The sequence below is a fragment of the Fulvivirga sp. genome (assembly GCF_040218215.1).
Classification (GTDB): Bacteria; Bacteroidota; Bacteroidia; order Cytophagales; family Cyclobacteriaceae; genus Fulvivirga.
Genome location: NZ_JAVJQL010000011.1, coordinates 115,344 through 230,686 on the forward strand (window position 1 = coordinate 115,344; position 115,343 = coordinate 230,686).

Consider the following 115,343-nt stretch of genomic DNA (forward strand, 5'->3'; position numbering starts at 1 on the left):
TCAATTAAAGCAGAGCCACCTGCAAACACCCGAACAGAACCCTCTGCAATATTAAAGCCTGGGATTATAATCTCATTAGATGAGCCAGACTGAAGAGAACCGGAAATGACATACTTGTTTTTTTGTGAAACCAATTCCGCATCATTCTTTGTCCTATTATAAAGTTCTTCGAAAACAAATTTCTCTTTTAGTGCAGATTCATTGGGTAGAAATACATCGTCTAATGCTGTGTTAAAAGGCTCTAAATATGGAAATATGATCAGCCCGTTTTCAGGTTGGATTGTGATGCCTTCTACAAAGTCAAAATTTCCGTTGGGTTGAGGGTCATTGTTTTGATTTAATCTATCAAGCCCTAATATTTCAATAAGGGGTCTTGTACTGGCTATTGATCCGGCCTGTAATTGCGGATTATCTACACCAGTTAGATCATCCCTGTAAATAATTCTAAGCTCGAACCCATCTGACTCAACATTTGTGGCATTAACGGCATAAATGTTCTTCATCATCAGTTCCCAAGTCAGTATTCTATTACCCTGGGGGTCATCAATATTGATTTTTCTTGGGCGAAGTAATTTCATAAAGATCACGTCATCTTCAGAGACTGTGTTGTAATCCTCGGAAAGCTCACCTACTTTGTAATTTTTACCTTGGTAAGTATATTCGAATGATACTGCTAGAGCCTCATCATTTTGTAGTTTTCTGAATAATGAGATATACCCCATTTTTTTATTAATGGTAAACTCATTTGGATCTAGCTTTCTAGCCGTAGTTACTTTTTCAAAATCCAACCCATTTTCCAACCCTATTCCTTCTAATGCTGCATTTATGAGATCAGCGTCTCTGGAAATGTTTCCTAAATAATCAAATAGGTTGTTCCCATTATTTTTGGCAGGATTATTAGCTGTTGGGTTAAGAGGACTTATGACATTGTCTCTATAAATATTCTTTTCAATGGATTCACCCATGTCCATGAAACCAACTACATTTCTTGTAGTTCGGGTATCATTGTTTCTGTTTACTACATACACTTCAACACGAGTAATGTTTACTCCAGAATTTATGTTTGGAATAGTTGAAAGCCATTTCTCATAATTTTCCTTAAAGAAATGGGAAAGGAAAAAGTGCCTGTTTTCATCATAGTTTGATGCTTGAAGCTCAAATTTTCGCCCTTGGGCGCCACCACCGCCATCTATGGTAAGCGTTTCAGTCTTACCACGCTGTGTTGATGCTACTGAAGTGACATACAAGTCTCCAAATTGGAGTTGAGCTTTTACCCCAAAAAGGTTCTGGGCACCAGAGATTAAACTGTTATTCAAAGGCAAGCTTACATTACCAATCTCCAGCTTTTGGAGCATGTCTTCTTCATAACCCGTATATTCAACTTTCAGGTTATTCTCAAAATCGAAGGAATTGTTATTGTCAAAGTTGGCAGTAACCTGAAGTTTTTCTCCAATCTTACCAACCACATTCATACTTATCTGCTGATCAAACTCAAACCCTCCATTTCGCTGCTGTCTAATGGGTATACTTGGGTTATTTACTCTCTGCCAGCGCCCGCCAAAGTCCAGCGTAACAAAACCCCTTGGGATAATTTCCACATAAGTACCTCCAAAAATCCGATCGAAGATGGGGCTCACATAAATAGGGGGTATAAGGTTTCTTCCACTAACAGCGCTTTCCCCATCAAGTCCTGATGACCTGTTTTTCCAATAGTCTTTAAGTTGCTGCCGTTCCTGATATTGCTTAAACTCTTCAAAGGACATTGAAGAAGTAGGGCGGTAGTTGAGGTCACCAATTTTCTCATAAATGGTGTAGTTCATCCCGGTATCAATTTCAACATCGAGTTTAAGTGAAGCGGGATCATCGAGTAATAGTGGAGATGGACTTTCCTGACTGCTAAAAGGATCACCAAACCTGTCTTTAGGTTTGAAGGTTGGCTGTCTGGATGGTTTGTAAGGCTCGTTTTTAGTACTGTCCTTTTTTACCGAGTCAGCAGCTACAGGTTTTTGTTCTTGAAAAAATGACTTCCTCTTATTTTCGGAATTAGCAGATTCAGCCATGCCGAAGCATAGACCAAATGCGCAAATTACGGCATAAAATGACTTGTCAATTTTCCAAAAAACCAAAACTTAAAAATCTCAGGCGTTTTTCAATGTGAGCTTAATTAATTCCTCCAAAGTAATCGTATTTCCCGAATTTTTAAGGATGCCATCGATACTTTTTTCGGCAGCGCTTTTGTTTATTCCAAGCGTTGTTAACGCTGATAACGCTTCGCTGCGCAATGTATTGTGTGAGCTTGAGCTAATCTTATCTGCCTCAGTATATAGTCCTTCTTTACGAATTTTGTCTTTTAACTCAAGAATAATTCTTTGGGCTGTTTTGGCACCAACTCCTTTAACTCCCTGAATGGTTTTTACATCTTCAGAAGCTATGGCCTGCTTCAACTCTTCTGCTGACAAAGAAGACTGAATCATTAAGGCAGTACTTGGCCCAACACCTGAAATTGAAAGCAGGTTTAAAAACATTTTCTTTTCAGATTCATGGCTAAAACCAAACAGTGTATGCCCATCTTCTTTGATATGGAGATAGGTGTGAATGAGTATGTTTTCCTGACTTTTTATTTCTGAGAACGTACTCAAGGATATATTTACATGATAACCTACACCATTAACATCAATAATGACATGAGTCGGTTCTTTTATTACTAATTTTCCTTTAAGGTAAGATATCATTTGTTGGCTTTTTGGTCATAGAATTGAGCATCAACAACAGTAATGGCAGCCATATTTACAATTTCCCTTACAGAACTACCTAACTGCAATACATGAACGGGCCTTTTCATTCCTAATAAAATTGGGCCTATTGTTTGTGCTCCACCTATTTCCATTAATAGTTTATAAGCAATATTTCCCGATTCCAGATTAGGGAATATTAAAGTATTGGCACCTTTTTCAGCCAGGTCACTGAATGGATAGTTCTCCTGTTGAATTTTCGTGTCTAAGGCCACATTAGCCTGAATGTCACCGTCTATATTTAACTCAGGAAATTTTGCCTTGGCTAACCTAACGGCAGCTTGAGTTTTTGTAGGAATTGCTCCTTTACTTGACCCGAAGTTTGAATAGGAGAGTACCGCTATTCGAGGTTCTACGTCAAAGAATTTTACACCACGGGCTGTCAAACCAATTATATCAACTAATTCTTCAGGCGTAGGGTCTACGTTTACTGTTGTGTCTGCAAAAAAGAAAGTCCCTTTTTTAGTAAGCATGATATACATACCCGCCACTTTCTTTACTTCAGGCTCCATTCCAATCACCTGTAAGGCCGGCAAAATTGTTTTAGGATAGTCTTTGGTCAAACCAGAAACCAATCCATCAGCTTCATCATGTTCTACAAGCATACAGCCAAACATATTACGCTCACGCATAAGTTTATTGGCGTCATAAAGTGTAACTCCTTTTCTTTTTCTCTTTTCATAATAGAAGTTGGCAAATTTTTCAACCCTTTCATCTTCTTCGTAGGTATCGAATATTTGACAATCAGCCAAATCGAGATTATTTTCTTCTATAAGCTTTTGGATTACCGATCGCTTACCCAATAAAATAGGAAATCCAATGCCCTCGTCTGCCACTATTTGTGCAGCTTTTAAAATTCGCAGGTCGTGTGCTTCTGCAAAAACGACACGCTTTGGGTTTTTCTTAGCACGGCTGATGATCCGCGAAATCAATTTTTGATCTATACCAATGCGCTTTTCTAAATCCAATTTATACTCTTCCCAATTGGTGATTTGCACTTTTGCCACTCCTGAATCCATAGCAGCTTTTGCTACAGCAGGGGAGATAGTGGTTATCAATCTTGGGTCTAATGGTTTAGGAATTAGGTATTCTGGGCCGAACTGGATTTTATTATCACCATAAGCCTTATTTACCAAATCGGGCACAGTTTCTTTTGTCAAGGCAGCCAAAGCAAGTACGGCCGCCAATTTCATTTCTTCGTTAATGGCTGTTGCCCTTACATCTAAGGCACCTCTAAATATGTATGGAAAACCAAGTACGTTGTTCACCTGATTAGGATGGTCTGAACGACCAGTTGCCAAAATAATGTCTTCTCGTACTTTTTTCGCTAAATCATAAGCTATTTCAGGATTGGGATTGGCCAAGGCAAATACAATTGGATTTTCTGCCATGGATAATATATTTTCTGGCGTTAAAATATCTGCAACCGAGAGGCCTAAGAAAAAATCTGATCCTTTTATAGCATCTTCGAGTGTGTCAATATCTTTTGATGTTATAAATTCAGCCTTTGATTCATCGATATTATCACGTTTTTTATTGATAACACCTTTACTATCGCACATGATAATATTTTCTTTTCGAGCGCCTAATGCCAGGTAAATTTTTGTGCAAGCAATAGCAGCTGCACCAGCACCATTGACGACAATTGAGATGTCTTCAATCTTTTTATTGACTAATTCAAGTGCATTGATAAGTGCGGCAGCAGAAATAATTGCAGTACCATGCTGATCGTCATGCATGATAGGAATATTCATCTGCTCTTTGAGCGTTCTTTCAATCTTGAAACTCTCAGGTGCTTTTATATCCTCTAAATTTATCCCTCCAAAGGTGGGTTCAAGCGACTTTACAATTTGAATAAATTTATCAGGGTCTTCTTCATCAATTTCGATATCGAATACATCAATACCTGCAAATTTCTTAAAAAGGACTCCTTTTCCTTCCATGACAGGTTTTGAAGCTTCGGGGCCTATATTTCCCAGACCTAAAACGGCAGTACCATTTGAAATAACACCTACGAGATTACCCTTGGCTGTGTATTTATAAACATCCTCTTTGTTCTCAGCTATTTCTTTACACGGCTCAGCTACACCGGGGGAGTAGGCTAATGCTAAATCCATTTGGGATTCCATAGGTTTGGTAGGCACAACTTCTATTTTGCCTGGCTGCCCTTGTGTGTGATAATTTAGAGCGTCTTCTTTTCTGATTTTTATGCTCATGAGGTTGTAATATCAAATTTTGACTTAATTGGTTAAGGAAGTAAAAATACGAAATAATAGAACCTATTTCGCAGTGGTGAATTCAGATGATACTTTAAATGTATTAAGTATGACTTCCAGTTCCCGCATAAACTCGCGTTGCTTTTTGCCCGGGCTGTAAATAAAGCCTTCAATATAGTACAACCTGTTTAAATCTTCATCTACAACGGTGTATCCTATAAATGGGCCTCCCATAGAAAGATTGTTCGTTTTCCAAAGACCCCTGGTCTCCACACCAAACTTATTGTTGAAGCTTACTTCTTTGCTTACTACAGGAATGTAAGGAACTGAAGTTTCGGTCTTAATATAAGAATTCTCATTGGAAGGGTCTTCAAATAACTGGTTCTGGGCAACAGAATCCCTGAATTTGATAATATTTTCTTGAGTAAAGGCAGATTCGCTAGTATAGTCCTTATAGGTTATAAATATATCTTTATCGCTTTCGTCATTTATTTGTCTAAACCAAATGAAACCCGGCTCGCTTATGACCATTTTGTAGCCAAAGGGAATTCTCATCGAGCATTGGTGTTCGTTTTTCAAAACATCTGTAAACCCCGTCATTTCATTGGCCTTATATAATCCGCTATAAAGCCGCTTGTTTTCAACCTGATTAAAATGTGCTTGCAGTTGCCCTTTTGACTTGGTGATATTATTGTAAAGCGTGGCTTCATCCTTTCCAAACAGGTACATGACACTTTGACCACGGGCAAATTCATCAGCAGCCGTATAAACAAATAAGTTGTCGTTGGATCTTATCCTGTCTATTGAGCCTTTGGTGAAGTAACTTTTTAAGGTTTTTGAGCTTGGTGTATTACTGTCCAATGTCATTACAAAAATCAAGTTGCGCACAGATTTTAGAACATCATTCATTTTGCGCGGATCAACTTGATTCAGCTTGAACATGTATTCCTGACGGGGCAATGTATTAATTTCAGCCTGAAATGCTGACCTCACCGCATCACCCAGTTGACCTTGCCATTGGGTAGAGTCCATTACAACTATCATTTCTGCAGAATTACCACTAGCCTTGGGTAGTAAGGCAGTTTCTTTTTTGCCATCACAGCCAAAAGCAAACAATAAAATTAATATCAATAGGTGCTTAAAATTCATAGATAATGCCGTTTTATGATCATAATTATTTTGATCGCCAAAGTCACAAAGAAATGAAGGTTTTTAGATAAAGACTAATAGAAAGGGAAATCTGTTAAGATCCTATAATCAGAGTCTGACCTGCTTTAATATTATTAGACTCTAGTTCGTTCAAAGACTTAAGTTTTTCTATGCTAAGCCCTTCAAATTTTCTTGAAATATCCCACAAGGTGTCACCCGGCTGAACAATGTAAGTTTTGCTTCCATCAGGTAACTGTTTAAAAACTGGCTGAATGTTTTTGGCAACCAAACCTGGTTTCTGCCAGACGGTAAGGTTTTGGCCAACCCTAATAGTAGTTCCGTAGATTTTGTTCCAGGTTTTAAGGTCGCTTACCCTTACTTGATAGCGTTCAGCAATTTTACCAAGGACATCACCACTTTTAACTTTATAAATTACCTTCTCCCGACCATAGGTGCTACCTTCCATATTTCTGGCTAAGTAATCTATTTCCCTTTTACCTACTTTACTCGCTGAATCTAAAATATTGACCCTACTTAGTGCTAATGCTTCTTTAGAGTCTAACGGCACTTTTATGGCATACCCCTTAGTGTTTTCAGGAACAACGCCTCTTTTTAATCCTGGATTAAGCTTTTTTAAATCATCCTCGCAAAGATTTAATTGTGAGGCCAGAGTCTCTAAGTGTACATAATGATCTACATATACGGTATCCAGCTCTTGCGAGTATTCTAGTTCACTTTCTATAAAATTGTGCTCATGAGCATAATTCATTGTGTAAATCATGGCAGTAAACTGGGGAAGGTATGATCTTGTTTCTCTGTATAAGTGGGGATAAATCTCCCAAAATGTCTTTTTATACCCTGATCTTCTTATTGCTTTTCTAATATTACCCGGGCCAGTGTTATAAGCGGCTATTGCCAATTCCCAATCGCCAAACATGTTATATAGTTGCTTTAGGTATCTGCACGCAGCTTCAGTAGATTTCTCAGGATCCATGCGATCATCAATATACCAGTCATTTTCCAAACCAAAATATTTGCCTGTTGCAGACATGAACTGCCATAAACCAACCGCTTTTGCACTTGAAACTGCTGCAGGGTTAAGGCCAGACTCAATTATGGATAAGTATTTTAACTCATCAGGAAGGCCATATTTAGCAAGATATTTCTCAAACAAAGGAAAATATGCATTTTTCCTTTTCAGGATCATCTTTGTGTACTCTCGGTCCTTAACCGTAAAGTAATTGACAAAGGCATGAACCCTTGTATTATAAATTAACGGAATGTCTTTTTCGAGGCAGCTCAGCCGATCTTGAATAAGATCAAAATCAGCTTCTGCGGGCACATACTCCGTATTGTTATTTACTTCAGCTAACGCATCGTCTTGAGACCATGCGTTAATCACAGGTAATGTGCCAAGCAAAAAAGTAAGCAGTATCGTGATTCTACCAACCATAAATTAGTTCAACTTCAGTAAATATTCTGAGAAAGCCAAAAGTTTCTCCTCCTCAAAGTCATCTGCAATAACCTGAATACCAATGGGTAAGTTCCCTTTTCCTTTTCCTGCGGGTATCGAAATTGCCGGTAAGCCAGAGACTGATGCCTGTACAGTGTACAAATCGGCCAGGTACATTGATAAAGGATCAGTGCTGTGTTCCCCGAATTTAAAAGCAGTTGTAGGAGTAGTTGGGGTAATTATAAAATCATATTTATTTAAAATCTCTTTACTGGCATCTCTGATCAGTCTTCTAACTTTTTGCGCTTTATTGTAGTAGGCATCGTAATAGCTTGCACTCAATACAAACGTACCAAGCATTATCCTTCTTTTCACTTCTTCTCCAAATCCTTCAGATCTGGATTTCTTATACATGCTTTCAAGTGAGTGAGCGTTTGGTGATCTGTAGCCATATTTAACGCCATCAAATCTTGACAGGTTCGAACTTGCTTCAGCTGTCGTGAGTATGTAATACGTTGGCAGAATGTAATCCAATAAAGGAAAATCTACGGCTTCAACTATATGACCATTCTCCTTAAGCTCAGCTATTTGGTGTTCGATACTATCTTTTATTTCCTGATCAAGTCCTTCAGAAGTTAAAGTCTCTTTAATATAAGCGACTTTAAATTTTTTATCGTTGAGACTTAAGTTCTTTGAGTATTCAGGTACCGGTAAATGTGAGACTGTGCTATCAAATTCATCGCCCCCAGAGATCACTTCCAGAACCAAGGCCACGTCTTCAGTCCCTTTCCCGAAAATGCCTATACAATCGAAAGAAGAGCCATAAGCAATAAGACCGTGTCTGGAAATTCGTGAATAAGTTGGTTTTAATCCAATAATGCCACAAAATGCTGCTGGCTGTCTCACTGAGCCACCTGTGTCAGAGCCTAAAGAAATGAGGCACATATCAGCCTGAACAGCAACTGCCGATCCACCAGAAGAACCGCCTGGAACACGCTCATTGTCAATGTCATTTAAAACATTGCCAAATGACGAGTTTTCATTAGAAGAGCCCATGGCAAATTCATCGCAGTTATTGCGACCAATTATAATGGCATCCTCATCGATTAATTTTTGAACTGCAGTGCCGTTGAATTGAGATTGGAAATCCTTAAGAATCTGGCTTCCCGCTTGAAGTCCGTGATCTTTATGACACAGCACATCTTTAAGGGTAATAACCATTCCGGCCAGCTTACCAGCAGTTCCGTTGGCTATTTTAGCATCTACTTCTTTGGCGGCTTGCTTTGCCTCATCTGCATATACCTCTACCAATGCATTCAGATGTTGTTTCTTCTGAATGTTAGTTAAATAATCTTCAACAAGTTGGGTGCAAGTTAAGGTGCCGTTTTTTAAACCTTGTTTGATAAGATTTAAAGAAGTGTAAGTCTTCAAAGTTTACGCTTTGTTTTCTCCTTCTATTTTGCTGGAATCCTCGATGTCTTTTTTAATCTCCTTAGTAGCATCTTTAAATTCCCTGATGCCTCTTCCCAGACCTCTGGCCAATTCAGGAATTTTTTTGGCGCCAAAAAATATTAAAACAACCAAGATGATTATGATCCATTCCCAACCCCCGGGCATGCCGATTGCAAGTATGCTTTCCATGTTATTCTTATTAAAAAATGAAATGTAAAGATAGTTATTAATTACCAACGTAAAAAAGCTGGATTTGATAAACGGAGATTAATATTTTTTTATTCAACTAGTTTTTGGCCAGCCACAACATAGGATCGAGTGCAGCGGCACTTTTATGGATTGCAAATTTCAATTCAGAAACACCATCCTTATTCGTTAGAATAGTGCCAATTTCCTGACCAATTGTTACTTGATCACCCGTTTTGATAAAAACATCGCGAAGGCCTGCATAAACTGTGAAATAATCACCATGACTAATAATCACCGTGTTGCCAACAAGATCAACAAACGCAACCTTGCTCACAATGCCGCTAAAGATTGATTTTACTTTTTCATTTTGCTTTGTTTGAATGTTTATATTCGTGTTGTTCATAACAATACCTCTTAAAACAGGATGGTTTTGCTTACCAAATTTTTGAGACACAAAGCCCTGAACGGGCCACGGTAATTTGGTTTTGTTGTCAGCGAATTCACTGGCCAATTTTGTGCTGGCTTCTATAGTAGACTTCTCAGCGATTCTTGCTTTTTCTATTTCGGCTTTGATAATGTCATTTATAAGCTTATCCAGTTTTGCCACCGCATTCTTCCGATCTTCAAGATCTCTTTTCAATTTGTTTTCCTGTTTTTGAAGATTCGTAACAAGGCTACTCTGCGATTTTTTAAGTTCCGCTAAACTTTTATTTTCCTGAACATTTTCTGCTAGCAAAATATTTTTTTCTGACACTTTACTTTGAATGACAGTGGTCTGGTCAGCCAGCACTTCTTGTACTTTAGTAATTTGTTCTGCTTGTTTTTTTCGAGCCGCACTATATTGTTCCAGGTATTTATAGCGCATCACCAGTTGATTGAAAGATTTAGCTGAAAAAAGAAAGGTTAATTTGTTTTGCCCTTTGCTTGCCTTAGATGCTGCATATATCATAGCAGCGTACTCCTTTTTTAACTGGTCAAGGTCCTTGGAAAGTGATTCGATAATAGCGTTGTTCTCGTCAATCTCATCATTCAACAAATACATTTCACCTCTAATTGAGTTGATAAGGTCTTCCTGGGTTTTTATACGTTGATTTAAAGCACTTAGCTGTCCTAATGTGTTCTGCTTCTTACCTTTGGTCTCAGAAAGAATTTTCTCTGCCTGGGCAATTTTTTCAAGGTTTTCCTGCTTCTCTTTTTGAAGCTGGGTTTTAGATTTTTGAGCAAAAGAGAGCTGACATGATAAAATCAGTATAAAGAATAAAAATCCTAGTTTCCTATTTACGCTCATATTTCTTAGGAATGCTAAAAGGGAACTTCAGCTCTTTAGTTTCTATTTCAGCCTTGTTATACTCAAACTCTATTACCGTATTGAGTGTGCCGGCATTTGCTTTGTAAAATAGTGAAATTATCGCAGAATAAGGAAATGCCTGATCTTCCACCATTTGATAGTCATAATATCTTATAACAGCAGTGTTTTTAGAATCAGGTTCCAGCATTTCCACACGCTCAATCTTCATTGTCTTAGGGCTAACGAAGTTCTGGATCAATACATTGCCTGATCTTTGTTTCAGAATAAAGAAATCGTCATTTTGCTCGACCTCATCGTTTCGATCTTTTGCCTTAATTAAGTTACCAAGGGCTACTGATTGTATTGCTTCAAAATTGATGTCGAAATTGAATCTCTTGCTCAAAGAGTCGTAGTTAAAGACATAATATTCCTTTTTTACAAGATTAATAATTGTGATGGAGTCTTTATCAATTAAACAACGGGCACCTTGTATGCCAATGGCTGAAAATGAAATCCAGATAACACTGTCCTTTCTTATTCTGATATTAGCCTTTGCTTTAATATCGTGCTCGTCATCTTTATAGTTGATTTTGGCTTTGCCAGAAAAGTACTCGAAATTAGTCTCTCGTACCTCCAACTTGTTTCTATCTAAAAAATTCCAGCTAATACCAGAAAATTTTTGACCACAAGATGATAGTATTATTAGTAAGGCTACTAGCCAAAGAGCCGTTCGGATCTTACTCATATAGTTTTCTGTCTGCTATTTTTTTGTCTATGAGCTCGGAGTTGGGATCCATCCCTTTAGCCACCTGCCATTGCTTTACAGCCTCATCGACATTGCCAAGTTTAAAAAGTATATCACCATAATGCTCATAATGAACGGCCTCTACATCACCAATGGAAATGGCTTTCTCCATCACTTTTTTGGCTTCTTTATATTTGCCTTTTGAGAATAGTACCCACGCATAGGTGTCTAAAAAGGTGACATCATTAGGGTTGTTATCAACCACTTTCTTTGACATTTTTTCTGCCTTATCAAGATTTTCTTTTCTTAATGCCAAATAGTAGCTATAGTTATTAAGAATCCCGTAATTGTTAGGGTCAAAGTCAAGTGCTGCTTCAAACGCTTCATCAGATTTTTCATACATTTCCTGGCCATTGTAGGCATCACCCAACATAGAATTAAAAGCACCTATAAGGTTAAGGTTTGCTGAAGCCAATTTTTTACCTTGTTCCAATGCATAGCTGGCTTCTTCATAGTTGTTTTCCTGAAGGTTAGCCGCTCCATTAAAGTAGTACAAAATCGCTTGGTTAGGAAACAACTCAAGTGCAATATTTGAAAAGTCAATGACACTGTCAATTTGGTTTAATTGAAAGTGTAATTGAATTATATTTTGCCACACTCCAAAATTAGAAGGGTCAATTTTAATGGCCGCCTTATAATTTTGTATTGATTGTTCGGGTTTATTGGCTTGCTGCAGTAGGTCACCATAAATGATATGAGCATCGGCTACTTCAGGATGCACATCCACTAATATTTCTGCTAAAGGTGTGGCGAACTGTAGTAATTGCTCTGCAGTTAGTTCTGATCTATACTCCGCTAGTAGCTGCACTTTGTTGTCAGGGTTATAATCAGGGTTTTTGAAAATTACTTTTAAATCTTCCAACGCTCCTGGGTAGTCATTATTTCTGCGCTTAAGCTCAGCCAATACCATTCGGGACTGATATCCTTCCGGGTTCTCGGTTAAATACTCGTTCAAATACTTTTTGGCCTCTGCATCCCTCTTATTATGAATAAGAATCTCAGCTTGCTTTAGTACAAAACTCTCTTCTCCAGGAAAAGTGGATATTAACTTGTCGCCTTCAGCAAGAGCCTTGTCGGCCTGATTTAACTGGAGATAGATCTTCTGTTTTTGAAAGGAAATTTCTTCCGAAACACCATAAGAATCTTCAATTCTGCTATAGGTGCTCAGCGCATCATCATATCGTTGTTGATAGAGATAGAGAGCAGCAAGTTCAAAAAGGTATATTTCTGTTTTCTCGATTTTACCAACAAGATCTTCATACACCTTTGCGGCTTCAGGGAAATTGCCCATTTGGGTGTAAATATCTGCTAATAGCACGTAGAAGTATTTGTTCTTTTCATCAAGATCAACGGCCTTTTTAGCGTTTGTCAATGCTTTTTCCAGCTCACTACTTTGCGAATAAATCTGACCAATCTTAAAATAAACGGTTGCGTTATCCGGGCTGATATCTAAAGATTTTTGGAATAAAACCAAGGCCTTGGCATAGTCCTCAAGGATATAATACTTTTCACCCTCAGTGAAGTAAAATTCAGCCTCCCTCAAGCTTTTATCAGAAGGCTTCTTTTTTTGTGCTAACACAAATCCATTCCCTGCCAGTAAGAGCAGAACAAATAATAGGATATGGATTTTTCTAATGACCATGCAAACAGGTTAAATTATTGAGTTGAAGTCTCCAACGCTCATGTCGTCAGAAGAGCCTTCCAAGGTAACGAAATTGCCAATCATTGAGTTTTTTAAATTGGTATTATTTAACTCACTATTGGTCTGAATGATAGAATTTTGGATAATAGAACTCTTGATTGTTGTATTGTCACCAATAGACACATGCGGCCCTATAACACAATTTTCAAGCACTACATTTTGGCCTGCGTAAACTGGAGGTATAATCACAGAGTTTTTGTTAACTACAGTTGAGTGTACCAGATTTTCACCTTTAATAAATTCAAGGTATCTCTTATTGGTATATACCGTAGCATTTTTGTTGCCACAATCAAGCCACTCGGAAACCTGTCCGGGTTCAAAATTAGTCCCTTTGTTTTTCATATTCTCAAGGGCATTGGTTAATTGATATTCACCTTTGTCCTTGATATCGTTATCTAGTAAATACTGTAATTCTGATTTAAGAAATGCTCCGTTTTTGAAATAATAGATACCAATTATGGCTAGATCGGATATAAACTCCTCAGGTTTTTCAACGAAATCGGTGATTACATTATCTTCTATTTTTATAACGCCAAACGCTGAAGGGTCATCAACTTGCTGCACCCAAATAATTCCGTCTTTAGATGCATCAAGTTTAAAGTCAGCTTTAAACAAAGTGTCAGCAAATGCTACTACAACATTACCTTCCAGCAATGACTGAGCACATAAAATGGCGTGAGCCGTTCCCAAAGCTTCATCTTGATAAAATATTCTTCCCTGTCCACCTACTTCTTCAGCGATTTTTAAAAGTGTAGCTTCTACTTCTTTACCGAAATTACGGCCTATTATAAAGCCTATTTCACCTATGGAAGAATCACACACTTTAACAATGTCTTCTACTAAACGGTGTACTATTGGTTTTCCTGCAATGGGTATGAGGGGTTTAGGAGTAGTTAATGTATGTGGGCGCATTCTTTTGCCCATGCCTGCCATAGGTATAATTATATTCATAGCTTTTATTTTAAACTCAAGCTTCAAAATTAAGAAAAATTAGAAGGTTTTGGTTGCCAAATTCTTTTTTTCAAACCAAATAAGAAAGATTAAAATGATTGCTGAAAAGGCTATTCTAATAATGGAGTCTAAAACGAAATTTGAGATGTGCCATGTAAAGAAGAAATATACTATGGTTAAAGAGATTGCTAAATAGGGGATTAGTTTCTCGAATTTATAAGGTACTGGAAAGTATTTTTGACCATAAAAGTAGCAGGCCAATGACATAATGGCGTAGCATATAACTATGCTAATAGCACAGCCTGTTAAACCAATAACAGGAATTAAAAGAACATTGGTAACAACCATTATTACTACCCCAAGAATGCTAAAATAGGTGCCAAACATGGTTTTATCTGTGAGTTTAAACCAGATGCTCAAGTTTAAATACACTCCATAAAGCAGCTTCCCAAACAACAGTAGTGGAACTAAATAAAGAGCAACACGATATTCTGGGCTTCTTAAAAAAACAAAGGCTATCAAATCTACATTGATGCTAACCAGTACAAATAACAGAAGGGCAGATATGACAAAATAGTGCATGACCTTGGCGAATAGCTCTGGAGCATTTTTATCCTCTGCTTTCGAAAAGAAAAATGGTTCACCGGCATACCTAAATGCCTGGATAGCCAGCATCATGAAGATTCCAAGCTTTAATAGTTGCCCGTATACACCCACAGCTTCGGTGCTGTTCATATCATTATAAAAGGAATCGGGAAGAAGGTATTCCAGCAAAATCTTATCTAATTGTTCGTTAAGCATACCGGCCAACCCCATTAAAAAGATTGGGAATGCATAAAAAAGTATTGGCTTAAACTCATCCCAATTAAACCTTAATCGTATCAGTTTGATTTCACTGAATAAGATTAAAATTAGTGATGCATTGGCAATGAGGTTAGAAAGAAAAATAAAACCTATGCCAATATTCCATTGCTCAATATCTGGAGCCATTGATTGTTGAATTGTTGGTAACAATAACAACAGGACAACCTGCAAGATTATATTTAACAGAATGTTAATGATCTTAGCCGTAGCAAATTTGCGGGCTTTATTCTCATGTCTCAGTTTGGCAAAAGGAATGGCAAGGAAAGAATCAATCCAAAGTATGATGGCAAGCCAGCGAATATATAAACCGGTATCAGGGTAGTTGATCAGCTGGGCTAGTGTATTGGAAAATGAAAAAATAAACACTGAAAACAAGGTGCTTATCACAATCACCGCTGAAGATGTAAGCTGAAAGGCGTTTAAGGGGTTCTTTTTAACGAATCTGAAATAGGCTGTTTCCATACCGAAAGTATAGATAATCATAAAGATAGCCGTGTATGCATAAAGGTTAGTTACAATACCTAATTCACCTCGTGCAAAAACGACCGTATGGAGAGGAACCAGTGCATAGTTGATAAGCCTGCCTAAAATACTACTAACACCATATATGGCTGTCTGGCCTGCGAGACTTTTTAGCTGACTCATTAAAATCTGATGTTATTCACCTGTAAATGAGGGCTTTCTTTTTTCTAAAAATGCGGAGGTGCCTTCTTTGAAATCTTTAGTGGTGGTGCAATGAGCAAAATCATTGGCTTCTGTCTGATACCCATCTTCATTGCTGAAATTGGCATTAATGCAGTTAACCACCATACCAATTGCCAAGGGGGCCTTTGAAGTTATTTTACCTAATATTTTCCCACATAATTCATGAAGCTCTTCCTGAGTTTGTACCACATGATTCACCAATCCTAACGATAAAGCTTCTTCAGCGGACACCATATCACCAGTCATCATTAGCTCAAAAGCCTTACCTTTACCCACTAATTGTGTTAGCCGCTGAGTGCCACCGTAGCCTGGAATAACGCCTAAGTTTACTTCAGGCTGACCAAATTTGGCATTTGATGTAGCAACTCGCATATGACAGGCCATGGCTAATTCGCAGCCGCCACCCAAAGCAAATCCATTGACTGCAGCGATAACCGGTTTCGGACAATTTTCGATTGAGCTAAATACCTCCTGACCCTTTTCAGCAAACTTGCGGGCGTTCATTTCATTAAGAGTGGCTATTTCTGTTATGTCTGCACCAGCTACAAAAGCCTTGTCTCCTTCCCCAGTTAAGATCAATGCCTTGACTTCAGGGTTATCATAGACCTGTGTCATGAGTTGCCTGATGCTTTCAATAGTTTGAATATTTAAAGCATTTAAGCTTTGCGGTCTATTTATGGTGGCTGTGAGCACACCATTGTTCAGGTTTGTTTTGATATTTTCTAGTGAAATCATGCCATAAAGATTTAAGGTTATAAAGTTAGCTTAAAGGGTTACTTTAACAAATGAGGAAGCATAAATCGAGAAACATTCCTAAATTGGGAATTGGCTTTTTAAAAAATGGGCTCAAATATGCTTGAAATGAAGCTTTCAAGTTTGGAGTGGAAATTGTTACTTTGCGGTTTGGCTCTTTTTAAAACAAAACTTGGGTCTTAAATTAGTTAGAATATAAATGAAGAACATACTTTTTAGAGTTAAAAAAAATCTCAAATCGAGCTTTATTATTTTGATTGGGTTAATTGCGACAAATGTGGTTTGTGGTCAAACTCAGTCTGGTTGTACAATTGCTTTTCCTAACAATTTCGATAATCAAGTTAATTTAAGTAGTATTTACAATTCCGGATCATGTCCTAGCGGAGATTTGATTTTGGATAATTTAAATGATAAGAATGGAAATTCTACAGTAACATTCGATACTAATATTACTCTGAACAGCTTAACCTTAAATTATAAGTCTGGTAACAATCCTCTTGAAATAATCATTCCAAATGGAGTTACTGTTACTGTTGTTGATTTTGTGGATATGAATTTGAGTTCTGTAGTACAAGACAAGTTCCTATCCGTATCCGGAGTCTTAAATGTTGGGGGAAATATAGACTTTGGAAATATAGACTTAGAAATAGATGGTAATGGGGGAACTATAAGTGCAGGTTCTATTACCGGGGCGGGTAATACATCTTGTGGAGCGGATACAGACTGCCCCACATTTGATGTGCCTGGTGGTTGTGCCCCTGCTAGCTCAGGCTTGTGTTCTGAAAGTGCCTTGCCAATAGAATTATTGTCATTTGGAGTTTATGAGTCAAATGGTATGATGTTGGTAAACTGGGCTACGGCTTCGGAAATAAACAATGACTATTTTACCATTGAAAGATCATCTGACGGACTGAATTATCAATCAATAGCAACTGTTGCTGGTGCTGGTAATAGCTCAGAAGAGTTGGAATATTCCTATGTTGATAGGAATCCATTATTTGGCAGATCATATTATCGTTTAAAACAAACAGATTTTGATGGAGCATCTGAAACTTTCGCACCTGTTGCTATGGATTTCACTTCTCTTTCCAATGGAGATATTACTTTAACCAATCCTGTTAGATCTGGAGAAGAGGTAACAGTTTATGCAAATACTGACGAGACAGAAAATCTGAAATTAACCATATTTAACATGGTTGGTGAGAAAATTATTGACCAAAACTTTTCAGGGGTTTCATATAGCTTTCAATTGGATGCTGATGTCAGGCCAGGTATTTACTTTGTCAGGATATCTTCCGTTAATTCCGAAAAAACCGGACGCCTTCTAATTCAATAATTTTAATTAAAAGCCATATCTCATTGTGTTGAAAGTATGTGATGACTTTCAGCACAAGCAATGTGGTTTAATCCAATTAAAATCTCTCAGAGGGCCTGTATTTCCCGATATGGGAATCTAAAAACGAGTCTTTCATGTTATAAAGCCGAAAAACTATGTTTAAACATCGTTTTATATTTTGGCATTCTAATGGCTCTGTGATATGCTTAATCAAATAAGCAATGAAATATTCATTTTTACTATCGTTATCATTAATCACATTAAATCTTAAAGCACAGCAGGTTTACAATTCCAGAGATAACCACACAGGAGGCTGGGATGAAAACATTTGGTCAAAAAGCCAAAGTTGGATGGCTAATATGCCAAGTCCAACTGGAGGCTCCTGGAAAGTAGTAAATCTTTATGGTTACATTACTCAAGCAGGAGACCTAACTTTAAATAATGGCTCAACCCTTAACATTTACGATACACTTCGAATTACGGGAGATTTATTTTCAAAGCAAATTATTAATATACAACCGGGGGGAATATTGATTGTGGAAGGAGACTATATTACCAATCAGGGAGGAGCGAATAATGTTGGTGGTAAAGTGGTGGTGTTAAGAAATATGACTACTTCAAATGGCGCAGACGTAGATATTAGTGGAGGGGACTTTTATATTGTAGGTAGTCTTACTACCGGAGGTTCGGGAGAGCGATTTAACGGAGATCGTAATCCTCCTTCTGGATATTTTGGTAACGAGGCTGATTTAGACAGCAATGACCCTGCCCTAAGTAACTTTGCAAAAAATGGTGCTTTGCCAATTGAACTTTTAGCTTTTAGCGCAGTTGTAAACAAAGCAAGAGTTGAATTGGAGTGGTCAACTTCCTCAGAGATAAACAATGATTTTTTCACAATTGAAAGGTCATCTGATGGATTGAGTTTTGAGTCTGTTGCAACAGTGACCGGTGCCGGAAATAGTAGCGAGACTTTGAACTATTCTTTTGTAGACAGAAGCCCTTTATTTGGTAAGTCTTACTACAGGTTAAAACAAACTGACTTTGATGGAGCTTCGGAAACTTTTGCGCCAATAGCCGTAAACTTCACATCATTGATTAGTGGTAATATAACTTTTACAAATCCTGTAAAACATGGAGGTACGGTAACCATTTATACCAATGCAGATGATAAAGAGATATTGACCGTTTCTGTTTTCAATATGACTGGTGAGCAACTTTTAAATGAAAAATTCACGGGTGTAAATTATAGCTTTGATATGAGCACAGATATCAAACCAGGGATTTACTTTGTAAAGGTTTCATCTCTAAGCTCTGAAAAAACTGGCAGACTAGTGGTTCGGTAATTATTAAAATATTTTAAAACAAAAAAAAGGGTGGATTCTGCTGAATCCACCCTTTTTTGTTGGTCTGTTTTTTTACTTACTTCTTTAATAATTCAGATAACCCTTTCAGAATATCTTCTGACATTTTCTTCAAATCAAAAGATGGTTTCCAACCCCAGTCTGACCTTGCCTGCGAATCATCAATGGAATCCGGCCATGAGTCAGCAATCTTTTGCCTGAAATCAGGATTGTAAGTTATTTCAAAGTCTGCAATTTGTGATTTAATCTGATCTGCAATTTCAGCAGGCGAAAAGCTAATGGCACTTACGTTGTAACTTGACCTTACCTTTATCTTATCACTATCTGACTCCATTAAGTCAATGGTTGCTTTTACAGCATCGTCCATGTACATCATAGGCAGGTAAGTATCTTTAGATAAGAAGCACTCATACTTTCCTTCTTCCAATGCCTTATAAAAAATATCAACAGCATAATCAGTAGTGCCCCCACCTGGCTTAGCCTTATAACCGATCAGTCCAGGGTATCTAAGGCTTCTAACATCAACACCATATTTTTGGTGGTAGTATTCGCACCATCTTTCCCCAGCTAGCTTACTGATACCATAAACTGTATTTGGATCCATTACTGTAGTTTGAGGTGTGTTTTCTCGTGGTGTTGATGGACCAAATACTGCTATTGAACTTGGCCAATACACTTTATCTAATTTCTTATCCTTGGCAAGATCCAAAACATGGATTAAACTTTCCATGTTTAGCTGCCAAGCTAATTTGGGATCGCTTTCGCCTTTAGCAGATAATATTGCAGCCAAGTGGTAGACCTGAGTTATGCCGTGCTTTTCAGCTATTTCGTAAAGCCTTCCCCTGTCCATTGCATTAAGCAACTCAAATGGCCCTTCTGCTATTTTGCCTTCAGGTTGCTTCAAATCTGAAGCAATAACATTCTCTTTGCCGTACAACTCCCTTAAGGCAAGTGTTAATTCTGAACCTAACTGACCTAACGCACCAATAACCAATACTTTGTTCATAGCTTTTTTAATAAGTGCTGCGAAATTAAGAATTTCACTCAAACGATTGAAATACAATTCGTGCTTTACTTGACCAAGTTTATATATTTGTTGCTCCAATGAGTTTCGAAGAATATCTAAAAGAAAAAAAAATAGATTCACCCTGCTTTAAGCAAGGTGACATTGAGCTGTGGAATGATTTTAAAAATCAATTTGAGCAAATGCATCCTAAGAGTTTTACGGCTCAAAAGCTCTTTCTTATCAATGATATTAGAAGAAAATATACGCTTAAAGCAGCGGAGGTAACAGCAGGCACTGAAGCTAAAAAGCCATCAAGGCCTGTTATAAAAAAAGTTGGGAAACCAGTTATCAGTAAACCTGATGATGAGAATGTCGACAAGCCAAAAAAGCCGCAGAGGCCAGTTATGAAAAGACCTAAAATGAAATGATATGTATACTTTAAAGGAAAAGTTAAATTCTGAAATAGAAGATATAAAAGCGTCAGGATTATATAAGAAGGAGAGGGTAATCACAACTCCTCAAGGTGCTGATATTAAGACTACTGAAGGAAAGGAGGTAATTAATTTTTGTGCTAACAATTATCTTGGGCTTTCATCTCACCCTCGTGTTATTGAAGCCGCAAAAGCGACCATTGATACACATGGTTTTGGAATGTCCTCAGTAAGATTTATCTGTGGTACACAGGATATTCATAAAGAATTAGAGTCTAAGATTTCAACTTTTTTGGGGACTGAAGATACTATTCTTTATGCAGCGGCTTTTGATGCCAATGGAGGCGTATTTGAACCATTACTTGGCCCTCAGGATGCTATTATTTCGGATGCTCTTAATCATGCTTCTATTATAGATGGAGTTAGGTTATGCAAGGCCATGCGCTACAGGTATGAACACAATGATATGGCAGACCTTGAATCTAAGTTGAAGGAAGCCAGAGCTGCTGGGGCTGAGCATATTATGATTGTTACCGATGGTGTATTTTCAATGGATGGAACCATAGCTCAATTAGATAAGATTTGTGATTTGGCAGATAAATATAAGGCTATGGTAATGTCTGATGAATGTCATTCAACAGGTTTTATGGGTAAGACAGGACGGGGTGTTCATGAGTACCGGGGGGTCATGGATAGAATTGATGTTATCACAGGTACTCTGGGTAAAGCACTAGGGGGTGCATCTGGCGGTTTTACTTCTGGAAAGAAGGAAATCATTGAATTGTTAAGACAAAGATCACGGCCTTATCTGTTCTCAAATACATTGGCTCCCTCTATAACAGGTGCTTCGATAGCAGTTATAGATATGTTGAGCGAAACTACTGATTTAAGGGACAAACTTGAAACCAATACAAAATACTTTAGAGAGAAGATGACTGCGGCAGGTTTTGATATTAAGCCTGGAGAACATGCTATTGTTCCTATAATGCTATATGAAGCGCCATTAGCTCAGAAATTTGCTGATGCACTGTTGCAAAAGGGCATTTATGTTATTGGATTTTTCTTCCCTGTTGTACCTAAAGGTCAGGCTAGAATTAGGGTTCAGATTTCTGCTGCTCATGAGCAAGCTCATTTAGATAAAGCAATTGATGCATTTAAAGAGGTAGGCAAGGAACTAGGCGTGATTTGATTACGCCTTGGCTTCTTGCCCAATAGGGTTGTTTGCTGTTTCCTTATCAGCAGTTTCAGCTCTGACCTCTGCTTTTTCGGGCTTAGCGGTCAGGTATTCATTGATCATTTTTCTCAACTCTTGAGGAGATAGGTTACTGAACAATTTCCCATTCTGAGTTAATGAAAGTTGTCCTGTTTCTTCTGAAACAATTAAGATAACTGTATCTGTAACTTCAGACATGCCCATGGCAGCTCTATGTCTTAAACCGAACTGGGCTGGCAGGCTATCACTTTCTGATACGGGCAAAACACATCGGGCAGCTTTTATTTTGCCTTTGTGAATAATAACAGCTCCATCATGAAGAGGGCTATATTTATTAAATATTGAGAGCAAAAGTCTTTTAGAAAGGAATGCATCGATAATATCTCCAGATTCAGCATAGAATTTAAGTTCAGAATCACGCGAAAAAACAATTAAGGCACCTGTATTTGTACCACCCAGTGACTTTGCAGCCTCTATAATAGGTGTAATATTATAACCTTCACGATACTCCTTGTTCTTCCATAAGAATATGTTTTTGATAAATCCAGTACTCTTATTGAAGTCTGTAGTTTTTCCGATTAAGAGTAAGAATTTTCGTATCTCTGGCTGGAATAAAATGATAGCTGCAAGCACACCAACACCCATAAACTGGCCTAGAATCAACCCCAGAAGCTCCATTTGTGCAGCTCTTACAATCAGATAGATAAGGTAAAGTGACAGCACACCTAAAAAGATGGTGACAGCCACGCTTCCGCGCATAAGTTTATAGACTTGATACAATAAAATACTTACAAGGAGTATATCTATAATATCAACCCAACTAACTTCTAAAAATCCTATGCTAAACAGAAAAATCAATCTAAAATTACCTTTTTAGTTTACATACGTTAAATTAAACAATTTGACCGTTTCTACGGCCTCTTTTACATCATGAACTCTCAAAATATTTGCTCCCTGCTGAAGGGCAATCATATTTAAAGCGGTAGTTCCGTTCAAAGAGTGCTCTGCATCGGTATTCAATGATCTATAGATCATTGACTTTCGCGACAGACCAATGAGCATTGGAAGTTCAAGCATTTTAAATGCATTGAGCGATTTTAAAAGCTGAAAATTTTGCTCAATAGTTTTTGCAAACCCAAAACCCGGATCAATAATAACGTCTTTAATCCCTCTTGATTGCAGATCTGAAATTTTTCCTTGAAGGTAATCCAGCATTTCTAAAAGCAGATTCTCATAATGAGCCTCTGCTTTCATGTTTTGTGGTGTTCCTTTCATGTGCATTAATATATACGGAACATTTAGCTGGGTAACCGTATCGAACATTTCCTCATCTAAATTACCACCCGAAATATCATTAATTATATCAGCTCCTGCTTTTACAGCTTCTCTGGCCACCGATGATCTGAAAGTATCAATGGAAATATAAGTATCCTGATGTGTGGACTTAATCAATTCTATTACGGGCACTACTCTGTCAATTTCTTCCTGAACTGAGATGTCTTCAGCCCCGGGTCTTGATGAGTATCCTCCAATATCTAGAATAGAGGCCCCATCATCGATCATTTTATTAGCTATGGAGATGGCATTGCCACCTTCTTTTACCCTGCTTCCACTATAGAATGAATCAGGGGTTACATTAAGAATTCCCATTACCAAAGGACTATCCAATGATATTAGATTTCCGCGAAGGTTAAGTGTCTTTTTACTCGAAAAAAATGTATCTTGCGCCACTTCTAAAGCAGTTTTTGTTATAAAAGGATTCAGCGTTGATAGACAAAACAGTAAGCGAATATACACAGGTAATAAAGGAGTGTAAAGCGCTTTTCGAAAAGAAAACCAAAGATTATGGTACTGCATGGAGAATACTAAGATTACCCTCCATAACAGATCAAATATTCATCAAAGCCCAACGAATAAGGTCAATCCAGGATAAGGGAATGCAAAAAGTTGGGGAGGACATCAACAACGAGTTTGTTGGTATAATCAACTATTGCATCATAGCTATTTTGCAGTTGAGGCTTAAAGACAATAAAGAAATGAGCCTTTCTTATGACGAGCTGGAACCACTTTATGATAAAGTTGTTGAAGATACTTTAAGCCTACTTCAGAATAAAAATCATGACTATGGAGAGGCCTGGAGAGAAATGCGTGTGAGCTCCATTACCGATATTATATTGATGAAATTATTCAGGGTTAAGCAGATAGAAGATAATGAAGGCGCTACATTGGTTTCTGAAGGTGTGGAGGCTAATTACCAAGACATGCTTAACTATTCAGTATTTGCGTTGATTAAGTCAAACTTTATTTAAGATGTTTAAGAAGATTATAGATATATTCTCAAGGGTATTTGTTGGTGGGTTGTTCATTTTCTCGGGACTGATTAAACTGAATGATCCTATTGGAACCAAAATTAAACTAGAAGAATATTTTGAAGTGTTTTCCAGCGATTTTGGCTCTTTCTTTGAATGGTTTATTCCCCTGGCACTCCCTATTGGGATGATTTTGATCGTGCTCGAGCTAGTATTGGGTGTAGCAGTACTAATCAATTATAAAATGAAATTGTCAATGACAGTGATGCTGTCGCTGATGTTGTTTTTCACCTTTCTCACCTTTTACTCAGCCTATTTCAACAAAGTCACTGATTGTGGATGTTTTGGTGATGCTATACCACTAACTCCTTGGCAGTCTTTTTATAAAGATGTTATTCTGATGGTGTTTGTAGCACATCTGTTTTGGTACCGTAACAGTTACGAACCAATGTTGAAAAACAGGTTGTCACAAATAATTATTGGAGGAACAACCATAATCAGCGTTATAGTTGGCGTTGTGGCTATTATGCATTTGCCTTATATTGATTTTAGACCATACAAAATTGGCAATAGCATACCAGAGAAAATGATACCTGAGGAAAGTCCCATTCTTCAATATACTTTTGAAAAGGATGGTGAAGAGATAGAGTCTTTGAAATTCTTAAGTGCTGATGAAGGGTATAAATATGTGAGCTCCAGGGTGCTTAACGAAAAAGCATCTACGGCTAAAATTACGGACTATCAGGTGGTGAGTGTTGAAGGTGAAGATTTTACTGAGGAGACCTTTACAGGAAATAAACTGCTTCTACTTTTCTATAACACTGAGTTTGACGATAAAGAAAAGATGGATCAAATAAATGCTTTAATAGAGGGTTTAGAAAATGCAGAGCCAATGGTGCTTACTTCCTCTGGAGAGGCTGAATTTGAAGCTTTTAGACATGAGTATCAATTGGCTGTTCCATACTATCTGACAGACGCAACTGTACTGAAGGCGATGATTAGATCAAACCCTGGGATAATGCTGGTGAGACAAGGTATTGTATTTGGTAAGTGGCATCATAATGATGTGCCAACAGCTGAAGAGATCAATGCGCTTACCAGATAAGGTTATACTAATCGGAATGCCTGGCTCAGGCAAAACCACTTTAGGAAAGCAAATAGCTGAAAGTTTATCACTTCCCTTTTTTGACCTAGATTCAATCATTGAATCAAGTGCTGGAAAATCAATCAAATCAATATTTGAAGATGAAGGGGAGGAGTATTTCCGAAAAGTTGAGTCTGAGGCTGTAAAAAAATTTCTTTCAGATCATTCTAAGTTTATCATGTCATCAGGTGGAGGAACGCCTTGTTTCTTTGATAATATGGATAGAATGGTTGAAGTTGGGACTGTAGTATTTATCGATGTGCCAGAAACTACATTAGTTGACCGGCTGCATACATCAAACATTACAGAAAGGCCCTTGTTGAGTGGTGTGGGTTTAACTGAAAAAATAAAAAACACCCTTTATAAAAGAAGGGTGTTTTATGAAAAGGCTCACTTTACTATAACTGGCACTAATATATCCTCATCAGAAGTCATGAGGCTTTTAGAAAAAGAAGCCTAAAGTAAAGGCAAATCCTGAATTGCGGTTATTAACTACTGCTTGTTGCCCAGGGTAAGGAGATACCACCGATTCTTTTCCCTGAGAGGCTAATACAGTTAAGTCAGCGAAGAAATCCTCAGTTCTTATTCCACCACCAAAGTTAAACTTAAGTTGACCCTGATCTACATTGTCATCAATAGGATCAGCAAGCATAGAAACACCACCTCTGAATCTGAATATTTCATATCTAAACTCAGCACCTAAGCGGTAATTTATGCTTGATTTATAGCCACTTATTATATTGTTCTCATTAGAGAAAGATTCTCCCGCAGATGGGTTTGATAAATTGGCTCCAGAATAATTTACTGTTTCTATATCTCCGGTAACAAAACCCAGCTTACCAAAAAAGTAAGTTGCACCCAGTCTCAGTCTTGAAGGTGTAGTTACTACATAGTCAAATGGTTCATAGTCAAATCCGTACGACTCTTGCACATTCCCAGCATAATTAGCAGTAAGGGTAATATCCCGTATTTGCTCAATTACGTAGTAAGACGGGGTAGTATAACTTAAACCAACTAATAAAGTATTAATGGGACGACCAATTAATCCAAAAGTGGCAGATATACCAGTTCCATTTTGCTCGTAATTATCTTCCAGAATGATATTGTTTAAGTCGGCATTTGTTGGCCTTTCAATATACTCCCTTTCCACCCTTTTGGTCATTGTAAGGATGCCAATGTTACCTCCGAAATACAGTCTGTCGTCATAGTTGCCTCCATAGGCTATTGAGGTTTGATAGGCTGCGCCCCGAGAATCAATTGTTTCGCTTTGGTAAACAGGAAAGTTAGGTTCGCTATAAGCTGGTACAACGTTGCCATTGTCATCTATAATTAAATCGCCATTTTGGTCAATAGCATAGAAATCCCTGTCTACAAAATAATTACCATTTCCATCTTGAAAAGGGCTAATCAAGAAAGTCTCGTAGGCCAGTTCTGCAAAGTCATTATCAAAACCGATATTGCCATTATTATCTACATAAGAACTCAAGGCTGCATACTCAACAAAATCAGCAGGTCTTTCAGGATCAAAAATTATAATTCTATCTCCAGTTTCTGAGTCTATTTCAACATCGTTAAAGCTATTACCTTCATACCTAATTTGGTTTTGAAAATCTGCCACTCGGTTTATACTTATTCCAAAGGCTCCACCTTTAAATTTCCCAGAACCATTATTATTTTTAATTACCGCACCAAGATTTGCAAAGTTGAAATTTAACCTTCCCTCAGATATTTCAGTACCTTGATATGTTGAGGATGCATTTAAATAATTAAATGATGGAGTAAATGAAAACACTGATTTATTGAAAAAACCTAGCCCCGCAGGGTTGGAGGAGGCGGCACTTATATCGCCTCCTAAAGCTGTCTGAGCTTCACCAAGGCCAAGTATTCGTGCTGTTCCTCCCGGACTAGTCTGACTCAGCTGAAGTGCGGTGCCAGCAAAGTCACTTGCATCCTGTGCATGGCCATAATTCACGCAAAGCGTTGCCATGCTTATAATAATAAGCGCTGATTTTAATTTCATGTTAATAGTGTTTAAGCTATTAATTACCTCTTCTTGATCCACCAGATGATCTGGAATTTCCTGACGATGATCTAGAACCACTGCTTCTTGAGCCAGAACTTCCTGAAGATACACCACTTCTGCTTCCTGACCCTGAGCTGCCAGAAGATACGCCACTCCTGCTACCAGAACTTCTATTGCTGCCACCGGTTGAGAAACTGCCAGATCGGCTTCTTCCTGAATTACTAGGAGTGCCCCAGTTAGACCTTGAGCCAGAGCTTCTGCTATTACCATAGCTTCTTGAGCTATTTGACCTTGTATTTCCATAAGATCTGGTGCTATTCGTAGATCTTGAGTTATCAAAACTACCGTAAGATCTTGATCTGCTCTCTGTAGAAGGTCTTGAGTATGTTCTGGTGTTTTCAGAACCAGATGTTCTACCATTATAGGTCGATCTTGAATTTGTGCCTGAAGATGAACCATCCACAGAGCTTGATCCTTGTGACCTTCTATAGTAGCTTGATCTGCTACTTACATTATCAGAGTACCTGTTTCTTACACTAGTAGAGTTACTGGCGGTTCGCCCATTAGTTCGCCCATTGTCTACAGTACTCGAATATCTTGAACGACTTGCAGATGATCTGCCATTGTAGGCAGTTCTATTTGATCTTGAAGGACCTGAGCCTCTTGTAAATGATCTGTTACCTCTGGACTCATAGTTGTTGACTATTACTACTCGGTTATAGGGTGAGTAGAAAGAATTGTAAAATCCACCATATGGGCTGCACCATGGGTCATAAAATCCACCACCCCAGCCATAGCCACCGCCCCAGCCGTATCCTATACCCCAGCTGCTTCTCCAGCCACTATATCCCCAGCCCCAGCCAGTGCCAAATCCAATAGAAACTGACCATCCAGGACGAAATGCAGGACGATAAAAGCCACCATAGTAAGGGCGGTACAAAGGATCAAAGATTGTTCCTTGATAGTAAAACGGATCACTCCAGAAAATATCAGAGTAATCATTAAAATATGAGTAATTACCACGATAGTCCCTTACAGCATAGTTGGCATTGTTTATATAAGCATCAGTAGCCGAATAGTCATCTTCTACATAATACTCATCTTCATCATAGCCATTATTTTTCTCATATTCGTCAGCCGAATAACGGGATATATATTCAGGATTGACATTTTTTTGAGAGAAGCTCTCATTTGGGTCAACATCCTTAAAATTGGTCTGAATGTTTTCGACTATTAAGTCTTCAGAATTAGTTGCCATGAGCTTTTTCTTCGCTTTACGATCTTTAGGTGTGAAATACATGTCATCGTATTCCTGTGCGACAACCTGCCCACTTATAACAAGAAAGGTGGCAATAATCAGTGTAAGAGTTCTATTAATCGTTTTCATGGCACTTTTTGTTTATGGTTACTAAACATAATTTATTAAACGAGAATTCCCAAAAGCAGGGTTATATATCATTATATTTGCTCGCAATAAATATTTATTCTAAAACAAACAAAAAACATACCAGAAATTAGTTATGGCGAAAGGATTACCAAAAAGAAGTGAAGATTATTCTCAATGGTATAATGAATTGGTGAAAAAAGCTGATTTAGCTGAGCATTCATCGGTAAGAGGTTGTATGGTAATTAAGCCTTACGGGTTTAGTATCTGGGAAAAAATGCAAGCAGCACTTGATAAAATGTTTAAAGACACAGGGCATTCAAATGCTTACTTTCCATTATTTGTGCCAAAACATCTTTTTGAAGCTGAGGAAAAGAATGCGGAGGGTTTCGCTAAAGAATGTGCAGTAGTTACTCATTACAGGCTAAAAAATGATCCGGATAATAAAGGAAAACTTATTGTTGACCCAGAAGCCAAATTGGAGGAAGAACTTGTGGTAAGACCAACCAGTGAAGCGGTTATCTGGAGTACTTATAAAAATTGGATTCAATCTTACAGGGATTTGCCATTACTTATTAACCAGTGGGCCAATGTGGTGCGTTGGGAGATGAGAACAAGACTGTTTTTAAGAACGGCAGAGTTTTTATGGCAGGAAGGGCATACTGCGCACTCAACAAAAGGTGAGGCTATTGACGAGACCAAGCAGATGCTAGAAGTATACGCAACCTTTGCCGAAGAGTTTATGGCTATGCCTGTGCTTAAAGGTGTTAAGACAGAGAGTGAAAGGTTTGCCGGAGCTGAAGATACTTATTGCATTGAAGCTTTAATGCAAGATGGAAAAGCACTGCAAGCTGGCACTTCACATTTCCTTGGACAAAACTTTGCCAAAGCATTTGATGTGAAATTTGCAGGCAAAGATGGTAAAGAAGATTATGTGTGGGGTACATCATGGGGTGTGAGTACAAGATTGATGGGTGCATTGATTATGGCTCATTCTGATGATGAAGGATTAATATTGCCTCCAAAATTGGCTCCTATACAAGTGGTTATTGTCCCAATATTTAAAGGAGAGGAGCAATTAGCTCAAGTAAGTGAAGTAGCAGAGAAATTGAAAAATGAACTTCAGGCTCTGAACATCAGTGTGAAATTTGATGACAGGGATACGAGTTCACCAGGGTGGAAATTTGCCGAATATGAGTTGAAGGGAGTTCCTGTAAGAGTGGCTATTGGGCCAAGGGATTTGGAAAATGGTACTTTAGAGATTGCTCGAAGAGATACTAAAGAAAAGCAGATATTTAAAGTAGAAGATGCTGTTGCTCATATCAATCATTTGATGACAGACATTCAGGAAAATATCTATAAAAGAGCATTTGATTTTAGAGCAGACAATACTACTGAAGTGGAAACCTATGATGAATTTAAGCAGGTTTTAGATACTAAAGGAGGTTTTGTACTTGCACATTGGGATGGCACAGCCGAAACAGAAGATAAGATCAAAGAAGAAACCAAGGCCACTATTAGATGCATTACGCTGGATTTTAAAGAAGAAGCAGGAACTTGTATCTATTCAGGAAAGCCTTCTAAAGGTAAGGTGGTTTTTGCCAGAGCTTACTAACTGAATTTAAAACAAAGCAAAAGAGGTCATTATGAGAATAATGACCTCTTTTTTTTACCATATGTCAGTTGACGGACTCAAATAAGTTAACACCTACATCTTAAGACCGTTATGTTCAAACTGATATGGGAGTAAACATAATTAAGGATATAAGAGGTAAGGACAGGCTAATGTTAGTGGTTCTGATTGGCATAGCCGTTTTACTTATTTATTTCATTGCCTCATCACATTATTTGGGTTTAAAAAAGTCAAAGGAGCATGTTTTACAGAAGCTGAGGTCAGTAGCTGTAACGGCAAGTATGATGATAGATGGAGATGATCATCAATACATTTCAAAGAATTACAAAAGGAAAAATGACCTGATTAATTCCAAAGACGATTCAATTTATTTGGAGCTTCATCAAATCCTGAAAAAGATAAAAGAGCTAAACCATTTAAGCAGTCCAATCTATACAATGGTGTACAATGGTAAGTCAGATGAATATGAGTTTATTATTACTTCCTCTGATGAGCCTTATTACCGTCATATGTTTGTCAATTATCCATCGCAACTAAGAATGAATTATGATTTTGGTGGCGTAATAGATGAATACAAGACCGAAAATGGAACATGGCTATCAGCTTTCGCTCCTATAAAAAACTCGAAAGGAGAAGTGGTAGCCAACCTTCAGGTAGACGAAAGGTTTGACGATTTTATTGCAAAAGCTAACGCAGATTTGGTAAAGAACATAGCGGTCACCTCGGTGCTGTTCGTTCCTTTTATGCTTTTCTTATATTCTTTTATGAAAAGCACGTTGGAAAAGGAAGAGTATAGCAGGCGTATGCTGGAAGAGCAAAATGAAGAAATTCAAATTCAAAATGAATTGATTAAAGAGTCGAATTTGACGCTGGAAGAGGCTAATGCCATTGTTAAGGCAAGGAATCAGAACCTTGATAAGATTGTAAAAAGGAGAACAGCGGAGTTGACTTTGGCCAATGAAGATTTGGCTACCTTTTTATATCGATCATCACATGATATCCAAGGACCAATTGCTTCTATAAAAGGGATTTACAATTTGGCAAATTACGACCTTGAACCTTCTAAGCAATACCTGGGAATGATCAATGACAGTGTAATGCAACTGGACACAAGGGTTAAAAGCATAAATGCGGTGTTTGAGGTTAAACAAAGAAAAGTGCATAAGACTTCATTGGGTTTAAAGCAGTTTATATCTAAAACACTGGAAGCACAGACTGGTCAAATTGGATGTGAAAATTATGAGCTTCTGTTGAATATTGATGATGGGCTTGCCATCGAGTCTGACCAGCTTTTGCTGGAAATTGCACTTAGCGAATTAACTAAGAACTCATTTCAATTCAAGTCAGATATTGGCCTTGTATTAAAAATTGAAGCTAAAAAATTAAGTAAGAAACTATGTAAAATTTCATTTTCAGATAATGGACAAGGGATAGCGGATGAAATAAGAGGAGAAATATTTGACATGTTTAAACGGGGTCATGAAAAATCACAAGGAGCAGGACTTGGTCTTTATGCTGTTAACTTGGCAATAAACAAGCTAAATGGTAAAATCGAAGTATTTTCAGATGGCCTAACCGGTACGACATTTGAAATAACTTTGCCTATTTACTAATTGGTAACAATTGTGACAATTTGTAAAGCAGAGATTCACTTACTTTGCAGCCATTTATGAAGTACATAGTTAATGTCATTATACCTGCCTTCAATGAAGAGAATGGAGTTGGTTCAGTAATAAAAGAAATCCCAAAGGGTTTGGTTGAAGAAGTGATAGTAGTCAACAATGCATCAACAGACCAGACAGAAAAGGAAGCGGTAAAAGCAGGGGCAACTGTACTGAAAGAAGAGGTTAAAGGGTATGGGCGTGCTTGTTTAAAAGGCATGCATTATATCTCCATGAAACAGGTAAAGCCAGATATAGTGGTTTTTATCGATGCGGATCATTCTGATTACCCTGAAGAAATACCTTACCTGTTGAAACCAATTATAGATGATGATATTGACTTTGTAATCGGTTCCAGAGCGCTGGGTAAAAAAGAAAGGGGAGCTATGACACCTCAGCAAGTATTTGGCAATTGGTTAGCAACAAGCCTAATGAGGTTGTTTTATAATGTTAGGTTTACTGATCTTGGGCCATTTAGAGCTATAAAGTACGAGAAACTGATGGCTCTGGATATGCAGGATAAAACTTATGGCTGGACGGTGGAGATGCAACTCAAGGCAGCTAAAATGAAAATGAAATGTGTGGAGGTACCTGTGAACTATCGCAAGCGAATTGGGTTTTCAAAGATATCTGGTACTGTAAAAGGTACTATCTTAGCAGGCTATAAAATCATATGGACTATACTGAAGTATTTGTAGAGTAAATGGAGTGGATTGTTATCATATTGTACTGTGTTACTTTGCTGTTCATCTTTATGTTTAGTCTTGGACAGCTACACCTTGTAGTGCATTATATAAGGGCTAAAAGAAGCCAGGTAAATACACCAACTCAATTAAAAGAGTTGCCTACAGTAACTGTGCAGCTGCCAATTTATAATGAAAAATACGTGGTTAATCGACTGATTGATGCAGTTGCTGCTTTTGATTACCCAAAGGACAAACTAGAAATTCAATTGTTGGATGACTCTACGGATGAAACGGTTGATATAATAGCACAAAAAGTTACTGAATGGAAGACCAAAGGGCTGGATATTGAACATATCCGCAGACCAGATAGAGTGGGTTTTAAGGCTGGTGCACTACAATATGGGATGGAGATTTGTAAAGGGGAATTCATAGCCATCTTTGATGCTGATTTTGTCCCTACTCCAGATTTTCTGATAAAAACTGTTAATCAATTTGAAGATAATACTGGCGTGGTGCAAACCCGCTGGGGCCACCTCAATAAAGATTATTCAATATTGACCGAACTTCAGGCGTTTGGACTTGATGCACATTTTTCAATTGAGCAGTCGGGGCGTAGTCATGCAGGTAGTTTTATCAATTTTAATGGTACTGGAGGAGTTTGGAGAAAGCAGTGTATTATAGATGCAGGTGGTTGGTCAGCTGATACATTGACAGAAGATATTGATTTGAGCTACAGGGCTCAGCTGAAAGGATGGAATTTTAAGTATTTAGAAGATTGCGTTGCTCCTGCTGAATTACCAGTGATCATGTCCGCAATAAAATCGCAACAGTATAGGTGGAACAAAGGCGCTGCAGAAACGGCCAGAAAGAACCTTTGGAAGGTGTTAAGGTCAAAAATAAAATTTAGCAGCAAAGTACATGCTGTCTTTCACCTATTTAATAGTTCAGTGTTCGTTTGTTTGCTTTTGGCTTCTATTCTAAGTATTCCAATGCTCTTTATTAAAGATGCCAATCCAAAACTAGAGTTGATATTTGATCTTGGTAGTATATTTCTTTTGGGCTTTTTCTCCATTGCTTTCTTCTATTGGGTGGCTTCAAAACAAACTAACCCGATGAATACAAAAAGACATTTCTTTAGAATATTCCCAATGTTTCTTACAGTATCAATGGGTTTGTCATTACACAATGGGCTGGCAGTTTTAGAAGGTCTTTTTGGGTTTAAAAGCGATTTTATCAGAACACCAAAATTTAATATTGTCAACAAAACAGACAGCTGGAAAAACAATATTTATGTCAAACCAAAAATCAATTTACTAATCATACTTGAAGGACTTTTGAGTTTGTATTTTGTAGGGGGTGTTGCGGCAGGAATCATGCTAAATGACTGGGGGTTGATGGTTTTTCATATCATGCTGGCCCTGGGTTTTGCTACGGTTTTTTACCAGTCTGTGAAAACGATAAGCCATGCCTGAAAAGGTGAGTTTAAATAAGCTCTGGCCTGTAGTTGCCCTTTCAGCAATTCTATATTTTTATTTTGCCTATTTTCTTGAACGCACTCAGACTTTTGATATCTCAATTGTTTATGCCGCACTATTTGGACTGTACTTGTGGACTATAAATAAGGAATGGAAGGCAAAGGATTTGCAAATTCTCATATATTCAGCCATTGCCTTTAGAGTGCTATTATTAGCTTCATTTCCAAATCTATCCGATGATATTTATCGATTTGTTTGGGATGGAAAGTTAATTGACGCAGGTGTTAATCCTTTCGCATATTTACCTTCTCATTACATAGAAAATAATGTTTCAGTTGACGGGTTAACCGTTGAATTGTATAGTAAACTCAATTCTCCAAATTACTTTACAATATACCCGCCTTTTGCTCAATTTCTATTTTGGATGGCTGCAGCTCCTACTAACTCCATATTGATTAGTGCAGGTATAATTCGCCTCTTTATTATTGCTGCTGAAGTAGGAACTATACTTATTGGAGTAAAACTTTTGAGACAATGGAAACTGCCTGAGACCAATATTTTGATCTATGCGCTAAACCCACTTATAATTTTAGAGTTGACTGGTAACCTACACTTTGAAGCATTTATGATCTTCTTTTTGGTGGCAGCTATGTACTTTTTCATGCAAATGAAAATGCTAAATACTGCTGGGTTTTTGGCGCTATCTGTTGCTGCTAAGCTGCTTCCATTGATGCTACTACCGGCTTTATTGAAAAAGATGAAAGTGAAAAAAGCTTTAATACTTTATGCTCTGACCGGACTGTTTATAATCATTTTATTTACACCATTTTTAAATAGTGAGTTCATCAAAGGAATGAGGGAGAGTGTTGGTTTGTACTTTCAAAAATTTGAATTTAATGCCAGTATATATTACCTGGTGCGTGAATATGGCTATTGGGATAGAGGTTATAACATTATTGAAACGGCAGGTAAAGACTTGGCGCTTTCTAGTCTGCTGGGAATCTTGATTATTAGTATCTTCTATCCAAGAAAACTATCTATAGCTTACCCTTGGTTACTTGTGTTGACTTTTCACTTGCTAATGTCTACCACTGTGCATCCATGGTATATTTCTTCCTTGGTTATACTCAGTATTTTTACAAAGTATCGTTATGCAGTACTGTGGTCATTTTTGATTTTCTTTACGTATGCCGGTTACACTGCTAATGGTTTTCAGGAACAATTATGGATAACTGTGGTTGAGTATGTTGCGGTAATCGGATTTATGATTTATGAAATTTTTGGTAAATACAGATGGAATTTGAATTATGAAAATGAGAATCATTAATGTAGCTTCCTGGCTGATTGTATTATTAACCAATGCGTGTATGGGACAAAAGACATTTGATGAAAAGATAACATCATTGCTAAATAATACCGTTCCCATCATAAAAGAAGAAGAGCTTTCCAAGCGCCTTCAGAGTGAGAATATTAATTTATTAGATGCACGGTCAAAAGAGGAGTTTACAGTTAGTCACATAGATGGCGCGAAATTTATCGACTATGATTCTTTTGATAAGGATATGCTTAAAGGGTTGTCAATGGACGATACAGTTGTTGTATACTGCTCGGTTGGCTATAGGAGTGAGAAAATAGGTGAAAAACTACAGAAGCTTGGCTATAAAAATGTGCTTAATCTTTATGGGGGTATATTCGAGTGGAAAAATAAGGGGCATAAAGTAGTCGATAATAAGGGCGCACACACTGACAGTGTCCACACTTATAACAAATCCTGGTCGCAATGGCTCTATAAGGGGGTTAAGGTCTATGAGTAGGCTGTTGATCATTTTTGCGAGAAATCCAGAGCTTGGTAAAACTAAAACAAGGCTCGCCCAAACCTTGGGTGATGAGGCGGCTCTGGCTATTTATTATAAATTGATCAATAAGGCCCAGGAGGTAACTGCAGATTTACCGATTGATAAGGCTGTTTATTATTCATCGTTTATTGATAGGGAAGATAGCTGGGATAATGAAAAATATCAAAAATACCTTCAAAAAGGTGACACGCTTGGAGAGAAGATGTATTATGCTATTGAAGAAGGTATCAGCAATGGGTATCAGCAAGTAGCATTAATAGGCACTGATATTTATACACTTACGGCTGATATCATTATGAGGGGTTTTGAACTGCTAAATGAGAGTGATACTGTCTTGGGGCCAGCAAAGGATGGTGGCTATTACTTAATTGGAATGAAGCGTCCTGAACCTTCAATATTTGGTCTTAAAGAATGGAGTCACTCTGAAGTTTTTTCTCAAACAGTTAAGCTTATTAAAAATCAGGGAATGTCCTACAGCACCACCCAAACACTTAATGATATTGACAAACCTGAAGATTTGAAGGGTACGGATTTGGAGGTTTTGATTTAGGAAATAGCTGTTTCTCACAAGTTTACGCACTCCCATTATTTTTTGGGATGAATTAAATACAAAATAGCACTTTGTTTACTCAAAATTTGTGATATTATGCTCAACTTAGTGCTTTTGTTTAATCCCTTATTATTTCCCTGATGAAACCATCTCTATTTAAATTAATCGGCCTTCTGGCAATACTTGTTTCTATTGCTAGTTGTGGCAAGAAAGATCAAGATTCTAAAGTTGATCCTGCCTTTGGCCAATATATTAGCAGCTTTACGTCTGGCTATATATCAAAAACAGCATTTCTTACTATTCATTTAGCTGATGCCAGCAAGCAGTTTACTGAACCTCAAGGTCAAATAGATATGAATCTTTTTGACTTCTCGCCATCAGTTGCCGGAGAAGCATTCTGGATCGATAATCAAACTATAGAATTTAGACCTAAAGAGTATCTTACTTCTGCTACTACCTATCAGATAGAGTTTGAATTGGGTAAGGTACTTGATGTAGAATCAAAATTTCAGACTTTTAACTATCAGGTTAAGACTCCTGAGCAGTCATTTGAGGTATTTGTTGAAGGAACTACAACTTATGATGACAAAAGCCTGGTATGGAGTTTTTTAAAGGGTTCTTTAAATTCTGTTGATTATTTGTCGGGTGAGGAAGTTGAGAAACTTCTGCATGCAGAACAGAATAATAAACGATTGAAGATTCGTTGGACGCATGATGCTTCTGGCAAGACCCATTATTATGCCATTGATAGTGTGGTAAGAAAAGATCAGGCAGGATATGTGCTGTTGGAATGGTCTGGAAAAGATATTGGTTTGGACATATCTGGTAACAAAAAGTATGAGATACCAGCGCTCTCAGATTTTAAAATGATGTCAGCGACTGTTGTGCAGTCACCTAGCCAGTTTATTAAGATCCAATTTTCTGACCCCGTTAAGAAAGATCAGGACCTCGAAGGCCTGATAAGAGTTGAAGGAGAATCGAACTTGAAATTTGTAATTGAAGACAGTGAAGTAAAAGTTTACCCCGATGACAGGCTTAAGGGAAATAAAATCATCTACCTGACAACCGGAATCAAAAACATTATGGGAAGCAAGTTGTCCAAGGCTGAAAAAGTTGAGGTAAACTTTGTAGAGGTAAAACCAGCGGTAAGAATATCAGGTAATGGCACAATTCTTCCCGGCACTGATGGAATGGTATTTCCGTTTGAAGCGGTAAATCTTGAAGCAGTTGATGTTAAAATTGTAAGGATTTATGAAAGTAACATTAGACAGTTTTTACAGGTAAATAATCTTAGTGGTTCCTCACAGCTTACAAGAGTAGGCAGACCTATTGTACAGAAAAAGATTAATCTGACCTCTGAAAATCAGATTGACTATGGCAATTGGAACAATTTCACACTCGACCTTTCTAAGATTATAACTCAGGAGCCAGGTGCCATTTATAGGGTTGAAATAGGTTTCAGAAGGTCATACTCCCTCTATGCATGTGAAGATGATACAGCCGATGAGGAAGAAGGAGACTTAGATGAGAATTGGGATGCCCCAGCTTCTTATGAAAACTCTGAGTGGGATTATTATGAAGACTATTATGAGGATGAATATTATTACGACTATGATTGGCAAGAACGTGATAACCCTTGTCATCCTACCTACTACAGACAAAATAGAAAAGTATCTAGAAACATTCTGGCGTCAAACATTGGTCTGATAGCTAAGGCAGGCAAAGACAAAAAAATGCTGATTGCCGCTACAGACATAAGAACTACTGCAACTCTGGCGAGCATTGACATAGAAATATTTAACTATCAAAACCAACTTATCGGCACATCAAAAACAGACCAACAAGGCATGATCACCATTGATCTCGAATCAAAACCTTATTTGTTGGTAGCCAAAAATGGAGCTGAACGCGGGTACCTTAAGCTGGATGATGGATCTTCATTGTCTTTAAGTCAGTTTGATGTTAGCGGCCAGGTGGTGCAGAATGGGCTGAAAGGTTTTATTTATGGAGAAAGAGGGGTATGGCGTCCTGGTGACACACTATTCTTGAACTTAATGCTTGAAGATAAAGCTAAGGTATTGCCTGAATCGCACCCGGTAATATTTGAGCTAACCAACCCTCTTGGTCAGATTACTCATAGAAAAATTCAAAATATTGGTCTTAATGGGTTCTACAATTTTACAGTAAGTACTGACCCGGAAGCACCTACTGGTAACTGGACAGCAAAAATGAAAGTAGGTGGGGCAACGTTTACTAAGATTATAAAAATTGAAGCAATCAAACCTAACCGTTTGAAGGTAAAGTTAGATTTTGGGGTTGACAGAATTGCGGTAAATAGGCCTGATGTTAAAGGGGATATGACTGTATCATGGCTTCATGGAGCTCCGGCAAGAAATTTAAGAGCTAAAGTAGGTGTTACACTTACTCAGGCTGCAACAAAATTTGACAAATTCCCAGACTATCATTTTACTGATCCTGCAAGAAATTTTAGTGCCGAAGAACAGGTGATTTTTGATAGTAACATTGACCAGAATGGAAATGCACAAGTAACATCCAATATTAAGGTTCATGATACCGCACCAGGTATGTTAAAGGCCAACTTTGTTACCCGCGTATTCGAAGAAAGTGGTGATTTTAGTATTGACAGATACTCTATTCCATATTCTCCATTTGAGCGATATATAGGAATAAAAACTCCTGAAGGAGATAGAAGAGGAATGCTTCTCACAGATACTCTTCATACAGTAAACCTGGTTTCAGTTGATCCTGATGGCAAGCAGGTGAGCGTTGATGACCTGGATGTGGTAGTATATAAATTGAATTGGAGATGGTGGTGGGATTCATCTGATGAGTATTTGGCCAACTATGTTGGTAGCTCATACAAAGGGTGGGTACAAAAGTTTAAAGCTAAAACAGTTAATGGGAAGGGTTCTTTTAATTTTAAAATTGAATACCCTGACTGGGGCCGTTATATGGTGCGGGTTACAGATAAGGAAAGTGGCCATAGTACAGGAAAGATTGTTTACATAGATTGGCCAGGCTGGGCTGGAAGAGGAACAAGAGAGAACCCGGGAGGTGCATCCATGCTTTCATTCTCATCCGACAAAGGTGAGTATAAAGTAGGTGAAGCCGCCAAAATTTCTATCCCTGCAAGTGATAAGGGAAGAGCATTGCTTACTGTTGAGTCGGGTTCTAAGGTATTGCAGGCCACCTGGATAGAGGTGGATGGTAAGGAAGTTAACCATAGCCTGACCATCACTCCGGACATGGCACCTAACGCATTTGTAAGTGTTACTATGCTTCAGCCGCATGTCCATGACAACAATTTGCCCATCAGGCTCTATGGTGTGATTCCTATTGCGGTTTCTGATCCACAAACACATCTGGAGCCAGTTATAGTTATGCCTGATGAGTTAGCACCTGAAACTAAAGTGGACGTTAAAATCTCAGAAAAGAATGGTAAAAAAATGACTTATACTGTGGCAGTTGTTGATGATGGTCTATTGGATCTTACCAGGTTCAGTACACCTAATCCACACCCTGTATTCTATGCTCGCGAAGCATTAGGGGTCAAAACCTGGGATCTTTATGACTATGTGCTTGGTGCTTATGGAGGAAAGTTAGAGAGATTATTAAGTGTAGGTGGTGATGAAGACCTAGGCGGGGGTGCTAAAGAAAAGGTGAACCGCTTTAAACCTATGGTTCGTTTTTATGGGCCTTATGAATTGAAAGGAGGAGGAACTAACAATCACGAGATTGATATTCCTAATTATATAGGTTCAGTGCGTACTATGGTCATTGCCGGCCAGGATGGAGCCTATGGAAATGCAGAAAAGACAACTCCAGTTAAAAAACCATTGATGGTACTGGCTACCCTTCCAAGGGTTTTAGGCCCTGATGAGGTTGTAAAACTTCCTGTCACTGTTTTTGCAATGGATACTAAAGTGAAGGATGTTACCATTAAAGTGGAGGCTAATGACAAGTTTAAAAAAGGTTTTGAAAGTATTAAGAAGATTCATTTTAACGAGGTAGGAGATCAGGTAGTAAATTTTGAATTAGAAGTTGCGCAAGCTATTGGAAAAGGAGAGCTTAATGTTACTGTTACCTCGGGAAGGGAAAAGGCTTCATATCCGATAGAGTTGGAAGTAAGAATCCCGAATACTGTATCGTCAAAGTTTGTGGAAGCAGTAATTGAAGAAGGTCAATCTGCTGATCTTAATTATGAGTTATTTGGTATTACAGGAACCAATTCAGCAAGCCTTGAACTATCGAATATCCCCCCTGTTGATTTTGAGCGCAGACTTAAGTATTTGATTGAGTACCCTCATGGCTGTATTGAGCAGACTACCTCTCAGGCTTTCCCGCAGCTTTATATTGCAGATGTAATGGAAATTGATATTAAGGTACAAGCCCGAATGTCTGACAATGTAAAATCAGCACTACGAAAACTTAATAGTTTCCAATTCAGCGATGGAGGATTTAGCTACTGGCCGAACGGAACAGCATCCAGTGACTGGGCTACGAGCTATGCCGGACACTTTATGCTAGAGGCAGAAGCTAAAGGTTTTACATTACCAATAGGGTTGAAAAACAAATGGATTCAATATCAACAACGAACGGCAAGAAATTATAGTCCTGTCACAACTACGGACTCTAGAGGTAATCATGTCAATTATCGATATGACTTCGCTCAAGCCTACAGGCTTTATACTTTGGCACTGGCGGGTAAGCCGGAAATTGGGGCAATGAATAGGCTAAAGGCAGATAACAAGATGGGACTTACTGGTATTTGGAGGCTGGCGTTGTCCTACCATCTGGCTGGCCAATCTAATATAGCCAATCAATTGATAGGTAATTTAAGCACTTATGTACCTACTAAAGGTAACGACAGCTACACCTATGGTTCAGTAGATAGAGATAATGCGATGATGCTTGAGGCTATGAGTGTAATGAATAGAAAAACAGAGGCAATATCTCTTGCGAAGCAAATATCCAGTGCATTATCTGGCAAACAATGGATGAGTACACAATCTACTGCATATTGTTTATTGGCGATGGTTAAGTATGCTGGTACTAGCGGAACTTCAAAAGAGATGAAATTTAAATATGATATCAATGGCAAAAAGGAAGATATGATTTCTAATCTGCCTTTGAAACTTGTACAAGTTGATGTCTCAAAAGGAAAATCAGGAACAGCAAAAGTAACTAACCGTGGTGAAGGGGTATTATTTGCTAGAATGGTGGTATCAGGTATTGCGCCACAGGGGGAAGAAATTTCAGAGAGTAAAAACCTTTCAATTTCAGTTAAATACCAGAATATGGATGGGGGCAACATCGATCCAACAAAGATTGAGCAGGGAACAGATTTTGCAGCCTTGGTGACCGTCAGCCACAATAATCCAAATATTTATCTTCAAGACATGGCCATAACTCAGATTTTCCCATCAGGGTGGGAAATCCTAAATACAAGAATGGATGGTAATGAAGCATTAAACAGGGTAGATGTCCCACAATATCAGGATATAAGAGATGACAGGGTGCTTACATATTTTAATTTGAGTAGATATAGTACTTATAATAGTGGCGGATTCACTAAGACGTTTAAGATCCTTCTTAATGCTGCGTACTTAGGCAAATTTTATCTGCCTGCGGTGTCAGCAGAATGCATGTATGACAATGAGATATTTGCCAGAGAAGCTGGAAAATGGGTTGAAGTAGTACGCCCAGGGGAATAAAATAATTCCTTGTAGGGATGAAGATTAAAGTGAAAAAATATATCAAATGGGCAATGGCAGGGTTAATTACCCTGCTTTTGTTTTCAAGATTTATTATACCTAATCCGGAATTTGAAAAACCTACGGCAACTGTTCTTGAGTCTACTGAAGGGGTTTTGTTGGGAGCTAGAATAGCCTCTGATGGACAATGGCGTTTTCCTTCTGCTGATTCCATTCCTCTAAAGTTCCAAAAATGCATTCTAGCCTTCGAGGATCGATATTTTTATTATCACTTTGGCATTAATCCAGCTTCTATTTTTCGTTCCATAAAAGTAAATATTGCTGAAGGCAAAATTGTTCAAGGCGGTAGCACCATCACCATGCAAGTAGCACGTTTGCTCAGGGATGGTAAGCCAAGAAATCTGTATCAAAAGATTATTGAGACATTTATTACACTGCATCTTGAAGTCAATTATTCTAAAGAAAGGATTTTAGAAATGTATGCTTCCAATGCACCTTTTGGTGGAAATGTGGTGGGCTTGGAAGCAGCTTCATGGCGATATTATGGCCGTTCTCCTTTTCGGTTGTCCTGGGCCGAATATGCAGCTCTGGCTGTACTCCCCAATGCACCAGCTTTAATTTACCCCGGTAAGAACCATGATATTCTAAAAAGAAAAAGGGATTTCCTTCTCGACAAGCTTCTGGAAATGGATGTGATTGATGAGGAAACCAATCAACTTTCTAAGTTGGAACCATTGCCAGGGGAACCCCAACAACTCCCTAATGTAGCGCAACATGCTTTGGACAGGGTTTATTCTAAAAGCCCCGGAAAGAGGGCGGCTACTACAATTAAATCTAACCTACAGCGTAATGCACAGCGCATTTTAAATAATCACGTACAGTATTTGACTAATAATGAAATATACAATGCCGCGGCAGTCCTTGTAAAAGTAGAGGATGGAAGTGTACTTGCCTATGTAGGCAATGCCAATTATACCAAAGAGCATGATAACGATGTAGATGTTGTTATTGCCAATAGAAGTACAGGCAGTATACTTAAACCTTTTCTATATGCTTCGGCACTTACCAACGGAGAATTGCTCCCAACAATGCTGGTGCCTGATGTTCCCACCTATATTTCCGGTTATGTTCCAAAAAACTATTTCCCGTCTTTTGACGGAGTCGCAAGGGCAAATGAGGCACTTTATCGCTCCCTTAATGTGCCTTTTGTTCGTTTGCTGCAGCAGTATGGAGTAGATCGGTTTTACAACGATCTCAAAAAAATGAAAATGTCATCGTTACGTTTTCCTTCCAGTCATTATGGTTTGTCATTGATACTTGGTGGTGCTGAAGCCCAACTTCTCGATTTGGCAAGCATGTACAGTGGCATGGCCAGGGTTTTAAAGCATGGTGGTGTTGCATATCCAAGTTCAGATTGGTTTAGGTCAAATATTATTGAATCAGAAAGAGAGCAATCTACAAAATCTATGAAAGTTGTTTCGGCAGCGGCCATCTATCATGCCTTTAATGCCATGAAGGAGGTCACTCGCCCGGTGAGTGAAGATGGCTGGCAGTCCTTTTCTTCCAGTAGGCACATAGCCTGGAAGACGGGTACAAGTTTTGGAAATAAGGATGCCTGGGCAGTGGGTGCTACACCGGAATACGTGGTAGCAGTGTGGGTTGGCAATGCTGATGGAGAAGGTAGGCCTGGGTTGACAGGAGTTACAGCAGCAGCGCCATTGATGTTTGAATTGTTTGATCAATTGCCAGGAACTTCATGGTTTGAATTGCCACTTGATGATGTGGTGGAGGCGGCTGTGTGCACAAAAAGTGGCTATAGAGCTTCGCAATATTGTGAAGCTGCTGATACTGTAGCACTACCCATCACTAACAAAAAGACTCCAATATGCCCATATCATAGACTAGTGCATTTAAGCAAAGATAGACTCTGGCAGGTAAACGCAGATTGCGCACTTCCTTCTGAAATTGTAAACGAGAAATGGTTTGTTTTACCTCCTATGCAAGAGTGGTACTACAAAAGAAAATCGCCTTTATATGCAACTCTACCACCGTTTAGAGAAGATTGCATGGATTTTGATTCGGACCCTTTGATGGAGTTCATATATCCTAAAAACACCAGCAAAGTCTTTATCCCTACGCAGCTGGATGGCAGCAGAGGAAGCGCAATTTTTGAAGTTGCATATCGCACAGCTGGTAAAGATTTATTTTGGCATTTAGATGGTGAATATTTGGGTAGTACGCGTGATTTTCATCAAATGGAAATTGATGGAGCTAAGGGTGAACACGTGCTTGTTGTGGTTGATGAGGAAGGAAATGAAATGGTAAAGGTATTTACTATTTTGAATGACTAACAAAAGCGGCTTACTGAAAGGTAAGCCGCTTTATCTATTTGGTTTAGGTTGAATTGTTACTTTACAAATTGTGCCTCTTCTGTGCTGCCTTTCATAGCAGTGGTTGAAGAGTTTCCTTGCTGCACGATATTCTGAATGCTATCAAAGTACTGGGTGCCTACAAAAGTCTGGTGCTTTACAGCTCTAAAACCTTCTGATTGTAGTGCAAACTCCCTTTCCTGCAGTTCGCTATAGCCGGCCATTCCTCTTAATTTATACGCTTTTGAAAGCTCAAACATTGAGGTATTCAAAGCATGGAAACCAGCAAGTGTTATGAACTGAAATTTATAACCCATGTCAGCGATATTTTCCCTGAACGTTTCCATTTCTTTAACCGACAGCTTAGCAGCCCAGTTGAAAGAAGGAGAACAGTTATAGGCAAGCATTTGTTCTGGATATTTTTCTCTGATTGCCTGCGCAAACTCTCGTGCTAATCCAAGATCTGGATTTGATGTTTCCATCCAGATTAGATCTGCATAGGGTGCATAGCTCAATCCACGATCTATACCCTGAGCTAGTCCATTTTTTACAACATAGAAACCTTCAGCAGTGCGTTCACCAGTTAAGAACTTATGATCCCTTGGGTCAATATCAGAAGTAATTAGATTAGCTGCTTCAGCATCTGTGCGTGCTACCAATAGGGTGGGTGTATCCATCACATCAGCTGCCAGTCTCGCAGCTACTAACTTGTTAATGGCCTCTTGTGTTGGTACTAACACTTTGCCTCCCAGATGTCCACATTTCTTAGCTGATGAGAGCTGATCTTCAAAATGAACACCAGAAGCACCAGCTTCGATCATGGCTTTCATCAGTTCAAAAGCATTCAGATTACCACCAAAACCTGCTTCAGCATCTGCAACTATCGGCACCATCCAGTCTATGTCCGATTCGCCAGTTACACTTTGAATCTGATCTCTGCGCATCAGTGCGTTATTAATTCTCTTTACCACCTTAGGTACGGAATCAGCAGGGTAAAGTGACTGGTCAGGATACATCTCGCCTGCCAGGTTTGCATCAGCTGCCACCTGCCATCCGCTTAAGTAAATAGCTTCTAAGCCTGCTGTTACTTCCTGAATGGCCTGGTTCCCGGTAAGGGCGCCAAGTCCAGCTACAAATGGTTGATTATTTAGCTTTTTCCATAACTTCTCTGCTCCAAGCTTAGCCAATGTATGCTCAACAACCACTGAACCTCTCAATTTCGCCACATCTTCCGCGATGTACGGTCTTTTTACATTTTTCCAACGTGGATTCGTCATCCAGTCGTTATATAGTTTTTCTATTTGATCTTCCTTGGTCATGGTTTCAGTCGATTAGTAGGTAAGCATTTAAGGTTAAAAATTCTTCAAATTCATTAGTCAGAACTAGTTGATCGAAAAGCTCAATTGCCTTTTTGAATTGACCATTTTTATAGTATTCATCACCCACATAAGCTTTGATTTTTACCAACTCTTCGTTTTTCAATTCCTGATAAAGTGTTTCATCAATCTTGCGTCCATCTTCCAATTTGGCTTTGTTCTTTATCCATTGCCAAACCTGGGTTCTTGATATTTCGGCAGTAGCGGCATCTTCCATCAAATGATAGAGCGCTGCCGCGCCATTGCCTTGCAGCCAGCTTTCAATATAAAGAATGCCAACATTGATATTAGTCCTTAACCCTGCTTCGGTGATGGTTCCTTTAGGCACTTTTAATATATCCTTAGCAGTGATGTTTAAATCGTTTCGTTTAATGTGGATCTGGTTTTTGGTAGGCATATTCCTGTTAAATGCGCTTTCCGCCACCTTCACTAAATCCGGATGTGCAACCCAGGTGCCATCATGTCCCATTTTAGCTTCCCTTTCCTTATCGGCCATTACCTTTTCCAAAGCAATTTCGTTGGCTTCAAGGTCAGATTTAATAGGAATTTGAGCAGCCATGCCGCCCATGGCATGAACATTTCTTTTATGACAAGCCTTGATTACAGCCTGGGCATAAGATTTCATGAAATGAACATCCATGGTAATCTGCGCCCTGTCCGGCATGATAAAACCTTCAAGGTTTTTAAATTTTTTGATATAGGAGAAAATATAATCCCAACGACCACAGTTGAGTCCAGCACTGTGTTCTTTTAACTCAAAAAGAATTTCATGCAATTCAAAACTTGCTGTAATGGTTTCTATTAGTACAGTTGCTTTTATTGTGCCTTGAGGGATGCTCAAATAATCCTGAGCGAAAACAAAAACATCATTCCATAACCTTGCTTCAAGATGCGATTCCAGTTTAGGTAAATAGAAGTACGGCCCACTACCTTTATTAATCAGGTTTTGAGCATTGTGATAGAAATATAGCCCGAAGTCTAACAGACTACCGCTAATGGGCTGATCATTGACAAGAATGTGCTTGTCTTCCAAATGCCAGCCTCTTGGGCGAACAAAAAGAACAGCCGTTTCTTCATTGAGCTTATAAAGTTTTTTGGTTTTAGGATGTTCAAAGGTGATAGTGCCATCAATAGCATCCCTTAAGTTAATTTGCCCTTGAACGGTGTTGGTCCAGTTAGGACTGTTACTGTCTTCAAAGTCAGCCATGAAAACCTTAGCACCAGAGTTGAGGGCATTGATAATCATTTTTCGCTCTACCGGACCAGTGATCTCCACTCTGCGGTCAATTAAATCTTGTGGGATGGGGGCTACAGTCCAGTCGCCCTCTCTTATAGCTTTAGTGCTTTCAAGAAAATCAGGCATGTGACCTGAGTCGATGGCTCTTTGGCGCTCCACTCGGGCTTTCAAAAGTTCAAGACGCTGCTCATTGAACTTTTGATGCAAGGCATTAAGAAATGATAGTGCCTCTGGGGTAAGCACGGTGCTAAAATCTGCACTCACCTCGGGCAGAACTTTCATTCCGATTGGGATTTTTTCAGTGGTTGCTATCATATTATTTGGTTTTTAAAAGTTGAATCAGGGGCTAATATAGAAAATATTCTTTAATAGCGAAAATTCGCTAAAAGAAATTTTACTCAATAATTACATATCTTTGATCTCATGATCGATGGTAATTTTTCACTGAAGCATATTTTGGGTCTCAAGGTGCGTGATTTAAGACTAAGCAAGGGCTTGTCTTTTCAGGAGATGTCTGAGAAATCAGGCTTGTCTATGTCTTATCTCAGTGAAATAGAAAAGGGTAAAAAATACCCTAAGGGCGATAAGATCATGGTGTTGGCAGCTGCGCTGGAAGTGAGTTATGACTACCTGGTTTCTTTGCAGGTTTCTAAAAAACTTGAGCCTGTAATCAGCCTTTTGCAATCTGATCTTTTTAAGGAGTTTCCATTGGAGACCTTTGGCCTTGATCCTCAAAAAATTATAGAGCTAGTCTCTCAAGACCCTGAAAAGATCAATGCTTTTATCACTTCTGTGATCAATATTGCCCGTAATTATGAAATGCGAGGTGAGCACTTTTACTATGCCGCATTACGCTCTTATCAGGAGATGCATGACAACTACTTTAAAGAGCTGGAAGACGCAGCAGAAGCTTTTCGTGAGTCGTGTGGGGTGAATCAAGATCAGACCATTGATTTCAACCAACTTGAGAACCTATTAAAAAGTCAATTTGATATTACCGTTGACAGGGATTCATTATCAACCATCGCCCCTTTACGGGACTTAAGATCTTATTACGTAAAGTCAAATAAGAAATTGTTATTGAATGAAGGCTTAACTGAGGCGCAGCAGAGTTTTTTGTTAGGTAGGGAATTGGCCTTTCAATATTTAAAAATTAAGAAAAGGCCAGAAGAGACCCCTCCACAAAAGGTTTATGGTTTTGATGCTATACTTAACAATTATAAGGCCTCTTATTTTTCAGCAGCGGTGATCATGCCTGAGTCACAGGTGGTGGCTGACATCAGAAGTGTAGCTGCATTGCCAAAACTGAACAACCAAATGCTCATTGACTTGATTGATAAGTATGCAGCAACTCCAGAGCTATTGATGCAGCGGTTGACTAATATTTTACCACAGCATTTTGGTATAAAGAACCTCTTCTTTTTAAGATTTGTAGGCACAGATAATTTCTCAAAGTACGATTTAACAAAAGAATTGCATTTATCAAGAGCCCACAGTCCGCATGCCAATGGCTTGAATGAGCACTATTGCAGGAGGTGGTTGGCTATCAGGATGATTAAGCAGCTTCGGGCCACTTCCAGGATGGGTGATGCCAATGAGATAATTACAGGTGCTCAGATTTCTAAATACTATGGTACCGAAGACGATTATTTCTGCTTGTCGCTTGCCTTCCCGAACATTTCAAACCCTATTGAAAGCATCAGTGTGACAATTGGTTTTTACATAGAATCCAACTTGAAGAAAAGGATTAAGTTCATCGATGATCCTGATATTAAGTCAAGAATAGTGAATAATACCTGCGAGCGTTGTGCTTGGGCAGAATGTGAGGATAGGATAGCCCCTCCGGAACATATTGAAAAGGTAAGGCAGCAGGAAGATATTATTAAGGCTATGGAAGGTCTTGGTTAATTAGTAAACACACACTCGTTTTCTGGCGCTTTCCAGAAAATAACAGGGTTTAATATCTCATCGGTATTTATTGCGTCCTCACCAGTGCCAAGATATCCTAAAGTTGCTCCCGCACAATTCCTTACTGAGACAATAGTGGAGCAGAACGGGCAGCAGTTTTGAAAAACAAATACAACTTCTCCTCGATATGTAGCCTTGATAACATAAAAGTACTTGTTATACATTTCACTCTGGCTCTCTACCTCTTCGGCAAACCAACTCGAGTCTTCACCGTCACCACAGACATTTTCTATGCCACAAACTATTATTTCTTCTTTGCTGCATTTAGAAAGTAGCAATATGACAACGATGCTGATAAAAAGTATTACCAGGTTAGTTAGAATGCGATTTTTCATGATTTTCAATTTTATACACCTTAAAGACACCATGCATTGGAAAATGGTTGGAACTGAACTTTATTATATAATTGCTACAATAAACCCCAGCCCGGCCAATAGCACACAAAGTGGCGAGAAGTACTTAGTATCAAGTTGCCCGAATTTGGTTGTTCTTACACTTTTGAAGAACCCGACATATTTAAAGTCACCTATAGCTCTTAGTAAGAAGATAGAAGGTATGACCCAATGAAGGAAATTGGTAAATGAGGGGAGTACGATATTTAACAAAGGCAGTAAATAAAATAAAGAAAAAGTTAATAGCCCTAAACCAACTACAATGCATGAAAGCACACTTGTTTTCAACATTTTTTTACCTTCTAAGTTCGTAGGCACAGAATTATCCAACCCCCATTTGCCTCCGGTTGCCCAATAGAAATGAAGTGCTGACAAGACAAGGAATATCAGACTAAGCAGCAAGCGAGCAATAAATATCATAGCAATTTCATTTTGATTGAAATTACCCTATTCATTCAATAAAGTACAATTCTGTGACAACTTGTTACAAAATTTCCATTCTTAACTTACTGCTAATCACTACCTTGCCGAGGTCAAAAACAACAACTCATCATGCTAAAAAATTATTTCACCGTTGCACTCCGTGCATTCGCCAAGCAAAAGGTATATGCTGTTATTAATATTCTTGGTCTTTCGGTAGGCCTGGCCGCAGCACTTTTAATATTTCTTTACCTCCATAGTGAATTAACCTATGATCGCCAGTTTGAAAGGTCGGAAGATACTTACATTCTTGGGGTTAAATTTATTGACAAGGAAGGAAACCAATACCCAAATACGTATGTGCCTGGTGGATGGACTACCTACTTGAAGGAAAATCTGGAGTCTGTAACAGGTGGCATTAGAACCATGTGGATGGGTATGCCTGCCAGTATTCACTATGTGCCGGATGATCGAATGATCATGACTGAAGATATTTTGTGGGTGCAATCCAACTTTCATGAGTTTATGTATTTTCCTGTGATTACAGGAAATAGGGAGAAGGCGCTTGAAAATCCGACCGGCATGGCCATAAGTCAGTCATCTGCCCGGGACTTATTTGGCGATGAAGACCCCATCGGCAAGCAGGTGACTTTAAGGCATAGCTTTGCTACCAATAACCAGCCTTTGGAATTGACGGTATCAGCGGTTTATGAAGACTATCCGCAGAACATTCACATCAGACCAAAATATATTGTGAACTACTATGCCCTAAGGCCTTTTCAGCAATTTCCTCCCGGAGTAACTTTCGAGCAATATGAAGAGCACATGTATCAAGGAGGCTACCAAAGCTATATTCTCACCAAGCCCGATACTGATGAAGAGACCTTATTGGCAGGAATGAATACTATGATTGATCAGGTTTTTGCTGACAATCCAAATTTGGCTGAGGAGTTTGAAGGTACCGTGGAGCCTGTAGTTAGAAACGTGCAGGACATCCATTTTGATAAGGAATATGCCTGGGTAACAGAAGGTGGAGGTGATATTACTTATATCTACACTTTTGCTTCCATTGCGCTGCTCATTATAATTATTGCCTGCATCAATTATATGAACCTGGCAACTGCAAGGTCAGCAAAACGCTCCAAGGAAGTAGGATTGAGAAAATCATTAGGCGGGGAGCGTCAGCAGCTGGTAGGTCAGTTTATGATGGAGTCTTTTCTTATGGTATTTCTGTCATTTCTTATCGCGCTGCTTCTGGTGGTTGTCATCCTTCCAGAATTTAATGAGTTGGCTAGTACTTCTATTCCTTATTCAGCCCTATTTAGCACAGGTATTTTACTGAGCATGTTTGGACTATTGCTTTTTGTGGCTTTCATGTCAGGCATCTACCCAGCTTTATTTTTGTCAGCCATGAATACAATAGACACGCTGAAAGGAAAATTCACTTTTAGTAAAGGCTCAAATATTTTAAGAAAGTCATTGATCGGTTTTCAGTTTGTAATAGCCATTATATTGTTGATTTCAACGGTGATTGCTGTAAACCAAATGAGCATGATGCAGAGCAGCAAGCTGAATGAGGCTGGAGATCAAATTTTATCCATCCGACATGGTGGTACGGCAGATTATAATAAATATGCCACTTTTAAGAATATGCTCAAGCAGGATCCAGACCTTCAGTATGTCACTTTTGGCAATCATCTTCCAAGGCTCGACTTCTTTGGTCCATTGGGCGTGCCTTACAAGTTCCCTGATGTTACTGACGAAGAATATGAGTGGAACACCTTTAATGTGGATTATGATTTTATAAAAACCTATGGACTGGAATTGATAGAAGGCAGAGACTTCCAAATTGGAAATACCTCAGATTCACTGTCTATTGTGATCAATGAAAAAGCTTGTGTGGCGCTTGGCAAAACCCCGGCTGAAATGGTGGGGACTGCCATGTCTTATCCCAAAGTAAATGGTTATTTTAATTATGACTATGAGCAACCACAAACCGGCCAGGTAGTAGGTGTGGTGAAGGACTTTCCTTACCAGTCGGCATATCAGGCCATTGATCCTTTAGTGATTAGTCCAAAGCCTCACGCCATAGACAGAATCCTTTATGTAAAACTACCCGAAGGCAAATTTCAGGAGAAAATTGTCCTGATAGAAAAGGTGTGGAAACAGGTATATCCCGGAGTTGGATTGGATTATTGGTTTGTGAATGATGAGTTTGAACGAATGTATGTGCTGGAAAGACGAGTTTCAGCATTGGCTACCAACTTTGCAGGACTGGCAATATTTATCACTTGCGTGGGACTGTTTGGTCTGGCTTCATTTACCACCGAGCAGAAGACCAAGGAGATAGGCATTAGAAAAGCATTGGGTGCCAGCAACTTTCAGATATTATTTTTACTGCTTAAACTATTCCTCCAAATACTGATTGTTGCTGCCCTGATCGCTGTTCCCGTTTCATATTTCTTGTCAGAGTGGTGGCTGCAGAACTTCGTTTACCAAACCCCGATGAGTTGGACATTATTTGTAGGTAGTATTTTGGCGATTACACTATTGACCGTGATAACAGTAAGCTTCGAGAGTTTGAAAGCATCCTTGTCTGATCCTGTGAAGGCGTTGAGGTATGAGTAGTATTGGTCTATCCTTGCTCTAGTAAGTTACTTTTAGATTCTTTAGATTAGACAAGACAAGTGAAATAACAGAAGTTCTGTTATACTGATGTTATTAGCAAGAATCTAGAAATGAGTAGTGGTAAAAGAAAAAAGGAAGCTCGTAAAATTGCATTAGCACATGAGTTTTATCGGTGCATGGATTCTTACATCTCTTTCAATTACTATTCAAATGATCCATCACAACAAGGAAAACAGCGAACTAAAATACTATGCTTTAACGCTTATAGTGATTTTTTGTCTCATCTGTATGAATTCCATGTTGTGATGATTAAAACAAACAAAGTCTTTAACCAACCAAAGAAAAGGAGAAAACTATTTTCATTTTTCAAAAAGAAAGAGGAAAATAAGATCGAAAAAGTTCTGACGGAAGAAATAAAAAAGTTGTTTAGAAATCGTAAAAACAGAATATTGAACGGTTATCCAGACAACCTGAAACTACCAAGTTCTTTTTATGACCAGTCAATACCGAATGAGTTTGGAGAACACTTTGCTATGATGAGAAACTGGAGAAACCATGTTGATTCAAGAAGAGTTTCAGGTAACCCAATTTCTCTATTCGACTTTTATGAAAAGTATCACAATTTCATAGTTATACTGTTTGAAGAAACTCGATGGTTATGGCAAATTGATGAGGACAATTTCGATTGGCAGGAAATAGATAAATTCTTTGATCGAGTTAAAGAAGCTGATAATATATGTTATGAATGAATGGTACCCTCTGCTCCCGCCATGCTGTGCATGGTGACAACTTGGACATCCTCCTTGAACTTGTATTTACGTTTTTTTGTATATTAGAAATATGATAACCAAGGAAAAATTAATATCCGTCATAAATAGATTGCCTGAGCAGTTTTCCATTGATGATGTTTTGGATGAATTAATTCTAGTTCAAAAAATAGAAAATGGTTTGGCTCAATCAAAAAGTAATGAAGTTATCTCGGATGCAGACCTTGATAAAGAACTTCCTGAATGGCTAAGTTGAATTGGACCAATCAAGCCAAAAATGATTTAATTGCCATAGCCGAATACATTGCTCAAGATTCCAAAAAATATGCAAGAATTCAAATCCAGAGGATTCGATCAAGGGCAAAACAAATCATACCACTTCCTGAATCTGGAAGAGTTGTACCTGAGTTAGGAGATGATTCAATTAGAGAATTGATTTTAGGTAATTACAGAATCATTTATCACATCAAATCAAAAGACAGAGTCGATATATTAACCGTTCATCACTCTGCTAAAATTCTTAAACTTTAATACCTTCGTTCCCGCCATGCTGTGCATGGTGGCAGGCATGTATTGATGTCACGGTGCACAGCATGGCGACAATTGCTCTATTCTCAGTAATAGACTAATATTGAAATGTGATAAAAGCAAATATTTTAAATGATGCTCCGCAATCTGGTAGCGCTCCAGAGGTTCATTTCGGGGAACATTTCAGGCAGCCTTTATGGGTTGAATTTATCATTAGTGATATAGAAAAATGGTATGGATGTTTTTCACAAGACTATCATAGTGGATTTAACAAGGTATTGTTGGATGAGAGAAGTAAATTGGCTTTCGTAGTTTCTGGTGGTATTGGTTATTTGATTGATGTTAATAAAAGAATCGTCAAATATAAGACGAATGATTATCCGACAATAGAGAGTTTAATTCTCACAGATACACCTAGTTATTTCGTTGCAGGTGCTATATACTTAATCTATATTTTTGATTCGAATGGTTTGATGAAGGAAATTAAGCCCGATATAATGGTTGATGGGATTTATTTTAAAAGCCAAATCAATGGAAGAGCTATTGGTGAATTGACCTCGGCAGAAAATCAGTATAGGTCCAACTTAGGTTTTGAAGTTGACCTGGAGTCATTTGAGGTATCAATATTTCAAAGGCCTCTTGTAAATGATTATAAAACTCCGAGTAATGAAAAACTTGGCAGGGTGAATTTTCTTAGGTGGTTGAAACAAATTTTTAAATAATCATTTCTTTCAAGAAAACTTTGAATGCGAATTTGGTGGACCGAATTCATGAATGAAACAAAAAAGCCCACTAGACTCTAGCGGGCTTCTCCTTATATAACATTAATCGATTTTACTCTTTAATACCAGGCACATTCTCTGGCGCATCCTGATGCCACTCAAACTCAGGTGCTTTTTTCTGTCTTGGGTAAACCTCATCTAAATTTTTAGCATTGTAAAGTCTTCCGTTCTTCATCACCATATTCACTGTGTTGGTGTTTCTGAAATTCTCCAATGGGTTTTTATCCAAAATCACTAAGTCAGCCAATTTGCCTGCTTCAATGCTACCCAAATCTTTCTCAAGACCAATAGCCTCAGCACCAAGTATAGTCGCTACTTTAAGTGCATTCAATTCTGATAGTCCGCCAGACTGAACACTCCAAAGTTCCCAGTGATAACCAAGACCTTGCAGCTGTCCGTGAGAACCAACACCAGCTATACCGCCATCTTTTACCAGCTCATTTACAAATTTCGCATGGTCATCAAATACATACTCTTCGCGCATAAACCAGCCAGAGTTTCTTCTTCTTGACTTAGCATCAAGCTCTGACTTAGGGGTGTAGAAGTTGATCTTAGGATCGCCTTGCACATCTTCAGTGGCGTAGTAGTAGTTCTCAGCCCATGGGCCGCCATAAGACACCAATAGGGTAGGTGTGTAAGCTGTTTTAGATTCAGAAACCATTTTCAAGAAATCATCATACAACGGATAGATCGGGAAACTGTGCTCATGGCCAGGGTATCCATCTAAGATTTGGGAGATGTTCAATTTGAAATCCAAGCCACCTTCAGTAGTTGGCATCAGGCCTTGCTCTTTAGCCGCCATGATAATCCACTGTCTGTGCTGACGATTACCTGTCAAGTACATTTTGATAGTCTTGGTATTGTAGTACTCAGAGTATTGCTTCAATATTTCTCTCGCCTGCTCCAAACTTTTGATATTGTAAGCCCAGAAGCCAACACCAGGACCTGTAGAGTAAACCCTAGGCCCGTAGATCATACCTGCATCTACCATGTCAGCGTAAGTCAACACATCTGTTGTAGCGGTCTGAGGGTCGCGGGTTGTGGTCACACCATATGCCAGATTAGCGGCATAAACCCAAACCTGATTTTTGTGAACACCCCAAGCTGGCCACATGTGCGCGTGCGTGTCTACAAAGCCAGGAGTGATAGTCTTTCCTGACATATCCATCACTTTCACTTTGTTATCAACTGATATGCTACCTGTAGCTCCAACCTGTTTGATTCTGTTATTCTCGATAAGGATGTCACCATTTTCGATTACCTCATCGCCTTTCATGGTAATGATTCGGGCATTTTTAAGCAGCACAGTTCCTTCAGGGATATCCCTTTTAACTTCTACCTTAACACGGATTTCGTCTGGCTTATAGCCTTCATCTTCCTTGTCTTTTTTGTCGTCCTCTTCTTTTTTATCCTCGTCCTTCTTCTCTTCTTCTTTCCCTTCTTCTTTCCCTTCTTCTTTTTTCTTCTCGTCTTCCTTCTTCTTAGCCGCTATTTCTTCCTCTTTGGCTTTAGCAGCATCTAAGTCATAAGTCACAAAAGCATTACCGATTGTCCAGTACACTTTTTTTGCATTGCTGCCCCAGCTTGCAAACTGGCCACCAATTTTGGTTAATTTTCTGGCAGGGAAAGCGGCACTGTTAGCATCGGCAACATTAATGGTAATGGTTTCACCACCTACATAAGGAATGGTAATAGTGTAAATCTCATTATTGATTTGCGCCAAAGCCTGATCTCCTTCCGGAGCCATCGTTATCACATCTGCATCAGAAGGCTTTTGCTGAGGCTCTGTGGCAGTTTCAGGTAAACTGTGATGGTCTATAATATCCCTTGCAGAGCCATAAGTGGTGATACCAGTAATTTTTATTATGGACTTCTCATCGGTACCATCCCAACGGATGGAAACCAAGCCATCATTTCCGTAAAGGAAGATTCTGTCTTTCCCTTTGACAAAGTGTGGAGTTGATCTTCTCTTGGATTTTTCTATTAAAGTAGGTGTGCCACCATTGGCAGAAATCCACATCAACTCATCCTGGGTGCCGAAAGTGAATGGGCCATCACCATCTTTATAAGTCTGTTTTGTGCCACGCATGAAAACGATCCTATCCTGAGTGAAACTCCAGGCTGGCTCTGAATAAACCGCTGGTGTAGAAGTTAGTTTTACTGGCTTAGCCTTGCCCTTGGTATTTACTTTATAGATATGGCCACCATCTGAATCATTCCATGTAACGAATGCTAAATATGCTCCATCAGGACTCCAGGTAGGCATGGCCTCTGTAAAGTCAAAGTCAGTTACTCTTTTAGGCTTTCCGTCAGGCAAGTCCATCAAATACAACCTGTTCAAAGCGGTGAAAGCAATTTGCTTACCGTCAGGAGAAACTTTGGTATCCCTGATTTGAGTTACCGTCATCATCGGGTCATCGCTGATGGGGTAGTTGAATTTCAATCTTGGTCCAAGCTCAAGCTCAACATCAACTTTGAAAGGGATATTTACTGCATCTCCACCAGCGATAGGCAGACTGTATATTTTACCACCATAAGAAGCAATTAAATTTTTGCTGTCTGGTGTAAATGACATGGCAGGCAAAACACCTAGTGGCGCGATTGACTCCTGCTCATCTCTTTGCACAGGGTAGGCTAACCATCTTTCATCACCAGTTTTTAAGTTTCTGGCCATCAAGCCTGTTTCATCATTCCAGCGGCTACCATATACCAACCAGTTACCATCAGGCGATAGAGTAGGAGCAAAGGCAGAACCGTATCTTGAAGTTTGTCTTGCAATATCCCCGGTCTCACGATCATAAGTTGAGATTTGATATTGTGGGAAGCTGGCATTGTATTGCCATGCATTGTTTCTGTTCGAGAACCAGATATATCGGCCATTATTACCAAAAGCAGGCTCTATAGTTTTAAGGTTATCTGGCTTTTTGATCAATTGTGCGCCAGACCCACCATCTTTATGGTACAGGTATAATTTCAGGTTTCTGGTGCCTTTACTCACCACAATATATTCTCCATCTGGAGTCCACTCGGCAGACTGCATGTTATTGGTATTTCCTTTTGTGATTTGGGTGAATTCCTTGGTTTCCAAATCCATTCTCCAGGCATTATCGCCACCACTACGGTCAGAAACAAATAATAAAGACTTACCGTCAGGTGAGAATTTAGGATGGGTGTCCAGCGCCAATCCGTCAGTAATTCTTTCGGCATCGCCACCTGTAATAGGCATTGTATAAAGATCACCAAGCATAGCGAAGGCAATGGTTTTTCCATCGGGGCTCACATCAAGTGATAGCCAGGTGCCATTGTCGGTATTGATGTGAATTTTTCGCTCTGCTTCCAATGGAAGGTCTTTCTTTTCTTTTTTCTCTGTTTTTGTGGAGTCAACTTTAACCTCTGTGCTGTCAGATTGAGCCTGAAGGTTATAAAAGACACACAAACAAAGTAGTAAACTGAGTAGTGTGGTTTTCATAAATATTTGGTTTGTGTTTAATAGGTTTTAGGGTCTGTGCAGTAGTTTGCGCAATAAGTAAAGACCAAAATACAATGATATGTTAATGTAATTGGCAGTTTTTTTATTTGAGGCTATCAGCAATTATAAATGGTGTGTTTAGTTGACAATCAATACTTTAAACTAATGGTCATGCGGCTCAACATGGATTAAGATATCTGCAATCTCTGGAAACTCCAGCAGCAAAACATTTTTTGTATCGTGAGCAATATCATGGCCTTTCTTTACGGAAATAGAGCCATCAACGATAAGGTGGAGGTCAACATGAAAAGTCATACCTGTTTTACGAATAAAGCACTTTTCAGTATCAATCACACCTTCTACCTTTTGCGCTACCTCACGAATTTCTACTACCAGATCATCATAAAGATGCTCGTCCATAATCTCACCAAGTGCTGGTCTGAAAATGAGGTAGGCATTGTACATAATAAATCCCGAGGCAAAAAGTGCTGCCCAATCATCTGCGGTTTCGTAGCCGGGGCCCATGAAAATAGCAATTGAAATGCCTATAAAGGCCATCAGTGAAGTAATAGCATCACTTCTATGGTGCCACGCATCAGCTTTTAGAGCGGAGGATTTTGTCTGTTCCCCTTTTCTATTGACTACACGGTAGAAGATTTCCTTTAATATGACAATAGCCCCAAGAACTATGAGGGTGTAAGGGGCGGGAGTTTTATGAGGAGTTTGAATATGAATGATGCTTTCATAGGCTATGACAGTAGCAGAAACCACCAAAAAGCCCACCACAGCAAACGTGATTAACGGCTCTGCCTTACCATGCCCATAAGGGTGGTTTTCATCCGCTGGTTTGGTGCTGTATTTAAGCCCTACTAATACCAAAATTGAAGAAAAGATGTCCGTGGTAGACTCTATGGCATCAGCTATAAGCGCATAAGAATTGCCAAAAACCCCGGTTACACCTTTAGCCACAGCAAGCAGTGTGTTGCCTGCAATGCTCAGGTAAGTAGTCTTTATAGCATTTTCTTTATTACTTGGAGCTGACATCAATTCGAAATAGAGAAATCGAATTTAGGGAATAGTAGTTAGGCAGCCAATTATTTAAGAACTGTACAGAAACAAAAAACCACCTCTTTTCGGATATACCGATTAGAGGTGGCTTTATCATGCTATTTACGCTAATGCGTAAATAATGACGATAACTCATTGCAAGTGATGAGCTTTCAATGAGTTATGTCATGGTAACCCTGACATCCAGATGGTGAACATCTGGATTGTCAGACCTACGGTCAGAAAATTCAAGGAATTTTCTGGGTTAAAAGAAAACAGATTATAAATTATTAAACTGAATTATTTCACAATTAGTGTGTAAAGCGGTGTCGGATTTAAAGGGCAGAAGTAAACATATTCCCCTTTTTCAAGAGTCACCGTTTTTGAAGTTGATGTTTCTCCATTTTTTATGGCATTGGCCAAATAGGCTTCTGGTATATGATTCTTCTGCGCAGTCTGTCCTTTGGGTGCAATTACAAACCCTAACTCATGATCCACACCATCATTTTTAACCTCAAATACATACTCTTTTCCAGCTTTAAGTTTTAGCTCCTTTTGAGTGAACTCACCAGTAGTTTGGGTTAGCTGAATTTTCTCAGCCTTTTGAGCAAACAAGCTTGAAGCTATAAAAGACAGACTTGCAGATAGAATGATTATTTTAATAAATTTTTCCATGATTGTATTTTTATAAAGGTTGGAGTTTGATTAGTTATTTACTTCCGCCAGCTCTGGAGCCAAAGGAAAGTCAATAGGCACATTGGTAACTCCATGTATGAAGTTTGAGATGATTTTATCACCAATTACCATAAGCACGTCTACCAGATTGGCTTTGTCATATCCGGCAGCAAAGAAGTTATCCAATGCTTCAGGTGTTGGTTTTCCCCTGTTGATGGTAATGTCCTTTACAAAAAGTGCCAACGCATTTAACTTGCTGTCAAATGATGCACTACCTGCTCTTAATTCTAAAATTTGATCTTCTGTGAAGCCATTCATTTTGCCTAGTGCAGTGTGAGCCGAAAGGCAATATTGGCATTCGTTTACCTGAGAAACTGCCAAATTGATAACTTCTCTTTCTTTTGCTTTTAAGGTACTTCTTCTGTTTTGAAGTGTCAGATAGTCGCCAAGTGCTGTTTCGTTGTGAGCATAAGAGGCGTAAAGATTGGGAACAAAACCAAGTCCTTTTTCCAATTGATCAAAGATGACTTTGTTGTTTTCACTTACTTCGTCTCTTGTTGGGGCGTTTATTACAGTAGCCATAATTTTTTTGTTTTAAATGTTAAAATTGATTTCTGTTTTTGATTACAGTACAATTTTACGGCAGCTGAAGGCCCCGGTGATGGGCAGTATTTCCCTAATGAATGGCGATTGTTCCCAATGTTTGATTAAGCGGTTATAAACCTGGCAGATTTCTTAAAATCGTTGGGGGTATGACCTGTAATTTTCTTGAAAAGCTTGTGAAAGGAGCCTGCATCATCGAAGCCCAAATCATGTGCAATTTCTTTGGCAGTTTTGTCAGTATAAAGAAGTTGGCGCTTGCCTTCCAGTGCAATGCGCTCATGTATAATCTGTAAAGGTGTTTTATGATTGTATTTTGCAAACAGGTTAGATAGTGTCTTAGGAGATTTGAAAAGCATCTCTGCATATTCATTCACCTGATGTTTGGTCTTAAAATGGATATCGACCAGCACATTGTATTTTCTTACAATGTCAACTTGAGAATCATCAAGCCGCTGACCGATCTTCTGTTCTTTGGTAAGCCGTGTGGTTTTAATAATCAAACGCTTGAGCATCATCATCAGCATTTCACCCTGAATGCTATCCCTGGTTTTAAATTCTTCTAAAAATACCTGGTACAAGGCCTCGAATTTATCAATCTCATCACCTTCCAATGTGACTTTAGGAATATCAAAAGCCCCGAAGAAAATCACACCATTACATGACACTTCCTGATCATGATCTATTATACAATAGAATTCTCTATTGAAAGAAAAGCTTGTTAAAGGCGGCTCACCTTTTTTAAAACTTAGCTTTTGTAAATAAGTGCTGGTGGTGAGCTGATTGGGCAGTAGTACATGCTCAACATCATCAATACTTAATGTAATTGGGAGATCATTTCTATTCCAATGGATATTGATAAGGTTGTCATACTCCTTAAATTCATCTCTTTGGTTGGCGTAGTCGGTGCTTAATGCAAAGAAGGAACCCAGTTCTTTGCCGTTGAAAGTGTAAACCATTGGCTGTTGATTTTTTCAAACAACAAAAATTGGCTTCAAAAGGGTCGGTGGTAAATGTCTTTTAGAAGACTTTGTGCCTCTTAATTTCCGTCAGTTGTGGTTGTCTCTTCTTCCTGACCTATAAAATCGCATTTTTTGCGCTTCCAGCGTTTGTGTGTCCATAACCAATATGCAGGGGCGCCCTTAATGTCATCTTCGAGCATTTTTGTTGGTATCTCAGTGATTTGTCCATGAGGTTGTTCCAATGGGTTGTCACAAACATCCCTGAACTCTACCTCATAAACCCCTCTTTTTACTTTATGGATCACGCCATAAACCACAGGCAGATTATTGTCTTTGGCAAATTTCTCGGCACCGAACTGAACTCCGGTTTCTTGATTAAGAAACTCCATCCAATGAGGGCGCTGATGTCGTTTAGGGCACTGATCAGTGCCAAATATGATTGTTTTTCTAAGATTAGGCTTGCTCTCCATAATCTCCTTTACCTCAGTATAGCTTTTCATCCACAGCCCATATTTCGATCGGCTACTGGTTATTTTTTCATTCATAAAAGCATTGGTCAGTGGGGTAAATAATGCTATAGGCTGAAGCTTTAAAGGCTGGGCAATGGCTACCGCAAAAATCTCCCAGTTGTTGAAATGGCCACCCACCAAAACCACATCCTTACCCTGATCTGCATATTTGTTCATTACCTCAGGGTTTCTGAAAGAGATACATTTTTCAACCTCCTTTGGTGTAATGCTAAATGCCTTGATTGCCTCTATTACAATATCACAGAAGTGGCGATAAAATTCGGCTTCAATAGCCTTGATTTCTGTTTTGCTTTTTTCGGGAAATGAGTTAACGAGGTTAGCTCTGACCACCTTAATCCTGTATCCAAAGGTTTTGTATAAAATCAGATACATAATATCTGATATGACATAGAGCACCGAATATGGGAGCCTGCTAAATGGAAGAAGAATTAAATAATATAAAGCACGCACGATAATAAAAATTTAACCTGCAAGTTAAACTTTTATTTGCAACTGATTTCCCTCATTTGATGAACGGCATGATTTGAATGGATATTCAATTGAAGCTTACCACATTTATCATCAATTGGCCATTCATCCCCAGATGTTTTTTACTCTAGTGGTGTTGGAATATATTAGTGGTAAACGAACTGTTATTATGAAAAGAACATTGCTGCTTGGTTTTCTTTGCTTATGCATTTATTCCATATCATTTGCGCAAACAAAATATAAAGATGACTTTCTCAAGTCTGAATTCCATAAGGAGCGAAGAACTACATTACGCTCGATGATGCCTGACAATTCTGTTGCGGTGTTTTTCTCCAACCCCATCAGAAACAGGGCTAATGATACTGATTTTATGTATCATCAGGATCCTGAGTTTTATTACCTGACTGGCCATAAGGAGCCACATTCTTTGCTGCTCGTTTTTAAGGATGAAATACAATTTGGCGCAACAAAAACCAATGAAATAATATTCGTTCGCCAGCATAATGCACTTAAGGAATTGTATGACGGAGCCAGGCTTGGCAAAGAAGGTGCTAAAGATAAGCTGGATATCAATGTGGCCTTTGAAGGCCCTGATTTCAAAGATTTCAACCTTGACTTCTCCCAGTTTGACAAGGTGATGTTTTATCAGTTTAAAGATGATGTGAGGAATCATAATGAGGAGGGTGATTTGTTTTCATTGATCAGCCAGTTTAAACAAAAAGTAGGTTATAATTCCAATGACCTATCCATAGAACCAATTAAAGGTAATATAGATCTTGTTGAACTTGATATGATTATGACCAAAATGCGTGGAATAAAGCAGTCAGAAGAATTGGATCTTTTAAGAAAGGCCGTAGATATTTCTACAATTGCGCAAAGCGAGGTGATGAAAGCCATGAAACCAGGCCTATCAGAAATGGAAATACAGGGGCTTCATGAGTATATTTTTAAAGTCTACAGAGCAGAGTATGAAGGCTATAATAGCATAGTGGGGGCAGGGCATAATGGCTGTGTGCTTCATTATATTGATAACTATAAAGCCGAAATTGAAGATGGAGAGTTGATCTTGATGGATTTGGGGGCTGAGTATCATGGTTATACTGCCGACATTACCAGGACCATTCCGGTAAACGGAAAATTCTCACCAGAACAAAAGCAAATCTATGACCTGGTTTTTGAAGCGCAGGAAGCGGCAATGAAAATTTGTAAGCCCGGGGTTAAATTTTCTGACCTTTATGCGGCTACAAAGGAAGTAATAAACAATGGCTTGGTAGAATTGGGTATTTATAAAACAACTGAGAATAAAGATATCATCAATCCAGAAACTGGGAGAAACCGATATTACCCACACGGCTGCTGCCACCATATCGGGCTTGATGTGCATGATAAAGGTGAGTATGATGTACTGAAGGAGAATATGGTGATCACCATTGAGCCTGGTATTTACATCCCTGAAAACAGTCCTGCCGATCAGAAGTGGTGGAATATACCTGTAAGAATTGAAGATGACTACTTAATCACAAAAGATGGTTGTGAGTTACTGTCTGACAGGGCGCCAAGAAGCAGTGATGAGGTTGAGGCTCTGATGGCACAGCCTAGTGCGTTTGACAGAATTGTGCTGCCAGCGCTGGAGCAGGGTAATTAGTTATAACTGTAGGTGTGAATTGGTAACAAAAAAAGAGGCTGTTTTCAATAGTGAAAAACCAGCCTCTCTTTTTTCAAATTTCATGATTAAAAAAACTTTTTCAACATATTGAGCACTCTTTCACCATTCTCTTCTTTACCACTCAATATACTTTCAAAAACCCCCTTGTCTTCAGATGTAATCTCCGTTTTAAAGTCCACCTTACTTTCAGGAAGTTTTTTTGATCCCATGTGCCAGCTTGGAAAGGACTTTTCTTTGATAGGGTTGAGAGATATCATCATAGGGTTGGCATGACGGCCATCCTTTTTTATTTTGTCATATAATTCCATGATTACCTTAGACTCACCTTCCACCAATTGGATAAATTTTTTATCGGAGTATAGAAGTATCCCGGTAATATTTAATGGAGGGTTATTCTTCTTACAAGACGCAAGTATTTTCTCAATCTCCGCTTCTGTACAATTTGGCTTTCTGTTACTTACGTATACAAGTTGTGATAGCATAGTTTGTTTAAAGTTTAAGTTCAATGTTTAAACAACGAACTTGGCATTCTGTTCCAAAATTTTTGAAAATAATGTGGTTTTCGCCTTCACTAATGTTTGAAAATGAATCATGGTTTTACACTAAAGTGTTAAGCCTCAGTTTCTTCCCCCATTTTTTCTTTAAGATTTTGCAGCTCTTTTTTCTTACGGACATAAAAGTTATGCTCCCATCTTGATGCATAAAGGGTTAAGAGGAAAAGTATGCTTATACCAATGATCGAAGCTATGGATGCATCTTTATCAAAGATGAGGCTTAGCATGGTTAAGGCAGCAATGGATAGGAAGTAAAGCTGGGATGTTCTTGACAAAGTAACGGTGTAAGAGGCATTTGATAATGCATGCTCAATGTCACCAAGCAGCGTGTGCTCAAACTTATTTTCACTCTTCTTTCTTTGAGTCCTCTTATAAAGCAGATAGAATGGTACCAGCAGCATGATGGGTATCATTACATAGATAAAAGTCTCGTGCTCTTTGCCTTTGAACAGCACCGCCCATAGTAACATGCTGCCAGCAAGCAGGTTGGCTCCAATCAGTATGATTTCCATCCAATTGGCTTTTTTAGCGGCAGCTCTTTTTTTGGCCTTAATTCTGCGGTGCAGTGCTTCTTCGTTGATAACATAAAGCGGCTCGTTGTTCTGCTTGTCCCAAACCTTTTGTAATTCGTCAAACTCCATGGTAATCATATTTTTTAGATTTTTCTGTCAGTAATTTTTTAATGCGATAGATTTTTACCCCAATGTTGGACTCGGAAATACCGACCACATCGGACATTTCTTTATAGCTCAAACCATCTAGCAAAAGGAGGGTAATGGAACGGTCAACCTCATCAAACCGGCTGATCTCATCATAGAGCCAGTCGAGGCGCTCATCCTTTTCAGTGGAGGAGGCCTTAAGCAGGTACTCATAATCTTCTACAGGATTATGACCGTGCGTGTGCTTCTTCTCACGGGTTGACCAGCGCATAGCGGTGTTTAGTGCGATTCGATATAACCAGGTGCTTTCAGCACTTTCACTTCTGAAGTTGGGTATGGAGCGGTACACCTGAATGGCGATCTCCTGAAAAAGATCATCCTGATCGGCAGGGGTGTGGGCGTAAACCCGCACTACTTTAAAGAGGAGTGCCCTGTATTTTTTTATCCACTGATCAAAAGTCTGATGTTGTTCGTTTTCTGTCATTACCTCATTTGCTTACCACAGTAGTGACAAGAAGGTAAGGATTTATTACAAGGCGGGGAAATTTATTTTATCATTTGTAGCCTTTACTTAAAGGCAGGTGTCGGAGTATATAGCTTCGTCTAACCACTGAAGTTCATTCGAAGTAAAGGCTGCAAGCTTCCAAGTTACCCAGACTGAAACAAAGTCAATGCTAACAGTTGTGGTTAATCCTCTTCGTCAATTTCTTCTGTTTGTTGCTTTGTATATATTTTAATTTCTATAAGTTCAATTTGCCCCAATGTTTTAGGAGCATTGTCTGCGTTTATTTTCCAGAAAACCGTTCCAGAAAACTCGTTAATATTACTTTTTAATATAATTTTTTTTAGTCTTGAATTGGTGTCTGGTAATAGTGGGTCATATCTTGAAGGCCAATATTTATAGTAGGTATTATTTACCAAAGGCGTTACTTCTTTTACTTCTCTAATTGTATTGTCGCAGTAAATTTGTTTATAAGAGATACCGACTTTCTCAAAAGTATCAATGTGGTCATATTCTTTATCATCCAGTATTGAAGCAGGAATTTCTAAATAACAGTTTACATAGTCAGCATATACTCCACCAATATTGTGCCCGTAAACTGAAAGAGTATTTGTTGTTTTGAAAACTTTCTGAGGTTGTCTTTGTGGTTGATTGAAACTAAACCTTGTAATAGTCGGAAACATAGATTTTACTTCAAAAGTATATTGTTCAATTTCAAAAGAAAGCTCAATTTTAGGGAATTTCTTTCTGTTCATTACATCCCTAATTTCGTAGTCATACATTGCTACACTTTCAAAGTTAAATCTTTTGTAATATCGTTGGTCGCCTGCTTGATGAGCTGTATTGCTTTTAGGAATTTCAACTACATATATCACTTTATCATTCTCGTTCAGAACAGAAATAGGAATAATTTTTATGCCTTCTATTCTTGGTGAAATGTTACTGTTAATGACTTGTTCGAGCCATTCTTTACTTATAACGCTCCTATCAATTGGGTCAGTTTTTTCAGGTAAATATTTTTTTGTTGGTTCTGTAAACTCTTTTACTCCATAGATAACAATGCCACCGTCAGAATTTGCAAAAGCAGAAATGTCTTTTGAAATCTCCCTCTTTTTACCGTCAGTCTTTTGTAGAGCATCAGCAGCCTTGTAATCAAGATGTATATTTTCTTCAACTTGATTTAATATAAAATTTTCTACGTCTGATATGTTTTGAATTTCCATTTTGTTATTCAGTTCCTTTTTGTTTGTATGGACATCTACCATAGCTGCTTATAACAGGATATGAACCACTCTATCTTAAATGTAACTAAAAATTGAAATAATTGAACATCCTTGCCGGACTTGTTCCGGCATCTATAAGAGACCCCGGAATAAATCCGGGGAGATTCGCTGGTTAAACCTCATAGGTTTTATCTGCTTGATAAAAATAAACCTATGAGGTTTGAATTTGAGATGTATTTGATCAAGGATATTAGGGGTAGATTTTAGCACTCTTTATTTTTTACCCAACTTTTCTGCTACGCCATCATAATATTCCTGGGTAAGCACCTCTGTCCAAATGGTGGGCTGTTCACCACCGTAGAAAGCCAGGTAGGTTACATCATTATTCTTTGTTGAAGAGTGCCAATGCTCAATATCCTTTGGGCACTTAATTACATCCCCCTCTACCAGTATCACAGGCTCCTTTCCTTTTTCCTGATAATATGCTTCACCATCCACAATGATTAGAATCTGGACAGAGCCATGCTTGTGCCAGTCTAATGTTGAGTTGGCCTTGAAGGTAGCTTTTGTGATGTTGTAGCCCAAATCAGCATCATCATGAATAATAGCATTTAGCCAGGCTTCACCAATGTAATGCGTATTAGGTGCCTTTGTACGAGGTGTAAGATAGGAGGAAACGGAATAATCAGTATCCTGACCAAATACATGCTGTGCTGTTATAATTAATAGAATCAAGATTGAATTTCTCATGGGACAATATATTAGTTGAATATTTTTATCGGCTTAGGACACAAAGATTGAAAACAATGTCAGGATCTGAGTAATATGCTAAATCCTTTTCTAAAGCTAATAAAAACTAAAATAACCTAACACTCTTGGCGGACTTGTTTCGGTATCCCTACTTTAATCATTGGACATCTTCTTGCTAAGAGACCCCGGAACAGGTCCGGGGAGGTTGAGCGATTTAAGCCTTATAGGTTTAATCTGCATGCTGAAAATAAACCTATAAGGTTTGGGCTAATTGCCTGAAATAAAACCCCAATCAGAGTTACTCGAAGAGGACTTTGAGCTCCTTGTTGTTAATTACATCAGAGTCCCTTTCAGGTGACTCTGATCGGGTGAAAGTCTTCTGTAAGATGACTTTGGAGAACAAGGTGAATGCTGAAAACCCTTTTAATTATTAAACCAAACTATAGATTGTACGAACAATTACAACAATAAGTCCTATTGTAAAAATTGTGGTAAATATTAGCTTGTTATTTTTAGCCAGCCAATTGGGCAGGAAGATATCAAAATTTTCTTTTTCTGAATCAGAGTATTTTCTTGCCATAAGTGTCAATGGACAAAACATTTTAAAAGCTAAAAGAACCATACCTTCCAGAATAATTAATCCAATGCCAATCCAGGTATAAGCAGTAATTTTATTGAAAACTCCAGAGTACAAAATATAGAATATTACTGCCACAAAAAAGAGCCAGATAATGGTATGGATTATCTTAATAAGAAGCAGCTTGGCGGTTTTAGTCATTTTAAGGTTCAGTCAAATGGAGCCCAATATTTAATGACCTACTGCACAAATTTAATTTGTTTTACCTAATTCCTTAACATTTTAAAGCTCTATTAGAGTAACTCAAAGAGAACTTTGAGCTCCTTGTTGTTAATTACATCAGAGTCCTTTTCAGGTAACTCTGATTATGGAATGCACTCGTTTTGGAAACGAGCGCCAGCTGAGTGTCTAAGACGCTGTGCCTTTTCGGGAAAACTACCAATGAAATCCATCAAAAGTTCATAGCTTTTTCTGCTTAAATCGAGCAATTCAATTTTGTTTGTTGGCCTTGCCAAATATCTTGTACATATCTTTTAGATGTTTGTGAATGTGATTTGAGACGACTTCCAAATGCTCGGTTTTTGAATAATCCCGTGAACCCTTTTTATATGGTATCATATTGATTGTGTCTTCAAATATGAACGCTTCAATTGTGCACTGTGCTTCCTTCAATCGTGTGATCAGGTTTTTAATCGACTCGTTTTTTGTTGTTTCAACACTTTGTTTGTTGACTTCTGACAGTTTTCCTTTCAATGGTTTAGGTTTAATACCCTTTCCTAAATCAGAAACATTCTTTGCAAAACTCTCGTGCCAAAAAGTTATATGTCCAAGAATGTCCTTTGCATTCCAGAACTCATAGACCATTTTTTGATAGTTATACCCTTGCTCGAAAAAGGTAAAAAGCTGTTCGAGTTCATTTCTTAGAATTCTAACATTATTTTCTAAATGTTCCTGTTTGTCTGTCATTTCTCCTAAACGAGACCTAACGGAATGCATAAAACTAAGCTTTGCGACCCGAAGGGTTAGTTTTATGTGTTGTTGTACTTAGTTTTTTTAATTTTTCTTTCGGCCAATTTAGAAAAATGTCCGCTGGCTCAAGCAGCGGAAAAAAACGGAGTTTGAACCGGCCTCCGCTGAAAAGCCCCGGTTGCCCTTTAAAAGCTGAGGGTTATGTTTTTTAGACGGGGCTAAACAACCGTCACCCGAAGGGCAGGCGTATTTCCTGATCCAGGGGCACCAGCCAGGTTCCCTATTGACTTTGTCAATTTTTTTCGGGAACTTCACTGAAGACTTTTATAAACGTCCCGTACGTTTCGAAAGGGCCACCTTTCAACGGCCTGGCCGCCAAAAGTCTGAAGGTCCAAAGTTCTTCCTGAACTTTGCCCCGGGGCCCCTTCCTTTGAAATCAAAACCGCCTGTTTAAAGAGCACCGGATCCCGGCCGGTTTCAAATTAAGTACAACAACCGGATATGAACAATGGTGCATATCCGCACTATATTTTATGGTTCATATCCAACAAATATTGCGGATATGAACCACCCTAACTTAAATGTAACTAAAAATCGAAATAATTGAACATGCTAGCCGGACTTGTTCCGGTATCCCTACTTTAATCATTGGACATCTTCTTGCTAAGAGACCCCGGAACAGGTCCGGGGAGGCTGAGCGATTTAAACCTTATAGGTTTTAATCTTCATGCTGAAAATAAACCTATAAGGTTTGGGTTAATTGCTGAATCACCACTTAGGAGGAGGTGCGATCAGTTAACTAATTGGATGAAAAGTCCTCTTATAGCTAGAAGGAGACCTCTCTCCGCCAACTGGCGGATTCGAGGTGACGTAAAGCCTATGAGGACCCCAAAATTTCTCAAATTCAAAACCTTTGTTTATAATTGTAGACAAAGGTGAAAAATATATGAAAGGTAGTTCTATAGGTGAGTTTGAAGAATTGGTATTGCTTAGCGTGGCCATTAATGGAGATAATGCCTACAGCCTCTCGATTTTAGAAGAACTTAAGACGCATATGAAACGGAAAGTACTTATCAGTTCTGTTCATAAAGTGCTGGTCAGGCTGGAGGAGAAGGGCTATCTCAAATCATATATGGGTGATCCGGTAGCAGTGCGCGGGGGCAAGGCCAAAAAGCTGTATGAGCTAACGGCTGATGGTAAGGAAGTGCTGGAAGCAACAAGGGAACTTCGGGAGTCAATGTGGTCGGCCATACCCCAAATGCAATGGGCCAAAAAGTAAACATACCTCCCAAATGGCTGCGGAGTGTACTCGCATCTATTTGTCATGAAGACCTTTTGGAAGCAGTAGAAGGGGATTTATTTGAGCTGTTCACGCAACATCAGAGCAAGTATGGGAGAGTGACAGCCTCGTTTTTTTACTTATTTAATGTAATACAGTTTATGCAGCCATTTTCATTCAACAGCCCCAAATTTTACAGGTCGATATACGAGAGTTACATTCGGGTGATTCTGCGAAGTATGAAAAGAAAGAAGGTGACCACAGCCATGAATGTGTTTGGTATGGCACTTACTTTTTTGGTTTGCATGGCCATATTTTCTTATGTGTCCCACGAAATGTCATTTGACAAGTACCACCAGCATGCTGATAAGATTTACCGAGCAACTTATCGGTTTCAGAATGCCAATGGTTATGACATTCACTGGGCCCGCATGAACCAGGGCTGGGTAAATGAACTGCCCAATAGTTTTCCGGAAATTGATAAACTGGTGCGGTTTCAGTCCTTCAGAACCAGAGACATCCAGATAGGAAGTGAAAACTTCAGGGAAAATTATGCTTATGCAGTAGATAAGGAAGTTTTTGATGTGTTTGATCTGGAGATTATTTCCGGTAGTAAAGCTGAATCCTTGACACCAAATACCGTTGTGCTCACCACTTCTACAGCGCAAAAATATTTCGGAAAGGAAGATCCCATTGGTCAGACCATGGAGATTTCGAATGATCAGGGAATTAAAGAGACCTATAAAGTCACTGCTGTTATTAAGGATCCTCCATCAAATACACATTTACCCATTACATTGCTCACAAGCATCAACAGCGAGAAAGAAAGGGCAGGCTGGGCTTATGTTTATTTGCTCTTGAAAGATAAAGCCAATATTCAGTCCATTCAGGAACAAATGCCTGAATTTATTGCAGACCGTGAGTCTTTGGAGGAAGGAGATCAATTAACTGTCAACTTTCAGCCGCTGACTTCCATACACCTTCACTCACAATTAAGCAGAGAAATAGCGGCCAATGGAAATATCAAGTATGTTGTCATCTTCATTTTCATAGGCCTGTTTTTGCTCATTATTGGCATGGTTAATTTCATTAATCTCAATACTATCCAATCGCTGGACAGGATCAAGGAATTTGGACTAAGGCAAAGTCTGGGGGCTACCAAAGGAGAAATGAAAATTCATATGGTGTTGGAGGCACTTGTTCTTGGCCTTTTCAGCGTTGCTATTGCCTTTGTTGGGTTTGCTCTTGGGCTCAAATACTTTGAACAGTTTGTCGGGCATCGTCTGGTGTTTTCTAATATAGAAATGATTTTGGGGCTTATGACTTTGGCTATAGTTATCGCATTTTTCTCTGCTTTTATCACCAGCATATCAATGATGCGGATAGACTTCAGACAGATCAGCAATTGGTTTAAACTCTCCAGCAACCACAAAAGTGTGCAAAAGTATATTTTGCTGGGGCTTCAATTTTCAGCTATGCTTCTATTGATTACCAGTATGGTGATTGTTCAAAGACAGTTCAGTTACATGACACAGAAAAACCTCGGTTATAACGGGGATCAGATTCTGGTGCTGAGGAATAATAACCGCGATGTGATGCGCAAATATGAGAGCCTGAAAAATGAATTGAAGCAGCTATCGGGTGTGTTGGATGTAACGGCAGTTATGGAGGTGCCTTCTGTGCCAGTGAAGGACCAGGGACCAGTTACAGTTTTAGGAGACCCAGAAAACACCATCTCAGCGGACATCCAAATTATGGATCTCAATGCCACCGATGTTTTGGGAATAGAATTTTTAGCAGGAGGTCAATTGCCCCAATATTTACAACAACAATTTGATCTGCCTGACTCTATATTGTTTGAAGGCTTTGAGACAAAGCCAAGGGCATATCTCATCAATGAATCTGCCTGTCAAAAGTTAGGTTGGAGCCCTGAAGAGGCAATAGGTAAGGAAATCAACTGGTCAATTGGAGAATTTAGCCTTAAACACGGGCCTGTGATGGGTGTGATTAAGGACTTTCATCAGGAAAGTCTTAATGAGAAAATAAGGCCTTTGGTTATTACTTATGAGCCACTGTGGGTGCGTAACATGCTTGTGAAAATTAATACTGCTAATGACTTCGCCATGCACAGTTCAATTGAAGAATTATGGAAAAACACCTTCCCTGATCAGCTGTTGGAAATTAGCTATCTCGATCAGGAGCTGGAAAACCAATACCAGCAAGAAAAGAAGCAATTAGAACTTATATCAGCGTTTACATTCATAGCCATTCTTATTGCATTTATTGGCCTTTATGGAATGATGGCTTACACCATCAAACTAAGGATAAAGGAGTTGGCGATAAGAAGGGTACTTGGCTCAAATTGGCTGAATGCACTGAGGCTATTGAGCCGAGAATACATTCTGCTTGCGCTGGCTTCAATGCTGTTAATTTTTCCATTGGCCTATTGGCTGATGAAAGGCTGGCTTGCCAACTATGCTTATCATATTTCCATTAATGGTACAGGTTTCCTTCTCTCTGGTGGACTGCTCTTTTTACTGATCATTGTAACGCTCACATATCAAATAACAGTAACAACAAATACCAACCCTTCAACCGTGCTGAGAGGAGATTAATTGAAGTATTGAATGTATTCGGCAGGCATGGCATCCAGATCGCGAATTTGAATGTCTTTATAAAACACCTCTGCGGCTTCACTTTGTAACTGAATCTTGCCTTTGGTCATCGGAATTTGCTCGCCATCTTTCTTATATCTGGAGTTCTTTAAGATCATCACCACTTCACCATTTACAATATGTAAGCTCTTGCCTTCAAAGCAAATCAGCTCCAAAGTGTTCCACTCGCCTTGTGGTTTTTCAAAGTTGGCGCTGCGCATACAGTACCCACCTAGTTTTTCGCCAGAGCCGATAGATAGGAAAGGCTGGCTTTTATCGGCCACGGCACTCATGGTATATTCTGGTGGGTAAGCCCTAATGTCAATGACAGAGGTGGCCTGCGACCAGTAATCACCCATATGCCCTTGCATGATCTGGAATTCCTGAGACAGCATCCATGAGCGCCAATATTCTGCACCATTCTTACCAATCGAATGATATAAAATACCAGAGTCTTTAAGCAGCTTTTCTCTTGGAGGATAGATGTCATTACCCCATTTTATTTTCAGTTTTAGGTGATAATTCTCATATTCCTGCTTGGTAGAAACACAGCCATATATCTCTCCACTTACTCGCAGTACTTGCTCACCATTTTCTTCAATTACAGTAAATACACCATACTCATTTTTATTGGCGCCAATGGGTTCAATAAGGTTTCCTTCATCATCTTTTGGTTGGTCCCCATTATAACCTTCCTTATGGCGATAACTCAAATAATTATCCCATTGGGAAAGTTCTTTGTCCAGCAAGTTTGTCCAGTGCTCTTCATCCTTTGAACAGGAAAAAAGAGATATTGAAATTAAAATGAATAAGGGAAGTCGCATAAGTTATTAAAAGTAATAGATTCTCTGGTGTTTTTATATGTTCTAAAAGAACAGTTTAAACCTCCTAGGTTTTATCTGCAAAATGAAATTAAACCTGAGAGGTTTCTATTTTAGCCTTCTCCTGTTGCATTGAATAGTAAAAAACGGACTACACATTTTCACTATTATAAATAACTGGCATCTGGCCTTTCCACTTATTCCACAAATCATTTTCTGTAATCAGGTTTGTCATAAAATGTCCAACATTAATCCGGCTGGTTTTACCCGGATCAAATATCGCACTTCTTGTAGGTGAAGCATGAAGATCATATTCTGTTACCTGATCTTCATCAATTAAAGTGTCAGGGCGCACAACAGCCCATTCAATCAATGGGTTGTTTTGTCCAATTTTGGCTCTTAAATACTCAGCAGCTTTTTCATTATCAGAGTGAGGGGGCACTAGCACTCGGATCAAGCCTATTATCAATTTCTGCCCAAATGAAATAGGTTCATTCAAATCATTGTTTCTGTTTCCAGCGGTATTCATCAAAACAGCTTTGATGGCTTTCTCTGGTGCATTTTTTTCAATAGCATTGCAAACTAATTTAACTGCATCAGTTACAAGCTGTTTAGGTTTTCCGTACAGTCCTTTAAATGTCAAATTGTGTCCAAGACAGGAGGCTACTGCATGGCAATCTTCAATATAACCAGCCATTTCATCGGCACCTATTGTATTGATGCTGGCTTCTGTGATTGAGATATTATTATTGGCTTTCCAGCTTTCAGGAACACTTGCAGATGAACGAACAATTACCTTCACCTTTTGATCGTGCTTTAGCAATTGTTCTACCAACTGCTTTCCAGTGGCACCACTAGCACCCAATACTAAAGTTGTCATTTTTTGTCTGTTGATTCGAAGTTATCAACGAGACCTCTGGTATTATGTTTACTTAACCCATCTTAACCAAAATCTCTTTCATCAACTTAGCGGCAAGAAAGGCGGTCATGTCATGTAAGTCTTTGGTAGGATTATATTCTACAATATCGGCTCCAATTACTTCTGCATCCAGATTATGGATCAGATCAATTACTTGTCGGGAAGTTAGTCCACCCGGCTCATGGTGTGAAACTCCAGGCGCAAATGCAGGGTCAATGCCGTCTAGATCAAGTGTGATGTACAAAGGATTTTCAAACTTCTGGATTTTACTTAAATCCAGATTGCGCATTTGGTGAATCTCTACCCCAAACTTGTTAGCTTGCTCTGCCTGATGCGTGGTTAGCGTTCTTATACCTACCTGTACCAGTCTGGTAGCATAACCATTTTCCATAATTCTGGCAAAAGGACAGGCATGTGAATATTTGTCACCTTCAAATTCATCATACAAATCGCAATGAGCATCAATTTGTAGGATGTCAAGCTTCGGATATTTTTCAAAATGGGCTTTTATAATTGGGAAAGTAATGGAATGATCACCGCCAAGCGTTAATATCTTCTTGTTCTCATCAAGGTGGTTTTTGGTGATATGCTCAATATCAAAGTACCCTTTGATCTCAAAATCGCCTTTATCATCAATAGTCAGATCTTCAATAGAAATGCCATTCTCGGCAAACATATTGAGCGCCCCACTGTTCAGGGCTTTTCTAATAAGCGGAGGAGCAAGCCTAGATCCGGTAAGATATGATGACTTTTCGTCAAACTGAATGCCCTGTATGATAATGCTCATGATATTTATATTAGTCGTGACGCTAATATAAATATTTCAGCGCTTGGATAAGACTATCCTTTAAGCCATCACTTCAGCTTTCTTCGACTTTCTGTAAAGGAAAGTGTTGAAGATATTTCTTTTGGCGAAACGCAGTGGCTTATCGGCATTCACGAATTTGATATACACATTTCTGGTTACCCCAAAGTATTCGTAAACGCTTCCATCCTGAAAAGTAACTTCAAGTAAAAGGCCTTTATGCTTGAAATCTGCAATACCGGATTCATTTATGGTGTTGTTATATTCCTCCAAAGTGGCAGCTTTGGTTTCAGGAGCAATACTTACCAAAAAGTGATAACCATCAATGATCTGCTGACTTTTGATCTCAGCTTCTTCAGCTTTAGCATCACCAGCCTGAAACTTATCGGGGTGCCACTCTTTAACCAGATTTCTGTAAGAAGTCTTTAGCTCCTTCAAATCGATGGTACCTGTTACATTAAAAAGTTTTTTGTATTCGTTAATACGTTTCATAGCTGCGCTTTCAAAATAAGTTGCAAAGCTAGCTTTTATTATTGTGAAAGTTTAGTGTTGTTAAAATATAGGTGGATGTTCTCATTTCATAACATCACTCATTTTTGACTTTATCTCCTCCAAACACAAATTCCCAATACTACCTTCGTGGGTGTGTTTTACATTCTTTTCTGGTTTGTAGTTGCCTTCCATAATGTCTTTGCCCAGCTTTTGATAAGCCTCTCTAAATGGCATGCCTGACATTACCAGCTTATTGACTTCTTCCACACTGTAGAGATAGTCGTACATATCGCTGTCCAGAATGTTTTCATTGACCTTGATATGTCGAAGCATAAAATTACAAACCTCAAGGTTGTCCTTAAGCTGGTCAATGCCATTCATAATGCTTTCTTTTAGCTGTTGGAAATCACGGTGATAGCCGCTGGTGAGGTTATTAATTATATAGCTAATCTCAACAGGTAAACTTTGGATTTGATTACACTTGGCACGCATCAGCTCAAATACATCAGGGTTTTGTTTGTGCGGCATAATGCTGGAACCTGTGGTGAGTTCTTTCGGGAAACCTATGAAATTAAAATTCTGACTCATAAACAAACATACATCTGCTGAGAATTTAGAAAGCGTTCCGGCTACTGAGGCAAGACCGTAGGAGATAGATCTTTCCAATTTACCACGACTCATTTGTGCGGCTACCACATTGTATTTCATTGTTTCAAACCCCAGCAATTCAGTGGTCATAGTTCGATCAATAGGGAAGGAGGAACCATAGCCGGCTGCAGAACCCAATGGATTTTGATCAGCAATTTTAAAGGCTGCGTTCATCATGATCATATCATCAATCAGGCTTTCTGCATAAGCCCCAAACCATAGCCCGAAGGAAGAGGGCATGGCAATCTGCATGTGTGTGTAGCCTGGTAGTAAAACCTTTTTATGTCGCTCTGCGAGATCGATCAAAGTTTCAAAGAGCGTTTTGATAAGGCCTTTGATTTGGATGATTTCATCTTTAGCATACAAATGCAAATCCACTAAAACCTGATCGTTCCGAGATCTGGCGGTATGGATTTTCTTACCTGCCTCACCGATTTTTTTGACTAATTCAAATTCAATTTTGCTATGAACGTCCTCAAAATCATTTTCAATAGTGAAGGTGCCATCTTCAATAGTCTGGCCAATTTCGTCCAGCCCTTTGAGAATGTCTGCTAATTCTTGTTTTGTCAGAATTCCAATCTTGGCTAGCATCTTGGCATGTGCGGCATTGCCTTGCACATCAAATTTTGCCAGTTTAAGATCGAGTACACGGTCATTACCCACGGTAAATCGCTCAACAATATTTTCGGTGGTATAGCCTTTGTCCCAGAGTTTCATAGTTTGTTTAATTTATTTGATCATGCCCGGTGAGCTTCCTAAGCTTTTATGAGCAAGGCTTAGGGAGATGTCTCTCCCGACTAAAATGTCGGGCTCGACATGACGTTCTATTTTATTATTTCATTCAACATTTTTATATACAACCCGATACCCTCTTCAACCTCATTAAGGTAAATGTATTCATCTGCCTGATGTGATCGAGTGGAGTCACCAGGCCCAACTTTCACTGAGGGGCAGGTCAAGATGGCCTGATCCGATAGAGTAGGTGATCCATAAGTGGTTCTTCCTAGTTTGATGCCACCCTGAACAAACGGATGATCTAAAGGAATAGAGGAGGAGTTCAATCGAAATGAGCGTGCTGCCATTTCACTTTTCGTATTTTTATTAATAGTGTCAAACACTTCTTCATTGCTGTAGCATTCATTTACCCGAACATCTACCACAAAATGGCAATTGTCCGGCACTACATTATGCTGCTGACCCGCATTGATTTGGGTAACAGTCATTTTAACCGGACCAAGTAGATCAGAAACCTTTGGAAATTGATATTGCTCAATCCACTGGATATCTTTCAATGCATTGTAAATAGCATTATCATCATTTGGGTGTGCTGCGTGGCCTGCGGTTCCTTTGGCCACTCCATCAATTACCAACAAACCCTTTTCTGCGATGGCCATATTCATGCCTGTAGGCTCTCCTACAATGGCAAAGTCAATTGAAGGCAATTGTGTTTTTAAATGAGCCAGACCATTAGGGCCTGAGTTTTCTTCTTCTGCTGTTGCAGCAATTACTAGATTATATTTAAGATTTTGCTGCGAATAGAAATGACTGAAAGTTGCCATCAAACTAACCAAACTTGCTCCCGCATCATTGCTTCCCAAGCCGTATAATTTACCATCTTCAATCACTGGATTGAATGGGTCTTTTGTATAACCCTTATTTGGCTTCACCGTGTCGTGATGTGAGTTTAATAAAATGGTCGGCTTGGAAGCATCAAAATGTTTGTTTGTAGCCCAAATATTATTTTGATCCCGTTTCCATTCTATGTTTTCATTCTTAAACCAATCGGCAATTAATGCTGCAGTATTATCTTCTTCTTTTGATAATGAAGGAGTGGAGATCAGCTTCTTGAGTAGCTCGATGGCCTTGTTATATAATGCTTTGCTTTCCATTTACAAGGTTAAGGCGGTGAAGGTTTTGTAATCCTTTTTTAGAACATCAGGACTCCCAATAATCACTTTTCTGACATTCTTTTTCAATGCATTGAAGCAGTTGTCAAGTTTCGGAATCATTCCAGAGTGAATGGCTTGTTCATCCTTTAGTGAGTTGTAGGAAGATTCATTGAGCTCCAGAATAACAGAGCTTTCATCATTCACATCTGTGAGTACTCCCTGCTTTTCAAAGCAGTAAATCAACTGAGTATTGTAAAGTGTTGACATGGCAACAGCCACTTCAGAAGCAATGGTATCAGCATTGGTATTTAAAAGGTGGCCATCACCATCGTGCGTGATGGCACATAGCACAGGGGTGATACCTTGCTCAACTAAAGATTTTAAAAATTCGGAATTCACCTTTTCAATATCACCAACCCAACCATAATCAATGGTTTTTGCCGGACGTTTGGAAGCCAGAATAGCATTACCATCTGCTCCAGACAGGCCTATAGTATTATTTCCTAACTTCTGAAGTTTAGCCACTACAGACTTATTGATGAGCCCGGCATACACCATGGTCACCACTTCGATATCCTGATCTGTAGTGATTCTTCGGCCCTCTACCATTTGAGGATAAAAACCCATTTTGTGGCTTAGCTCAGTGGCCTTTTTTCCACCTCCATGGACTAATATTTTAGGCCCTTCAAGCGATGCAAAATCTTTTAGAAAACTATCCAGCATGGCTGGATTGTCAATAACATTGCCACCAATCTTAACGACTTTTAACTCAGTTGCCATTTTTCAAGATATTTAATAGCACGGCTTGAGCAGCATAAGTTCTGTTATTGGCTTGCTGTAATACTATGGAAGCTTCTGAATCCAACACTTCATCGGCCACTACCAAATTTCTTCTTACCGGGAGGCAGTGCATGAATTTACCTTCATTGGTCAAGGCCATCTTTTTGTTGGTGATTTGCCATTGGTTGAGATCAGTTCTTATCTTACCATAATCTTCATAAGAAGACCAATTCTTAGCATACACAAAGTCAGCGCCTTTTAGCGCTTCATCCTGATCATGGATAACCTTTGTTCCATTTGTGAATTCTTCTGCCAGATCAAATCCATCAGGATTAGTAATTACAAAATCAACTTCTCCTTTTGCCATCCATTGGGCAAAGGAGTTAGGTACAGCCTGCGGTAATGATCTCACATGAGGAGCCCAGCTCAGTACCACTTTAGGTTTTATGATTTTCTTTTGCTCCTCAATAGTTATAAGGTCAGCAAAAGACTGAAGAGGATGGAGGGTAGCACTTTCTAATGAGATAACAGGTACTAAGGTGTGTTCAAGAAACTTGTTCAGCACTTTCTCACTATAATCAGCTTCTTTATCTGTAAGGGAAGGAAAAGTCCGCACCCCCATAATATCACAATATTGAGAAATAACACCAGCTGCTTCTTTAATATGCTCCTGGGTTCCCTGATTCATAACTGTGCCATCTTCCAACTCTATTTGCCAGCCATCACTATTAAGGTTCATAACCATTACTTGCATGCCCAGATTTTGAGCCGCTTTTTGGGTGCTCATTCTGGTGCGCAAACTGGGATTAAAAAAGAGGAGACCTAATGTTTTGTTTTCCCCATAGCTCTTATAATTATAAGGCTGTTTTTTAACGTCCTGAGCCAGTTGGAGCAGGGCCTTTACGTCAGGCACATCTTTTATTGAAGTAAAGTTTTTCACGAGAGTTCTTTTTTTAATGCTTCAACAAATGGATGAACCTGTTCCCATGTTATGCCTAATGGAGGAAGAATTCTTAACACATTTGGGGTTGAGGCATTACCAGTAAATATTTTATAGTCGTTGAGTATCTTGCTTCTAAGCTGGCTTATTGGTTCATCCAACTCAACACCAATCATTAAGCCTCGGCCTTTTATCTTTTTGATTTTTGGAAGCTGCTTTAATTCGGCAATTAATTGCTTACTTATGGTCTCTGCATTTTCCATCAGCTTTTCGTTCTCAATTGCTTCTAAAACTGAAAGTGCTGCCGAACAAGCCAAATGATTTCCACCAAAAGTAGTCCCAAGCATTCCACTTGAGGCCTGTATTTCCGGATTGATCAACACACCAGCCACAGGAAAACCATTACCCATACCTTTCGCCATTGAAATTATATCTGCCTTGATACCCGCATGTTGATGAGCAAAGAATTTTCCACTTCTACCAAATCCGGATTGAATTTCATCCAAAATCAACATGACACTATGAGCTTTACACTCCTTTTCTAGGAACTGCAAATAATCATCAGTGGGCATATCCAGTCCACCAACACCCTGAATGCCTTCAACAATTACAGCACAAACATCATTGCCCTTCAATGCAGCAAGTAATTGTTCTTTGTTGTTGAGGTCAATCAGCTCTACAGGAAAAGCATTTTCATTTATTGGCGCTTTAAGTTTCGCATTATCAGTAACATTTAATGCGGCTTCAGTACGGCCATGAAAGCTGTGCTTAAAAGCAACTACTTTGTTTTTACCAGTATGGAATGAGGCAACTTTTAAGGCATTTTCATTAGCTTCAGCTCCGCTGTTGCATAAAAACAAGTGATAATCATCATATCCTGACAGCTGACCCAGCTTATTAGCCAATTGTTCTTGGATAGGCATTAAAACAGAATTGGAATAGAAACCAATTTTATTCAATTGATCGGTTACTGATTTTACATAATGTGGATGGCTATGGCCAATAGAAATTACTCCATGTCCACCATAAAGGTCAAGATAAGCGGTGCCCTTTTCATCATATACATAAACCCCTGAAGCACGCTCCAGTTGTATATTGAATCTTGGGTATACATTAAATAAATCCATTTTTAGTCTTTAGAAATTTGGGTAATTTTTTCATAGGATGCCACCAGTCCTTTGATGAGTGAACTGCTCAAACCTTGATGTTCCATTTCATTCAATCCTTCAATGGTGCATCCTCTCGGTGTGGTCACTTTGTCTATTTCCTGCTCTGGATGACTGCCTGAAGCTACCAAAAGATTGGCTGCTCCAAGACAGGTTTGCACCGACATATGAAGCGCTTCTTTAGATTCAAAACCTAATTGGATAGCGCCTTGTGTGGTTGCCCGAATCAGGCGCATCCAGAAGGCGATACCACTGGCACAAATCACAGTAGCAGCCTGCATTTGCTCCTCAGGAATGACGATAGCTGAACCTAGGTTTTCAAAGATGTCTTTGGCAAGAGCCATCTTCTCATTTCCTTTTTTGTTGGCACAAAGACAGGTCATCGATTGGCCTACAGCAATGGCTGTGTTTGGCATAGATCGAATTATATGTTTATCATCACCAATAACAGCTTCAATCTGCGAAATTTTGAACCCTGTAATTGCAGAAATGATGACATGCTGCTTGGTAATGTGATCTTTTACCTCTTCCAGAATCGCTTGAAAATGTCTTGGCTGTATGGCAAAAATGATAAGGTCAGTATTTTTTACGGCTTCAACATTATCGGTTGTTAAAGTGACTATTTTGTTGCCCTTATAATCCTTTAGATCGTCAAGGTTTCTCTTGGTAAGGTATAAGCTTGAAACTTTACCTTTTTCTAAAAGTCCGTTGGCTATAGCTTTTCCAATATTGCCAGCTCCTATTATAGATATTTTCATAATTACAGTTTTAGAAATAGGAAGCTTTAAATCCCAATCCGGTTTGCTCTTCCAATCCGAACATTAAATTCATATTCTGAATCGCCTGTCCGGCAGCTCCTTTGAGTAGGTTGTCAATTACTGAAGTGATTAATACTTTACCATCAATTTTCTGAACCTGAAGAAAGCAGTAGTTGGTATTCACTACCTGTTTCAGGTTAACATTGTCTTTAGTTACGATGGTAAATAGCTCATCCTTATAAAAGTCTTCAAAGTATGAAACGAGCTGATCTTCTTCCAGATCACAATTCATGTACACACTTGCCAAAATGCCCCTGGTGAAATCTCCACGTAGCGGCAGAAAATTTATAGGCTGGTTAAAATCAGATTGAAGCCTCAACATGCTTTCCTTTATTTCGCCCAAATGCTGGTGATCAAATGCCTTGTAAATGGATAAATTATTATTTCTCCAGCTAAAATGAGAGGTTTCTGTAAGCCCTTGTCCTGCACCAGTAGAGCCTGTAATGGCGTGTACATGTACTGCATCTTTAATGAGTTTATGCTTCGCCAGAGGCAATAATGCAAGCTGTATAGCAGTAGCGAAGCAACCAGGATTAGCGATGTACTGAGCAGTTTGAATTTTTTTCTTTTTCAACTCAACAAGACCATAGATGAATTTCTTTCCATCAAGTATTGAGTCTTCTTTTAGTCTTAAATCATTACTCAGGTCTATGATTTTGGTGGTTGCCGAGAATTGATGTTCCTTTAAGAATTTTATAGAGTTACCATGTCCCAGACAAAGGAAAACAACATCTGCATTGGCATTGACGTTGTCAGTGAATGTTAAACCAGAAGCCAGCATATCCTGATGAACCTTACTGATTTGCTCTCCTGGTTTTGAATGACTATGAACAAAATCGATTTCTACTTCCGGATGATGAACAAGGCATCTTAATAATTCCCCGGCTACATAACCTGTTCCTCCTACTATTCCTGCTTTAATCATGCTTTGTCGTTTACGTGTTTGTAAATTTTCATTGGATTAGCCATAATTTTGATGAAGCCTTTTACATCTTCACCAGACCAGTTATTATTTTTCTCGCCATAGTCACCAAAGCCAGATTTCATCAAGTCATATTTTGATTCAATGCCCTGAACAATGAAGCGATATGGATGAAGTTCAACAGTTACAGTGCCCGTGACGTTGGTTTGAGTATCTTCTAAGAACTTCTCTATGTTACGCATTACAGGCTCAAAATATTGAGCCTCGTGAATAAACATGCCATACCAGCTAGCAAGCTGCTCTTTCCAGTGTAATTGCCATTTAGAAAGGGTATGCTTTTCAAGCAGGTGGTGTGCTTTTATGATGATTGATGCAGCGGCCGCTTCAAAACCCACTCGCCCTTTTATACCTATAATGGTGTCACCAACATGGATATCGCGGCCAATTCCATATTTATTAGCAATCCCTTCAAGTTTCTGAATGGCAGTAACAGGATCCACCTTATCACCATTAATACCTTTGATCTCTCCTTTTTCAAATTGAAGAGCAATCACTTCAGTAGAAGTTTTTTCAACCTGACTTGGATAGGATTCTTCAGGTAAGGCCAGATGTGAAGTCAAAGTTTCTGCACCTCCAACACTGGTTCCCCAAAGGCCTTTATTGATGGAGTATTGAGCTTTTTGCCATTCTAAGGCGAGTCCATGTTGTGCTAAATAATCAATCTCTTCTTTTCGAGACAATGACATGTCTCGGATAGGAGTGATGATCTCAAGTTCAGGAGCTAATAGCTGAAATACCAGATCAAAACGCACCTGATCATTTCCTGCTCCAGTACTTCCGTGAGCAATGGCAGAAGCACCTATTTTATTGGCATATTCTGCCAAAGCAATGGCCTGATAGATGCGTTCAGCACTAACTGATAGCGGGTAAGTATTGTTTTTTAATACATTACCATATATCAGGTACTTGATAATGTTATCATAATATTCACTGGTTTTTTCTAAAGTAACATGACTTGCAACACCAAGGTTAACAGCCTTTTTTTCTATGCCTGCAAGCTCATCTTTTGAGAAACCACCTGTATTTACAATGGCAGAGTGAACTTCTAAGTCTTTTTCAATAGATAAATATTTAGCGCAGTAGGAGGTGTCTAATCCACCGCTGAATGCTAATACTACTTTATTGTTCTTCATGGAAGTTTATGTTTTATAACTGTTTCAGAGTCAACAGTTGTGTTTTTTAATGCTGGTTTAAGAAATGGAAATTTGACCATCTTTTGTTGGATGCGCACTTTACGCTCTTTCATAAACTGGATAAAATTTTCCCATGCCTTCTGTCTGTTTTTCTCAGCTTCTTTTGGTGTAACCTTGCTTAGGTCGCAAGCCATGCCTGTGCACAAACACATGGAACGGTTGGTTCTGGTTAGAATATCAAAGTTTACACAACTCTGACAGCCTTTCCAGAAAGCATCATCTTGGGTAAGCTCAGAGAAAGTTACAGGCTTGTAACCCAGGTCTGAGTTTATTTTCATCACGGCCAAACTGGTAGTAATACCAAATAACTTGGCCTCTGGAAACATCTTTTTAGACAATTCGAATGTTGCCTGCTTGATGGCCTTGGCCAATCCGGTTTGTCTGAAATTGGGATGTACAATTAAGCCTGAATTTGCAACAAACTTTTTGTCTTGCCAGCTTTCTATATAACAGAAGCCTATAACCATGTCATGGTCAAGGGCTATTACGGCTTTGCCCTCAGTCATTTTTTTACAAATATATTCAGGTTCGCGTTTTGCTATTCCTGTGCCTCTTACCCGGGCTGCTTCTTCCATCATGTTACAAATGGTTGAAGCATAATGATGGTGACTTTCATCAGCCACCTTAATAATATAATTCATTATGAAATGGATTAATTTCTCTTTTGGAGAATTGATTGTGTCAAAAAGATTTCGGAGGTCAGCAGAGTGCGTAACTCCGCTATAAATAGTATAGACCCTAGGGCCTAGAAGTAGTTACTGGCCTAAAAGTAGGCGCATAGTTAGCCATTCCGCTAGCAGGGCTAGCTTGCACTAAAATAATATGTGTGCTTTTGGCTTTCATTTGTTACACAAAGTTATATGATTATTTTTCATTAATCATAATAAATGCTTGATTCTCTACTAAGTATTATATGCAAAACTAAGTGAACATTTAGTTTTTAACTGTTTTTTTGCTCTGATAGGGTGCTATCTAATCTAACCGTAAATGTGTTTTTTACTCGGTTTGAGTTGCTGAAATACGGAATCCAAATTGCAGCAGCAACTGCACTTTGAAATATTGATTTGAAATCTATTTGCACGCCTGCCACAAGCTGGTTGGCGAAGAAATTGTCAACCAATGTTATAACTAAGGAAATTGCGTATAAAATCTTAATCATTAATGGTGCACTCGTTCTTTTTTGAAAGAATAGTACCACCACGAGTAAAGAAAAAGCCGTAAAAAGAAAGTTATAGAGAAACTCAAATGTAATTAATGCCAACAATTTAAAATCTTTGTTCAAAAAGTGGGAATACCAAAAGTTCGCATCATAAAAATTATCAGAGTTAACAAGTTCAAAAGCCATTCTTACAGGCGTAAAACACAAACCTATTGCAGGCAATATTAACCAACCACCAATGGCCAAATTTTTAGGGTTGGTTATTTCAATATCAGGGTTATAGCTTGAATAGACCTTGAAGGAAGCAAAGCAACCAATTGAAAAAATGATAACACCTAAGATAATACTTAAATAACTCAGCTTGTATTTAGCAATTGACGAATCATAAGTGAGGAAATAACTAATATTGTTCATTATATCTTCATGGGCAATAATGAAATCTACGAATTGAGTTGGACTTAAATCATCTTTTTTTGATTCATATGAGTAAACTAATTCTATTTGCTTTTTTCGGGAGTTATAGGTGCCATTTAAACTATAGTTATAAGAACTATCTTTTTTAGCGTAAGTGATTTCTTCAAACTGCCAGCTTTCTGGCAGGTTTACTAGAATTTTGTGTTCGTATTTTGCTTTTCCAAGGTAAAAAGGCATCGTTCTAATTGATGATCCATTAATATTTACATAGGATTCGAGACCCATAGGATAGAGTTCTAAAGAAGATAGGTTCTCATTATCACTGGATTTTTTCCAAATGTTACTAATCAGATATGATTCATCAATGACTAACTCATTATCTGTGTTCCTTTTTTCATCTATCAGTTTAACACCGTCCAATGATTTAATTGAAGGGTAAAGGTTACTATAAAAGTCCAAATATTGTTTGGTAATCTCGTTTATAGAATTCCTCGAGAAGTAGGATCTTTGATTGTCAGCGCTCAGCCCTTTATAAGTGGTTCTTACTGTAAAAGTAGCATCTCCAAATCCTGCATCATCAAGAGTTAGCGTTTCTTCTACTAAAACCGGTTGAATTTTATATTTCGGAAGTTCAGTTAAGCTCTCAGTTTCCTTTCTAAGATTCAAACCATAATGGTAATTTGGTGTAGACAAATTATTCAAATCCCCACCTTGACTACTTATTGTTGGATCGATGTAATAATCTTTGTCTTCATAACTAAATCTTACAATGCAATGATCAAATATATCAGGAGACGGTGGTGAGTTTTCTAATTTCAGGCCTTGTGATGAACTAACAAGAACAGGATTAGCCTCAACGTCCATTAAATTTAATAAACACACCAAAAGCAGTGACTTGTCTTTACAGTCTCCAAATCTTTGATCAAACACTTTAACTGGTAAATGAGGTTTATAGGCACTCATCCCATTTTCAAGTCCGAGATATCTGACTTCATCCTGAACAAACCTTATTGCTTGCTCAATAGATATGGCTTTGTTGCCAGAGTCAAATCTTTCTCCTATTTTCTTCTTTAGATTTTTCAACTCTTCGCCCGAAACTTGAAAGTTACTCAATGACTCCAATGCAAAGGCCTTCCAACTAGTGTAATTGGTATACTTAACACTTGGGTGAGGGTCGTACCAGCTTGGAGTATTGTTGTCATAAATAACAGGTTTTACATCTTCATGAATCCACTCGTATGACGTTGTGGCATTTGAATACTTTACTTTGGGGTTATCAGGATTTTTAAACTCTTTCAATATCAAACTATCTTTTTGTTCAAATATTAATTTGGTAAACAGTTTTGATATAGGTAGAGTAAAGTTAAATGAGAAACCTCCATAAATACCTTTATACGCTGGGTTAGAACCTTCTATGGTATAGGAGTATAATATAATATCATCAACTCTAACATCAGTTATGTTGATTGTTGCTGTTAATGAACCGTCATACAAGTGCCGATCCATGCTTGTTTCTCTTTGGATTATCTCAATTGGATCTGTTTTGATTTTATCTATAGGTAGCCCATTACGGATAATTGAAACTTCGTGGATATTCAGTCGCTGAAATGAAGGGTCGAAATTTATACTAATATTCGACATGTTCTGAATGCCTTCAGAGTTATATACTTTAATGGCAAATTGATAATAATGGCTTGAAGTGACTGTATTTGACTGCCTATCAGCCAATAGATAATAATATCCATTATTGTCAAGTGTAGTACGATCCTTACCTAGCTCAACAGGTTCAACCCATTGCGGTCTTTTGGTTATTTGATATTGCTCGTCACCAAAAGCAAATAAGTTAAAGGATAGAAATAATGAAGCGAAAAGTATAGATAATTTGCCCACAATAGAAATTTAAAAAGGGCAAATATAATGTAATTAATACATTAAAGTTTATGCGTTTTTCATTCAAACATTACATCCTGCGTGGTTTTTAATCTAATCCAATCATAATAAAGGCTCCCCAGTAAATGGGATCCTGATATTCCACTCTCAGCTCTTTTTTAGCTTCAACGAATGATGCCCTTTTCCTACCAGTCTCTAGCCATTTTTTATAAAACTTAACCATCAATTTTTGAGTGGCTTCATCATCTACTTTGAACATACTCATGATTAGTGTCTTAGCTCCCGCCACCATAAAGGCTCTTTGTAAACCATAGACACCCTCGCCAACAGCCAGTTCTCCAAGTCCCGTTTCACACGCACTCAGCACCACCAAGTCTGTCTGGTCAAGGTTCAGGTTCATAGCTTCATATGCAGTGAGAATACCACTTTCCATATTGTAGTTATAGGAGGTCTTATTTAAGAGGTCTCCGGCACCAGATAATAATAACCCTGTTCTCAATAATGGGTTAGCCGAAGCTTCTGATTCACTTAATGTTAGTTCATCAGATGCTTTTAGTTCTTGTTTTGGTGAGAAGAATCCGTGAGTAGCTACGTGGAAAATTTTAGGGTTATCAAGTCTTTTAATTTGCTCCTCGCTCGCTTCTTTGTGGGAGTAGCTATTAGCAATCCATCCTTTTTCTTTTAAAAGCACTCCTAGCTCACTTAGTTCTTTTTGTGTACCTGGCAGTGAGTTGATTTCGCCTGCACTGGCTGTCAAATAAAAGTCTGGATTGCCAAACATAGAAGCCCTCTTTTCGTCTTGCACCAGCTGGGTTTTGACTTGCCTCAAGTAAATGTCTTTGGTATTACTTACCAGTATGATATTGGAGTTGTCAATAACATATTTACCATCCTGAGTTGGTACGGCTTCTAAATTTATCTGATTATAAACACCATCTGCACTTAGATAAATTGTTGCGTAAGCGCCAACCTGCGTTTGCAGAGGTTTCCAATACTTCTCATAACTGTAGGCATCAGGCAATTTATAGATGATGCTGTTTCGATAGTTTTTAAAGTATCTGGTTTCGAGGTCGTGCCCATCACTAATTAAGATTACTTCAGGCTCTGGGGTCTCTTTTTCATTTTTTACATATATGGCAGCATAAATAATCGAGTCCGTAAATACATGATCGAAATGACGGTACCTAACCATCTCTATAGCTACTTCATTTGGCTTCAGTGCTTTTTGAACATTGTTCCAAACAATCTTTTTGTCTTCAAAGCTTTGCGAGAACAGCTCTGATTTTTGACTTAGTTCTTTTTCCAACCTTTCAACTTCTGCAGTCAATATTGCAGGATCTATCTGATTTTCCTGAAGCTGCTCGATACTCATTGAGAGTACATTGGTAAGCTGTTCTTTCTTTTCTATCCAGTTGTTATATTTATTTTTTAAATCCTCATCGTTACTGTTGAGAATACGTTCTCTAATTTTAATTGAAGAGTTTAAAAGAATTGCCTTGGTTAAAAGGGCATTATTGTACACCTCGCCAACAATCTTTTTGTTGGATGACATATTCTTGAAAGCAAGGGTATTGTAGAACTCAAAATCGGATTTTATCGTATTCCAATATTTTGCTTTTTCGCGCTCACTAAGTGCCGGGAAGTACTCTCTTATAAAGTTTTGATAGTTTGCAAGAGCCTCTTCAATATTCTGGAGTGATCTTTTAGAATCACCCTCCATGTAGTAAACTTTACTTAGCTTAGAAAGTACCTTAACATACTCTGGATGGTTCTTATTGAAGAATTTTTCGTAAAGCCGTTTGGCCTTTTCATATTCTTCTTCGGCTTGGTCGTAGCTGCGCTGCAAATAATGAATATCTCCTGTAAGGGTATAAATTGAAGCCGTATTAATATTGTTTCTCTTACCTACTTTGGATATCCAGATGTTCTCAGCAAGGGTCAGTGCATTGAAGGCTTCATCATACTTACGTTGTGAGATGTAGACTTTAGCCATATCTGTTAAAATATTGGCGTAAGTAGGGTTTCTGTTACCAAGTTTCGCTATTATGATATCTTTCGACTCATTAAGTATTTTTTCAACTTCGGCTAAGTTATCCCCTTTGTGAAATTTGATAATGGCCAGTTGAGTGAGGGATTTACCAACGTCAACGTGGTTTCTTCCGAACTGTGCTTCCTGAATTTCAATGGCCTTTCTTATATTGTTCTCAGCTTTTTCGTAATCACCTATACTGGTATATATTTCTGATAGTAGCAGTAGTGAAGGTGTGATCTTGGTAGATTTTTCGTTGAATATCGAGGTGCTTAATCTATTAGCCTTGAGCGCTGTCTTTTCGGCATCGGGATAGTCACCACTGATCAATTCTATTTTGCCTTGATTAACCAAAGGAACTATTAATCTTCTGGATTCAGGGCCATATCTTTTACTGTATGACTCAATCAGCCTTTCAATAAGAATTTCAGTGTCATTGTACCGGCCTAGCGTAATATATAGGTTGGAGAGATCCTCTGCGGCACCGAGCTCATCATAATATACGGTTGATTCGGCCCGTCTAAGCAACTTGGAGGAGGCTGACAAGGTGCGTTCGGCATCATCAAACAAACCTTGGATAGCGAATAGCTGTGCCTGAACCTCTAAAGCCTGAACATAATCCACCACTCGATATTCATTCCTTCTTTCTTCTTCTAATATTTTTACGGCTTCAGTTATATTACTGCTGGCATTTTCATAATCGCCAATTTTTAATTGAAGACTGGCAATGTAAGTTAACTCCACGCCATAATCAGGGTCTTTATTGTCATACTTGGCACGGGCTGCAAACAGGGCATCGTTTAGAATATCATTGGCCTTTTTGTACTGATCGGTGATTTCATTATAAGCGGCCAGGTGGTTAAGTATGTTGACATAATCTTTATGCCATGGGTCAATCTGCTTTTCTATTACTCCATAAAAACTCTCTTTATATATCGCTTCAGCTTCCTTTATTTTGTCAGTATAATCAATGTAATAGTTAGCTAATTCTATTTTTGACAGATGATATAATGGAGACTCTGCCCCATAGAGTGTTTTTTTAATTTCTAAGATGTCTATCAGATTTTCTTCTGCTTGTGCGTACTTCTGATTTTGAATATCTAAACGATACAAATACTCTAATAGTGAGATTGTTTTTTTGTGATATTTGGGCAGACCACTGTTAGAGGTTAAAATGGCACTGGCCTGTGCCCCTACATTTTTGGTTTTGTCCTTGGTAAGTTTGGCATCAAACTCAACTGTTTCCAAATTAATATAATGAAGGCTGGTTCTGCTAAAATTCTTCTTAATAGCCTTTTCGTACTCAATTTTGACATTTTTGTATTTTGCCTTTTGGTTATTATACAAATATTGTTTGATGAGTGTTTCATACAAATCAAAAGCTAAGTAATGGCTCTCTTCGTGCTGGCTTTTAAGGTTACTGAGTGATTTGTCAAACCTGGTTTCCCTGGGCATGTTCTCGACATCCAATCCATTCTCAACAAGCAGTTTTCCATGAAGAAATTGATTCTTTACATAGTGAATATCTTTCTTGCCTAAGTTTGAATCGATCCAGGCTTCTGCTCTTAAAAAGGCGCTATCAGCACTTTTGAAATTACCTTTCAGCCTTAGGGCATTTGATTTAAGCGTTAATGCATCTGCATAATTGCCCATTCTTTCTTTTACTTCTTTTTCATCCAATCTTCTAGATTGCAACCTGCCTTTGTCATCAACAAAGCTTACTTTGTCTACGGCTCTTGATCTAAAAAAATCTATATTCTTATTAAGAGCTTCTAAAGCTTCGTTAAAGTACCCCTGACCAATTAAAATTTCTGATGTGGTAAGATCTGTTTGAGCTTCAATCTGATCGGTATAGGCTTCAGTTGTTTTTAATATAGAAAGGCCATCATCTAAATAAACTTTGGCTTTTACAAAATTCCCATATTGAGCCATAATTTCTGCAGCCTCAATTCTGGTAAGAGCTGTTTCTACAGACCGGTCGCCATAAACGGTTTTGCTGGCATTAATGGCTTCTTCAAGTTCATTTTCGAAGGTGGTTATATAACCTAGAGCCCAGTTGAATTTGGCAGATCTTAAATAGTATCCTGGAATGTACTGATTGCTGGCGCCTAGTTTCTTGGTTACTTTTTTCTTGAATTTAAGAAGCGTCTTTTTCGCCTTTTCATAATCACCAGTTTCATATTGCTCATCGGCTTTGTTTATAAACTTATCCCATTTTTGGGCGTGAGTATTACCGACCAAGGCCAGTTGGCATAATAAAACAATTACTAAGGCTTTGAAATGTACTGATTTCATAGTTGGGAAAGGTTTTGTCTTATCTTATAAAATTAGGTCAAATTGTACAATAAAGTACTGACAATTAGACCTTTTCCTTATAACTCAACGATAATAGTGCTTTGATGCCTCCGTTATTCAGTTTCCATGAGCTTTTTCAAGATGTCTTTAGCAGCCTCTGCTATTACTGTACCTGGGCCAAATACACCACTAACCCCTGCTTTATAAAGGAAATCATAATCTTTTGGAGGTATTACCCCTCCAGCTATTACCATTATGTCTTCCCGGCCCAATTTCTTTAAAGCGCTAATTAGCTCTGGAATCAGGGTTTTATGACCTGCTGCTAAGCTGGAAGCACCAATGATGTGAACGTCATTTTCTGCCGCCTGCTGAGCAACTTCCTGAGGGGTCTGAAATAAAGGCCCAATGTCAACATCAAAACCAAGGTCAGCAAAACTTGTGGCTATTACTTTTGCTCCACGATCATGACCATCCTGACCCATTTTAGCAACCATAATTCTCGGCCTTCTGCCTTCCAGTGCTGCAAACTCATCTGATAGACGCTTTGCTTCTTTAAAATTCTCGTCCATTTTTACTTCGCCAGAATAAACGCCAGTTATTGATTTAATGGTAGCCTTATGGCGACCGTAAACCTCTTCAAGGGCATCAGAGATTTCTCCTAATGTAGCTCTGTGCCTGGCCGCTTCCACGGCTAAAGTTAGTAAATTACCATCTCCCGATTTAGCGGTCTCAGTTAATTTGCCCAGTGCCTCATTAACCTTTTCAGTATTGCGGGTATTTTTGATTTCATTCAATCGTGCTATCTGACCATCGCGCACTTTTGTATTGTCTACCTCAAGCGTATCAAAATCAGGTAGTTCATCAGTTTGGTATCTGTTTACACCAACTATAATATCTCTTCCAGAGTCTATTCTGGCCTGCTTTCTTGCGGCAGCTTCTTCAATTCTCATTTTTGGCAACCCACTTTCTATAGCTTTTGCCATGCCTCCAAGCTCCTCCACCTCTTCAATTAATGCCCAGGCTTTGTGTACCAATTGATCAGTAAGGTATTCTACATAATATGAACCGGCCCAAGGATCCACCACCTTTGTAATATTAGTTTCATTTTGAAGGTAGAGCTGCGTATTTCTAGCAATTCGGGCTGAGAATTCTGTCGGTAGGGCAATGGCCTCATCAAGTGCATTGGTATGCAATGATTGCGTATGACCCAATGCGGCTGCCAAAGCTTCAATACATGTTCTGGCCACATTGTTATATGGATCTTGTTCAGTCAGGCTCCAGCCTGAGGTTTGGCTGTGGGTCCTCAAGGCCAATGACTTGGCATCTTTAGGATTAAATTGACTTACAATCTTTGCCCAAAGAAGTCTACCTGCACGCATCTTGGCAATTTCCATAAAATGGTTCATGCCAATACCCCAAAAGAAAGAAAGTCTTGGAGCAAAGGTATCTATGTCCATTCCGGCTTTAATTCCAGTCCGCAGATATTCCAATCCATCTGCCAAAGTATAGGCTAATTCTATATCTGCTGTTCCGCCAGCCTCTTGTATATGATACCCACTTATACTTATAGAATTGAACTTAGGCATTCGCTGAGAAGTATATTCAAAAATATCAGCGATCAATTTCATTGAAGGAAGGGGAGGATAGATGTAGGTGTTACGCACCATAAATTCCTTCAAAATATCATTTTGTATAGTGCCGCTTAATAATTTTTCAGCAACACCCTGCTCTTCAGCAGCCACAATATAAAAGGCCATAATTGGAAGCACTGCTCCGTTCATAGTCATGGATACAGACATTTGATCAAGTGGAATCTGATCAAATAGTACCTTCATATCTTCCACGGAGTCTATTGCAACTCCAGCCTTACCCACATCACCAGTCACTCGTGGGTGATCAGAATCATAGCCTCTGTGTGTTGCTAAGTCGAATGCCACAGATAATCCCTTCTGTCCTGCAGCTAAGTTTTTCCTGTAAAAAGCATTTGATTCTTCTGCAGTTGAGAAGCCTGCATATTGCCTGACAGTCCAAGGTCGACCTGCATACATGGTTGAGTATGGACCTCTTAAATAAGGAGCCAGTCCGGCTGAAAAGCCAATGTGCTCGATCTCTTTGATGTCATTTACATTGAACGCAGGCTTAACGTCTATTTTTTCAGCGGTTGGCCAAGCCGTTGTGTTTTCAACTTGCTGCTCCTTTGGGCTGAATTGATTGTATGCTATCTTGTCAAATTCCGGTCTCATATCCTATCCCTCCATCTTTACATTTTCCAAACTCTTTTGAAACAGTTTCCAGCTTTCTTTTGCTATTTGGTCAGTTAAACTTTCCAAATAATAAGTGCCAGCTACCGGATCGGCAGTTTTTGATAAGTAAGATTCTTCTTTTAATATGTTAGAAACATTTCTTGCGATTCTTACCGACTGCGGACTATCGTTAAACTCAGGTTCTACTTCCAGTAAATCACATCCTGCTAAAATCGAAGCCAGTGCTGCAGTGCTCCCTTTAAGCATATTGGCATGAGGCTGATATTTTTCTTCATTCCAATTGGTTGAAATACATCTAATGCTAATGTCCTCTGGTTGGAATTCATCATGTCCATAAGCCCTGAATATTTGGAAGATCAAATTTCTTAGTGCTCGGACTTTAGCAATCTCAACGAAGAAATCATTCCCAACTTCAAGGCTTACTAATATTGATTTTGAAATTGAAGCAATATCAAAGCCATGTAACAGTAGACTCCTCACTTGTCGGTTTACATGAGCGAGTGTTTGGCTTATTTGCTCAGTGGGTGCCGACTCTGTTGATGTTATATTTATGCAAGTGAAGTTTTTCAGGTTTTTGAACTTGCTTACTTCATTCAAAGCATCATTGGGTTCAATATCTTCAATTGATATATGACCATGAATATCTACGTCCTGGAATTCTGATGATAAGTGGGTGATGATTTTTAAGCCATCGGCCTTAGTGGCTTTTTCAAAAGAGAGGTAACAATACGCAGGTTTAATAGCTTTAAGCAATATATTTAAATTGATGTTTTTGGCAGTTGATAAGTCAAAGGTAATGCCATCTGCACCATTGTTTAACCCTTCTAACGCGGCACTATTCGCATCACTTGAGTCCTCAACAAATATCCTTTGGAGGTTAACCCAAACCCTTGGATCCCCAGAGGGATCATTGTTTTTATAAAGTCGATTTCCAAACAATTCTAAATTAGAGATGTCTGCAAGGTCACTCTTGTCATAGTACGGAGAAATAGTGAGGTCACCTTTATTCCACTGATACATTTCATAGACATCTTCACCTTTCAAATCGGAAGTGGCCTTTTTCGCCCAGTCTTCTTTGCTAACCTTTTTAAATTGACTAAATAGTGGTTTGTTTTTGTCCATTTTCAAAAGAAAAAATTGAGGAGTAAAGTTATGTTTTTTAGTAGCAATTTACCTCAAACGTTTGCGTTGATTGTGGAGGGTAAAAAATTTGTTTTAACATTTTGAAGAATTGATATAGCTATTCCGTAAATCACAACTTTTATAGAAAATAGCGAGTAAGCCTTCTTTTAACTTCGTGTTTTTTTTCACAAATTTGACTCCCCTTTTTAATTGAACATTGCATCCTTAACTTAAATTGAATAGTCTGACCTGTGTACATGGAGATTGATAGTGCGACTGTGTGGAGTGATTGCCTGAGGGTAATCAAGGAGAACGTAGCTGAACAAAGTTTCAATACTTGGTTTGAGCCTATCACACCTCTAAAATGTCAAAATGATGTTTTGACAATTCAGGTTCCGAGCCAATTCTTCTATGAATGGCTGGAGGAGCACTATGTTCATATATTAAAAAAAGCCATAACATCTGTAATGGGTGAAAAGGCAAGGTTAGAGTATTCTGTTATTGTTGACAAAGGGAACAGTAAAACTGCTCCTTTGTCTGTAAACCTGCCTAACACGGGAAACAGTAAAACGAATAAATTTGGAAATTCAAAAGAGGAGTATACTTCTCCTTTTGCATTAAAGTCTGTAGACAACCTTTATCAGCAGTCTCAGCTCAACCCTAACTATACATTTGACACCTATATAGAAGGTGACTGTAATAGATTGGCAAGATCTGCTGGTTTTGCGGTTGCGCAGAAGCCAGGTATTACTTCATTCAATCCTTTGATGCTTTATGGTGGTGTGGGACTTGGAAAAACACACCTTGTTCAAGCCATTGGCAATGAAATAAAAAATAATCTGGGCAACAGATTTGTTCTTTATGTGTCTTCAGAAAAATTTACAAATCAGTTCATTGATGCCTTAAAGAATAATAGAATTCAGGAGTTTCAGAATTTCTACATGCAGGTGGATATCCTCATTATTGATGATGTTCAATTCCTTGCAGGTAAAGAAAGGACCCAGGAAATATTCTTCCATATTTTCAATCATCTTCATCAGGCAGGAAAGCAAATCATTATGACTAGTGATTGTCCACCTAGAGATTTGAAGGGATTAGAAGAGCGATTATTATCCAGGTTTAAATGGGGACTGACAGCTGATCTTCAGCAGCCTGATTATGAAACAAGGGTAGCTATTATTCAGCGTAAGATGCAGGCAGATGGTATTTATATTCCTGATAATGTGGTGGAATATCTGGCATACAGTGTAGACACAAATGTCCGTGAGCTCGAGGGGGTGTTAATATCGTTAATTGCCCATGCATCATTAAGCAGAGTGGAACTGGATCTTGAGCTAGCGAAGCAAACACTTAAGAATATAGTTCATGACATTGAAACTGAGGTTGGTATAGATTATATCCAAAAAACTGTAGCAGAATACTTCAAAGTAGATATCAATCTTCTTAAGGATAAAATCAGGAAAAAGGAAATTGTTATTGCCAGACAGGTGGCCATGTATTTTGCTAAAGAGTATACTAACCATTCCTTAAAAGGTATTGGCTATCATTTTGGTGGTCGTGATCATAGTACTGTTATTCATGCTGTGCAATCAGTTAATGATATGATGGACGTGGATGCCAACTTCAAAGTTCAGGTAGAGGAGATTAAGAAGAAGTTGAAGATGCGAGCTGTTTAACGGCTGGGCCTAATATTTCAAATGCCTTCTTTTGTTCCTTTTCATTTATTGATGCAAATCCAAGCCTAAGCGCATTGAACCTCATGGATAAATCAGGATCAATATCCATGTAAAGTCCCCGACTGTTAATTATTGGTTTTAACTCTTCTAGTTTAAGGCCTTTAAATTCACACCAAATGGCCATTCCACCTTCGGGCATTTTGTAAGTAGCATAATCAGAAATTTCAGAATCGATCATTTTTGAAAAACTATCCCTTCGATGGCGATAAACATTTAAGGACTTTTTTAAATGTCTATTTAACTCACCGCTGGTAATTGATTCTGCAATCACACGTTGCATAATTTGATCTCCCTGTCGGTCTATTATTCTTCGAAGCCGGCTTAAGTTTTCAATGACTTCTTCATTTGCAACCAGATAGCCTACTCGCACATTTGGCGCGAAGATCTTACTAAATGAACCAATGTATATGACATTACCCCCTGCGTTAAGGCTTGCAAGCGGCAATATTGGGTTGCTGGCATAATGAAAGTCATAATCATAGTCATCTTCCAATATTACAAACTTGTATTTCAGCGAAAGTTGTAGGAGATGGATACGTCTTTCATTTGAGAGAGTGACGGTTGTAGGGAAGTGATGGTGCGGAGTAACATAGACCATATGGACTTTTTGCTGCATACAGATACTTGCCAAGTGGTCGGTGTCAATTCCATTCTGATCAACATTTACTCTGATGATATTAGCCTGACTGTTTAATGCTGCCCATTCTGCAGCATCATAGCTTGTAGAGCCAAAGACTACATTATTGCTTGGCTTTAGCAGACCAGACATAGTTAGAAATATCCCCATCTGGCTACCTCTGGTGATGAGTATATTTTCTTTTGACAGGATCATGCCTCTGGTTTCCCCAAGATATTTGGCCAGGGAAATACGCAGTTCCTCATTGCCTTTTACTCCACCATACGCCAAAAGACGCTGACCGTAGTTGCTTTTACTTAATGACCTACATTCCTTGTACAACCAGTCGATAGGAGCTAGTCTATAATCTGGTGAACCTCCGTCAATATTGATAGAGGCAGAAGAAATGGATTCATAAGATGGGATAAAATCATAGTTATTAATTAGCCTTATGTTGAAATTATCATAGGGAATATTTGAAGAGGAAATGCTTTTGGCATTAGTTATTGGAAGCTTCATGCTTACATAAGTCCCTGACGAAGACTTGATATCAAGCCAGCCCTGGGCTTGCAGTTCTTCAAAGGCCATTATTACCGTTTTTCTGTTGACATTGAGCAGGCCAGCGAGCTGCCTTGTTCCGGGTATTTTCTGGCCTGGGACGAGTCTTCCTGCTGATATTTCTTTGATTAACTGGTCAGTCAATTGTAAGTACTTGGCTCTGGATGCCAAACTGTCAATTATTAAAGTTGATTTCCATGGAAACATAACCGGATCCTATAGTTTGTAATAAATGGTACCAATTGATAGTCCGGTAAATTAATAATATTGTTTCATACTCAAAGTCAAAAAGTCAAAATACTATGGGAGGTTATAGAATAGATCAAAGAAACAAAGTAAAAAGAGTACCAGAACGTGGACACTATGATAAATCAACGGTTTTTGAAATTCTGGATGCCGGAAAGATTTGCCACGCCAGTTTTGTTGTTGACAATCAGCCTTTTGTCATACCTACCATCTACGGCCGCGATGGAGATTGTTTGTATTTACATGGTGCCACCACCAGCAGATTGATCAAACAATTGGAAACAGGAGTTCAGGTGTCTTTGGCTGTTACGCATTTGGACGGACTTGTATTGGCAAGGTCTGCCTTTCATCACTCTATGAACTACAGGTCGGTTGTAATTTTTGGCACGGCAAAGTTGGTTATGGAAGATAATAAGAAGCAGGCTTTAAAGGTAATTTCAGATCAACTTGTGCCCGGGCGGTGGGAAGAATCCCGACAGCCAAATGCAAAGGAACTTAAGGCTACAGCTGTGCTGGAGATTAAAATAGATCAAGCTTCTGCCAAAATTAGAACAGGTGGGCCTAAAGATGATAAGGAAGATTACGATTTGGATATTTGGGCAGGAGTAGTTCCCATGCAGACCACTTACCAGGCGATTATTCCGGATATTGAACTTAAGAACGGCATCGCAATTCCAAAGTCAGTGATAAACCTCATTAATTAAGCTTATGAGCCTATAAGTGATAATACCGTTCAAATAACTTCTTTTACCGATACTTAAACTTTATTTTTGTGAGTTGAATAAAGGTAGTATCTTGACAAAGAGACTATTAAAAGAAATTAAAAGAAGTATATGAAAGTAAGATTTAACGGTAAAAACCAGGCAGAATTTTATCCTGAGTTGAAGCAAAGAATAGAGGATTATTTTAAGTCAAATAACATTAGTAAAAATGCTAATGGAATGATGGTTTTTAAGTCTGTATTCTTCTTAGGCTCGTTGATAGGGCTTTACCTTTTGATCATATTAGGTAATTTTAGTTTACCAGTATTGCTAATATTAGCAATACTTTTGGGAATGGTACAATCATTTATTGGTTTTAATGTAGCACATGATGCTATTCATGGTTCATATTCTTCAAACAGCACTGTGAATAAATTAATGAGTTATTGGTTCAATATTATAGGTGCCAATGCTTTTGTGTGGAGTGTGGCTCACAACAAAGTGCATCATACTTTCACCAATATACCTGGTCATGATGAAGATCTTGACGTAGCGCCAGGTTTGGTGAGAGTTTCTCCTGAAGAGCCAAGAAAACCAATTATGAGGTATCAGCAATATTATGCTTTCTTTTTATATGGTCTGGCTTCATTATCATGGGTCTTTAGAAAGGATTTTGTCAAATTCTTTCAAGACAAAATCGGTCATACAGATAATACTAAAAGGCCAAAGATTGAGTATTTCAACCTTTTCTTTTTCAAAGCTCTTTATTATACGCTCTTCATTGTCATTCCGCTTTTGGTAATGGACATTACCTGGGTACAATTTTTAATTGGGTTTATTAGTATGCACCTTGCTGAAGGTTTCGTTATGGGGCTAGTATTCCAGTTGGCTCATGTTGTTGAAGGCATGGATTTTCCAAAACCTGACGAAGCAGGGCACATGGGCGAAAGCTGGGCGATACATCAGATGAAAACGACTGCCAACTTCTCTAGAAAAAGCCAATTGGCTACCTTTCTTTGTGGTGGACTTAATTTTCAGATTGAGCATCATTTATTTCCAAACATTTGCCACGTCCATTACCCTCAACTTTCTAAGATTGTGGAAAGTACAGCTAAAGAATACGGAGTGCCTTATATAGAAAACAAGACCTTCATTGGGGCGCTTAAATCCCATTATAAAACACTACGCTACTTCGGTAGAGTGGCTGCCTAAAACATAAAATACTACTGCAATTCCATGTTTGGAATTGTAGTAGTATGTTTTACTTCCTTTAAAACAAATGAGCTTCTTATTTCTCCAATGTGAGGAATTGAAGCTATTTTTTCTGAATAAAATTCGTGATAGGAATCAAGGTCTTTGGCTATTACCTTAAGCAAAAAGTCTTTGTCACCCCCTAAGAGATAGCACTCTAATACCTCATCGATTACCATGACAGCATCATAAAATTCCTGGGTTTGTTCAAATTTACTAACGTTCAAGGATCCTGACAGAAACACGATTATCGAAGGTGTAAATTTCTTCCTATCCACTAGTGCCACGTATTTATCGATTACGCCCGTTCTTTCCAGTCGCTTAATTCGCTCATAAATAGGTGTTTTAGTAAGGTTTAGCCTTTGGGCAATGTCATTAACATTAAGTTTGGCATCTGCCTGTAGAAGCTTTAAAATCTGATGGTCTACAATATCAAGGTTTGGCATGGGAAATATTCCTGTTTTGTGGGGTTAGTGCTATCAGGTTTAGGAAAATAGTCTAAATATTTTAAATATACAGGAATTATTACTGTTTTAAGCTATAATTAAAGATTTTAGGTTCGATTTTACTAATTTTGTGTTCCCATTTTGAAATTGAAAATTAAAAGCATCATGATAGACGAAAAAGTAAAATACAAGGTAAAAGATATTTCTTTAGCTGCCTGGGGTAGAAAGGAAATAGAATTGGCAGAAGCTGAAATGCCAGGTTTGATGGCTCTAAGAGCTGAATATGGAGCTCAAAAACCTCTTAAAGGAGCTAGAATTGCAGGTTGTCTTCACATGACAATTCAGACAGCTGTTTTAATTGAAACATTGGTTGAGTTAGGGGCTGATGTAACCTGGTCATCTTGTAATATTTTCTCTACTCAGGATCATGCTGCTGCTGCTATTGCTGCTGCTGGTATCCCGGTTTACGCTTGGAAAGGTTTGAACGAGCAGGAATTTGATTGGTGTATCGAGCAAACTTTGGTTTTTCCTGACGGACAACCATTAAATATGATCTTAGATGATGGTGGTGATTTGACCAACATGGTTTTTGATAGATACCCACAATATGTTGCTGGTATCAAAGGTCTTTCTGAAGAAACAACTACAGGTGTGCATAGACTAGTAGAAAGAGAGAAGAATGGCACATTAGTAATGCCTGCTATTAACGTAAATGATTCGGTTACTAAATCAAAGTTTGACAACAAATATGGCTGCAAGGAGTCATTAGTTGATGCAATAAGAAGAGCTACAGACGTAATGATGGCGGGAAAAGTAGCTGTTGTAGCTGGATACGGAGACGTTGGTAAAGGATCTGCTGCTTCTTTGAAAGGCGCAGGTGCAAGGGTAATTGTTACTGAGATTGATCCAATTTGCGCGCTTCAGGCAGCAATGGACGGTTTTGAAGTGAAGAAGATGAAAGATGCCGTTAAAGAAGGGGATATTATTGTGACTACAACTGGAAACAAGAGCATTATCTTAGGCGAACATTTCGAAGTAATGAAAGATAAGGCCATCGTTTGTAACATCGGTCATTTTGACAATGAAATTGATGTAGCCTGGTTGAACAAAAATGCAACTAAAGATGAAATAAAGCCTCAGGTAGATAAGTATACTTTGGCTAATGGCAATGATGTTATTTTACTTGCAGAAGGTAGATTGGTAAACCTTGGTTGTGCTACTGGTCACCCTTCATTCGTAATGTCTAACTCATTCACCAACCAGACATTAGCTCAAATTGAGCTCTGGACTAATAGTGATGCATACGAAAACAAAGTATATACATTGCCTAAGCATTTAGATGAGAAAGTAGCTCGACTGCACTTAGCTAAAATTGGTGTAGAATTGGATGTGCTGACTCCTGAACAAGCTGCTTACATAGGAGTGACAGTTGAAGGGCCATACAAGCCAGAAGCTTACAGATATTAATAAGTAGAATATTTATTTTAAAAAGGTCGTTGTTCAACGGCCTTTTTTTATGCCTTGTCTTTTCATAATTGCAGGTTCAATTATGAAACTTCAATTTTGTTTGCGAGTTATACTAATGGTCGTTCTGTATCCGTAATTACGATCTAATATTGAAGGAATGAATATTCAAAGATTGAGAGCAGTTATTGGTTTGATATTATGCACAACATGCCCATCGTGGTCTCAAAGTAGTGCACATGGGGATAATCGAGGTGATTTTTACCTTGAAAAGACACTGAATGTTATGCCTAATCAAGACTATGTTATGGGTGTGGGTTTTGAATTTACGGCATTTTCATTGGGTTTTACTAGTAGTACATTTCCTGATAGGGTTTCAATTCAAGTAGGTTCTGATGATTATAATCTTTCAAAAGATGAACATGCTCCGGAAGATAGAAATCAAGCGAATTTAATTTCTATAAATTCACCAGCAAATAGGCTGATCCTGAAATCTGGGGATTATCAAGGAGAGGTAACATTCTATTTATTGAATAGTGATACCTATTTTAAAACTGATGTGAGGAATAGGCTTGATGTGGAAGGCAGTGAAACTTGTGCTGAACCAGAGTCTATAGATCAATCTGATTGGAGAGCGGGTTTGCAGGCTCCAAACTTTAGCAGGTCATTTAGTGATGTTGAACATGTTATCATTCATCATTCGGCAGGTTCAAATACCAGTACAAACTTTACTCAGGTGGTGCGTGATATTTACCTATACCATACTGAAGTTAACGGATGGTCTGACATTGGATATAATTACCTGATTGATCGAGAAGGAACAATTTATAAAGGCCGAGATCCAGATGACGGAGAACAGGACAATGTGATAGGCGCCCACTTCTGTGGAAAGAATAGCGGTACAATGGGAATTTGTCTTCTGGGGAATTTCGAGGAAGTTAATATTGCTCCTAGTGAAAAGGCAATTGAATCTCTTATTGAACTGACCTCATGGAAGTTGATTAAAGAATCGCTTGATCCGTTTTCATCAGCAATTCATAGAGGTGAGCAGTTAAACACAGTTGCTGGTCATAGAGATGGATGCAGTACACTATGCCCTGGCACTAATACCTATGTACAGTTAGAGACTTTTAGAGAGATGATAGGGGAGACTATTTTCGATTGTGAAAATATTACTGAAGAGCCTTTAGTATTGGTGTCCAATGTATATCCCAACCCAGCCAGACTAGGAGAGTTGGTTACTGTTGAACTTAATGAAGGACAGTCTTTCAAATCTTTACATTTGATTGATCCAACAGGAAGGAGAATTGACGCAAGAAGTATTGGCGGATCGGACAATTTAACTTATTTATTAACATTCATTTATCCGCCAGGTGCCTACTATTTGGCTATAACAACAGAAACAGATCAGGTGAAATATTCTAAACTTGTTTTGTACTAAATCTCCTAATGATGGGTCATGTGCCTGTTTTTAAAATAGGGTCTTAACACAGTTTTATCAAGGAGCATTAAGGCAATAAAAAGCATGCCATAGAGCAGTACCTTGCTAATTATCAGCATGTTAAGCGGCTGATCCACTTTGATCTCCGTAGGAGCTTTAAGCATAGGTATTTCAGGAATATATTTACTAATAAAATCTAAATTGACATTGAATGTCATATCGGTTAAGAAATAGGAACATGCAATCACACTAATTAAAGTTAGTATCCAGATAGCGATACCACCTTTATGGTAAGGGTTTTTGATAGCTGCAACCCTGTTCATTACCAGAGCAGTGAAGTTCCTTGAAGGGCTACTTTTTAGTGAGCTCTTGATAATGCTTTCTGATTTAGAAAACATATTTACACGTTCCTTCAGATCGGAATCATTTTCTAGTATGTTTTCTATCTTTTTCTTTTCAGAAGATGATGAATTGCCATCAATGAAGTTCAGTAACTCTTCATCTGAAATATTCATATTTTCCATAATTATAAATTTAAGACTTCTCCTTTTAATAAGTCATTCAATACAACAGCCATTCTTTTTCGTGCGCGGTGTAGTCTTACTTTTAATGTTGAAAGGCTCATGCCAGTCACCTCACAGATTTCTTCTAATGACAGCTCTTTTAAATAAAACAAAGTTAAAGCCACATTGTCTTGTTCATTTAGTTGATCCAGTGCCTGAAGTATGAATCTTCTTTTTTCAGCATATTCAAGTTCATTTCTGGTAGAATCAGTAAGTTCAATTGCAGAATCATCAAAAGAGGTGCTGCTGTACTTCTTTTTTTTCTTATTGGCAGTTAAGGCCGTGTTAAATGTTATTCTGTAGAGCCAGGTACTAAATTTTGATTCTCTATTGAACCTCTTAAGGTTCTTATAAGCTTTTATAAAGGCTTCTTGAGCTATGTCTTCAGCCTCTTTTTCATCTTTAATGACATTGTAAGCCAAAGTAAAGCTGTGATCTTTATACCTATCAACTAAAATACTAAAAGAGTCAGCGTTGCCCCCAAGTATTTTATCGATAACCTCTTCATCTGTCAGCTGATTCACGGTCATTGGACTCGCATATATAGTATTAAGTTACAGCTTTAATAAAATAAAAATAAAATTTAAATTGAGGTGTAACCTGGTTCTAATTGCTGGTGTCAAATGCCCAAAAATTAAAAACTCAAATTATAAAGTTATGGAAGAAGGAGTAATAGCGGTGTTTATCCCGATAATAGCAATAATAGCGATTGCTTACGGAGTGGTGCAATGGAGAAGGTATGAAAATGATGAGAGAAGGGCTATGATAGAAAAGGGCATGGATCCAGGCTCAGCTAAAAGAATAAGAAACACATCATGGGCATTAAGGTTTGGACTATTGTTTATTGGTGCAGGGCTGGGTCTTCTTTGCGGGTATATGCTTGATAGCCTGTTTAGAATGGAAGAAGTTGCCTACTTCTCAATGATCTTTATCTTCGGTGGCTTGGGGTTAGGTATTTCCTACATCATTGAAGAAAAAAAGAATGACGCATTATAGTATTTCAAACTTCACCTATTTTAAAAAGCTGAAGCCAATGGTTTCAGCTTTTTTATTCTTCATATGTGATTAGAAGTGATGAAATCGAAAAAGAGTAGAAAGTGTTATCTTTAAGAGTAGCTTTAAAGGCAAAATATAATGAGAGCGGAAATAATAAAATTAGAGCTTATTGATCGACTGATGAAAATAAGTGAAGCATCTACTTTGAAGAAAGTGGAAAAGTTAATGATACAAGTGGAGATGGAAAGCAGGGCTGAAGCATCTATGAAAGCCATAGACGAAGGGGATGTTTTGTCTATAGATGAATTTAAGAAGGAAAATCAGCAATGGTTGAAGAAAAAACATACCAGGTAGTAGTTGCTCGTCCTGCAAAGTCCGTTTCCAAGAAAATGTATTGCCTTATATTTTTGAGAACTTTAGTCTTGAAAGGGCTATTGAAATAAACGACAATATTTTACACACAGCAAGCACACTAAGTAGAAAGCCAGGCAGAGGAAGGAAGGAAAAATATCTGGAAGATGGCCAGGAAGAGTTTAAGTTCATTCTTCATAAAGAGTCAAAGCATTTTGAAATTAAGATAATCTATTTTATCAATGCTGGTAAGCAAACTGTGAATATTACAGACTTTTTTCCAACTAGAATGGATCCCCAAAAGATGAGAAAGAACAAATAGCAACTAAGTTGCCTGCATAGAAAATCTTGATTTTTTTGTTTTTAGGTATTCCCTAAAAATTATATCAACCTCATCAGAGTTGTCAAATCATTATTGGAACTATCCAATAGCTTAATAAAGTAATTACTAAAACTGCGATAAGGTTAAGCCATATACCCGCCTTCATCATATCCTTCATACTAATGTGCCCGCTAGAGAAGACAATAGCATTTGGGGGTGTTGAGATTGGCATCATAAAAGCACAGCTGGATGATAACGTTGCAGGTATTATCAATAGGAGTGGGTTTATATTAATGCCGTTGGCAACACCAATAATAACGGGAATTAGAATTGTTACTAGTGCCACATTACTCATTACCTCTGTCATCAATAAAACAATTAACGTGATGACTAGTATAAAAATAAGAGGCTGAACCTGAGTTATGGAAGATACAAATTCTCCAATCATCTCAATAATTCCAACCTCTGCCAGTGCATTGGCCAGTGCCATTCCACCTCCAAAGAGCAGCAGTATACCCCATGGCAGCTTTGAAGTATCATCCCAGCGCATTAAGAAGTTTTGATCTTTCAGGTTCACAGGCATTGAAAACATTAAAACCCCTCCAATCATGGCTGTAATATGATCTGTAAGTAGTGGTTTGCCAATAAGCTCATTAATCTGTGGTTTTAAGATCCAGCCAAAAGCCGTAATTAAAAATACTGTAATTACCAGTTTCTCCTCTCTTGATATTTCCCCCAATTTCTTCAATTCAGAGTTTATAAGTTCTGTGGAACCTTCCACATGTTTAATGTTATTGGCAAATAATACCCTGGTAAGTAAATAATATGTTACGGTAAGCAGCAACAACCCGGTAGGTATCCCTATCATAAGCCATTCTGCGAAGCCCATTTGAAAATTGAGGAGTTGATTTAGATAACCGGCCATTACCACATTGGGGGGAGTACCAATCAAAGTCATGGTGCCACCGATGTTTGCAGAATAGGCAATGCTCAGCATTAAAGCCAATGCAAAATTCTTATTTAGTCCTTGTTTTGAAGATAAAAGCCCAACCACCGAGCTTGCTATCGGCAGCATCATTACGGCAGTGGCTGTGTTGCTTATCCACATACTCAGCAGGGACGAGGCAATCATAAAACCAAGAATGATACCATTGCCAGAAGAGCCGGTTATCTTTAATAGACTTAATGCCAATCTCAGATGAAGGCCATGCTTTTCCAGACCCAAGGCAATAAGAAAGCCGCCCATAAACAAAAATATAATTGGACTTGCATAAGGAGCTGTGGCTTGAGAAACTGTAAAAACACCTGTTAGCGGTAAAATTATAATTGGTAAAAGTGCAGCTACGGGAATTGGGACAGCTTCTGTGATCCACCATACAATCATCCAGATGGCCAGGGCTATTACATCGTAAATAGGTTCATTAAAACCAAAGGCTTGTAATAAGATAAATATCGAGGGGCCAAGTATGAATCCAATAATCCTGTGCATTATCCTCTAACTTGGTAGTGCCATAAAGAACATGAATAAAGCTATATATCCGATGACCAGAAATATAGCATGAATTACTTTGTTCTTATGAAAATATGCAGCTCCTGCTGCTAATAGCACTCCGAATGCTCTTATAAGGTTTTGGACTAAAACATTACCAATATCTGGATATACGAAGGAGCTGATGATGGTAAAAACAAAATACAGTGAGAAGAGTCCGAAAAGGTATCTCGTATTCTCATAAAAGTACTCCCGAAGATCGTACTTATCTTTGTTGGTTTTAAAATCGGGGAAAAGAATAACGCTGATAATGTAAAATAAGAATATCGGTACCAGAGAGTAGAAGAAATAGTAAATGCTCTCATTAATCAATCTTGTCCTCGGCCAAATACCCCACCAGTTTTGGATAAACAGTGTAAAAGCAAAGATTGTCCAAAGAGTATGTTGCCAGTAGGCTTTTACCCGCCTTCTGTTTTTAATTATGGCGCCCCATCCTTGAAAGTACTCTGCGCCTACATATCCAAAAATAATAGCACTAAATACAGTTAAGTATTCTGTGTGAGTAAATCCTTCAATTATTTTGGGCATTCCATCCATAACAACCTGTATAATACAAAAAATTAAGTAGACTGCATGAGCTCTTTGGCATTTTCAAAGGCGATATTTGATGGCTGGTCGCCCCCGATCATTTTAGCTATTTCTGTTACACGATCTTCACCCTGTAATTCTCTTATTTTACTAACAGCTTTGGCATTTGAATTGTCTTTGAAAACAAAATAATGCTGGTCGCCTTTTGCGGCAATTTGTGGTAAATGGCTAATGGTAATTATTTGATGATTCTGAGCCATTTTCTTCATCAAACCGCCCATTTTAATGGCTATTTCTCCACTTACGCCAGTGTCTATTTCATCGAATATTACAGTAGGGAGGGATACTTTTTCAGCCAGAATATATTTAATGCAGAACATTACCCTTGAAAACTCACCACCAGAAGCCACTTTAGCTAATTCCTGGGGAGCGATACCTTTATTGGCACTAAATAAAATACTTATCTCATCGGCACCTGATGCTTCCAACTCAATCTCTTTTCTCTCTATCTGGATGGTCGCATCACCAATACCTACTTCCTTAAGCAGGTTTATAAGTTGAGTGCTAAGTTTGGAAAAACATGCAATACGTTTTTTGGTTAATTGCTCTGCCATTGATTGAGTTTCTTTAAGCAATCTTTCCTTTTCTGAGAGGGCATTGGCTATTTCATCTTCCAGGTTCATGGTTCTTTCAACCTTGATCTGAAGTTCATTTTGAATTTCCAGCAGGCCTTTGATATCTAAAACACTGTGTTTTTGCTGAAGTTGATAAATGTTGCTGAGTCTTTCCTGTGCTATTTCAGCTTCTTCAGGATTAAAGCTTACTTTCTCTTCTTCCTTTTCTATCTCTCCGGCAATGTCATTCAATTCAATTAGTGCACTTTCCAACCTTTCATGAAGATTCTTGTAAGCATCACCATATTTGGAAAGATTGTTGAATAATGCCCTAACTTGCTGTAGTCCAGAAGTTGTTGCATATTCTCCCTGAGATAATATCTCTATGGTCTGGTTGAGCTTAAGCTTAATTTCTTCAGCATGCTCCATGAGCCTGACAGTATTTTCGAGTGACTCTTGCTCATCTTCTTTTAAACTGGCTTTAACCAGCTCATCAAGTAAGAAAGTATTGTATTCCGCTTCTTTTTTTGCATTGGCATTCTCTTCTTCTAAAACTTTAAGTTTTTGTAATGCCTGCTTGTATAGTTGAAAAGACCTGTTGTATTCTGCCCTTAGTTGCAAGGTTCCTGCATAGACATCAACAAATTTTAGCTGAAAGCTGTTTTTACCTAGTTGTAATGTTTCGTGCTGTGAGTGCACGTCCATCAACTTTACTCCAAGCTTTTTAAGAACATCAAGGGTTACAGGAGTATCATTAACAAAGGCGCGCGACTTGCCTGATGGGCTAATCTCCCTTCTTATTATTGTATTGGTCTCATAGTCAAGGTCCTCTTTGCTAAATACATTTTTAAGATTGTAATTGCTGATCTCAAACTGTCCTTCAATCACACATTTAACATCTTCATCCAGCAGGGCTTTTGTATCTGCTCTATTACCGAGCAACAGACCTACAGCCCCGAGCATAATAGATTTACCAGCTCCGGTTTCCCCGGTTATAATATTGAGGTTATCAGAAGGAGAGATATTCAGCTCCTGAATTAGCGCATAATTTTTAATCGAAAGATGTTTGAGCATCTATGCGTTGAGGTCTATTATTATTTCTGCAATATTTTCCAATGCCGCTTTCTGACTTGTATTTCGCATATTTTTATAAACAATTTCACTGTTAGAAATTGAAGTTGCCAATGCAAAAGATACCTGCCCATTGCGGAATACAATATTAACTTTTTTGCCTGTAATTTCTGAGGCGTTGTCCAAGATGCTTTTTGTTGAATTATATCTGACAAGACGCTTAGCCATAGTGTCTTATTTTATGATCTTTTCATAATCACCACTCTTTGATGGATCAACGGCTACCAGAATGTCATAGGCCTCTCTTCTTACCTGTATGTTGCCTTCAGAGAAAATATTGATCAGCTCATCTTTTTTGGCATCAAGAAAGGAGATGACCAGAATGGAGTTTGGAAAAGAGGTCTTCACTTTTCTCAATTCCCGAAGTACTTCAAGAATCAATTTCCGACTGTTGTCAGGATCCTTTTCAAAATTATCTAGCGCCAGTCTGTGATATTTGTAAAACCCTGTTCTTAAAGGTTGAATTTGTTGATTAGTCAAGTTTTCCATTAACCAGTACCGGTTCCTTGTGCTTCCGAGAGCATCCCATCCAGCCCTATTTGATTGTTGGGCATTATTCACAACATTCTGTGCTTTTTGAATATATTCTGTTCCACCCAACTCACTGAAAGAATCATAATCCAAACCTAAAATTATATAGCAATAATAGGCGAGGAGCGAAGTAAGGTTAGTGATGTAGCTGTTATCATTAAACTCTAGGGGCTGAGACTCTATATAATCAAATTGCCAATCTCTATCTGCAAAATTTAGTAATATGGATTCATAATTGGAATTGTAAATAGGTCTGGCAGACTGCACTTGCACATTGGCCTCATAAACACCAATGGTCTTCGGATTTTGCAGGGTAATAATGATATTGACATTTATCTTTTCAAAACTCTCATAAGTATCATCAGTCCATTGTCTGGAGTTTACAAACTGAGCAAACGCAGTCTCCATATCCTTAAACACTCCACGATCTGATGACTGAACCTGATCTGCATTAACAGTAATTCTACAATTGAACTCCTGGCCAAATCCATTGAGACCTATGAGAACACAAAATATGGATAAGAGATTACTTCGCAAGGGTATCAATTATAGAATTTACAATGTCTTCAGCAACCTTTTGCTTACTCTTTAACTCGAATTCTTTGATATTATTTTGTTTGTCAATGATAGAGATTTTATTGGTGTCATGCCCAAAACCTGCTCCATTATCATTTAGGGAGTTGAGTACTATGAGATCGAAATTTTTGGCTTCAATTTTTTTCTTTGCATTTACCTTCTCATTTTCAGTTTCTAATGCAAAACCTATATTGAGCTGGCCCTTCTTTTTTAGCTTACCCAATTCAGATGCGATATCATATGTCTTAACAAGCTCTAAAGCCATTTCATTGCCTGACTTTTTTATCTTCTGGTCAGCCTTTACTTTAGGTCTATAATCTGCTACCGCTGCAGACAAAACCGTGATGTCAGATTGCTGATAATATTCTTTGCATTTTAAAAACATGTCTTCAGCAGACGTTACGCGATTTAAATGAATGTTCGCATGAGTTGTTTGCTGCACTGTTGGGCCGCTAACCAATTCAACTTGAGCACCTTCATTTGCCATAGCCTCTGCTATGGCAAAGCCCATTTTTCCTGTTGAATGATTTCCGATAAATCTTACCGGGTCAAGAGCCTCATAAGTGGGGCCAGCAGTTATTAAGACTTTTTTACCTGCCAACCTGCCTTTAGAAAAATGTTTCTCCAAGGCATTTACTAATGCCTCAGGCTCCTGCATTCTACCAGCACCTACAAGGCCACTGGCCAATTCACCACTGGCTACATCTAAAATGGTGTTGCCGTAGGAGACGAGTTTTTCAAGATTATGCTGAGTGCTCTTATGAGCATACATGTCCAAGTCCATAGCAGGTGCTACAAATACAGGACATTTTGCTGATAAGTATGTTGCAAGCAGTAGGTTGTCACAATAGCCATTAGCCATTTTAGCCAATGTATTTGCGCTGGCGGGTGCTATCAAAATAAGATCCGCCCAAAGACCTAGATCAACATGATTATACCATTCTCCAGTATCGCTGTTACTAAATTTATTATAAACAGGATTTTTGGAAAGTGTGGAGAGGGTAAGTGGGGTGATAAAGTCAAGTGCAGCGTCCGTCATAATTATACGAACCTCTGCACCTTCTTTGATTAGTAATCGAACAATCAGCGCGGATTTATATGCCGCTATACTTCCACATACTCCCAATATTATTTTCTTACCGCGGAGCATGTGATAACTGATTAAAGTTCTAATTTATTTTCTTCTGCGTCTCTATGTCTGTAAGTCACTTTGTCTTCTACAAATTCTTCGATAGCTACGTTAGTAGACTTAGGAAGTCTCTCATAGAATTTAGAGATTTCGATCTGCTCTCTGTTTTCGAATATTTCTTCAAGATTGTCAACAGTAGAGGCAAATTCTGCAAGTTTAGAGTTTAACTCTTCTTTTACGTTTACCGCTATTTGACGAGCTCTTTTAGAGATAACCACAATAGATTCGTACACATTGCCAGTTTTTTCGGCAATCTTATCCATATCTCTTGTTTCAATTGATGCTTGAATAGCCATATTATTATTTATTTACTTTTTTGCTAGTTGATTTACTTTTTCTAAACTGCTACCATAGCGCTTATCTGCTTCCTTAAGATATTCACTATTTGGATAGTCATCAAGGAATTGTAAATAGAATTGATTAGCAACTCTATAACGCTCCAGTTGTTTAGAACTTACGCTTTTCTCGGCCAATCTAAATTGAGCCATGAATTTTAAAAATGCAATTTCCTCATTATACTCAGAATCAGGGTAGTCATTGGCAAAGCTTTCAAATGCTACAATAGAAGCTTTGAAATACTCAAGCTTGTAATACTGTTTCGCATTGGCGTAAGCCTTTTCTTCCAATTTAACCTGAATATCATTTATAACTTTTGCAGCGTCTTCCCTGAACTTGCTATTAGGATATTTATTCATGAAATTTTGCATCGCTATTACCGCTTCTATGCTAGAAGTCTGATCAAGGTTGTATGCTGGTGAATTAGCATATAAAGAGTAGGCCTGCATGTATCTGGCCTCTTGTGCAAATTCACTTCTTCCGTAAGTTTCATAAAACACTTTGAAATGGTGTGCTGCCAATAGATAAAACTCCTGATAGTAATGGGCATAGGCATAGTAAAGCTGTACTTTCTCGCCTTCAGGCAAACCCCTTACAATTGGTAGTATTTGCTCAAATAGAATGCTTGAACGGTAATAGTCCTTATTCTCATAATAGTTAATGGCAGCATCATACTTGACCTGCCAATCCTGACTTTTTTCAATTTTTCTGAATTTGCTACAAGAAGCAAGTGAAAAAATGAAAATAGCAATAAAAAAATAGTGGAAATACCCCTTTTTCAACATAAGCCTGCAAATATAGGTCAGTAATAACTAATAATCAACAAGTGATGACTTACTGTTAAACACCATAAGGATAGAAATTATTTCATAGGAGGCCTATTTTCTTATAATAAGCTTATGAGTAATTACACCGTCATTGTCGATGTAGAGTGTGTAGAAATATACACCTGGATTAAACTCGTCTGCATTTATCTTGAGTTTGCTTTCATATGGAGCCAATACATATTCTCCAACTACACTACCAAGCACATTATGTAAAACAATTTTGGCATTGGTGTTTTCATTAATCAATTCATAGTCAATGATTGCGTATTCTGTAATTGGATTTGGGTAGATGTCTTTAAGTTTCACATCAGCAGATGAGTAAAGAATTTTACCTTCATCATTTTCTTCAATGGTATAGTTAACCTCATATTCTACAGCTTCCGCTGGGTTGTCCCTGTTATATATCAAATATTTAACTGAGCTAATGCCTGGTACTAAGCCGGCTTCCAAAACACTTTCAAGTTTTAGTGAAGTTTCACTGGCAGACAAACGCTTTGATATGGGCAAAATATCCTGAGTACTGGGCTGACATTGACCATCCCAACAGAAATAGGTGGTTTGACTTGTGCCAATAACTTTATCAAGCCTTTTAATTACCAGTTGGATGGGCCTGTCTGATAGGTTTTTGATTGGGATTTGGGCTACTATTTTTTCGCCCACTTTGCCTTTGAAGATTTCAGATGTTTCAGCAACCTCGAAATTCTGGGCCTGTAAAAACAAGCCTGAAATTAGGATCAAAACCGCTGAAAAAAACATTTTCATATTCAAGTCATCATCAAAAGCTTACAATAGTTTTTAAACTGACAGGTAAGTTAATAAAAAAACCTAAAACTTAATACTCATTTATATGATTTTGGTAACCTTTTTTTGAATTAATTGATTTTTTCGACTTTTGGTTTCAAAAGCTCCTTTTTATCAATCTGTTTTTTATTTACAGGAGGCGAATTGTCAATTTCAACTTCAGTTCTATCAAGTAGCTTCATTTCTTCCAAAGTTGGTTTTTCCTCAATTCGCCAGGCAAAACCACTAAGTTTTTTATCTGGTTCTTTCAGCTCATGTGGTGGAATAAATGAAGCATCGGGATTAACATAAAAGGAGACATTATCGGCTTTGTTTGCTTTAAAGTTGATGACCATGTCACTGCAAAAAATCTTATTCATCCCCATGAGAGCAGTCTCTTCATCATTAAGTGCAAAAAACAAGCTCTCACCATTGCCATATACATTTACTTTATTGATACTGCCATTTTTAAATCTTGCTTCCATCTTCCTTCCTTTTACCTGGTTGAAGTTATCGATACTGTCAGTAGAAACTACATAGGAGTTTTGATTCATATTTAGGCGGTCAATAGTTCCTTTGTTAATCAAAACATTTATAGAATCTGCGGTCATTTGATTTCCAGAAGTCCATAAAACCGGATCCTGATAAAAGAACAGGGTGGAGTCTGCAGTATGGTAAGAAAGCGAATCTGACTTCCCTTGTAAATCCGACTTAAATATGCGCACATTTTTGTAAGCCAACACACGTTCTTTTTTAGGGTCTTTGCTCTCAATTGCCATTAAAGTATCAGCA

At 38.4% G+C, this 115,343-nt stretch carries 98 protein-coding genes and 1 pseudogene (2 of these 99 cut by a window edge); 34 read left to right on the forward strand and 65 right to left on the reverse strand.

Annotated elements, in window-relative coordinates:
* The 13 genes from sov to RIB54_RS05260 all read right to left on the reverse strand — a co-directional run.
* On the reverse strand, nt 1-2,060 hold the 5' portion of the coding sequence (sov, locus tag RIB54_RS05200) for a T9SS outer membrane translocon Sov/SprA (RefSeq protein ID WP_350099578.1). Its footprint begins 5,107 nt before the window's first position; 2,060 of the gene's 7,167 nt are visible here — the first part of the coding sequence; its start codon is at nt 2,058-2,060; the stop codon falls past the left edge of the window.
* 78 nt (nt 2,061-2,138) lie between these two features.
* Nucleotides 2,139-2,732: a Holliday junction branch migration protein RuvA gene (ruvA, locus tag RIB54_RS05205; protein WP_350065583.1), complete on the reverse strand. Its 594-nt coding sequence runs from the start codon at nt 2,730-2,732 to the stop codon at nt 2,139-2,141.
* The gene (locus RIB54_RS05210; RefSeq protein WP_350065585.1) at nt 2,729-5,008 is read right to left on the reverse strand and encodes an NADP-dependent malic enzyme; all 2,280 of its coding nucleotides are present in this window, start codon (nt 5,006-5,008) and stop codon (nt 2,729-2,731) included. The genes ruvA and RIB54_RS05210 overlap by 4 nt, the downstream gene beginning before the upstream one ends.
* A gap of 63 nt (nt 5,009-5,071) precedes the next feature.
* The gene (locus tag RIB54_RS05215; RefSeq protein ID WP_350065587.1) at nt 5,072-6,157 is read right to left on the reverse strand and encodes a DUF4837 family protein; all 1,086 of its coding nucleotides are present in this window, start codon (nt 6,155-6,157) and stop codon (nt 5,072-5,074) included.
* 94 nt (nt 6,158-6,251) lie between these two features.
* The gene (locus tag RIB54_RS05220) at nt 6,252-7,610 is read right to left on the reverse strand and encodes a lytic transglycosylase domain-containing protein (protein WP_350099579.1); all 1,359 of its coding nucleotides are present in this window, start codon (nt 7,608-7,610) and stop codon (nt 6,252-6,254) included.
* Between the two features lie 3 nt (nt 7,611-7,613).
* Nucleotides 7,614-9,041, reverse strand: a complete 1,428-nt coding sequence (gatA, locus tag RIB54_RS05225) for an Asp-tRNA(Asn)/Glu-tRNA(Gln) amidotransferase subunit GatA (protein WP_350099580.1) — start codon at nt 9,039-9,041, stop codon at nt 7,614-7,616.
* A gap of 3 nt (nt 9,042-9,044) precedes the next feature.
* Nucleotides 9,045-9,251, reverse strand: coding sequence for a Sec-independent protein translocase subunit TatA/TatB (locus RIB54_RS05230; protein WP_350065593.1), 207 nt, complete (start codon nt 9,249-9,251; stop codon nt 9,045-9,047).
* Between the two features lie 97 nt (nt 9,252-9,348).
* On the reverse strand, nt 9,349-10,539 hold the full coding sequence (locus RIB54_RS05235) for a murein hydrolase activator EnvC family protein (protein WP_350099581.1): 1,191 nt from the start codon (nt 10,537-10,539) through the stop codon (nt 9,349-9,351).
* Nucleotides 10,526-11,284, reverse strand: a complete 759-nt coding sequence (gene lolB1 / locus RIB54_RS05240; RefSeq protein ID WP_350099583.1) for a lipoprotein insertase outer membrane protein LolB1 — start codon at nt 11,282-11,284, stop codon at nt 10,526-10,528. The genes RIB54_RS05235 and lolB1 overlap by 14 nt, the downstream gene beginning before the upstream one ends.
* Nucleotides 11,277-12,986 (reverse strand): tetratricopeptide repeat protein, encoded by a 1,710-nt coding sequence (locus RIB54_RS05245; RefSeq protein ID WP_350099584.1) that lies wholly within the window; start codon nt 12,984-12,986, stop codon nt 11,277-11,279. The genes lolB1 and RIB54_RS05245 overlap by 8 nt, the downstream gene beginning before the upstream one ends.
* A gap of 9 nt (nt 12,987-12,995) precedes the next feature.
* Nucleotides 12,996-13,997: a sugar phosphate nucleotidyltransferase gene (locus RIB54_RS05250; protein ID WP_350099585.1), complete on the reverse strand. Its 1,002-nt coding sequence runs from the start codon at nt 13,995-13,997 to the stop codon at nt 12,996-12,998.
* Nucleotides 13,998-14,036: 39 nt separating this feature from the next.
* Complete coding sequence (locus tag RIB54_RS05255; protein WP_350099586.1) at nt 14,037-15,506, reverse strand: oligosaccharide flippase family protein; 1,470 nt, start codon at nt 15,504-15,506, stop codon at nt 14,037-14,039.
* A 12-nt stretch (nt 15,507-15,518) separates the two neighbouring features.
* A complete protein-coding gene (locus tag RIB54_RS05260; protein WP_350099587.1) occupies nt 15,519-16,301 on the reverse strand; it encodes an enoyl-CoA hydratase/isomerase family protein in 783 nt (260 codons plus the stop codon).
* Between the two features lie 217 nt (nt 16,302-16,518).
* On the opposite strand from RIB54_RS05260, the gene RIB54_RS05265 reads away from it, so the two are divergent.
* Entirely contained in the window at nt 16,519-17,655 is a 1,137-nt protein-coding gene (locus tag RIB54_RS05265) for a T9SS type A sorting domain-containing protein (RefSeq protein WP_350099588.1), read from the forward strand.
* A gap of 221 nt (nt 17,656-17,876) precedes the next feature.
* A complete protein-coding gene (locus tag RIB54_RS05270) occupies nt 17,877-18,998 on the forward strand; it encodes a T9SS type A sorting domain-containing protein (RefSeq protein WP_350099589.1) in 1,122 nt (373 codons plus the stop codon).
* A 76-nt stretch (nt 18,999-19,074) separates the two neighbouring features.
* Here the strand turns inward: RIB54_RS05270 and RIB54_RS05275 are convergent, their stop codons facing one another.
* On the reverse strand, nt 19,075-20,022 hold the full coding sequence (locus RIB54_RS05275; RefSeq protein ID WP_350099590.1) for an NAD-dependent epimerase/dehydratase family protein: 948 nt from the start codon (nt 20,020-20,022) through the stop codon (nt 19,075-19,077).
* Between the two features lie 98 nt (nt 20,023-20,120).
* Here RIB54_RS05275 and RIB54_RS05280 point away from each other — a divergent pair, with 98 nt between their 5' ends.
* The gene (locus RIB54_RS05280; RefSeq protein WP_350099591.1) at nt 20,121-20,450 is read left to right on the forward strand and encodes a hypothetical protein; all 330 of its coding nucleotides are present in this window, start codon (nt 20,121-20,123) and stop codon (nt 20,448-20,450) included.
* A gap of 1 nt (nt 20,451) precedes the next feature.
* On the forward strand, nt 20,452-21,642 hold the full coding sequence (gene kbl, locus RIB54_RS05285; RefSeq protein ID WP_350099592.1) for a glycine C-acetyltransferase: 1,191 nt from the start codon (nt 20,452-20,454) through the stop codon (nt 21,640-21,642).
* On the opposite strand, the gene cdaA is transcribed toward kbl, so the two are convergent.
* Complete coding sequence (cdaA, locus tag RIB54_RS05290; RefSeq protein WP_350099593.1) at nt 21,643-22,524, reverse strand: diadenylate cyclase CdaA; 882 nt, start codon at nt 22,522-22,524, stop codon at nt 21,643-21,645. It abuts the gene before it with no gap.
* Nucleotides 22,525-22,539: 15 nt separating this feature from the next.
* A complete protein-coding gene (gene folP, locus RIB54_RS05295; RefSeq protein WP_350099594.1) occupies nt 22,540-23,397 on the reverse strand; it encodes a dihydropteroate synthase in 858 nt (285 codons plus the stop codon).
* 35 nt (nt 23,398-23,432) lie between these two features.
* Between folP and RIB54_RS05300 the strand changes: the two genes are divergently transcribed.
* Genes RIB54_RS05300 through RIB54_RS05310 form a run of 3 tightly spaced genes read left to right on the forward strand, consistent with a single transcriptional unit; the run spans nt 23,433 to nt 25,579 of the window.
* The gene (locus tag RIB54_RS05300) at nt 23,433-23,975 is read left to right on the forward strand and encodes a DUF1599 domain-containing protein (RefSeq protein WP_350099595.1); all 543 of its coding nucleotides are present in this window, start codon (nt 23,433-23,435) and stop codon (nt 23,973-23,975) included.
* Nucleotide 23,976: 1 nt separating this feature from the next.
* Nucleotides 23,977-25,080 (forward strand): BT_3928 family protein, encoded by a 1,104-nt coding sequence (locus RIB54_RS05305; protein WP_350099596.1) that lies wholly within the window; start codon nt 23,977-23,979, stop codon nt 25,078-25,080.
* Complete coding sequence (locus RIB54_RS05310) at nt 25,064-25,579, forward strand: shikimate kinase (RefSeq protein ID WP_350099597.1); 516 nt, start codon at nt 25,064-25,066, stop codon at nt 25,577-25,579. Before RIB54_RS05305 ends, RIB54_RS05310 begins: the two co-directional genes overlap by 17 nt.
* Here the strand turns inward: RIB54_RS05310 and RIB54_RS05315 are convergent.
* Entirely contained in the window at nt 25,562-27,412 is a 1,851-nt protein-coding gene (locus RIB54_RS05315; protein WP_350099598.1) for a hypothetical protein, read from the reverse strand. The two genes, RIB54_RS05310 and RIB54_RS05315, sit on opposite strands and share 18 nt — an antisense overlap.
* Nucleotides 27,413-28,662: 1,250 nt before the next feature.
* Here RIB54_RS05315 and proS point away from each other — a divergent pair.
* From proS to pbpC, 9 genes are all read left to right on the forward strand, one after another.
* The gene (gene proS / locus RIB54_RS05320; protein ID WP_350099599.1) at nt 28,663-30,141 is read left to right on the forward strand and encodes a proline--tRNA ligase; all 1,479 of its coding nucleotides are present in this window, start codon (nt 28,663-28,665) and stop codon (nt 30,139-30,141) included.
* Nucleotides 30,142-30,266: 125 nt separating this feature from the next.
* Complete coding sequence (locus tag RIB54_RS05325) at nt 30,267-31,772, forward strand: sensor histidine kinase (protein ID WP_350099600.1); 1,506 nt, start codon at nt 30,267-30,269, stop codon at nt 31,770-31,772.
* A 56-nt stretch (nt 31,773-31,828) separates the two neighbouring features.
* Nucleotides 31,829-32,518, forward strand: a complete 690-nt coding sequence (locus RIB54_RS05330) for a glycosyltransferase family 2 protein (RefSeq protein WP_350065635.1) — start codon at nt 31,829-31,831, stop codon at nt 32,516-32,518.
* A gap of 56 nt (nt 32,519-32,574) precedes the next feature.
* Nucleotides 32,575-33,978, forward strand: a complete 1,404-nt coding sequence (locus RIB54_RS05335) for a cellulose synthase family protein (RefSeq protein WP_350099601.1) — start codon at nt 32,575-32,577, stop codon at nt 33,976-33,978.
* Entirely contained in the window at nt 33,971-35,308 is a 1,338-nt protein-coding gene (locus tag RIB54_RS05340; protein WP_350099602.1) for an MptA/MptB family glycosyltransferase, read from the forward strand. Before RIB54_RS05335 ends, RIB54_RS05340 begins: the two co-directional genes overlap by 8 nt.
* Nucleotides 35,295-35,795 carry a rhodanese-like domain-containing protein gene (locus RIB54_RS05345; protein WP_350099603.1) on the forward strand — a complete coding sequence of 167 codons (501 nt, stop codon included), beginning with the start codon at nt 35,295-35,297 and terminating at the stop codon, nt 35,793-35,795. Before RIB54_RS05340 ends, RIB54_RS05345 begins: the two co-directional genes overlap by 14 nt.
* Nucleotides 35,788-36,387, forward strand: coding sequence for a TIGR04282 family arsenosugar biosynthesis glycosyltransferase (locus tag RIB54_RS05350; protein WP_350099604.1), 600 nt, complete (start codon nt 35,788-35,790; stop codon nt 36,385-36,387). Before RIB54_RS05345 ends, RIB54_RS05350 begins: the two co-directional genes overlap by 8 nt.
* A 140-nt stretch (nt 36,388-36,527) precedes the next feature.
* Nucleotides 36,528-42,122: an alpha-2-macroglobulin family protein gene (locus tag RIB54_RS05355; protein ID WP_350099605.1), complete on the forward strand. Its 5,595-nt coding sequence runs from the start codon at nt 36,528-36,530 to the stop codon at nt 42,120-42,122.
* 17 nt (nt 42,123-42,139) lie between these two features.
* Nucleotides 42,140-44,473, forward strand: a complete 2,334-nt coding sequence (gene pbpC, locus RIB54_RS05360) for a penicillin-binding protein 1C (RefSeq protein ID WP_350099606.1) — start codon at nt 42,140-42,142, stop codon at nt 44,471-44,473.
* Between the two features lie 56 nt (nt 44,474-44,529).
* Here the strand turns inward: pbpC and aceA are convergent, their stop codons facing one another.
* Nucleotides 44,530-45,810, reverse strand: coding sequence for an isocitrate lyase (aceA, locus tag RIB54_RS05365; protein WP_350099607.1), 1,281 nt, complete (start codon nt 45,808-45,810; stop codon nt 44,530-44,532).
* A gap of 4 nt (nt 45,811-45,814) precedes the next feature.
* Nucleotides 45,815-47,419 (reverse strand): malate synthase A, encoded by a 1,605-nt coding sequence (gene aceB / locus RIB54_RS05370; RefSeq protein WP_350099608.1) that lies wholly within the window; start codon nt 47,417-47,419, stop codon nt 45,815-45,817.
* 108 nt (nt 47,420-47,527) lie between these two features.
* On the opposite strand from aceB, the gene RIB54_RS05375 reads away from it, so the two are divergent.
* Nucleotides 47,528-49,012: a helix-turn-helix domain-containing protein gene (locus tag RIB54_RS05375; RefSeq protein ID WP_350099609.1), complete on the forward strand. Its 1,485-nt coding sequence runs from the start codon at nt 47,528-47,530 to the stop codon at nt 49,010-49,012.
* Here RIB54_RS05375 and RIB54_RS05380 read toward each other — a convergent pair.
* Both RIB54_RS05380 and RIB54_RS05385 read right to left on the reverse strand, forming a co-directional pair.
* The gene (locus RIB54_RS05380) at nt 49,009-49,407 is read right to left on the reverse strand and encodes a hypothetical protein (RefSeq protein WP_350099610.1); all 399 of its coding nucleotides are present in this window, start codon (nt 49,405-49,407) and stop codon (nt 49,009-49,011) included. The genes RIB54_RS05375 and RIB54_RS05380 overlap by 4 nt on opposite strands.
* Before the next feature lie 63 nt (nt 49,408-49,470).
* The gene (locus RIB54_RS05385; RefSeq protein WP_350099611.1) at nt 49,471-49,884 is read right to left on the reverse strand and encodes a DUF3995 domain-containing protein; all 414 of its coding nucleotides are present in this window, start codon (nt 49,882-49,884) and stop codon (nt 49,471-49,473) included.
* 132 nt (nt 49,885-50,016) lie between these two features.
* On the opposite strand from RIB54_RS05385, the gene RIB54_RS05390 reads away from it, so the two are divergent.
* The 5 genes from RIB54_RS05390 (at nt 50,017) to RIB54_RS05410 (ending at nt 54,529) form a co-directional block, all read left to right on the forward strand.
* Nucleotides 50,017-52,512 (forward strand): ABC transporter permease, encoded by a 2,496-nt coding sequence (locus RIB54_RS05390; protein WP_350099612.1) that lies wholly within the window; start codon nt 50,017-50,019, stop codon nt 52,510-52,512.
* A gap of 110 nt (nt 52,513-52,622) precedes the next feature.
* A complete protein-coding gene (locus tag RIB54_RS05395; protein WP_350099613.1) occupies nt 52,623-53,261 on the forward strand; it encodes a hypothetical protein in 639 nt (212 codons plus the stop codon).
* 91 nt (nt 53,262-53,352) lie between these two features.
* The gene (locus RIB54_RS05400; RefSeq protein WP_350099614.1) at nt 53,353-53,535 is read left to right on the forward strand and encodes a hypothetical protein; all 183 of its coding nucleotides are present in this window, start codon (nt 53,353-53,355) and stop codon (nt 53,533-53,535) included.
* The gene (locus tag RIB54_RS05405; RefSeq protein ID WP_350099615.1) at nt 53,523-53,810 is read left to right on the forward strand and encodes a type II toxin-antitoxin system RelE/ParE family toxin; all 288 of its coding nucleotides are present in this window, start codon (nt 53,523-53,525) and stop codon (nt 53,808-53,810) included. The genes RIB54_RS05400 and RIB54_RS05405 overlap by 13 nt, the downstream gene beginning before the upstream one ends.
* Nucleotides 53,811-53,917: 107 nt before the next feature.
* Nucleotides 53,918-54,529: a hypothetical protein gene (locus tag RIB54_RS05410; protein WP_350099617.1), complete on the forward strand. Its 612-nt coding sequence runs from the start codon at nt 53,918-53,920 to the stop codon at nt 54,527-54,529.
* A gap of 112 nt (nt 54,530-54,641) precedes the next feature.
* Here RIB54_RS05410 and RIB54_RS05415 read toward each other — a convergent pair whose 3' ends face one another.
* From RIB54_RS05415 to RIB54_RS05440, 6 genes are all read right to left on the reverse strand, one after another.
* A complete protein-coding gene (locus RIB54_RS05415) occupies nt 54,642-58,058 on the reverse strand; it encodes an amidohydrolase family protein (RefSeq protein WP_350099618.1) in 3,417 nt (1,138 codons plus the stop codon).
* 162 nt (nt 58,059-58,220) lie between these two features.
* Nucleotides 58,221-59,102, reverse strand: coding sequence for a cation diffusion facilitator family transporter (locus tag RIB54_RS05420; protein WP_350063801.1), 882 nt, complete (start codon nt 59,100-59,102; stop codon nt 58,221-58,223).
* 303 nt (nt 59,103-59,405) lie between these two features.
* On the reverse strand, nt 59,406-59,780 hold the full coding sequence (locus tag RIB54_RS05425) for a cupredoxin domain-containing protein (protein WP_350099619.1): 375 nt from the start codon (nt 59,778-59,780) through the stop codon (nt 59,406-59,408).
* Nucleotides 59,781-59,810: 30 nt separating this feature from the next.
* Nucleotides 59,811-60,362, reverse strand: coding sequence for a carboxymuconolactone decarboxylase family protein (locus RIB54_RS05430; protein WP_350099620.1), 552 nt, complete (start codon nt 60,360-60,362; stop codon nt 59,811-59,813).
* Between the two features lie 125 nt (nt 60,363-60,487).
* Entirely contained in the window at nt 60,488-61,339 is an 852-nt protein-coding gene (locus RIB54_RS05435; protein WP_350099621.1) for a helix-turn-helix domain-containing protein, read from the reverse strand.
* A gap of 80 nt (nt 61,340-61,419) precedes the next feature.
* Nucleotides 61,420-62,322 (reverse strand): lysophospholipid acyltransferase family protein, encoded by a 903-nt coding sequence (locus RIB54_RS05440; protein ID WP_350099622.1) that lies wholly within the window; start codon nt 62,320-62,322, stop codon nt 61,420-61,422.
* A 187-nt stretch (nt 62,323-62,509) separates the two neighbouring features.
* On the opposite strand from RIB54_RS05440, the gene RIB54_RS05445 reads away from it, so the two are divergent.
* Entirely contained in the window at nt 62,510-63,985 is a 1,476-nt protein-coding gene (locus RIB54_RS05445) for an aminopeptidase P N-terminal domain-containing protein (protein ID WP_350099623.1), read from the forward strand.
* Between the two features lie 86 nt (nt 63,986-64,071).
* Here the strand turns inward: RIB54_RS05445 and RIB54_RS05450 are convergent, their stop codons facing one another.
* The 7 genes from RIB54_RS05450 to RIB54_RS05480 form a co-directional block, all read right to left on the reverse strand.
* Nucleotides 64,072-64,488 (reverse strand): BLUF domain-containing protein, encoded by a 417-nt coding sequence (locus RIB54_RS05450; protein ID WP_350099624.1) that lies wholly within the window; start codon nt 64,486-64,488, stop codon nt 64,072-64,074.
* 128 nt (nt 64,489-64,616) lie between these two features.
* Nucleotides 64,617-65,201, reverse strand: coding sequence for a hypothetical protein (locus RIB54_RS05455; protein WP_350063789.1), 585 nt, complete (start codon nt 65,199-65,201; stop codon nt 64,617-64,619).
* Nucleotides 65,191-65,703: an RNA polymerase sigma factor gene (locus tag RIB54_RS05460; RefSeq protein ID WP_350099625.1), complete on the reverse strand. Its 513-nt coding sequence runs from the start codon at nt 65,701-65,703 to the stop codon at nt 65,191-65,193. The genes RIB54_RS05455 and RIB54_RS05460 overlap by 11 nt, the downstream gene beginning before the upstream one ends.
* A gap of 203 nt (nt 65,704-65,906) precedes the next feature.
* A complete protein-coding gene (locus tag RIB54_RS05465) occupies nt 65,907-66,986 on the reverse strand; it encodes an AlbA family DNA-binding domain-containing protein (RefSeq protein ID WP_350099626.1) in 1,080 nt (359 codons plus the stop codon).
* Between the two features lie 231 nt (nt 66,987-67,217).
* Nucleotides 67,218-67,694: a cupin domain-containing protein gene (locus tag RIB54_RS05470; RefSeq protein ID WP_350099627.1), complete on the reverse strand. Its 477-nt coding sequence runs from the start codon at nt 67,692-67,694 to the stop codon at nt 67,218-67,220.
* 430 nt (nt 67,695-68,124) lie between these two features.
* A complete protein-coding gene (locus RIB54_RS05475) occupies nt 68,125-68,472 on the reverse strand; it encodes a hypothetical protein (protein ID WP_350099628.1) in 348 nt (115 codons plus the stop codon).
* Nucleotides 68,473-68,760: 288 nt separating this feature from the next.
* Nucleotides 68,761-69,237 (reverse strand): hypothetical protein, encoded by a 477-nt coding sequence (locus RIB54_RS05480; protein ID WP_350099629.1) that lies wholly within the window; start codon nt 69,235-69,237, stop codon nt 68,761-68,763.
* A gap of 916 nt (nt 69,238-70,153) precedes the next feature.
* On the opposite strand from RIB54_RS05480, the gene RIB54_RS05485 reads away from it, so the two are divergent.
* From RIB54_RS05485 to RIB54_RS05495, 3 genes and pseudogenes are all read left to right on the forward strand, one after another.
* A complete protein-coding gene (locus RIB54_RS05485) occupies nt 70,154-70,519 on the forward strand; it encodes a PadR family transcriptional regulator (protein ID WP_350099630.1) in 366 nt (121 codons plus the stop codon).
* Nucleotides 70,504-70,686, forward strand: a pseudogene (locus tag RIB54_RS05490) (permease prefix domain 2-containing transporter); the annotation flags it as partial. The gene RIB54_RS05485 and the pseudogene RIB54_RS05490, both read left to right, overlap by 16 nt.
* Nucleotides 70,687-70,758: 72 nt before the next feature.
* Complete coding sequence (locus tag RIB54_RS05495) at nt 70,759-73,134, forward strand: ABC transporter permease (protein WP_350099762.1); 2,376 nt, start codon at nt 70,759-70,761, stop codon at nt 73,132-73,134.
* Here the strand turns inward: RIB54_RS05495 and RIB54_RS05500 are convergent.
* The 17 genes from RIB54_RS05500 to RIB54_RS05580 form a co-directional block, all read right to left on the reverse strand.
* Complete coding sequence (locus RIB54_RS05500) at nt 73,131-73,997, reverse strand: 3-keto-disaccharide hydrolase (RefSeq protein WP_350099631.1); 867 nt, start codon at nt 73,995-73,997, stop codon at nt 73,131-73,133. The genes RIB54_RS05495 and RIB54_RS05500 overlap by 4 nt on opposite strands.
* 148 nt (nt 73,998-74,145) lie before the next feature.
* Nucleotides 74,146-74,874: an NAD(P)-dependent oxidoreductase gene (locus tag RIB54_RS05505; protein ID WP_350099632.1), complete on the reverse strand. Its 729-nt coding sequence runs from the start codon at nt 74,872-74,874 to the stop codon at nt 74,146-74,148.
* Nucleotides 74,875-74,926: 52 nt separating this feature from the next.
* Complete coding sequence (speB, locus tag RIB54_RS05510) at nt 74,927-75,700, reverse strand: agmatinase (RefSeq protein ID WP_350099633.1); 774 nt, start codon at nt 75,698-75,700, stop codon at nt 74,927-74,929.
* 60 nt (nt 75,701-75,760) lie between these two features.
* Nucleotides 75,761-76,210 carry a KTSC domain-containing protein gene (locus tag RIB54_RS05515; RefSeq protein ID WP_350099634.1) on the reverse strand — a complete coding sequence of 150 codons (450 nt, stop codon included), beginning with the start codon at nt 76,208-76,210 and terminating at the stop codon, nt 75,761-75,763.
* An 81-nt stretch (nt 76,211-76,291) separates the two neighbouring features.
* Complete coding sequence (gene argH / locus RIB54_RS05520; protein WP_350099636.1) at nt 76,292-77,575, reverse strand: argininosuccinate lyase; 1,284 nt, start codon at nt 77,573-77,575, stop codon at nt 76,292-76,294.
* 107 nt (nt 77,576-77,682) lie between these two features.
* Nucleotides 77,683-78,747, reverse strand: a complete 1,065-nt coding sequence (locus RIB54_RS05525) for a M20 family metallo-hydrolase (RefSeq protein ID WP_350099637.1) — start codon at nt 78,745-78,747, stop codon at nt 77,683-77,685.
* On the reverse strand, nt 78,748-79,527 hold the full coding sequence (gene argB, locus RIB54_RS05530; RefSeq protein WP_350099638.1) for an acetylglutamate kinase: 780 nt from the start codon (nt 79,525-79,527) through the stop codon (nt 78,748-78,750).
* Nucleotides 79,517-80,467 (reverse strand): N-acetylornithine carbamoyltransferase, encoded by a 951-nt coding sequence (locus RIB54_RS05535; protein WP_350099639.1) that lies wholly within the window; start codon nt 80,465-80,467, stop codon nt 79,517-79,519. The genes argB and RIB54_RS05535 overlap by 11 nt, the downstream gene beginning before the upstream one ends.
* Complete coding sequence (locus tag RIB54_RS05540; RefSeq protein WP_350099640.1) at nt 80,464-81,594, reverse strand: aspartate aminotransferase family protein; 1,131 nt, start codon at nt 81,592-81,594, stop codon at nt 80,464-80,466. The genes RIB54_RS05535 and RIB54_RS05540 overlap by 4 nt, the downstream gene beginning before the upstream one ends.
* 2 nt (nt 81,595-81,596) lie before the next feature.
* A complete protein-coding gene (proC, locus tag RIB54_RS05545) occupies nt 81,597-82,391 on the reverse strand; it encodes a pyrroline-5-carboxylate reductase (RefSeq protein WP_350099641.1) in 795 nt (264 codons plus the stop codon).
* 10 nt (nt 82,392-82,401) lie between these two features.
* Nucleotides 82,402-83,376, reverse strand: coding sequence for an N-acetyl-gamma-glutamyl-phosphate reductase (argC, locus tag RIB54_RS05550; RefSeq protein WP_350099642.1), 975 nt, complete (start codon nt 83,374-83,376; stop codon nt 82,402-82,404).
* Nucleotides 83,373-84,566: an argininosuccinate synthase gene (gene argG / locus RIB54_RS05555; protein WP_350099643.1), complete on the reverse strand. Its 1,194-nt coding sequence runs from the start codon at nt 84,564-84,566 to the stop codon at nt 83,373-83,375. The genes argC and argG overlap by 4 nt, the downstream gene beginning before the upstream one ends.
* Nucleotides 84,563-85,267, reverse strand: coding sequence for a GNAT family N-acetyltransferase (locus RIB54_RS05560; protein ID WP_350099644.1), 705 nt, complete (start codon nt 85,265-85,267; stop codon nt 84,563-84,565). Before RIB54_RS05560 ends, argG begins: the two co-directional genes overlap by 4 nt.
* Nucleotides 85,268-85,566: 299 nt before the next feature.
* Complete coding sequence (locus RIB54_RS05565; protein ID WP_350099645.1) at nt 85,567-88,089, reverse strand: DUF3857 domain-containing protein; 2,523 nt, start codon at nt 88,087-88,089, stop codon at nt 85,567-85,569.
* An 88-nt stretch (nt 88,090-88,177) separates the two neighbouring features.
* Nucleotides 88,178-92,413, reverse strand: a complete 4,236-nt coding sequence (locus RIB54_RS05570; protein WP_350099646.1) for a CHAT domain-containing protein — start codon at nt 92,411-92,413, stop codon at nt 88,178-88,180.
* Between the two features lie 113 nt (nt 92,414-92,526).
* Nucleotides 92,527-94,656 carry a methylmalonyl-CoA mutase gene (gene scpA / locus RIB54_RS05575; RefSeq protein ID WP_350099647.1) on the reverse strand — a complete coding sequence of 710 codons (2,130 nt, stop codon included), beginning with the start codon at nt 94,654-94,656 and terminating at the stop codon, nt 92,527-92,529.
* A gap of 3 nt (nt 94,657-94,659) precedes the next feature.
* A complete protein-coding gene (locus RIB54_RS05580; protein WP_350099648.1) occupies nt 94,660-95,799 on the reverse strand; it encodes a methylmalonyl-CoA mutase family protein in 1,140 nt (379 codons plus the stop codon).
* Nucleotides 95,800-96,056: 257 nt separating this feature from the next.
* Here RIB54_RS05580 and dnaA point away from each other — a divergent pair, with 257 nt between their 5' ends.
* Nucleotides 96,057-97,475, forward strand: coding sequence for a chromosomal replication initiator protein DnaA (dnaA, locus tag RIB54_RS05585; protein ID WP_350064487.1), 1,419 nt, complete (start codon nt 96,057-96,059; stop codon nt 97,473-97,475).
* Here the strand turns inward: dnaA and RIB54_RS05590 are convergent.
* On the reverse strand, nt 97,444-98,916 hold the full coding sequence (locus RIB54_RS05590) for an aminotransferase-like domain-containing protein (RefSeq protein ID WP_350099649.1): 1,473 nt from the start codon (nt 98,914-98,916) through the stop codon (nt 97,444-97,446). The two genes, dnaA and RIB54_RS05590, sit on opposite strands and share 32 nt — an antisense overlap.
* Nucleotides 98,917-99,011: 95 nt before the next feature.
* Between RIB54_RS05590 and RIB54_RS05595 the strand changes: the two genes are divergently transcribed.
* Nucleotides 99,012-99,659 carry a pyridoxamine 5'-phosphate oxidase family protein gene (locus tag RIB54_RS05595; RefSeq protein ID WP_350099651.1) on the forward strand — a complete coding sequence of 216 codons (648 nt, stop codon included), beginning with the start codon at nt 99,012-99,014 and terminating at the stop codon, nt 99,657-99,659.
* 129 nt (nt 99,660-99,788) lie between these two features.
* Nucleotides 99,789-100,868: a fatty acid desaturase family protein gene (locus RIB54_RS05600; RefSeq protein ID WP_350064492.1), complete on the forward strand. Its 1,080-nt coding sequence runs from the start codon at nt 99,789-99,791 to the stop codon at nt 100,866-100,868.
* An 11-nt stretch (nt 100,869-100,879) separates the two neighbouring features.
* Here the strand turns inward: RIB54_RS05600 and RIB54_RS05605 are convergent, their stop codons facing one another.
* Nucleotides 100,880-101,353 carry an Lrp/AsnC family transcriptional regulator gene (locus RIB54_RS05605; RefSeq protein ID WP_350064494.1) on the reverse strand — a complete coding sequence of 158 codons (474 nt, stop codon included), beginning with the start codon at nt 101,351-101,353 and terminating at the stop codon, nt 100,880-100,882.
* 165 nt (nt 101,354-101,518) lie between these two features.
* Between RIB54_RS05605 and ahcY the strand changes: the two genes are divergently transcribed.
* A complete protein-coding gene (gene ahcY, locus RIB54_RS05610) occupies nt 101,519-102,820 on the forward strand; it encodes an adenosylhomocysteinase (RefSeq protein WP_350064496.1) in 1,302 nt (433 codons plus the stop codon).
* Nucleotides 102,821-102,977: 157 nt separating this feature from the next.
* Nucleotides 102,978-104,258 carry an N-acetylmuramoyl-L-alanine amidase gene (locus RIB54_RS05615; RefSeq protein WP_350099652.1) on the forward strand — a complete coding sequence of 427 codons (1,281 nt, stop codon included), beginning with the start codon at nt 102,978-102,980 and terminating at the stop codon, nt 104,256-104,258.
* Between the two features lie 5 nt (nt 104,259-104,263).
* On the opposite strand, the gene RIB54_RS05620 is transcribed toward RIB54_RS05615, so the two are convergent.
* On the reverse strand, nt 104,264-104,782 hold the full coding sequence (locus RIB54_RS05620) for a hypothetical protein (RefSeq protein ID WP_350099653.1): 519 nt from the start codon (nt 104,780-104,782) through the stop codon (nt 104,264-104,266).
* A gap of 2 nt (nt 104,783-104,784) precedes the next feature.
* Nucleotides 104,785-105,351 carry an RNA polymerase sigma factor gene (locus RIB54_RS05625; RefSeq protein WP_350099654.1) on the reverse strand — a complete coding sequence of 189 codons (567 nt, stop codon included), beginning with the start codon at nt 105,349-105,351 and terminating at the stop codon, nt 104,785-104,787.
* A 127-nt stretch (nt 105,352-105,478) separates the two neighbouring features.
* On the opposite strand from RIB54_RS05625, the gene RIB54_RS05630 reads away from it, so the two are divergent.
* The 3 genes from RIB54_RS05630 to RIB54_RS05640 all read left to right on the forward strand — a co-directional run bounded on the left by RIB54_RS05630 (nt 105,479) and on the right by RIB54_RS05640 (nt 106,490).
* Nucleotides 105,479-105,817 carry a DUF6249 domain-containing protein gene (locus tag RIB54_RS05630; protein WP_350064504.1) on the forward strand — a complete coding sequence of 113 codons (339 nt, stop codon included), beginning with the start codon at nt 105,479-105,481 and terminating at the stop codon, nt 105,815-105,817.
* A 138-nt stretch (nt 105,818-105,955) separates the two neighbouring features.
* Entirely contained in the window at nt 105,956-106,171 is a 216-nt protein-coding gene (locus tag RIB54_RS05635; protein ID WP_350099655.1) for a hypothetical protein, read from the forward strand.
* 40 nt (nt 106,172-106,211) lie between these two features.
* Nucleotides 106,212-106,490 (forward strand): hypothetical protein, encoded by a 279-nt coding sequence (locus tag RIB54_RS05640; protein WP_350099656.1) that lies wholly within the window; start codon nt 106,212-106,214, stop codon nt 106,488-106,490.
* 82 nt (nt 106,491-106,572) lie between these two features.
* On the opposite strand, the gene RIB54_RS05645 is transcribed toward RIB54_RS05640, so the two are convergent.
* The 10 genes from RIB54_RS05645 to RIB54_RS05690 all read right to left on the reverse strand — a co-directional run.
* Entirely contained in the window at nt 106,573-107,979 is a 1,407-nt protein-coding gene (locus RIB54_RS05645) for an SLC13 family permease (protein WP_350099657.1), read from the reverse strand.
* Between the two features lie 6 nt (nt 107,980-107,985).
* Complete coding sequence (locus RIB54_RS05650) at nt 107,986-108,576, reverse strand: hypothetical protein (protein WP_350099658.1); 591 nt, start codon at nt 108,574-108,576, stop codon at nt 107,986-107,988.
* A 23-nt stretch (nt 108,577-108,599) separates the two neighbouring features.
* Nucleotides 108,600-110,255: a DNA repair protein RecN gene (gene recN, locus RIB54_RS05655; RefSeq protein ID WP_350099659.1), complete on the reverse strand. Its 1,656-nt coding sequence runs from the start codon at nt 110,253-110,255 to the stop codon at nt 108,600-108,602.
* Nucleotides 110,256-110,480 carry a hypothetical protein gene (locus RIB54_RS05660; RefSeq protein ID WP_350071554.1) on the reverse strand — a complete coding sequence of 75 codons (225 nt, stop codon included), beginning with the start codon at nt 110,478-110,480 and terminating at the stop codon, nt 110,256-110,258. It lies immediately after the preceding gene.
* A gap of 6 nt (nt 110,481-110,486) precedes the next feature.
* Nucleotides 110,487-111,380, reverse strand: coding sequence for a type IX secretion system protein PorD (porD, locus tag RIB54_RS05665; protein WP_350099660.1), 894 nt, complete (start codon nt 111,378-111,380; stop codon nt 110,487-110,489).
* Complete coding sequence (gene coaBC / locus RIB54_RS05670; RefSeq protein ID WP_350099661.1) at nt 111,370-112,569, reverse strand: bifunctional phosphopantothenoylcysteine decarboxylase/phosphopantothenate--cysteine ligase CoaBC; 1,200 nt, start codon at nt 112,567-112,569, stop codon at nt 111,370-111,372. Before coaBC ends, porD begins: the two co-directional genes overlap by 11 nt.
* An 11-nt stretch (nt 112,570-112,580) precedes the next feature.
* Complete coding sequence (locus RIB54_RS05675) at nt 112,581-112,904, reverse strand: DNA-directed RNA polymerase subunit omega (protein WP_350071563.1); 324 nt, start codon at nt 112,902-112,904, stop codon at nt 112,581-112,583.
* A gap of 12 nt (nt 112,905-112,916) precedes the next feature.
* A complete protein-coding gene (locus RIB54_RS05680) occupies nt 112,917-113,729 on the reverse strand; it encodes an outer membrane protein assembly factor BamD (protein WP_350099662.1) in 813 nt (270 codons plus the stop codon).
* 93 nt (nt 113,730-113,822) lie between these two features.
* Nucleotides 113,823-114,533, reverse strand: a complete 711-nt coding sequence (locus RIB54_RS05685; protein WP_350099663.1) for a T9SS type A sorting domain-containing protein — start codon at nt 114,531-114,533, stop codon at nt 113,823-113,825.
* Nucleotides 114,534-114,643: 110 nt separating this feature from the next.
* Nucleotides 114,644-115,343: the final stretch of an OstA-like protein gene (locus RIB54_RS05690; protein ID WP_350099664.1), read on the reverse strand. It continues 911 nt past the right edge of the window; the window shows 700 of its 1,611 coding nt (coding positions 912-1,611); its start codon lies off the right edge, out of view; the stop codon is at nt 114,644-114,646.

What these genes read in the sequence shown, in the direction of transcription:
- ruvA (WP_350065583.1), bottom strand. Translation starts at nt 2,732, where the DNA reads ATGATATCTTACCTTAAAGGAAAATTAGTAATAAAAGAACCGACTCAT.
- RIB54_RS05210 (WP_350065585.1), bottom strand. Translation starts at nt 5,008, where the DNA reads ATGAGCATAAAAATCAGAAAAGAAGACGCTCTAAATTATCACACACAA.
- RIB54_RS05215 (WP_350065587.1), bottom strand. Translation starts at nt 6,157, where the DNA reads ATGAATTTTAAGCACCTATTGATATTAATTTTATTGTTTGCTTTTGGC.
- RIB54_RS05220 (WP_350099579.1), bottom strand. Translation starts at nt 7,610, where the DNA reads ATGGTTGGTAGAATCACGATACTGCTTACTTTTTTGCTTGGCACATTA.
- RIB54_RS05230 (WP_350065593.1), bottom strand. Translation starts at nt 9,251, where the DNA reads ATGGAAAGCATACTTGCAATCGGCATGCCCGGGGGTTGGGAATGGATC.
- RIB54_RS05235 (WP_350099581.1), bottom strand. Translation starts at nt 10,539, where the DNA reads ATGAGCGTAAATAGGAAACTAGGATTTTTATTCTTTATACTGATTTTA.
- lolB1 (WP_350099583.1), bottom strand. Translation starts at nt 11,284, where the DNA reads ATGAGTAAGATCCGAACGGCTCTTTGGCTAGTAGCCTTACTAATAATA.
- RIB54_RS05245 (WP_350099584.1), bottom strand. Translation starts at nt 12,986, where the DNA reads ATGGTCATTAGAAAAATCCATATCCTATTATTTGTTCTGCTCTTACTG.
- RIB54_RS05250 (WP_350099585.1), bottom strand. Translation starts at nt 13,997, where the DNA reads ATGAATATAATTATACCTATGGCAGGCATGGGCAAAAGAATGCGCCCA.
- RIB54_RS05255 (WP_350099586.1), bottom strand. Translation starts at nt 15,506, where the DNA reads ATGAGTCAGCTAAAAAGTCTCGCAGGCCAGACAGCCATATATGGTGTT.
- RIB54_RS05260 (WP_350099587.1), bottom strand. Translation starts at nt 16,301, where the DNA reads ATGATTTCACTAGAAAATATCAAAACAAACCTGAACAATGGTGTGCTC.
- RIB54_RS05265 (WP_350099588.1), top strand. Translation starts at nt 16,519, where the DNA reads ATGAAGAACATACTTTTTAGAGTTAAAAAAAATCTCAAATCGAGCTTT.
- RIB54_RS05270 (WP_350099589.1), top strand. Translation starts at nt 17,877, where the DNA reads ATGAAATATTCATTTTTACTATCGTTATCATTAATCACATTAAATCTT.
- RIB54_RS05275 (WP_350099590.1), bottom strand. Translation starts at nt 20,022, where the DNA reads ATGAACAAAGTATTGGTTATTGGTGCGTTAGGTCAGTTAGGTTCAGAA.
- RIB54_RS05280 (WP_350099591.1), top strand. Translation starts at nt 20,121, where the DNA reads ATGAGTTTCGAAGAATATCTAAAAGAAAAAAAAATAGATTCACCCTGC.
- kbl (WP_350099592.1), top strand. Translation starts at nt 20,452, where the DNA reads ATGTATACTTTAAAGGAAAAGTTAAATTCTGAAATAGAAGATATAAAA.
- RIB54_RS05305 (WP_350099596.1), top strand. Translation starts at nt 23,977, where the DNA reads ATGTTTAAGAAGATTATAGATATATTCTCAAGGGTATTTGTTGGTGGG.
- RIB54_RS05310 (WP_350099597.1), top strand. Translation starts at nt 25,064, where the DNA reads ATGCGCTTACCAGATAAGGTTATACTAATCGGAATGCCTGGCTCAGGC.
- RIB54_RS05315 (WP_350099598.1), bottom strand. Translation starts at nt 27,412, where the DNA reads ATGGTAATAGCAGAAGCTCTGGCTCAAGGTCTAACTGGGGCACTCCTA.
- proS (WP_350099599.1), top strand. Translation starts at nt 28,663, where the DNA reads ATGGCGAAAGGATTACCAAAAAGAAGTGAAGATTATTCTCAATGGTAT.
- RIB54_RS05325 (WP_350099600.1), top strand. Translation starts at nt 30,267, where the DNA reads ATGGGAGTAAACATAATTAAGGATATAAGAGGTAAGGACAGGCTAATG.
- RIB54_RS05330 (WP_350065635.1), top strand. Translation starts at nt 31,829, where the DNA reads ATGAAGTACATAGTTAATGTCATTATACCTGCCTTCAATGAAGAGAAT.
- RIB54_RS05335 (WP_350099601.1), top strand. Translation starts at nt 32,575, where the DNA reads ATGTTTAGTCTTGGACAGCTACACCTTGTAGTGCATTATATAAGGGCT.
- RIB54_RS05340 (WP_350099602.1), top strand. Translation starts at nt 33,971, where the DNA reads ATGCCTGAAAAGGTGAGTTTAAATAAGCTCTGGCCTGTAGTTGCCCTT.
- RIB54_RS05345 (WP_350099603.1), top strand. Translation starts at nt 35,295, where the DNA reads ATGAGAATCATTAATGTAGCTTCCTGGCTGATTGTATTATTAACCAAT.
- RIB54_RS05350 (WP_350099604.1), top strand. Translation starts at nt 35,788, where the DNA reads ATGAGTAGGCTGTTGATCATTTTTGCGAGAAATCCAGAGCTTGGTAAA.
- RIB54_RS05355 (WP_350099605.1), top strand. Translation starts at nt 36,528, where the DNA reads ATGAAACCATCTCTATTTAAATTAATCGGCCTTCTGGCAATACTTGTT.
- pbpC (WP_350099606.1), top strand. Translation starts at nt 42,140, where the DNA reads ATGAAGATTAAAGTGAAAAAATATATCAAATGGGCAATGGCAGGGTTA.
- aceA (WP_350099607.1), bottom strand. Translation starts at nt 45,810, where the DNA reads ATGACCAAGGAAGATCAAATAGAAAAACTATATAACGACTGGATGACG.
- aceB (WP_350099608.1), bottom strand. Translation starts at nt 47,419, where the DNA reads ATGATAGCAACCACTGAAAAAATCCCAATCGGAATGAAAGTTCTGCCC.
- RIB54_RS05375 (WP_350099609.1), top strand. Translation starts at nt 47,528, where the DNA reads ATGATCGATGGTAATTTTTCACTGAAGCATATTTTGGGTCTCAAGGTG.
- RIB54_RS05380 (WP_350099610.1), bottom strand. Translation starts at nt 49,407, where the DNA reads ATGAAAAATCGCATTCTAACTAACCTGGTAATACTTTTTATCAGCATC.
- RIB54_RS05385 (WP_350099611.1), bottom strand. Translation starts at nt 49,884, where the DNA reads ATGATATTTATTGCTCGCTTGCTGCTTAGTCTGATATTCCTTGTCTTG.
- RIB54_RS05390 (WP_350099612.1), top strand. Translation starts at nt 50,017, where the DNA reads ATGCTAAAAAATTATTTCACCGTTGCACTCCGTGCATTCGCCAAGCAA.
- RIB54_RS05395 (WP_350099613.1), top strand. Translation starts at nt 52,623, where the DNA reads ATGAGTAGTGGTAAAAGAAAAAAGGAAGCTCGTAAAATTGCATTAGCA.
- RIB54_RS05400 (WP_350099614.1), top strand. Translation starts at nt 53,353, where the DNA reads ATGATAACCAAGGAAAAATTAATATCCGTCATAAATAGATTGCCTGAG.
- RIB54_RS05405 (WP_350099615.1), top strand. Translation starts at nt 53,523, where the DNA reads ATGGCTAAGTTGAATTGGACCAATCAAGCCAAAAATGATTTAATTGCC.
- RIB54_RS05415 (WP_350099618.1), bottom strand. Translation starts at nt 58,058, where the DNA reads ATGAAAACCACACTACTCAGTTTACTACTTTGTTTGTGTGTCTTTTAT.
- RIB54_RS05420 (WP_350063801.1), bottom strand. Translation starts at nt 59,102, where the DNA reads ATGTCAGCTCCAAGTAATAAAGAAAATGCTATAAAGACTACTTACCTG.
- RIB54_RS05425 (WP_350099619.1), bottom strand. Translation starts at nt 59,780, where the DNA reads ATGGAAAAATTTATTAAAATAATCATTCTATCTGCAAGTCTGTCTTTT.
- RIB54_RS05430 (WP_350099620.1), bottom strand. Translation starts at nt 60,362, where the DNA reads ATGGCTACTGTAATAAACGCCCCAACAAGAGACGAAGTAAGTGAAAAC.
- RIB54_RS05435 (WP_350099621.1), bottom strand. Translation starts at nt 61,339, where the DNA reads ATGGTTTACACTTTCAACGGCAAAGAACTGGGTTCCTTCTTTGCATTA.
- RIB54_RS05445 (WP_350099623.1), top strand. Translation starts at nt 62,510, where the DNA reads ATGAAAAGAACATTGCTGCTTGGTTTTCTTTGCTTATGCATTTATTCC.
- RIB54_RS05450 (WP_350099624.1), bottom strand. Translation starts at nt 64,488, where the DNA reads ATGCTATCACAACTTGTATACGTAAGTAACAGAAAGCCAAATTGTACA.
- RIB54_RS05455 (WP_350063789.1), bottom strand. Translation starts at nt 65,201, where the DNA reads ATGGAGTTTGACGAATTACAAAAGGTTTGGGACAAGCAGAACAACGAG.
- RIB54_RS05460 (WP_350099625.1), bottom strand. Translation starts at nt 65,703, where the DNA reads ATGACAGAAAACGAACAACATCAGACTTTTGATCAGTGGATAAAAAAA.
- RIB54_RS05465 (WP_350099626.1), bottom strand. Translation starts at nt 66,986, where the DNA reads ATGGTAGATGTCCATACAAACAAAAAGGAACTGAATAACAAAATGGAA.
- RIB54_RS05470 (WP_350099627.1), bottom strand. Translation starts at nt 67,694, where the DNA reads ATGAGAAATTCAATCTTGATTCTATTAATTATAACAGCACAGCATGTA.
- RIB54_RS05475 (WP_350099628.1), bottom strand. Translation starts at nt 68,472, where the DNA reads ATGACTAAAACCGCCAAGCTGCTTCTTATTAAGATAATCCATACCATT.
- RIB54_RS05480 (WP_350099629.1), bottom strand. Translation starts at nt 69,237, where the DNA reads ATGACAGACAAACAGGAACATTTAGAAAATAATGTTAGAATTCTAAGA.
- RIB54_RS05495 (WP_350099762.1), top strand. Translation starts at nt 70,759, where the DNA reads ATGAAAAGAAAGAAGGTGACCACAGCCATGAATGTGTTTGGTATGGCA.
- RIB54_RS05500 (WP_350099631.1), bottom strand. Translation starts at nt 73,997, where the DNA reads ATGCGACTTCCCTTATTCATTTTAATTTCAATATCTCTTTTTTCCTGT.
- RIB54_RS05505 (WP_350099632.1), bottom strand. Translation starts at nt 74,874, where the DNA reads ATGACAACTTTAGTATTGGGTGCTAGTGGTGCCACTGGAAAGCAGTTG.
- speB (WP_350099633.1), bottom strand. Translation starts at nt 75,700, where the DNA reads ATGAGCATTATCATACAGGGCATTCAGTTTGACGAAAAGTCATCATAT.
- RIB54_RS05515 (WP_350099634.1), bottom strand. Translation starts at nt 76,210, where the DNA reads ATGAAACGTATTAACGAATACAAAAAACTTTTTAATGTAACAGGTACC.
- argH (WP_350099636.1), bottom strand. Translation starts at nt 77,575, where the DNA reads ATGAAACTCTGGGACAAAGGCTATACCACCGAAAATATTGTTGAGCGA.
- RIB54_RS05525 (WP_350099637.1), bottom strand. Translation starts at nt 78,747, where the DNA reads ATGGAAAGCAAAGCATTATATAACAAGGCCATCGAGCTACTCAAGAAG.
- argB (WP_350099638.1), bottom strand. Translation starts at nt 79,527, where the DNA reads ATGGCAACTGAGTTAAAAGTCGTTAAGATTGGTGGCAATGTTATTGAC.
- RIB54_RS05540 (WP_350099640.1), bottom strand. Translation starts at nt 81,594, where the DNA reads ATGGATTTATTTAATGTATACCCAAGATTCAATATACAACTGGAGCGT.
- proC (WP_350099641.1), bottom strand. Translation starts at nt 82,391, where the DNA reads ATGAAAATATCTATAATAGGAGCTGGCAATATTGGAAAAGCTATAGCC.
- argC (WP_350099642.1), bottom strand. Translation starts at nt 83,376, where the DNA reads ATGATTAAAGCAGGAATAGTAGGAGGAACAGGTTATGTAGCCGGGGAA.
- argG (WP_350099643.1), bottom strand. Translation starts at nt 84,566, where the DNA reads ATGAAGAACAATAAAGTAGTATTAGCATTCAGCGGTGGATTAGACACC.
- RIB54_RS05560 (WP_350099644.1), bottom strand. Translation starts at nt 85,267, where the DNA reads ATGAATTATATTATTAAGGTGGCTGATGAAAGTCACCATCATTATGCT.
- RIB54_RS05570 (WP_350099646.1), bottom strand. Translation starts at nt 92,413, where the DNA reads ATGAAATCAGTACATTTCAAAGCCTTAGTAATTGTTTTATTATGCCAA.
- scpA (WP_350099647.1), bottom strand. Translation starts at nt 94,656, where the DNA reads ATGAGACCGGAATTTGACAAGATAGCATACAATCAATTCAGCCCAAAG.
- RIB54_RS05580 (WP_350099648.1), bottom strand. Translation starts at nt 95,799, where the DNA reads ATGGACAAAAACAAACCACTATTTAGTCAATTTAAAAAGGTTAGCAAA.
- dnaA (WP_350064487.1), top strand. Translation starts at nt 96,057, where the DNA reads ATGGAGATTGATAGTGCGACTGTGTGGAGTGATTGCCTGAGGGTAATC.
- RIB54_RS05590 (WP_350099649.1), bottom strand. Translation starts at nt 98,916, where the DNA reads ATGTTTCCATGGAAATCAACTTTAATAATTGACAGTTTGGCATCCAGA.
- RIB54_RS05595 (WP_350099651.1), top strand. Translation starts at nt 99,012, where the DNA reads ATGGGAGGTTATAGAATAGATCAAAGAAACAAAGTAAAAAGAGTACCA.
- RIB54_RS05600 (WP_350064492.1), top strand. Translation starts at nt 99,789, where the DNA reads ATGAAAGTAAGATTTAACGGTAAAAACCAGGCAGAATTTTATCCTGAG.
- RIB54_RS05605 (WP_350064494.1), bottom strand. Translation starts at nt 101,353, where the DNA reads ATGCCAAACCTTGATATTGTAGACCATCAGATTTTAAAGCTTCTACAG.
- ahcY (WP_350064496.1), top strand. Translation starts at nt 101,519, where the DNA reads ATGATAGACGAAAAAGTAAAATACAAGGTAAAAGATATTTCTTTAGCT.
- RIB54_RS05615 (WP_350099652.1), top strand. Translation starts at nt 102,978, where the DNA reads ATGAATATTCAAAGATTGAGAGCAGTTATTGGTTTGATATTATGCACA.
- RIB54_RS05620 (WP_350099653.1), bottom strand. Translation starts at nt 104,782, where the DNA reads ATGGAAAATATGAATATTTCAGATGAAGAGTTACTGAACTTCATTGAT.
- RIB54_RS05625 (WP_350099654.1), bottom strand. Translation starts at nt 105,351, where the DNA reads ATGACCGTGAATCAGCTGACAGATGAAGAGGTTATCGATAAAATACTT.
- RIB54_RS05630 (WP_350064504.1), top strand. Translation starts at nt 105,479, where the DNA reads ATGGAAGAAGGAGTAATAGCGGTGTTTATCCCGATAATAGCAATAATA.
- RIB54_RS05635 (WP_350099655.1), top strand. Translation starts at nt 105,956, where the DNA reads ATGAGAGCGGAAATAATAAAATTAGAGCTTATTGATCGACTGATGAAA.
- RIB54_RS05645 (WP_350099657.1), bottom strand. Translation starts at nt 107,979, where the DNA reads ATGCACAGGATTATTGGATTCATACTTGGCCCCTCGATATTTATCTTA.
- RIB54_RS05650 (WP_350099658.1), bottom strand. Translation starts at nt 108,576, where the DNA reads ATGGATGGAATGCCCAAAATAATTGAAGGATTTACTCACACAGAATAC.
- recN (WP_350099659.1), bottom strand. Translation starts at nt 110,255, where the DNA reads ATGCTCAAACATCTTTCGATTAAAAATTATGCGCTAATTCAGGAGCTG.
- RIB54_RS05660 (WP_350071554.1), bottom strand. Translation starts at nt 110,480, where the DNA reads ATGGCTAAGCGTCTTGTCAGATATAATTCAACAAAAAGCATCTTGGAC.
- coaBC (WP_350099661.1), bottom strand. Translation starts at nt 112,569, where the DNA reads ATGCTCCGCGGTAAGAAAATAATATTGGGAGTATGTGGAAGTATAGCG.
- RIB54_RS05675 (WP_350071563.1), bottom strand. Translation starts at nt 112,904, where the DNA reads ATGGCTATTCAAGCATCAATTGAAACAAGAGATATGGATAAGATTGCC.
- RIB54_RS05680 (WP_350099662.1), bottom strand. Translation starts at nt 113,729, where the DNA reads ATGTTGAAAAAGGGGTATTTCCACTATTTTTTTATTGCTATTTTCATT.
- RIB54_RS05685 (WP_350099663.1), bottom strand. Translation starts at nt 114,533, where the DNA reads ATGAAAATGTTTTTTTCAGCGGTTTTGATCCTAATTTCAGGCTTGTTT.